The sequence below is a fragment of the Sphingobium sp. Leaf26 genome (genome assembly GCF_001421665.1).
In the GTDB taxonomy this organism is placed as follows: domain Bacteria; phylum Pseudomonadota; class Alphaproteobacteria; order Sphingomonadales; family Sphingomonadaceae; genus Sphingobium.
On sequence record NZ_LMKV01000003.1, the window covers coordinates 1 to 115343 of the forward strand.

Genomic DNA, 115343 nt, shown 5'->3' on the forward strand with positions numbered 1-115343 from the left:
TTCCTTCGATGCGAAGGACGGCAGCGCGCCCGGCGGCATGATCGTCAGGGTCGAGGAAGGCCATTTCGACAAGGGCGCATGGGTCATGGACCGCATCTGCAATGGCGACCAGACCGATTATGGCCTGAACCTGATCGACCAGCCGGTCTGGATCAAGGTGACGATGGGGCGATATGAATAGAAAGTCCTTTGTTTAGGCAAAGGCACGAGAAGACGCAGGGCGTCCGGAAGGAAAAGGGGGAATAGATGGATGCTTTGATCGAAAGCCTATGGATGACCGTATCGACCATCTTGTCACCACATGGCCCCCCAACGCAGGCGGGCGCAGCAAGCTATGCCCCCAGCGATTTCAGCATCCATTTCTTCCTTCAACTCGCGGTGATCATTCTGGCATGCCGCACGGTTGGCTGGCTGGGCACCCGTTATATGGGGCAGCCGCAAGTGGTCGGAGAAATGATCGCTGGGGTCGTCCTGGGACCTTCCTTGTTCGGCTTGGTGGCTCCGGACATCCAAGCCGCCATCTTTCCGAAGGAAACGAAGAATATCCTCTATGTCGGTGCACAACTTGGCGTTGCGCTCTACATGTTCCTTGTAGGCCTCACCTTACGCCTGGATCATGTCCGATCGAAAGTCCGCAGCGCAGCCAGCGTTTCGGCGGCAGGGATATTGGTCCCGTTTCTGATAGCTACGATCATTACACCGCCGCTGACCCGCATTCCGGGACTGTTCGCAACTGACATTCCTCTGCCGAGCGCGACCCTCTTCATGGGGGCATGCATAGCCCTGACTGCCTTTCCGATGCTGGCTCGCATCATCAACGAACGCGGCTTGGCCAGCAGCCCGCTCGGAACCCTGTCGCTCACCGCAGGCGCTTTCGACGATGCGGCATCATGGTGCGTATTGGCCATTGTACTGGCGACCTGCGGCGGCGGCAGCGGCGTGGCGACGCTCGCTATCGGAGGAGGGGTGATTTATGTCTCATTCCTGCTGCTTTTTGGACGCAGACTGCTGGCTCCACTGGGTCGAGCGGTTGAAGCACGCGGCGGAATGAGCATGACCGTGCTCGCCGTGACGCTCATGCTGCTATGCCTCTCGGCATTCATCATGGACGCGATCGGCATTCACGGCATTTTCGGCGGATTCATTCTCGGCGTTTTCATGCCGCGTGGACGTTTTGCGGACGAGTTGAAGAACAAAGTCGAACCGGTCACGGTGGTATTGCTGCTACCGATGTTCTTTACCTATTCGGGCCTGAACACCCGACTGGACACGGTCAATTCCCCTTCCCTTCTGTTGATCGCCTTCGGTATTTTCATCGCCTCGGTTATCGCCAAATTTGGCGCCTGCTATCTCGCTGCACGACTATGTGGTGAGGACAACCGCACCGCACTTGGCGTTGGCATCCTCATGAACTCGCGAGGCCTCATGGAACTCATAATCATCAACATCGGTCTTCAGAAGGGCATCATTGGCGCACCGCTTTTTTCCATGCTGGTGCTCATGGCCGTTACGACCACCATGATGGCCGGCCCACTGCTGGATAAATTCTACAAGCAGGAGAATGCTAAAGACGGGATGCCATAATTCGACAAGGCACAGGAATCGCTCAAGCCATTCGACCAAGCACCCTTAGGCAAACTTCAACATCAGCTTCGACCGGCCGGTCGATCGCTTCATCACACTCGACCGCATCCACAATGGCATAGATGGCGAGGCAAGGGGCCTCCACGCCAGTATAGTATTCCAGCTTCTACGTGACGGTGGCCATCGCCGTCCAGAGCGTTTTCCAAGCAGGTGGAATCACCTGCCGACTCGGAAAACGCGGCAAACCAAAAACTTAGAGCAGCCGATCCGATGTAATCGGATCGGCTGCTCTAGGGTCATCTTCCTGGACGAGTTGGGACACCTGGTCGGATCGGCGTCGGACCACCGGCTATTTGTGGATGCGATCCTGTGGATGGCTGGCAATGCGGCGCATTGGCGTGATCTGTCGGAGGTTTGCCGATCCGCTACGCGCCTTCATTGCCCACGACCTTGGCGCAACCGCCCAGATCAAGGCCAACCCCAGCCGCGCCATAGCCCCGCCCATCGACTGGCGGCTCTACAAGCAATGCCATCAGGTCGAATGCTTCTTAAACAAACTCAAACCTTCCCGCAGAAGCGTGCTGCGAGAAAACTCTCTCGGCGTTCATCGGCGTCCTACATCTCGCATGCGCAATGATATGGCTAGGACGAATGCATACAGCACCTATCTGTCTGGTTGCGACACATCATTGGCATGATATAATATGTCGCCGACTCTAGCCATAAGGTCGTCCTGCGCCGCTGGCTTGTAAAGGGGGTTGGGGAGAGCAGGGTTGAGTTGGATCCGTTCATCTACCTTTTGGCTAGGCGAACCATCCTGGAGGACACGCTGTCGTCGTCGATTGTAGGCACGATTAAAGCCAGTCGGCAGGATTTCGAGATCTGCGTGGCCAGCAACATTGATGCCGAGCACCTCGCCGGCGATGCGGCCAACCTGACAGCTAGAAGCAATGGTCGGACTCCCGCTCCGCCATTTCTGACATTTTCGCCATGTCCTCATGTCCCTGCCTGCCATGCGGAGTGGAGGGCGGCGCATTTTTTCCTGTCAATTGACGCGCGGTTCCCGCAGAAGCCGTTGATATTGCCGGACGCGATACTTTGATGCGCGGAACGCAAGGGGGACAGAGATGAGGGACACCGCCATGCCCGTCGCCATCGGCGGCGTCGGCGGGAGCGGTACGCGCGTCGTGGCCGCCCTGCTGCAACGACTGGGCTATTATATCGGCGCAGACGTGAACAAGGCGCTCGACAATCTATGGTTCACGCTACTGTTCAAGCGACGCGCCATCCTACTGGAAACCCATAGTGAATTCTCAGAACTCTGCGCGCAATTCTGGGCCCGCATGGAAGGGCAGCCGAAACTGGACGAAGCCAGCCGCGACCTGATCGCCGGCTTCGCCCGCCGCAATCGGATGCAGCATCAGGCCGCCTGGCTGCAAAAGCGAGCCGATACGTGGTTCTCCACGCCGCCAAGATCGGCGCGGCCATGGGGATGGAAAGAACCCAATACCCACCTCCTGATCGACCGGCTGTTCGACCTACGACCCGAATTGCGCTATATCCATGTCGGGCGCAATCCGCTCGACATGGCGCTCAGTACCAACCAGAATCAGCTGGAGTATTGGGGTGCAATCCTGTTGGGAAGGGGAGTCGAGATCGGTCCACGCGACGCGCTCAGCTATTGCTGCGCCGTCATGCGCCGCATCGAGCGCTTGAGCGATGCCTATCCGGGCCGCATCTGCAAGGTGGATTTCGACCAGTTGTGCGACGATCCGGCTACAATTTGCCAGCAAGTCGCAGATTTTCTCGGCACGGGATATGAGGAGGCGGACAAGGACTGGTTTTGCGACCTCGTGCAGCAAGGCGCCCCTGTCGTCGGTCGCCACAAACGCGCCTGCTCCAGTCACTTTGCACCGACCGATCTGCATTATGCTGCCCGCTGCGGCTATGTTCTGGGATAATGCTACGCCTCCCCAATACTCCCCGCCATCTTGCTAGCGATCCGTTGTTGACAGATTAACCCATTATGAATATATTATGTTTACTTTCATGTCGTTATTTGCAAAATAAATAACATAATATTTAATTTCTTTACGATAGATGATGGCCATAAAAGGCAGTTGCAGGAATTCACGGCCGCGCCGATCCAGCGAGTCGATAAATAGATATAAGGAACCTGTCGCAAAGACATTCGCGGCGGGACTATTTTTATTTTCAAAACGTTTTTGATTTTTATGGGGGAATCATGGCCGTGGTACGATCGCTGAAAAATATATTGCTTGCGGCTGCCTTTGGACTGAGCGCGACTGTCGCGCCGCAGGCCGCCCAGGCGCAGGCGATGGAGCCTTTCATCGGCCAGATTGCGCTGCTTCCCTATAATTTCTGCCCGCGCGGCTGGTCCGACGCCAGCGGCCAACTGATGCCGATCAGTCAGAATTTCGCGCTGTTTGCGCTACTCGGTACCACTTATGGCGGTGACGGTGTCAGCACCTTTGCCCTGCCCGACCTGCGCGGCCGTGCCCCGATCGGCCAGGGCACCGGCCCTGGCCTCGCCCAGCACGACCTCGGCGAAGTGGCCGGGCAGGAAAGCACCACCATCACCATCGCCAACATGCCAGCCCATACCCACACGATCCGGGCCACCAACGAACCCGGCAACAAGGGCGGTCCCGGTGCGAAATTGCTGGCATCCGACGCGACCGTGAACAAATATTCCGACACGGCCAATGCGCCCAACGTATCCATGAACCCGCAGATGGTGACGCCCAGCGGCGGCAGTCAGCCAATCTCGATCCGCGACCCTTATCTGACGCTGCGCTGGTGCATCGCCCTCGAGGGCGTCTTCCCGTCGCGCGAATAAGGCTCAGGGCAACCTCGACGCCGCCCATGACGATATTCACGGGCCGATATGATGACAGGCATGATGCAGGCCGATTCAATCTGCATGATCAACAATAATGGAGGTACTGAAATGGACCGTTCCTTGAAGAGCAAGATCGTCGCAGCATCCATCGCCCTGGCCGGGCTCGTGTCGGCGACCGCCCCGCAGCAGGCCGCCGCCCAGGCGAGCGAGCCCTTCCTGGGCCAGCTCGCCCTGCTCCCCTATAATTTCTGCCCGCGCGGCTGGGCCGACGCCAGCGGCCAAATCCTGTCGATCGCACAGAATACGGCCTTGTTCTCGCTGCTCGGCACCACCTATGGCGGCAATGGACAGACCACGTTCGCGCTGCCCGACCTGCGCGGCCGTGCCCCGATCGGCCAGGGCTCCGGCCCTGGTCTCGCCCAGCACGACCTCGGCGAAGTGGCCGGGGAGGAAAGCACCACCATAACCATCCTTAACATGCCGGCCCATACCCACACGATCCGGGCCACCAACGAACCCGGCAACAAGGGCGGTCCCGGTGCGAAACTGCTGGCATCCGACGCGACCGTGAACAAATATTCCGACACGGCCAATGCGCCCAACGTATCCATGAACCCACAGATGGTGACGCCCAGCGGCGGCAGTCAGCCAATCTCGATCCGCGACCCCTATCTGGCGCTGCGCTGGTGCATCGCCCTCCAGGGCATCTTCCCGTCGCGCGACTGAACCCGCACGCCGCCTTCCCCATGCGACCGTCACGCCGCGCATGGGGAAGGCGATCATCCCGCCATGAAAGCAAACAGCCGTAACGGTCGTTGTGGCATGACGGGCAGGAATGTGACAGGTTGCGACGCATGACCTATCCACAGGCGCAGCCTAGGCCTTGCGTGATCCTTTCCCGTTCGGCGATCCGTCCATCCGACCGCATGACCGCTTCGGAACGCGATTGACATGGCCTGCCCCGCAATCCTGACCGGCGATCGCTTTCTGGCGACGGCCCTGCGCAGCGTCGATTGCCAGGCGCAGACGATCGGCGCCTATGGCTATGGGGCGCTGGCTAACCCTACCTCCATCACCTCCCTCGCGCTGACCGGCATGCTGACCATTTTTGTCGCGCTGTTCGGCCTCCGCCTGATGCTGGGCGCGCCGGTGACGAGGCGCGACCTGTTCAATGACATGCTGAAGATCGGTATCGTCCTTACGCTGGCGACAAGCTGGCCAGCATGGCGCACGATCGGCTATGATCTCGTCATCCATGGCCCCGGCGAAATCGCACGCGCCATCGGCCTTTCTGCGCAATTGCCGGGATCAGGAGGCGACCTGGCCAACCGGCTGCAACGGATAGACCAGGGCCTTTCGGCGCTGATCGCCTCTGGCACGGGACGGCCGCTGGTGGTGCAGGGGGACTGGTTCCATACGCAAAATGACTGGTTCCAGTTTGGCCTCGCCCGGATCGCCTTTCTGAGTGGAACGTTGGGCGTTACCGCGTTGGTCCGGCTGACAGCGGGGATATTGCTCGCGATCGCGCCACTGATGGCCGGCCTGCTGCTGTTCGGTGTGACCCGATCCCTTTTTGCCGGCTGGGCCAAGGGCCTGGCAATGACCTTCATAGCGTCGATCGCCATCACCCTGATCATCGAAGTCGAAGTCGCCTTGCTGGAACCATGGCTTCAGGATGCGCTCCAGAAACGGGCCGGACAGCAGTTGATCCTCGACGCCCCGATAGAGGGCCTGGTGATCACCCTGTCCTTCGCGCTGGTGGCCTTGGCGGTCATCGGCGTTGCCGCATGGATCGCCTTTCATGCGTCGAACTGGATCAGCATCCCGGCCTGGACCGCGGATCGGCGCGCATCCCAGATGGATGTCGCCAGCCCTGCCGTGGCCCGCAGCATTCGGGGCAGCGCGCCCGTGCTGTCCGCAGATCGCCCTGCGGCACAGGCGATCGCCGAAAGCCTTCGCCGCGAGGCGCGGCATGTCGAAATGCGCAGCGGCTCCGGCTACGGCGCTCCATCGCCCCCCTCACCCGCCGGAGGAGCGGTTCCGCCGCCATCATCTCCAGGCGACACGCTTGGCACCAGTTATCGGCGCAGCAGCTTGCGGGTTTCCACCGCCGGAGGGCGACGGGATGCAAGTTGAACGGCGCGTGGCTGGTGGAAGAACGGTGGACTTTTACACGGCAGAGGGATTATCCACGCATAGCAAGCCTATGGCACATGCTTGCGTCCTGTGCCAATTTTGCCAAATGCCGACAGAGACCGGGGGAATTTAGTTGATTCGTCGTAAATCCATCTTTGCCGGCCTGGCAGGCATGGCTTTGTCGCTGGCGTCTCCGGCGCTGGCGGCCTTCGCGCCGGACCCGGAAGGGTCGGGTGCCATCATCGGCGCCGTCAACTGGCTCCAGGGCACCTTGTTGGGGACCGTGGCCACTGTCGCGGCAGTCATCGCCGTTGCTTCGGTCGGTTTCATGATGCTGACGGGGCGCATCAACTGGCGGCATGGTGCCGTCGTTATCCTGGGCTGTTTCATCCTGTTCGGCGCCGCCAGCATCGTGGCTGGCATCCGTTCCAGCGTGTCGGGCGGCTGACGGGCGCACGGCATGGCAACGGCGCTCAAGCGAGACACGGTCTTCGTGGCCCTGACCCGGCCGCAGATGTTCGCCGGCGTCAGCTATAATTATTTCATCGCCAACGCCATCCTGGCGACGGAGCTGTTCCTGATCTTCAAGTCAGTGTGGGTTCTTGGCATCGCGCTAGCCGTTCATGTCGCAGGCATGGTCATGTGCCTGCGCGAGCCGCGCTTCCTCGATTTGTGGATCACGCGCATCAGCAGTTGCCCACGGATCAAGAATCATCGGCTGTGGCTATGCAACTCATACCGCCCCTGACGCGCGATCCGCGCGTGATGGCGCGGGAAAAGGCGGCCGGAGCACATCTCCCCTATGCGCGTCACGTCGACAATGTGACGATCGAAACCCGTGATGGTTTGTTGATGCAGACCATCAGGATCGACGGGCTGATGTTCGAGACCGCCGATACCGACGAACTCAATTATCGCGCCGTGCTGCGCGATGCCATGTTGCAGGCGATCGGCAGTTCCCGCTTCGCCATCTATCATCATGTGGTTCGTCGACGGGCCGAAGCGACGCTGGATTCGCCGTTTCCCGACGCTTTTTCCGCCCGGCTGGACCGGCGCTGGCACGATCGGCTGGCGGCCAAGCGCATGTATGTGAACGATCTGTTCCTGACGCTGGTACGCCGCCCGCTGAAAGGGCGACTGGGGATCGTGGACCGGCTTCAGGGATGGGTGTCGCGCACCATGGCCGACCGGGACGCTGCGCTGGCCAGCGAGAAGCGCGCGCTCGACGCCGCGTGCGAAGCGCTGATCGCATCGCTCGGCAGCTATCGGCCGCGCCTGCTGACCGTCTATGAAACGCCGCGCGGCATCGGGTCGGAACCTCTGGAATTCCTGTCCTGCCTCTATAATGCGGAAATGCAGCCGGTGATGCTGCCCCATGGCGATCTGGGCGATCACCTGCCTTTCCGTCGCGTGAGTTTCGGCCAGGATGCGCTGGAACTGGGGCCTGCGGGCGGATTGGGCCGCCGCTTCGGCGCGATCGTGTCCATCAAGGACTATCCAGCCCAGACCATGCCCGGCATGTTCGACGAACTGCATCGTATGCCGTTCGAAATGACCGTGACCCAATCCTTCGCCTTCGTCGAGCGCGGTGCGGCGCTGGGACGCATGAACCTGGCGTTGCGGCGGATGCGGTCGACCGAGGATGAGGCCGTGTCGCTGCGTGACGAACTGTCCCGCGCCAAGGATGATGTTGCTGCCGGCCGCGCCGGCTTTGGCGAGCATCATACGACAATCATGATCCATGCACACACACTGGCGGCACTCGATACCCAGGTGGCGGAAGTAAGTGCCGTCATGGCGGACCTGGGCATCGTCGCGGTGCGCGAGGACATGGCCCTGGAGCCGGCTTTCTGGGCCCAGTTTCCGGGTAATTTCCGGTATATCGCACGCAAGGGACTGGTATCCAGCAGCAATTTTGCAGGACTGGCCAGCCTGCACAATTTCCCCGTCGGGCGGCCACGGGGCAATCATTGGGGCGATGCTGTCACCCTGTTCGAAACCACCGCCGCCGGCCCCTATTTTTTCAGTTTCCACCAGAATGATCTGGGTAATTTCACCATCATCGGGCCATCCGGCTCGGGGAAGACGGTGGTGCTCAACTTCCTGCTGGCTCAGGCGCGCAAGTTCAATCCGCGTATCGTCTTCTTCGACAAGGACAGGGGCGCGGAACTGTTCATCCGGGCCATTGGCGGGCGCTATGATCGACTGCACCCCGGCACGCCATCCGGCCTCAATCCGCTCCAGATCGCGGACACGCCCGCCAATCGCCAATTCCTGATCGACTGGCTAGTGCTGCTGGCGGGCGGCGCCGACATCGCCGAGATGGAAATGATGAAACTGGCGATCGACGCCAATTTCGCGCAGGCCATGCCCCATCGGCGCCTGCGTCATCTGGTCGAACTGTTCCGGGGGCAGGCGCGCCCACGGGCAGGCGACCTCTATTCGCGTATGCGCGCCTGGTGGGGCGATGGCGAACGCGCCTGGCTGTTCGACAATGAAAGCGACCAGACGGACATCAGTGCGGCCACCGTCGGTTTCGACATGACCGCGCTGCTCGACGATCCGATGGTCCGCACCCCGGCCCTGCTCTATTTCTTCCATCGAGTGGAGGAGCGGCTGGACGGCACGCCATCGATCATCGTCGTCGATGAAGGATGGAAGGCGCTGGACGATCCCATCTTCGTGCGCCGCATCAAGGATTGGGAAAAGACGATCCGCAAACGCAACGGCATTGTCGGCTTCGCGACCCAGAGCGCGCAGGATGCGCTGGAAAGCAGCATCGCCAGCGCCATTGTCGAACAGGCCGCCACGCAGATCTTCATGATCAACCCCAAGGCGCGCGCCCAGGATTATATCGACGGGTTCGGCCTGACCCCGCATGAGTTCGAACTGGTGCGCACTCTGCCCGACAACTCGCATTGTTTCCTGATCAAACATGGCAATGACAGCGTCGTCGCCAGGCTCAACCTGTCGGGCGAAAAGGATCTTTTGACCATTCTGTCCGGGCGCGAATCGACCGTGCGCATCTTCGATGAACTGATGGACAGCATCGGCCCCGACCCCGACGCCTGGATGGCGCCCCTGCTGGAGCGGACCTGATGCCCTGTCCAGCGTCGCTGCCTGGCACCCCCTATCTGTCCGCCACGCTGACCAAGATCGATTGCGCGGCGCAGGCCATCGGCGCCTATGGCTACGGCGCACTGGCCGATCCGACCTCCCAGGTCATGATGGCGACAAGCGGGCTGCTGACGATCTGCGTCACATTGTTCGCCCTGCGGCTGTTGTCCGGGACGCAGGGCACTGGCCGGGATGCCGTGGACACCGTCATCAAGATCGGCATCGTGCTGACCCTGTCTGCAAGCTGGCCGGCCTGGCGCACGGTCGGGCATGAGCTGATCTTGCAGGGGCCGATCGAGACCGGTCGCGCCATGGGCCTCGCCGCCGGCCTGCCTGACGCCGATGCGCTGCGCGCCCGGCTGCAAGACGCTGATGGCGCGATGATCGCTTTTACGCTGTTGGGGTCCGGCCGATCGGCGGATATCGAAAACTCCGATGGCGATCTGGGTGATCTGTCGCAAGGGGTCACCATGACCGACCGTTTCGCGCTGAACGCGGGACGTACCAGTTTCCTGGCATCCACGGTTGGCGGCTTCGCGCTGGTGCATATGGCGGCCGGCATCCTGCTGGCACTGGCGCCGCTGATGGCGGGACTGCTGCTGTTTCGCGGCACGGTGGCACTTTTTGCAGGCTGGGTCCGGGGATTGGCCTTCTGCGCGCTGAGCACATTGGCGCTGACATTGATCCAGAGCGTGCAGTTGGCGGTCATCGAACCGTGGATTGCGCAGGTTCTGGCGCTGCGCCAGGCCAATCGCTACACGCCGTCCGCGCCTACGGAACTGCTGGTGCTCAACCTGGCCTTCGCGCTGCTGACGGTCGGTCTGCTGCTGGCGATCGCCTGTCTTGCCTTTCATCCGGGCCTGTCTCTCAGGCGACAGACCCGATCAGCGCGTGGCCAGGCGCATCCGCGCGACAGCGTGTCATCGACAAAGACATCGGCTATTATGGCGTCCGGCAATGATGGAGCATCGCGGGCTTCCGGCATCGCACAGGCCGTCGCCCGGACCATGGGGCGCGAAGACCGCATAGCCAGCGTCGCCCTCGCCATGGGAACCGGACAGAGCACGCCGCCGGGCGGCCATCCGGGGCACCCGGGTGAAGAGTATCGGCGTCAGGCGATACGCCCTTCGACCGTGCACCAACGCAGGGACCTGGCATGAAGAAAGAGGAAGGAGAAGATCGGCTGACCGACTATTATCGCGAGGCGGAAAGCTGGTCGTCGGACCGCGAGCGTGCCCGCGCCTCGTCGTTGCGGACCGCCTGGATCGTGGCGGCCTGTGCCGGCGCGATCGCTTTAGCCGAAGCCATCGCCCTTATCTGCCTGACCCCGCTCAAGACGGTCGAACCCTACACGCTGCTGGTCGATCGTCAGACCGGCTATGTCCAGGCGCTCAAGCCGCTGGAACGCGAGACAATCGCGCCCGACACGGCGCTGACTCGTTCCTTCCTGGCACAATATGTCATCGCGCGCGAAAGCTTCGACATCGACAGCCTGCGCAATGACTATCGCAAGGTCGCCCTGTGGTCGGCCGGGGAAGCGCGCAGCCGGTATATCGCCGCCATGCAGTCCACCAATCCGTTAAGTCCGCTGGCCAGCCTGCCCCGGCGCGCGCTGGTCCAGACCGAAATCCGTAGCCTGTCTTCGCTGGACGGGGATAGCGCACTGGTCCGTTTCGTCACCACCCGCGCGGACCCCGGCGGACAGCCCCATGCCCCGCAGGCGTGGACGGCGGTGATCAAATATCGCTTTTCCGGCGCTGCGATGAGCGCGAGCGACCGCATGGTCAATCCGCTCGGCTTTCAGGTCATGCGCTATCGCCGCGATGCCGAACTGCCGCCTGCGCCCCCGGTCGTGGCGCCGTCGCGTATCCAGCAGCCCGCCGGCTGGCCGGCCGCTCTGGGTCGCGCGCCCGCGTCCCTGCCGCCGGCAGGTCCGGCGCGCACGGCACCGGCCAACGCGCCGCGCGAACCGGAATGATCAGACTGGCGATCCTCCTGTTGGGCCTCGGCCTCGCCGCGCCGGTGGCCGCGCAATCGGTGCCAGATTCGCGCCTGCGTACGGTGCCCTATACGGCGGACCAGCCGATCGCGCTCAACATCCCGCCATCCAGTCCGCTGACGGTGATGCTGGAACCGGGCGAACGCATCCTGTCGGCGATGGTCAGCGATCCGGCGGCCTTCGCTGTCACCCTGTCGGCAGCGGCCGATTGTCTGTTCATCCATACGAATCAGCCGGATAGCCGCGCCATGGTGACGGTGCGCACCGACCGCCGCGATTATCTCCTCGCCATCGCCTCGGCCGCCGACCAGGCACCCTATTATCTGGCGCAAATTGTACCGGGAATCCCGGCTGTAACGGATGCGCAGGCATCATCGCCAATCGATCAGCCGCCCGTCGTGCCGGGCCGATACCGCCTGTTCGGCAATCGCGAACTGCGGCCATCGGATATTCGCGACGACGGCCAGCGAGCCTATCTTCAATGGTCGCCGGATCAGGCGCTGCCCGCGATCTTCGCCGTCGATCGGCTGGGCCGCGAGGAGATGGTGGACAGCTATATGCGCAATGGATGGCTGACCATCGATCGCATATATGAACGGCTCATCTTTCGCATCGATAAGGTCAAGGCAGAAGCGCGGCGCGTGACGGAAAAGGCTGGAAAATGACCGACATGCGCCGCGAACAGGCCGATGATCCGCATGATATCCGCCCACTGGTCGGAACGGCCCCGCGCAAGGGCGGCATATGGATTTTCGTCGTCGCCATGGCAGTTGCGGCGGGCACGCTTTTCTACGCGCTGGAAATGCGGCGGGAGCGGATAGTCGAACCAGCCCTGGGTCCAAGAGGTTCGGAAGCCGGCATGATCAGCGCACCGCCCGACCTGGCGATGCCCCTGGCAGACATGAACGCCTATCCCGATCCCTACCCCCTGCCCGCCCTGGCGCCGCAGGCCCCTGCGGCGCCAGGGCCCCTGCCGGCCATGCAGCCAAGTCGCCCGCGCGTTATTTCGGGCAGCCAGCCCTGGGGCGAGACGTCGCCCAACTACGCGCCGCGCAACCCGGCGCCGCCCATCGCCATCCCCAATGAGGACGAGGCCGGCGTGCCCGCGTCCGCGCCCTTTGGCCCGGACGCGGAGCGCGTGAAGGCGACCCGCTTCGCCAATCCGGCCACCACCGTACCCAAGGGCACGGTCATTCAGGCCGTGCTGGAAACGGCGCTGGATTCTACGCGGCCCGGCTTTGCCCGTGGAATCGTGTCACGCGATGTGCGCAGCTTCGACGGGGATCGCATCCTCGTCCCCCGTGGCAGCCGCCTGATCGGGGAATATAAGGCCGATCTGACGGCTGGCCAGAACCGCGCCCTGATCCTGTGGCAAAGATTGATGCGCCCCGACGGCGTCATCATCAGCCTGGATTCCCCCGCCGCCGACCCGCTGGGTCGCGCCGGAGTGAAGGGCAAGGTCAACTCCCACTTTTTCGAACGGTTCGGCGGCGCGATCCTGCAATCCACCCTGGACATCGGGGTCCAGGCGGCCACCCGCCGCGTCGCGGGCAACACGGTGATCCTCGCTCTGCCGGGGGCAAGCGGCCAGAGCGTTGCCGGCCAGGCCATGCAGAACAACCAGCAGGTCCAACCCACGCTGAAGGTCCGACAGGGGGCCAGCGTGTCCGTGTTCGTGGCACGCGATCTCGACTTCACATCCGTGGAACAATGAGCGCGATCCCCCGCAACATCTATCTCGACAGTTGCCTGCAACCGCTGGCCCCCTATCTGGCGGCCGGGGATGTCACCGACATCTATGTCAATCGCCCGGAGGAAATCTGGCAGGAAAGGCTGGGCGGGGTCGTGGAGCGTCACGCGGCGCCGGGCCTGACGCGGGAGGTGCTGATGCGCCTTGCCCAGCAGATCGCAGCAATCAGCGCGCAGGGAATCAATCGGGAACATCCACTGTTGGCCGCCAGCCTGCCCACCGGCGAGCGCGTGCAGATCGTGATCCCGCCCGCGACGAGAGGCGAGATAGCGATCGCCATCCGCAAGCATGTCGTGCAAGGCATGGCGCTGGACGATTATCGTAGCAATGGCGCTCTGGACGCCACGATCGTCAAGGTCAGCAACGACAGCGTGGCCTCGTCAATTGCCAGCGTTGCGACCGACGACCCGATCATGCTGCTACGCGATGCAGTACAGGGCCGTCGCAACATCCTGATTTCAGGTGGCACATCGTCGGGTAAAACGACCTTTCTCAATGCACTGCTGCGTGAAATCCCCACACAGGAAAGGCTGATCCTGATCGAGGATACGCCCGAATTGCAATTGGCCCATGACAATGCCGTTGGCCTGATCGCGGTGCGCGGCGCACTGGGCGAGGCCGACGTCACGACCGACGATCTGCTGGGCGCGGCGTTGCGGATGCGACCCGACCGCATCATTCTGGGCGAAGTGCGCGGACCCGAAGCCGTCACCTTCCTGCGCGCGGTCAACACCGGCCATCCCGGATCGCTTAGCACGATCCATGCCGATTCCCCGGCGCGGGCGATCGATCAACTGGCTCTGCTCGTACTACAAACCGGCACGCGAATGCACTGGGACGATGTGGTCAAATATATCACCCGATCCCTGGGGGTCATCGTCCAGTTGGGGCGCAGTGGCGGGCGGCGCGGCATTGAGCAGATACAACTGATCGATCACGTCAGCTAAATAGCGGAAACGACAAAACTTCGCTTTGTCGGCAACCTCAAGCCTGATATCCAGCATCCGGGTCCGCCATCTTGGAGAGAGATGCGCCGGGCATGGTCCGGGGGCATATCGGGCCGGCCCTGCGACATTCCCGATCTACCGGTTTCTTTAGGTTCCACAGTGTCAGCCGCAATGCCTCCCCGCATTTCGCGGGAGCAATTTTACGCGGACGAACAACGGAGGGTGATATGTTGAAAATTCTGGTGAAATTCTGCCTTGGGCTGGGCGTGGTCCTGGCGATGCCGATGACGGCTGCACAGGCACAGGCCACCCGTACATGGATTTCGGGCGTCGGCGACGACGTCAATCCATGCAGCCGGACCGCCCCGTGCAAGACCTTTGCCGGTGCGATTTCCAAGACGGCGGCAGGCGGTGGCATCAACGTGCTGGACCCCGGCGGCTTCGGCACGGTGACCATCACCAAGTCCATCACCCTGCGCGCCGATGGCGCCGAGGCTGGAGTTCTGGCCAGCGGCACCAACGGCATCATCATCAATGCCGCAGCAGGCGACCGGGTCGTGCTGGAAGGCCTGGACATCGACGGTGGCACGGCCACGAGTCCCGGCCTCCATGGCGTCCGCGTCCTCAACGGCGGCGAAGTGGTGATCAATGACTGCGTGATCCGCAACTTCACCAGCCCCGGTTCGGGTGTCGGCGTATCGATCGATTCGTCGACCAAGACCCGTGTCACGATCCGCAATACGACCATCAACAACAATCTTTACGGCGTGCGGATCGCGTCGAACGGCACCAATGACAGCCATCTGAAGATGTTCGACACGCTGCTGACCGCCAACAGTACCGCCGGCATCAGCATCGATGGCACGGGCAACGATGCAGTGATCGCCAGCAGCGAATTCATCGGCCCCAAGTCGCTGGAAATCCTGAACGGCGCCAAGGTCACATCCTATGGCAATAACGTGCTGACCAGCGGGGATGCGCCGACCAGCACCCTGCCGTTGCGCTGATCCATCACCATCGGAACAGCAGGAAGGGGGGAAGGGACCGGTGCCCTTCCCCCCGCCTTCTTCGTTTTACGAACGATCGCGGTCCAGGTCGTAGATGATCTGCGACCGGGTCAGATCACGCAGCCCCTGCATCTCGGCACGCAGCAATCCGGCAACGAAAGCGCGATCATCTTCGTCAGGCAGGGCCGGATAGCGGAAAGGCACGCGGGCATTTTCGCGCGCAGGCGCTAGTGGCGGGAAGGGATGGATGTCCAGAAACCGGGCGATCGTCGCCAGCACGGCCGACTGATCCTCCCCCAGTGCCTCCGCCGTCAGCAACAGGATCTGCTCGTGCGGAAACAGGGTCAGCAATCGCTCCAACTGGGTCGCGTAACGGCCACGATCGACATAGCTGAAATACCGACGCTGGGCGGAATCGGCGGATAGTCCGTCGAGCCGCGCAGCCTCTTCGCGAATGGCTCGCGCAAAGGGCAAGTCTTCGCGTCCACGGGCATATTGCATACACCAATGCGACCACGCCCGTTCGAACGGATTTCGAAACAACAGGATGATGCGGGCGCCGGGATTATAGCGGTGAATCCGCTCCATTGCGCGCGGCCAATAGCTGTAGGACGGCGTGATCTCGAACCGCATCCGATCGCCATCATCGCCAAAGCTGCTGGCCAGATCGGCATAGTCCGGTACCATCCAGTTGCGCCGTTCATCATCGAAGAAATGCAATTCCTTCCGACCCGGAGCAGCAAGCTGGGGATGTTCGCGCATCAGGGCGAACAGGCTGGTCGTCCCTGCCTTCTGCACCCCCACGACGAAGGTTTCGATCCGCTTGCCCAATCCCCACGCTCCCTCTTTACCCGGACGGCATCACCCGTCACGCCCGCATATCGGGCGGGCAAGACGGGGTATAGGGGCATTGTCGGACCATTCACCACGCGCTTGTCGTCCGGAACGGCATCCGCCTCAACATTGCGGCAGGGCGCTCGTCGGATTGTCGCCGCCAGTCAATATATTGTCGCAATAGGAAGCGACCTTCGCACCGCTCAGGATTTCCAGTGATTTGGGACCGATGAAGCGATTGCCGGCGATCACGGCATCGTTGGCGGCCCCTGCGATGCTCAGTCCCGCCGTGCTGTTCGCAATGAAGCGAGTATCAAAGATTCTAACATGCCCGTCACCGATTCCCGAAGGGTTGATCGATCCGGCCAGCGGCACACGGACGTCGTAGAGATTATTGTTGATGACGGAATTCAGTATCGTCACCCGCACAGTTCGAACAACAGAAAATTTTAAAGCAGAAGGCGTCTAGGCCGTAGACTCATAAACCCGCAGCCACAGTCGCATTGAGGCGAGTTGGACCATTGCGAGGAAGTTCTCGACCAGCTTGTCGTAGCGGGTGGCAACCCAACGGAAGTGCTTCAGCTTGGAGAAGAAGCTCTCGATCAGGTTCGTCTCGCGGTAGAGCCAAGTACTGAAGTACGGTTCCGACCGCCGGTTGGACTTGGGTGGGATATTGGCGAACGCGCCCCTCTCTCGGAGAGACGCCCGGATGCGGTCGGCATCGTATGCCTTGTCGGCCAGCACGATTGTTCCGGCACCGATATGGTCGAGCAGATTGTCGGCAGTTTGTCCGTCATGGGTTTGCCCAACGGTCAGGCTCAGCCGGATCGGGAGGCCTTGCCCATCGACGACCGCATGGATTTTGGTCGTGAGCCCGCCTCGGGAACGACCGAGACAATGATCTCGATCCCCCTTTTTGCCGTCGCAGCCTGCTGGTGCGCCCGGATGAAGTGCTGTCGATCATCTGGATGCCGCCATCATGTGCTGCGGTGATTGCGTACATCATCCGGTCCCAAACGCCGGCTTTTCGCCATCGCACGAAGCGGTTGTAACAAGTGGTGCGCGGCCCATAGCGTTCGGGCAGGTCGCGCCACGGTGCGCCAGATCGCAGCACCCAGAATATCCCGTTTAGCAGACGTCGATCATCGACGCGCGGGACACTTCGTGGCTTGTTGGGCAGAAGCGGTTCGATCAAACGTCATTCGAAGTCAGTCAGGTCGTATCGGCTCATCCCGACGCTGAATCACGTTCTCGTGCAATTTGGAAGCTTTTGATCGACAAGCAACTACTTGCCAACTTTGATGGACCATGGGAAATCAGAGTATGACCAAGTTCGCGCCAATATCCATAATGAGAGCGCGAGTTCCGCTTATCGGATTGCTCATCTTTCTATCATCACCAGCGTTCGCAGAGGTGGCAGACAAGGAGCCCACCATCCCTCAGTTATGGATGGTTCCGGGGATTATCACGGCCATTGCCTTCATCGCCGGAGTGAAGCGCCCATCTTTCGCGCTTTTCCTTCTCCCCATCGCATTATTTTGCGCTTGGGGCCAAGTCGATGAACTCCATGATCCCTTTGTTGGCCCCGCGATCCGTGCTGAATTGGGCGATGCGTACTTCACTCACGGATACCTGTCAGCGGCGGCAGGTATAGTTGGTCCTTTAGTCGCTTGGGCCGTGCTCCAGTTGTATCGAGTGAGAGCCAAACGCTGACTGCCGCGCCATCCCATTTATGGGTTCACGGCCGAGAAAACTAAGGGCTACTCAATATTCGTCCGACGAGGGACATGCTGGCCCCATCTCCGATCGCGCAATTGGTGTAAATCAGAACATTGCGCGCACACCAAAGACAGCCGATACGCCGGACACACCCTCACCCGTTGCTCGTGCTAGAGCTGCCGTGCCACCGAGCTTGCGCTCCCAATTGATGCCCACATAGGGCGCCAGCGATCTGTTACGCTCGTAGCGAAGTCTGGCACCCATTTCGAGACGCTCGAAGCCCGCGCTAACGTTCAATGCGGGTACGTCCTGAAAGGCAAAGTCCACTTCAATCTCGGGTTCAACCACCAGCGACTGGGTAATGCGCTGTGTATATCCCGCCTTGCCGCGCGCATGGACGTCGCCCTTGTTGGAGACGAGCAACTGGCCTTGCAGCTCGAACCAGTAGGGCGCCAGCCCCTCGACACCGACCAGCGCATAAGTGCGCTGCGGATCGGGCCGGAAATCCTGCCGCATGCCCAGCTGGAGATTGAACCACGGGTCCAGCGCGTGGCGCCAGTAAGCATTAACTTCAATACGTTCGGCCCGCTCGCCAAGAATGCCCTCACCCTCGCTCGCCAGCACGATCCGGTCGATATCGCCACCGTACCATGCCTGCCCTTCCCAGCCGAAGCCATCGCCGTTCTTGCCTGTACGAAATTCCGATTGATCGACCTGCAGCGCAAACGTGTTGAATCTCATTTCCTTCAACATCGCCGCACGCGAAGCTGCCATGCGATCAGGCGCGAAAAAGCGTTCAGCAGGAAAGTCTGCCGGCACCGGCGGCGGCGGGGCTTCGCCAGGCGCATCGCTGACGGCGCTTGTGGGCATGGCGTGGGCGGAGTGATCCATGCCCTTCATGTCCTGCCCACTCATATCCGTGCCGGACATGTTCATCTGTGAATGGTCCATGGCGCCGTGATCCATATCTGCATGGCCGTCAGCCTGCGGTGGCGGGATACCAGCCTCCTGTGCCTGCGCGGCCAGCGAAGAACCGGCCAGCAAAAGCGAGGTGAGGATCGGGAATAGCCGAACCATCAAGCAGCCCCGTCCCGGCGCACCGTAACGACGCGCATCATCCCAGCGTGCATGTGAAGAAGCATATGGCAGTGGAACGCCCAGTCACCCTCAGCATCGGCGGTAAGATCAAACGACGCCTTGCCGCCCGGCAACACGTTGACAGTATGCTTGCGTGCCCGGTTCCCCGGCTCGCCGCTGACCAGTTCGAAGAAATGGCCGTGGATGTGGACCGGGTGCGGCATCATCGTGTCGTTGATGAGGTTCACACGGACACGCTCGCCCAGACGGAATGGGATCGGCGCCGGGTTCTCCGACATTGCCTCCCCGTCCATGGACCACATATACCGCTCCATCGCCGCGGTCAGGTGCACATCTATCTGTCGGCTGGGCACGCGAATATCCGGATTGGGATCGCTCGAACGCAAATCGGCATAAGTCAGGACGCGGTGGTCGACGCTTTCCAGCCCGGTCGGACGGTCGGCAAGACGGTCCACCGGCATGGGCGACAAGGTAGCAACGCCCGGCCCCATCTTCACTCCCGGTGCAACCGAGGGATCTCGCATCGACATCGAGTGGCCGCTCATCGAGCTGTTGGCGGGCTTGCTAAGGTCGATCACCCCGCCTTCGCCCATGTCCATACCGTCCATGTCCATTCCCATGTCGCGCATGGTGAGCACAGGTCGCTCACGCAGCTTCGGCGTTTCGCCGACAAGGCCATGCCGCTGTGCTAAAGTCGCGCGGACCAGGCCGGAGCGGTCGATGGCCTCGGCGATCACGCCGTAGCTCTCAGCCGTGCCTGGCTGGACGATGAAGTCGTAGGTCTCGGCAATTGCTATCTGCACTTCATCGGTCTCGACCGGCTGTACGGGGTTGCCGTCTGCCGCCACAACAGTCAGCGGCAAGCCGGGGATGCGGAAGTTGAAGTTGGTCATAGAAGAGGCGTTGATAACCCGGAGACGCACCCTTTCGCCCGCGCCAAAAAGCCCAGTCCAATTCTCGGAATTGCCGTGCCCGTTGATAAGGAAGCTGTATGTCGATCCGGTCACGTCCGAGATATCGGTCGCGTCCATGCGCATCTTCCCCCAGGCAAGGCGGTCGGATAGCGACTGGTCCTTCCCCTCCAGCAGCCCCGCAAGTGTCTGGCGCTGACGGTTGAAGTAGCCACCCATCATCTTCAAACGACGCATCTGCTCATGCGGATGGATCGGGCTCCAGTCCGAAAGGACCAGCACATGCTCACGGTCGCAAGCGATCGGATCGAGGCCGGCAGGATCGATTACAATCGGTCCGAACAGCCCTTCCGCCTCCTGCATGCCGGAGTGCGAATGGTACCAAAATGTCCCCGAATGGATGAGCGGGAATTCATAGACGAACGTCTCGCCCGGATCGATACCGGGGAAGCTGACGCCGGGCACGCCATCCATCTGGAACGGCACAAGCAGTCCGTGCCAATGAATCGAGGTTTGCTCCTTAAGCCGATTGGTTACGGCGATGCGCACCGTTTCGCCTTCCCGCAGGCGCAACAGTGGCGCTGGCAGAGTGCCATTTACGGTCACCGCGTGCCCCGATCGACCACCCGTCGAAAAGTGGCTCTCACCGATATGAAGCGCAATGGAATTGCCCGTCAGAACGCCGGAAGCGGGGCTGGCATGCACAATTCCCGACGTACCGCTTCGCGCCCAAACCGGAAAGAGGCCACCGACGCCAAGGCTCCCGGCAAAGGCACCGCCTAGTTTCAGGAAGCGCCTGCGTTGAAGCAAGGAACGACGAGAGCTGCTATTTGACATCATGGTTGGGATACGCGGCCGACGCAGCTACCCCTCACCGCAATGTGACAATTTTTACTGCCTATCGTATCGGCGATGTCGTCTGCCTCAACTGGCCTGTCATACACCCGAATTCCCAGTCGACCTGAGGCCAGAATATTATAGGCTTTTTCAAACACCTGGAAAATAGCCATTTATGTTGGTTCATCATACTCTATCCGAACCGGTGGTACATCGAAATTACATCTAGCGTTCCATGTTCGCGGTCAGGTAGATGTCGAGCGAACGGGTCGGTGTGCGAATATCCTCGTTGGGTTCGAGCGCACGCAGGTCGGCATGGGTGAGGACGCGATGGTCGACCTCTTCCAGCCCCATCGACCGGTCAGCGGTACGATCGACCGGCATGGAGGAGAGGGTCGCGACCCCCGGTCCCATCGGCACGTCGGACGCGACCGAGGGGTCGAACATCTTCATGCTATGGCCCGACAGGACACCCGGTGCGGGATGGAGGCCGGCGGTGCCGCTGCGCGCCCAGGCGGGGAAGGCTCCGGGCAGTGTCAGCACTGCGGCGCCTTTGAACATAGTGCGGCGATCAAGGGACAGGTCGGTCATGCCCCTTCATACGCGGGCGATGCGTCAATCCGTCAAAATTTGAGCGAGTTTCGCGCGGGCGCGATAGAGGCGGGTTTCGACCGCCTTTTCGGTGACACCCAGCACCTGCGCCGCGTCGGCCTGACTCATCTGCTCGATGGTGCGGAGCAGCAGGACGTCCTTCAGATTGGCCGGCAAAGTGGCGATGGCAGCGTTGATGCGGGCGACTTCCTGAATCGAGCGGGCGGCGTCCTCCGGCGTGGCGTCGGGTGCAGCAATATCGAGCGCATCGTCGATCGGCTTGGCGAAGGCGAAGAAGCGGCGGACGGCGCGGCGACGGCCCCAGTCGCGGCATTTGTTGAGCGTGATGCGCGCGATCCAGACGCGAAAGGGGCGCGATGCGTCATAGCGGGCGAGCGCGGCAAAGGCGGCGACGAAGCTTTCCTGCGTGATGTCGAGCGCTTCGTCAGGATCGCCGATCGCCCCGCGCGCCAGCCGATAGACGGCATCGCGGTGCCGCTGCATCAGCGCACCATAGGCAGCCTGATCCCCGGCCAGCGCGCGGGCGGCCAGGGCGCGATCGTCGGGATCGGCTGTCTTCACCGGGCCGGCTGGGTCAGCGCCTTGACGATCGCGGCGTCGAACTGCGCCGCCTGATCCGGGCGGAGCACGCCACGCATCGCGAAGATATGCTGGAGCGTCTCCTTTTGCAGTTGGCCCATGACATGATGCGATCGGTCGACGGATTCCGCCACCTTGGGGCCATAGCCATGTTCCGCTTCGATTGCGGCGGCGAGCCGTTGATTGTCGGCGCGCATTTCCGCTTCCAGCGCGGCGCGGCGGCTGGCGAAGGCCGCCTCCAGTTCATGGATGCGCTGTTCCTGCGCCGTATCGAGCGTGAGCCGCTGGTGCAGCAGGGCGTGGACCTCGCTTTCGACACGCGGTTCGGGGGCCAGCCAGATGCGGGCGACCAGCACGGCCGCGAGCGCGGCGGCAAAGGCCACCAGCGCCACCCATATATAACGCCGGCCGTTCATTGGCCGAGCAGGCGGGACGGCGCATAATCGGACATGCCGATCGGCGTCGGCGCCGCTTGTGCCGGCGCGCCGGGCACGATGCTGCCGGCCCAGCCGATGCCGATCGCCAGCAGGCCGGCGAGCATCAGGCTGCGCCGCGCCATCGCCTGATCGCGCCGACGGGCCAGACCGCCCATCACCGCCGCGTCCATATCCGCCAGACGCGCGTCGGTCGGCATCGCACGCACCGTGCCCAACAACTGATCCAGATCGGTCATCATCATATCTCCATCCTTCCCCAAGCATACGCGCGAGCGGCGGCTATCCCTCACCTGAAAGAGACGAAAAAATTATGCGCATGGGTCGAGGGGTGCGGCAAGTCCATGCGTATCATCCCCTGACCACCCCAATGGAGATTGCCCCATGACCCGTTATTTCCTGACCGCTGCCGCCGCCCTTGCGCTGGCGCTGCCCGGCGTTGCAGCAGCCCATAGCAAGCTGGTGTCGTCCAACCCCGCCGCCAATGCTACGGTCGCCAAGCCGACCAGGCTGACCCTGACCTTTTCCGAAACCTTTCTGGCGCCGATGAGCGGCGCGGAACTGGTGATGACTGGCATGCCGGGCATGGCCGATCATCCCGCGATGCCGATCAAGGGCTTCAAGACCGACGTCAACGGCAAGACCATGACCCTGACCTTCCCACGCGCCCTGCCGGCCGGCAGCTATGACATCAAGTGGCACATCGTCGGCGCGGACCAGCACAAGATGGAAGGCGGCTACAGCTTCACCGTGAAGTAAGCCGCGATGACCGAGGGGGTGTTGATCGGCGCGCGATGTGCGCTGATGATCGACTTAGCGTTGCTCATGGGTCTGCCTCTTTTTTGGTGGGCCATGGGCATGGAAGGGCGCAGGAGCGGTCTGGCGATGCTGGCGTTGGGCGGCATGGCAGTGTCCGTGCTGTGGCTGCTGGCCAGTGCCGCCGCGATGACCGGCACGCCGATCAGCAGTCCCGACTGGGCCAGTGCACAGATATTGCTGACCTTGACGCCGATCGGCGCGGTGCTGGCGGTGCGCGGGGTCGCCTTGCTGCTGGCGCTGGCCTGCCTGATCCTGCCGCAGGGCCTTCGGGTCGCACTGATCCCTGCAGCGGTCGCAGCCGCGACGCTGGCCTGGACCGGTCATGCCGGGGCGACCGAGGATGTGACTGGTATGTTCCACCGGGTTGCCGATGTCGCCCATATCTGGGCGGCGGCCGGATGGACCGGGGCTTTGGCGGTGCTGCTGCATGCGGTGGCGGCACCGCGCCAAGATGTGCAGCGGATGGCCGCCATGCTGGGCGGCTTTGCGCTGATGGGGACGCTGATCGTCGCGACGCTGATCGTCAGTGGTGCGATCAATCTGGTGATGATCGTGGGACCGGCAGAGATGCCGGCGCTGACGGGCAGCCGTTACGGCCTGTTGCTGGGAGCCAAGCTGGCGCTGTTCGGGCTGATGCTGGGACTGGCGGCGGTGAACCGCTGGCGATTGACGCCCCTGCTGGAGCGGGGCGAGACGCGGCGGGCCTTGGCTTATCTGCGATTTTCGCTGGCCATCGAAACGAGCGCCGCCATCGCCATCATGGGGCTGGTGGCATGGCTGGGCACGCTCGATCCCATGGCCTGACCTGTCTTCCGATCAGGCGGGCCGGTAGATGCAGTAGACCTTCTTCACATGGACCTGGCTGTCCCAGCTGCATTGCGCACCCTGTTCGACCATGAAGATGTCGCCCTTTTGGAAAGTGCCTTCTTCCCCGGCTTCGTCGACGAAGGTCACGCTGCCGTCGAGCAGGTACATCAACTCGAAATGGCGATAAGCCATGGCGCGGCGATGGTAGGGCGTCGAATCCCAGGTGCCGACCATATATTCGCCGTCGTCGGACTTGTAATCGCCATGGTTGCGGCATTGCGGGGTTGGGCCGACCAGCAGTTCAGCGAGCGGCGCGCCCGACGGTTCGAGTGGGGCGCCGGTGTCGATCGGGATGATCGTGCCATTGCCGGCCGGGCCGCCGCTGCGGCGCATGAAGAGGATGCGAGAGTCCGCGTCGGTGGACCAGTCGAAGGACGCCCCGTCGCGCAGTAACAGGCTGTCGCCTTCGGTCAGGGTAAAGTTCTTGTCCGCCTGTTCGATACGGACGGTGCCCGATTCCACGATGACGAACTCTTCACCGGGCAAGGCGGAAACGCTGCCGCTACCCCATGGCAGAAGGATGAGGCCAGCGGTGATCGGGCCGTCGGCGAGCGGCAGGTCCGCGCGGGCGGCAAGGAAAGCGTCGCCTTTGGCCGGGGCGACGGTCGCGCCTGCGGCCCATTGGCGCAGGTCGATGAAGGAGCGGATTTGCGAAGCGGTGCTGGTCATGCCGGCCTTTTCCTATGCTGGACGAAGGCGGCAGGATAAAAGGGGCGGCGCGGCAGGAGGCACCGATCGCGGCAGGATATGCCGCGATCGGTGCCGTTTACAGCCGCGACAGCCGTTACAACTGCCGCAGCGCGCGGGCCGGGCGGATCGACATCAGCGGGATTGCGCCGGCAAGGCCGATACCCAGCGTCAGCAGCGCTCCGCCGCCCAATGTCGCCAGCACCACTGCCCAGTCGGGTTGCCACTGAAATTCAAATATGCGCACGATGACGAACCACGCCGCCGTCAGGCCGAGCGCCAGCGCGACCAGCGCCAGCATGGCGGCGAGCAGGCCATATTCGATCGCCTGTCCGGCCAATATCTGCCAGCGGGTTGCCCCCAGCGTCTTCAATATCACGCTGTCATAGCTGCGCGCCGCGCGGGAGGCCGCAATCGCGCCGACCAGCACGGCGATGCCGGCCAGGATCGCGACCGAGGCGGCAGCGACGATGGCGCGCGACATCTGCGTCATGATGGTGCCGACCTGATCGATCACGTCACCCACGCCGATCACCGACACGCCGGGGAAGGCGGACAGCAAGGCGCGGGTCATGGCCGCGTCATGGCGGGCGTCCATGGTGATGGTCGCGGTCAGGCTGTGCGGCGCGGCGGACAATGTGTTGGGCGAAAAGACGAGGATATAGTTGAAGCCCATCGTGTCCCAATTGACCTTCCGCAGGGAGCCGATGCGCGCGGTGATTTCCCGGCCGAGGATACTGACGGTCAGCGTGTCGCCGATACCGATGCCCATGATCTTCGCCGCTTCTTCGTCCAGCGAGACGAGCGGCGGACCGGCATAGGCGTGCGGCCACCATTGACCGCCGGTCAGGTCACTGCCCTGCGGCAGGACATCGCTATAAGTGACGCCGCGTTCGCCGCGCAGGAACCAGGCGCCTTCGGGCAGTTCCTGAAGGTCGGCGACCCGCTGGCGGCCATAGGCGACGATCGTGCCGCGCAGCGCGGGGACGATGTTGAGTTGCGCTTCGGGCGCCTGTTCACGAGCGATGGCGCGAAAGCGATCGCGCGATGTGGACGGGATATCGAGCACGAACTGGTTGGGCGCCTTTTCCGGCACGACGTTACGGATTTCGCGGTCGAGGCTGGTCTGGATGCCGGCCAGCGTCACGAACAATGTCAGCGCAAGGCCCAGCGCCACGATCAGCGCGGCGGTCTGCGCGCCAGGGCGGTGGAGATTGGCGAGCGCGAGACGCAACAGCGGGCGGCGCGGGCGCGGGGCGAGCAAGGCAAGGCGACGGACCGCCCATCCAAGGCCCAGCAGAAGCAGCAGGACGGCCCCCGTCGCGCCGAGCACCGCCGCCGAGAAAAGCGGTTCACGCGACGTCAGCAAGGCGAGCGCGACGAGCAGGCCCCCTGCCCCGGCCATGGCGATCAGGCTGCGGCGATCGAGGCCGCCGCGCGTTTCTACCGCGCCGCGAAAAATGGCGGCGGCGGGCTGGGTGCGGGCGCGGCCGAGAGGCGGGAAGGTGAAGAGAAAGGCAATCAGCAGGCCATAGGCGGCGCTGGTGACAAGCGGCAGCGGATGGACGCGGAAGCCGGGACTGACCGGCAATATGTCGCCCGCCAGCGCGACGATCAATGGCGGCAACAGCGCGCCGACGATCAGGCCTGCGCCGATGCCGAGCAGGGCGACCGCGCCGACCTGCATCCGATAGATGCGGCCAATATCGGCGGAGGTCGCGCCCAGCACTTTCAATGTCGCGATGCCGCCGCGCTTGCCGGCGAGATAGGAGGCGACGCCATTGCTGACGCCGATGCCTGCGATGACGAGCGCCGCAAGGCCGATCAGCGACAGGAATTGCCCCATGCGTTCGATGAAGCGGTTGGCGCCCGGCGCGGCGCGATCTTTGTCCTTGAAGGTCCAGCCGTCGCTGGCATGAGCCTTTTCCATGTCGTTGCGGACGGTGACGGCATCGAAGCCGGGATTCAGACGAATCCGATATTTGGCGGCATAGAGGCTGCCCGGCTGGATCAGGCCGGTGCGGCGCAGTCCGTCCATCGAGACAATGGCGACAGGGCCAAGCGTAAAGCCCTCGCCCAGTCGGTCCGGCTCGTCGGCAATGATGCCGGCGATGATGAAATCGGCGGTGCCGTAGCGCAGCCGGTCGCCAGCGCGGACGTCCAGCCGCTGCGCCAGCGCGTCGCCGATCAGAATATGGCCGGGATCGAGCGGGCTGTAGCGGGCGCGTTTCAGGCTGAGCGTCCCGTAGAGCGGATAGACGGAATCGACGCCCTTCAATTCGGTGAGGATGGCGGGCGGGGCGTCACCCCTGCCCTGCCCCACGCGCTGCGCCATGGCGCGCAGACGGATGGTTTCGCTTAATGTGCCGAGCTGGCGGAAGGCTTCCTTGTCGCCAAGCCGCGCTTCGCGCTGGGTCATGGCGATTTCGATGTCGCCGCCCAGCAGAGTGCGGCCCCGATCGCTCAATTCCTGCGTGATGGCGGCGGTCAGGCTGCCGATCGCCGCCAGTGTCGCCACGCCCAGGAACAGGCAGAGGAAGAGCAGCCGCAGGCCGCGAAAGCCCAGATGCAGGTCACGCCGGGCAATGCGCCAACTGGCGCGCCAATCCAGTGCGTTCATGCGGCGCGGTCCGAGGCGATCAGGCCATCGCGCATTTCCACGATCCGGCCACAACGCTGCGCCAGCACCGGATCATGGGTGATGATGATGAGGGTCGCGCCCGCCGCCGCCTGCCGTTCGAACAGCAGGTCCATTATGGTGGCGCCGGTGGTCGCATCCAGATTGCCGGTCGGTTCGTCGGCGAACAGCAGGGTCGGGCGCGGCGCGACGGCGCGGGCGATGGCGACGCGCTGCTGCTCGCCGCCCGAAAGCTGGGCCGGATAATGGTCGAGCCGGTGGCCGAGGCCCACGGCGCGCAACTCGTCGGCCGCGCGATCGAAGGCATCGGCATGGCCAGCCAGTTCCAGCGGCACGGCGACATTTTCATGCGCGGTCATGGTGGGAAGCAGGTGGAAGCTTTGCAGGATGATGCCGATCCGCCCGCGGCGGGCCTGCGCCAGTGCATCCTCGTCCAGCGCGCCGAAATCGACGCCACCCACGCTGACGCTGCCGCCGCTCGCTTGTTCGAGGCCCGACAGCACCGCCATCAGCGAACTTTTGCCCGATCCCGATGCGCCCAATATGGCGAGGCTTTCGCCGCGCAAGATGGTGAGATCGACACCCTTGAGGATCGCCACCGGCGCATCGCGCGTTCCAAGCGAAAGGGTGACATCCTGCGCGCGGATCGCGATAGTGGCTGGATCGATGGGCAAGTGCATGAAGAAGGAGCGCTCCTTGGCGGGCAGATGGACGCAATATGGGATGTTGGCGCTGTTTGTCCAACTGGCGGTGGCCTGTTCGGATAAAACACCCGCGCCACCTTCAGCAGACCAGAATGTCGTGGTCGCCAATGAGGCGCAATCGACGGTTCCGGCGGCCGACCAGCGGCTGGTCGTCGCATTTGGCGACAGCCTCTATGCCGGCTATAATCTGGATCAGGACAAGGGACTGGCGCCGGTGCTGGAAAAGGCGCTGACAGCGCGCGGTGTGAAGGCGCGCGTGGTCAATGCCGGGGTATCGGGTGATACGACGGCGGCCGGGCTGGCGCGGCTGGCATTCACTCTGGACGGCCTGCCGCGCAAGCCCGACCTGATGCTCGTGGGGCTGGGCGGCAACGACATGCTGCGCGGCCTGTCCCCGGCGGAAACGCGCAGCAATCTGGACGCGATATTGGCGCAATTGCAGCAGCGCGGCATTCCCGTGTTGCTGACGGGCATGCTCGCGTCGCCCAATATGGGGCCGGACTATGCTGCCGCCTTCAACCCCATCTATCCCGAACTGGCGCGCCAATATGAGGCGGGCCTTTACCCTTTCATGCTGGACGGCGTTATCGGCGATCGGGCGCTGCAACTGCCCGACGGCATCCACCCCAATGACAAGGGCGTGACGGTGATCGTCGGCAAGCTGGCGCCGGTGGTAGCCGGAGCATTGAAACCGTGAGCGCGCGGATCAGGGTCGGCCTGATCGGCTATGGCATGGCCGGGCGGGTCTTTCATGCGCCGTTGATACGGGCGGCGGCGACGCTGGACCTGGTTGCGATCGTGACCAGCAGGGCGGAGGAGGTCGCGGCACTGTATCCAGCGATCTGCTGTATGGACACGGCCGCCCTGCTGGCTGATCCGTCGATCGACCTGGTCGTGGTTGCGACACCGAGTGCGACACATGCACCGATCGCCGCCGATGCGCTGCGGGCTGGCAAGCATGTGGTGGTGGACAAGCCATTTGCGCTGACGCTGCCAGAGGCGCGCGATCTGGAGCGAATGGCGCGGGCTGGCGACCAACGATTGACCGTGTTCCACAATCGGCGGTTCGACAGCGATTTCCTGAGCATCCGCGCCGCCATCGAAGAAGGGCTGGTCGGGCGCGTCAGCCATTTCGAATCCCATTTCGACCGCTTCCGGCCGGAGGTGCGCGACCGCTGGCGGGAGGATGGATCGCCCGGATCGGGGGTGTGGTTCGACTTGGGACCGCATCTGGTCGATCAGGCGCTGGCGCTGTTCGGCCGGCCGCTGGCGGTGAGCGCGGACATCGTGGCGCTGCGGCCCGGATCCGCGGCGGACGACTGGGCGCATGTCGTGCTGCATTATGACGGGATGCGCGCCGTGCTCCATGCCAGCCTCAATGCACCAAGCGGCGACATGGGCGGCAGCCCGCGCTTCGCCGTGCATGGCAATAAGGGATCCATCATCAAACGGTCGCTGGATCCGCAGGAGGCGCAATTGATCGCTGGCCTGCGACCGGGCGATAGCGGATGGGGCGTGGATGCCGATCCGGTCGAATGGCATGACGGATCGGGCGGCGTGACGCTGCGCCCGGCGGCGACAGGATGCCAGGAACATTATTATGAAAGGCTGGGCGCGGCTCTGCTGACTGGTGGAGCCATGCCGATTCCGCTTGAAGAAGCGATCGCAGTGCAGGAAGTCATCGAAGCTGCGCTGCGATCGGCGCGGGAACAGCGGGTGGTGGCCTTGCCCCTGCCCTGACAGACGGGAGAGACGGGATATGCGCTTTCGCTTGGGCATGATGCTATTGGCCACGGCGCTGTCCGGCGCCGGTGTGCAGGCCCGCACCGCGACCGCCGAACCGGTCGTGACGATTGCCGATGGTGCCCTGCGCGGGGTGAGCGCGGATGGCGTCGTCGCCTTCAAGGGCATCCCCTTCGCCGCGCCGCCAGTGGGCGACCTGCGCTGGCGCGCGCCGCAAAGCGTGGCGCGGTGGCAGGGGGTGCGCGATGCCGGCCAATATGGCCATGACTGCATGCAACTGCCCTTCCCCAGCGATGCCGCGCCGCTGGGTACCCCGCCGGCGGAAGACTGCCTCTATATGAATGTGTGGAAGCCGGCGGCGACCAAGGGCAAGCTACCGGTGATGGTGTTGATCTATGGCGGCGGCTTCGTGAATGGCGGATCGTCGCCGCCCACCTATGCTGGCGCAGCGCTGGCGCGGCAGGGCATCATGGTCGTCAGCTTCAACTATCGGCTGGGCCGCTTCGGCACCTTCGCCCATCCCGCGCTGACGAAGGTAGATGCGGACAAGGGGCTACAGGCCAATTATGGCTATATGGACCAGATCGCAGCGCTGCGCTGGGTGCAGTCGAATATCGCGGCCTTTGGCGGCGATCCCGCCAATGTGACGATCATCGGCGAAAGCGCGGGCGGCATGTCGGTCCATGCGCTGCTGACATCGCCGATGGCGCAGGGGCTGTTCCAGAAGGCTGTTATTCAATCGGGCGGGCCGATGCCGATGGGCGATGCCACATTGGCCGCCGCCGAAAAGGCGGGCGCAGCCTTCGGCGAGCAGAAAGGCATTGCCGCCGATGATCCGCAGGCTGTCGCCAAGTTGCGCGCGCTGCCGGCCGACACTATTGTCGACGGCCTGAACCTGGCCGCACTGTTTACCCCCGGCCCGCGCACGTACAGCAGCCCGATCGCCGACGGCAAGGTCGCGGTGGACAGCATCGCCGCCTATCGGACCGGCCGCTTTGCCAGGGTGCCGGTGATGATCGGCGCGACCAGCAACGATATCGGCGGACCGACGGGGCCAATGGTGACGGGCGCCCGGTCCATGGCGCAGATGTTCGCCGGCCAGGGCGTGCCGACCTTTCACTATCGCTTCTCCTATGTGGCACAGGCGCTGCGCACCGCCGACACAAAAGGGGCGGGCCATGCGAGCGAAATACCCTATTTCTTCGATACGGTCGGGATCAAATATGGCGCGGCGACGACCACTGGTGACCGGACCATCGGTCGGGTGGCGAGCGGCTATCTGGTCAATTTCGTCAAGAATGGCGACCCCAATGGGGCTGGCCTACCCATGTGGAAAGCCCATGCCCCCACCACAGCGACGCTGATGGACATCGGGACGGAGGGCAGCGCAGCCGTCATGCCAGACCCTTAATCGGCTGGACATTCAGCGTGTTATCAAGACTCCCATGACGTACTTTCGGAATCATCACAGCGTGTTATCAATCGCGATCAATCGTGTGATCAGTTTCCGGCGGCGCGGCACGAATCGGGGGATTTGTGCCGGAAATCCCTTTTCAGCGCTGGTGGTAATCAGTCTAATCTCCTCATAAAAATCTCTAATGCGTGTTTGCCTCCAGAATTGCGGCATGGTTAGAGGTTGAAGGGCTATCAGCTGGCGCCCGTCCTTCCCTTGGTCTCTTCTCCCATCGGTTGTGTTCAGACGCGCCGCAGTGCAGCAAGGAAGCAACTCCAGATCGACAATAGGGTGAGTTTGACTTTCGCGCTAAAATAGGCGCATTAAACGCCAACCAGTTTCACCGTCATGATTCGACTATGAGGGGCGCCATGTCGTTTACCGTCAATACGCTGCGTAACGTCACCACGGCGTGCCAGCAAATGCGCGATCATATCAAGGCGATCGTGTTCCGTCCCGATACGCGCAAGACGCTCGACATGACTTTCGGCCCGACCGTAGCCGCTGAACTGATCGGCCGTACACCAGAGGCGCTAGCCAAGGCTGAGGCCAAAGGGCGCCTGCCCCAACCCAAGCAACTGCCCAATGGCCGGCGCTACTATATGCTGGAAGACCTGACCCAGATTCGCGAAGCGCTGGGCATCCATGTCGGCAAGCAACCAGACGAGGACGCCGTCGTGCTGGCGGTCCAGAATTTCAAGGGCGGCGTCGGCAAGAGCACGATCACCAAGCATCTTGCGGACTATCTGGCACTACATGGCTATCGCGTGCTGGTGATCGATTGCGATCCGCAGGCATCGACCACCACCATGTTCGATATCCAGCCCGAAACGCTGATCGACGACGAACAGACGCTGGGCACTTTCCTGTCGCCGCGCAGCACTTTCAGCGATTTCGCCCAGACGATCCGGGACACACCCTGGCCCACGATCAAGATCGTGCCGTCCAGCCTTGGACTTCAGGACGCCGAGTGGGACTTGACCTCCACCCTGCGCGAAGGTGGTCAGGCCGTGCGCGAAAGCCTTCAGGCGCTGCGCATCGGAATAGCCAGCGTGGCCAAGGATTTCGACGTGATCCTGCTTGATCCGCCACCAGCCATGGGCTTTCTGGGCCTCAATGTCATGGCGGCCGCGACCGGTCTGCTGATCCCGGTGCCCGCGCGCCAGCTCGACTATCTGTCGACCATCCATTTCATGGACACGATCGCGGACAATATCGAAATTCTTGAGCAGAATGGCACACCGGTCAATTACGGCTTCATTCGTGTCGTCTGTTCCACTTTCTCTCCCAGCAAGCCGGGAGAAAATGACATGTGGCGGATCATGCAGGCAACTTATGCCGGCCTGTTGCTGGGGCAGCCGATCCTGGCGTCAGAAGAAATCAAGAATGCGACCCAGGCTTTCCGGTCTATCTATGAATCCAAGCCGTCCGCGTCGCACCAGACCTATATGCGGTGCCGCGACAATCTGGATGCGGTGTTCGGTGAGGTCGAGCAGCAGATCCGGCAGCAATGGGCATCGACCAGCCTGACCGGCGCTGATGCCGGCGTGAGCGTCGCGGCATGAGCCGGCGGTCCTTGATCAGCGAAGCGCTGGCGTCGGTTCCGGCTGAACCAGTGGTCCCGCCCGATCCGGCAACGGCCGAAGCGGCGCCGGGGCGCGTCAATTTCACCAACAAGCGTCTGGAAGCGTTTGGCGAGGCCGCGCGGATCGTGAAGCGACCGACCATAAGGTTGAAGCCGGCGGAATGTTCGATTTGGCCGGGCAATGCGCGCGACTATTCGCTGCTCGACGAACATCGGCTGCGCAGCCTGATTGATTCGATCCTGGCGGAAGGTGGCAACCGCATTCCGGCGGTGGTGCGGCGGACGCCCAATGGCCCCCTGCCCTATGAACTGGTCACGGGGACGCGGCGGCACTGGGCGATCAGCTGGCTCAATGCCAATCACTATCCCGACATGGACCTGATCGCGATCATCGAGGATCTGGATGACGAGGCGGCTTTCCGTCTGGCTGACATCGAAAATCGCGAGCGCGAGGACATCTCCGATCTGGAGCGCGGCCTCAATTACAAGGCTGCGGTCGATCGCTTCTATGGCGGCGTGCAGTTGCGCATGGCCGAGCGGCTGAAGATCTCCAAGTCGCAACTGTCGCGCTATATCGCGCTGACCGACATTCCGCCCTTCCTGGTCAGCGCCTTTCATTCGCCAATGGATTTGCAGGCGAAATATGGCGAGAAACTGCTCCCCCTTCTGCGCGACCCGGCAAACCGAACGAAGCTGGAGGCGGCGGCCGACCAGATTGCATCGGAACAGAGTTTCCGCCGGTCGGGCGACGAGCAGCCCATCGCCGGTCCCGAGGTCATGAGCCGCTTGCTCAAGGCGTTGATCGCCAAGGGCCGCGTGCAGAAGGCGGCAATCGCGGGGGGCAATGGCAAGCCGATCGGTGAGGTGGTGAAGGACCAGCAGAAGATATTGACGCTGACGCTCACTCCGTCCGACATGTCGACCGACGATATATTGGAAGCGCTGCGGCCGGTCATCGACGCCGCCCGCATCCGCAATGCAAAGCGCCGATAGGCGGGCGCTTTACGGGGATGAAAAGCTGAAAATAGAGTGATAATCGTTATTTTTCAGTTTGTTATGGCTGTTTTCCCCCTGGGGGGACAGCGGGAATGGGATGATGCAGGGTGGCGAATGAGGGCGAACTCAAGACGGCGCTGAAAGAGCGCAAGGTCCAGTTCGAGATGTTCTTCACCTTGCCCGATTTCAGCGACATTTCGTTGCGCGACTATCAGGAGACGATGCAGCGGCCCTTCTTCAGCCTGTCGAAGCGCAAGCGCACCAAGCCCATAGAGTATGTCAGCCCGGATAAGTCGGTGAGCGTCCATGTCTCGCCTAATCCCACCTATGGCATGGCGACCATCTGGGACGCGGATATCATGATCTACCTGGCGTCGCATCTCAATGAACTGCGCGAGCGCGGCCTTAATGATCTGTCCCCCGTCATCCGGCTTCAACCCGGCGATCTGCTCAAACGCATTTGCTGGGGGACGAGCGGCCGTGCCTATGAACGGCTGGTGAGTGCGCTCGACCGGCTACAGGCGACGACGATCAAGACAAACATCCGTGCCAGCACCAAGAGTCGGGAAACGACTTTCTCCTGGATCGACAGCTATACCCATCTGGTCGACGAGCGTACCCAGCGTTCGCTGGGCATGGAAATCACCCTGTCCAAATGGTTCTTTGACGGAGTGATGGACAAGCGCAACGTGCTGGCCATTTCTCCGCTCTATTTCGAGATCACCAGCGGCCTTGGTAAGTGGCTTTACCGGGCCTCGCGCAAACATGCGGGCGGGAATGGACCGGAAGGTTTTGTCATCGGCTTTGAAACGCTCCACCAGAAGAGCGGCAGCGAGAGCGCCTATCCAGTGTTCAAGCGCAAGCTGCTCGATCTTGCCAAGGCCAATGAATTACCGGACATCAGCCTGGAAGTTATCAATCCTGATAACAGCAAGCCCAAGATGCGAATGGTGATGCGCCGGCATATGGCCGAGCGTGTACGATCGGGGCGGGCCACCCCCCTCCCCTCTTCCCCCGCCCGGACGAAGGCGGATCAGCAGGAAATGATCGACCCGCGACAGGCGATGAAGCTGATCGCACACGCTGCGGGTGGGCTGCGAAGCGCAGCCGCTGATCCACGCAAGGTTCGTGAGACCCCGATATCATATGCTCGCGCGCGCGATATATTGGACGCGGATATATATGAAGCGATCCGCAGCGATTTCCCTGGATGGGATTATGACGAGCTGATGCGCCGGTTCGATGCTTTTCTGGGGGCCAATCCGCATGAATTGCCCCGCAACTATTCGAAGCGCTTCCATGGCTTTGTCAAAGAACATAACCGCCGCAACAAATTTAAATTGCGCCCCTGATACCCTTCCGGCGTGTTTTTGGAATCATGGCATTCTTCACCGCCGCCGATCGACTGATCCAGCATTCGATAAGCTGACGTCGTGTGACATGACCTATAATCTGCCAGAAATCAGCCCTTTCCGCGCCTGATAGCGTATATGTTCCGATCATCGTCCGGGATCGGCCGGACCGACGCTGGTGGGCATGGGATGATTCTGAAAACACGATGCGCGGCGCGTTCGAGAAAAGCGCGCAATTATTCTGCACCGGCTGGGGACTCGAACAGCGCAGATTTGTAGCACTTGGTCGTTCCCTGACATCATGCGCGATGCGATACGCGACCAGATCCTGTCATCGAACGTGTTTTCGGACATGGCTAAGTTATCGCGCCGAAGACTGAACACAACGGGGCGCCCGTTCGCCTGTGGAGCCATTACGATGGGAACGGTCGCGCGTTCGCGGCCCCTTCCCTTCACTAGCATGCGCACAAAGACGGTGAGCGGCGGACGCTCTCGCCGAACCGTTGCCTTTGGCGGGCGTGTCTGCCGGGGTCACAACCGAAAACGCATCAGGAAGATAGAACAAAAGCGGAAATTGCCGACAGGCCGGTTTCTAGCCCCGTGGAGCGCTTAGGCGCCTTCTGCATGCAATGGCCAGTCAAGGCGTCCAAATGGCGCTCACCGCGCATCTGGCGAGGGCGATTTTCTCAGCCTTCGGTCCAAAAGTCACGGGCTGTGGGAACTGCAAGCGGGTCTGGCGCAACGGAAGGGGAGGGAAGATTGCTTACCGGAATGGCATAGCTGCGGTAGCTGGCCTGCCCGGAGCGCTCTACCAACAGGCCGGCCTCGGTCGCGATGGTCAGCAATTTGATCGCCCCAGCAGACGTGATGTCCAGACGGTCGGCGACCAGGCGACTGCCGATATGGGGATGGGCCATTGCCAGCATGATGACCTCCCGCAGTCGGCCAGGTCTACGACGGGCCGCGATCTGGGTGGCGGCGCGTTCGGCATAGCCGCGCAGTCGTTGCTCCTGATCGAGATGATGACGTGCGCCGAGCGTCATGGCTTGCAGCCATAATCGGTCGAATCGTGCCGGCGTAGCGACTTTCCATGCGGCTCCGCTGAGCTGGAAGCCGATGGCGACCAGTCCACCCGACGAAGCTGCGGAACGGCCGGGGCCATGGCGATCGCCGATCAGGAAGCCGGCGACTGCGTCCCCACGCCCGATTGGGGCGCGCGCCCACCAGGACTGCGCCATATGTGCGCCGTGAAGGAGGGGCGGGGAGGGGGGCAGGGCCGCCATGGCCTCTTGCCAGGCTTCCACCCGCAGCCGGACATCGGCCAGCGGCGATGACGGTGCAGCCCAAGGCGTGGCGGCCGTGCTTCCATCTTCCACGCCCAGCCAGTCGAGCAGGCCGATAGCATTCGTCCGCAATATGTCGAGCGTCACTGGCGCGCCCACCGCCCGGCGCCAATGGGTGAGGTCGAAATCCGCACCACCGATACGTCCGCGACCATCGACAGTAAAGGCGTCTGCGTCGATCGCGGTCGCATCGACCCAAGCCAGGGCCTGGCGCTCGGCGATGAAGCATCGTATCTTCCAGGGGCGACGAACCGGGCTGAGCCGTTGACGCTCCTCAACCCGTGCCAGCATGGCCTGGGCATCTGCATATTCGGCCAGCAACGTGTTATCGTTCATAACACGATCGATATCTGGAAAATCCTCGTCAAAGTCCATCCATTTCATGTCCTGAAAATATCGTTGTTAATCAAACAGATCATCGTAATTATTTAACGATATCGATATTTTAGATAGTCATCTTTTAGAGCGGTTCTCCTCTCTCGCCAATCCCTCCATCTTTCGGACCGATTGGCGCTGGCCGTAGAGACGATTGTGCCTCTGCTTCTGCCTATCGCCATTCTTGTGGCCCGCCTTTACGCCGCCCTGCTGTTCGGCGGCGCGACGCTGGCTCACCGCTATCGTGCGCGCCTGAGCGGATCGCGCTGGCGCATCCCTGCATATGGCCTGGCGCTGGCCGTCCATTGCGCCAACTGGACCCGTTCCGTTGCGGTGTGCAGCACCGCAATGGGGGGATCGCACTATCTGCCCATCTATCCGAAGCCGGCGCTGTTGATGGCGTTGGGCGGGGCTTCCTGCACCGCCTGCATGTCGAAGTGCATCGCGATGGTGCGACCTCCATATCCGACTTCATCGGGTCGCGCTTCGACAAGAGCCGGGTGATCTCGGCGCTGGCGACGGTCGTCCTGCTGTTCGGCACCATTCCCTATGTCGCGCTGTAATTGCGGTCGGTCGCTTTCAGTTTCGCGCCGGTATCCAGCCACCCCCAAACACGATGCCGCTGATCGGGGACCGGCCGCGCTGGCGCTGTTCGCCATCCTGTGCGGCGCGCAGAATGGGCGATCCGGTTCGCGTTGGCCGCGGAATCGGTGGTGAAACTGGTAGTGCTGCTGCCGGTTGCAGAGCTGGCTGGCGTTGCTGTGGACCATGGCCCCCGGCGCAACCGGGGCAGGGGCTGTCGATATTTCGCAGCAGCTTCGCGCCGGCGCGGCAGGACGGCGATCTAGTCCTCATCACCCTGTTGGCGATGCTGACGATCATTTGCCTGTCCCGCCATTTCATCGTCAGCGTCATGGAGGCGCGTGGGCCGGACGAGATCATGCTGGGGCTTCCCTATCTGCTGGTGGCGGTGCTGGCGGTGCCACCGATTGTCTCGGCGGGGCTGGAAAATATCGACGTCGGCGTCAGCGTGATCGACCGCGACCTGCGGTGCTATCTCGATCTGTTCCGCTATCCGCCCGGTCTTGTGCGGGTCGGCGTGCCGATCGCCGACCTGATCCGCTGCAATGCCGAGCGGGGCGATTGCGGCCCCGGCGAGGGGGACGGTGCAGGAGGCGATGGGCAATGACTGCATCGTGACGGGCAGCGAGGCGGACCCGTTGGCCGCCAAGGGGCGGTTCGACAGGGCGTTGGTCGATTTCGAACTGAGAGTGACACGCGATAGCATCGACCTGATCGACGCGCTGCGTATAGGATGGCCTGCCGCTGGCGCTGGTGACGGCGGGAAGCGGCGCGACGATGCTGGAACGAGCGGGACAGCGAGACGTCACGATATTGGTCAAGCCCTGAGCGGCGGCGTGCTGGACCGATGGATTGCCAATCTGACCCATTGATCGATCAAAAAATTACCAAATAGGTTGTAAACGACCTGCCGACACCCAGGGCCGATCGGCATTCAGGAGATGGCGAGCCGAACCGCAGGCCACCGCCAAGTAAAATGGTGTTTTTACGTGCCCCGGAGCGCAGCCTACTCAAAGTAGGTGAGCACCGGAAGCACGGAAAAGCGCCATTTGCAAGCCGTCAGAACTGAATGTCGATCGGCCCTAATTCCAGCGCGTGGGCCGCCAGCGCAGCGTGCGTTCTGGACGCCCAGCTTAGCAGGCGCGGTCGTCATGTGCGACTCGATCGTGGATTCCACCACGCCAAGCTCATAGGCGATCTGCTTGTCGAGCTGGCCGTTCCGGCACGCCCGGCACCACCGATAATTGTGTTGGCGTAAGCGAAGCGACCTTGTGCGCCATATCATCGACATCGCTGGTGGAGATGAGCGCCTGGACGGGGCTATGGCCATCCAGCGCAGCCGCTATGGCGTCTTCGATCACGGCCAGATCCTGATCTTTGCCGATGTCGCGGCCTTGTGTCATCGGCACATCTGCGCCGGTGCGCTGGACCGGGATGACCTTTTCGACCGAGCTGTGATGGGCGAGCGTGGCGTCGACATTGGCCTTAAGCGCGACCTTTTTGCCGCCGCGCAGCCCTTCGTCGGCGGTGATGAAGAGGCAGGAATCGCAATCGCGACTTTGGCTTCCGGGATCATCGGCAGATAGAGCATCACCCGCTCGCCGCGCCGCATGGCCTGGCTTCTGAGCACATTGGCGAAGCGGCAGACTTCCTCATGCAACCGGGCATAGGTGATGATGCGGCTTTCGGAAGGATCGTCGCCCGCCCAGATGATCGCGGGCTGTTCGCCACGCTCGGCCAGATGGCCGTCGATGCAGTCGGCGCTGACGTTCAGCGCCCCGTCGGCGAACCAGATGATCCCGAACTCAGCCTTGTCAAAGCTGCTTTAATCGACCTTCGTAGACGGCGTGATCCAGCCCGATCGCTGGGCCTGCTCGCCACCTATGGGCTGGGCATCGATCGCTATCCGGGGCTGGGGGCGGTGGCCGATGTCGTGGATGATCCGACGCACACGCAGCGGTTGGGGCTGCTCGGCAACCTGTCGGGCTATACGGCGGTGAAGCTGGGCTGGGCCGACAGCCTGCGCTTCACCTTTTCGGCCGGGTATCACCGGGCTAATTATGCGTCCGATTCCATCGTGCCGGGACTGGCGGACAAGGCGGCCTGTAGCCTGGCCGGCAATCTGTTCTGGTCGCCGGTAGACCATCTCGACCTCGGCGTCGAATATCGCCATGCTCAGCGCGAAGTCGTCAGCGGCCTCAAGGGCCAGATGGATCGGCTTGAGATGGCGGCCAAATATATATTCTGACTTTTGTTCACGCGATTCCACCCGACTGGAAATCGCACTTGAAAGGAGAGGGGCTTATGGCGACGACCTATGACGACGGCCAGCCGAAACACCATGCGGCGACGCAGAACGAGAAACTCGTCATCGCCGCGTCCTCATTGGGGACGGTGTTCGAATGGTATGATTTCTATCTCTACGGCCTGCTGGCCACCTATATCAGCGCCCAGTTCTTTTCGGGCGTGAACGAGACGACGGGGTTCATCTTCGCGCTGGCGGCGTTCGCGGCGGGTTTTGCGGTGCGGCCCTTCGGTGCGCTGGTGTTCGGGCGGATCGGCGATCTGGTCGGGCGCAAGAATACCTTCCTCGTCACCATGGGGATCATGGGCCTGTCGACCTTCGCCGTCGGCCTGCTGCCCAGCTATGCCAGCATCGGCGTGGCGGCGCCGATCATCCTGCTGCTCATGCGGCTGGCGCAGGGCCTGGCGCTTGGCGGCGAATATGGGGGCGCGGCCACCTATGTCGCCGAACATGCGCCGGAGGGGAAGCGCGGCCTCTATACGAGCTGGATCCAGACCACGGCGACTTTCGGCCTGTTCGCCGCGCTGCTGGTGGTGATCGGCTTCCGCTTCGCGCTGGGTGAGGAAGCCTTCGCCGCCTGGGGCTGGCGCTTGCCCTTCCTGATTTCGATCGTCCTGCTGGGCGTGTCGATGTGGATTCGCCTCCAACTCAACGAAAGCCCGGTCTTCCAGAAGATGAAGGATGAGGGCAAGACATCGAAGGCGCCGCTGACCGAGGCATTCGGCCAGTGGGGCAATCTGCGCTGGGTCATCATCGCGCTGCTGGGCGCGGTCGCGGGGCAGGCGGTGGTGTGGTATGCCGGGCAATTCTACGCGCTGTTCTTTCTGGAAAAGACGCTGAAGGTGGATGGCGCGACCGCCAATATCCTGATCGCCGTCGCGCTGGCACTGGCTACGCCCTTCTTCGTCTTCTTCGGCTGGCTGTCGGACAAGATCGGGCGCAAGCCGATCATTCTGGGCGGCTGCGCGCTGGCGGCGATCACCTATTTCCCGCTGTTCGGCGCCCTGACCCATGCGGCCAATCCGGCGCTGGCGGCGGCGCAGGCGTCCGCACCCATTATCGTCATCGCCAACAGCAAGGAATGTTCGTTCCAGTTCGACCCCGTCGGCAAGAACAGGTTCGATACGTCGAGTTGCGACATCGCCAAAACCTATCTGGCCAAGGCGAGCGCCAGCTATGACAATGTCGAAGCGCCGGCAGGCAGCGCGGCGATCGTGAAGATCGGTGCGGCCAGCTTTACCGCGCCCGATGCCGCCACGCTGGCGGGCGATGGCAAGGCGGTGGCGATTAGCGCATTTCAGGATGAACTGAAGGCTGGCCTTGCCAAGGCGGGCTATCCGGCCAAAGCGGACACGGCGCAGATCGACAAGGTCGCGGTCGTGGCGATCCTGTGGGCGCTCGCGATGCTGGTGACGATGGTCTACGGCCCGATCGCGGCGATGCTGGTGGAGCTGTTCCCCAGCCGCATCCGCTATACCTCGATGTCGCTGCCCTATCATATCGGCAATGGCTGGTTCGGTGGCTTTCTGCCGACCACGGCCTTCGCGATGGTCGCGGCGACCGGGGATATCTATTACGGCCTCTGGTATCCGGTGGTGGTGGCCGCACTGACCGTGGTGGTCGGCCTGCTGTTCCTGCCGGAGACGTTCCGTCGGAACATCAACGACTGACATCTGGCTTGGCAGATGTCGATACCGGCGACTGAGACAGCGAGTTGGACAGGTAGAATGATTGAGGGCGGTGTCGGTCGACGCCGCCCTTTTTTAGAACGTCTGTGAAATTATAACTACAAAACGGGAATATTCACCAATCTATGGTATAATATTTTCAGCAATTGTCGGAAAAGCATCGCGAAAGCGCGATTTTCCGGGCTTTTCGGGAATTGGCACGGCCCCTGCAATGTCACCGGCATGATCCACAACGGATCGTCCACAGAGATTTCAGGGAAGGAAGACCATCATGAAGATCATCGCTTTCACCGCCGCCATCGTCGTCGCCACTGTCGCCGTCTCGGCCGCCGCTACGCCCGCCTTCGCCCAGCCGCAGGGCCGTTTCGGCGACGCCAAGGTGACCTACCATGCCAAGACCGACCGCTACTGCTTCCGCGAAACCCGCAGCGGTTCGCGCGCGCCGCTGGTCCAGTGCCGGACCAAGGCCGACTGGGCGCAGAACGGCCTGACCATCAGCCGCGTCTCGCAGGTCCAGTTGGCCCAGCGCTGATCCATCCGCCCCGTTGCCCCGGTCGTGGAACCGGGGCAGGGCAGGGGCCTATCGGTCCCAGGGGAAGGCCAGGGTCGGCCGGTTGGCATAGCGGGTCATCGTCAGGATCATCCGCGCGCCGCAGCCCGGTTCCAGCCGCAGCGTGACATCGCGCCCGCCTGCCGCCATGGTACGGCCATCCACCATCACGCTGTCGATGCGATGTTCGGCATAGGCGCCACCCTGCACCGTCACGGTGCGCGCCTGATCGCCCAGATTGACCAGCGTCACCTCCGTCTCCCGATCCGCCAGCCGGTGGACCAGCGCCCCGACATCGGCAGGCACGCCAGCGCGCTTCGCTACCGGATCGAAATAGCGCAGCCGGCAATGGAGCGGCACGCCGCCCTGCGGCGGGGACGTTTTCGACCAGGGCGGCCGGGCGATATGCAGCCCGCCGGTCATTAACTGGATCAGGCTCTTGACGCTGGCCGGGTTGATGCCGATCGGCCAGTCCGCCAGTCGCGTCTGCGGCGTGGTGTCGTCGCTCTCTCGTGCCGCCACCCGCTGTGCCACGCGGGAGAGGTCGGCGGTCAGCGCCTGGACCGGATAGTCGCCATTGCGCCCCTCCAGAAAGGCGATCCACGGATCGTCGCCTGCCAGGGCGCGATCGTCCATGCGCTGCGACATATACCAGATTTCAAAGCCGTTGGTTCGGTAGGGACCGGGTTTCCAGCCATACCAGCCTTGAGCGCCATACATGGTGGGGGCGGACAGTGTGCCGTCGATGCTGCGCGCGGCGTCGTTGATCCGGGCCGTCTGCCGCCGCCACAGGTCGATATAGGCCATGTCCCCGCTCATCAGCAGCGCGCCCATGAAGGCGGTGATCGACCGGGGGACGCGGTTGCGATCTTCGCGCTTGCCTGTCTGCGGTACTATGGGGGAAAAGCCCCAGCCATAGACGCCCCGCCACCAATCGTCGCCGACCGTCCCGTCGGGGCGAACATGGCTGGGCAGCAGGCCGCCATTTTTCGCGGCCCGCTCCGCCCAGGCCGCCAGATAGTCGAGCGCCCATGTGCGGAACCGTTCCCCGCTGCCCAGCGCATAGGCGTTGAGGCCAAGCGTGGTGGCCTGCAAATTCAGGGGATTGTCGCCGACCACATCGCCATATTCGGCATAATGGTCGAGCGTCTGTTGATAGCTCGTCTCGCCATGTTCCATGTGGAAGGGGGTGGGGTCGAACGGATCGCCAGCCCAGTCGAGCGGCGTCGCCGGCCGCAGCATCGGACCACGGCTGCCATTCAGCAGGCTGCGGATCATGCGCCGTTGCGGATCATAATTGGGCGCGGTCGGATCGCGGCCGGTGTAGAAATCGGCATAACGGCGTGTGCGCGCCAGCAGCGCGCGATCACGCGGGCTGGACAGGCCCATGAGGTTGAAGCTGGTCAGCCCCTCCGCATTATGCTGCCAGTCCATCTGCACCGGAAAGTCGCGATGATACATGCCGGCACGCGCGATCGGCACGTCGGTCGTGCGGGCGGCGGTGAACTGGCGCAGATGCCCTTCCCAGAAGCGGCCGGCCAGCGTCCTGATCCGGTCGTTGCCGCCCAGCGCATGGAGCAGATACCAGTCGTTGGTCGCTTCGGCGGCGTCATCCGGCCCGTCATTGGCGCCCCAGCGCTCGAACACTTTGAGATGATCGCGCCGGTCGACATAAGCGGCATAGAAAGCCTCGCAGGCCACCGCGTTGGCGTCCAGCAACTGACGCTGCATCCTGGCCCAGTCGGGCGCGGGCATCGGCTTGTCCAGCGACAGGCTGGCCTTTGCGGCCTTTGCCCGTGTAGGGAGGGCGAGGGCGGCCGCAGCGCCCAGAAAATGGCGTCGATCCACCCGCATCAGGCCAGCTCCAGCCGGCGGATCGGCCCCACGATCACCGTGAAGGCAAAGATGGTGAGCAGGCAATGGGCGCCCACGAAGACCAGCGCCAGATCGAAGGAGCCGGTCGCCGCGACGATATAGCCCACGACAATGGGGGTCACGATGCCGGCCATATTGCCGAACATGTTGAACACGCCGCCCGACAGGCCGGCCAGTTGCTTGGGCGCGACATCGGCCATCACCGCCCAGCCGAGCGAGGCGATCCCCTTGCCGAAGAAGGCGACCGCCATCAGCGTCACAACCAACCACTCCGCATCGACCCAGACGCAGGCGATGATGAAGGTCGCCAGCAGCATGCCGACGACCAGCGGCGCCTTTCTGGCCAGATCGACAGACCCTGTACGCCGCAGGATCAGGTCCGACGCGAAGCCGCCGACGAGGCCGCCGACAAAGCCGCACAGGGCCGGCGCGGCGGCGGCGAAGCCCGCCTCCATGATGTTCAGGCCGCGTTCCTTGACCAGATAGATGGGGAACCAGGTGACGAAGAAATAGGTCAGCACATTGATGCAATATTGGCCGAGATAGATGCCCAGCATCATCCGGTTGGCCAGCAATTGCCGCACATTATTCCATGTGAAGGTCGGCGCGCGGGCGGTGGCGGGGCCGGCATCCTCCATATGGATGAGGCCGCCGCCTGCTTCGATATGCGCCAGTTCAGCTTCGTTGATGGTGGGGTGGCGGGCCGGGCTGTGGATGAAGCGCAGGAACAGGGCGGCCGCCACCAGCCCCAGCGCGCCCATGACCCAGAAAACCGAGCGCCAGCCGAAATCATGCACCAGCCAGCCCATCAGCGGGGCGAAGGCGACCAGCGAGAAATATTGCGCGCTGTTGAAGATGGCCGACGCCGTGCCGCGTTCCGCGCCGGGGAACCAGGCGGCGACCAGCCGGGCATTGCCGGGGAAGGAGGGGGCTTCGGCCGCGCCGACCAGAAAGCGCAGCGCGAACAGGCTGGCCACCACCGGCAGGCCGGCGATCAGGCCCACCGTCCCCTGTACGGCGGTGAAGAGCGACCAGATGGCGATCGCGCCGGCATAGATTTTCTTCGTCCCGAACCGGTCGAGCAACGCGCCGCCCGGTATCTGCGCCAGCACATAGGCCCAGGCGAAGGCGGAGAGGATGAAGCCGGTCTGCACCGGCGACAGGCCCAGCTCGCCGCTCGCCGCATTGCCCGCGATGGAGAAGGTCGCGCGATCTGCATAATTGATCGAGGTGATCAGGAAGATCAGCGCGATGATCCTGTATCGCACATGGGTCGGGCGTACGGACGGTGGGACGGCCTGCGACAAGTCTGCTCTCCTGATGGTGCCGCCCATCTGTCGGGGCGGTCGGAGGGTGGGGAGCAGCAGGCTAGCCGGACGGAGGGCGATCGTCCAAGTCCAAAAGCGGCATGATCCAGCCATATCTTGGCTGGATTGCGCGTATGCAACCGGTGTCCATCGTCGATCGGTGCAAGCTGTGCATTGATCCATGCCGGATTGAGGTTGGCATTTTCCGCGGTCCCGACGGTATCCAGACAGAACCGATCCGGCGCCACAGCCCGGACAACAGGATGAGGGGAGTGAGAAAGGCCATGAACGGCACCACCAACCGCTGCAAGGCGATTTTGAGCCTGACGACTGCGATCGCGACGATCGCGCTGGCACCCCATGGACTGGCGCAGGCCGATCCGGCCGCGCCGCAGGCTGACGCGCCAGTCGCCGACATCGTTGTCACCGGCTTTCGCGCCAGCCTGAACAACGCACTGGCGATCAAGCGCAACGAAACCGCCACGGTCGACGCGATCAAGGCGGAGGATATCGCCGAATTTCCCGACCTGAACCTCGCGGAATCCTTGCAGCGCATCCCCGGCGTCGCGATCAGCCGCGTCAATGGCGAGGGGCGCAATATCTCCGTCCGTGGCCTTGGCCCCGAATATACCCGCGTCCGCATCAACGGCATGGAAGCGATCGGCACCAGCGGCGGCACCGACAATTCAGGTGGCGTGAACCGGGGGCGCGGCTTCGACTTCAACATCTTCTCGTCCGACCTCTTCAGCAACCTGTCGGTGCGCAAGACCGCGACCGCAGACGTGGAGGAAGGGTCGCTGGGTGGCACGGTCGATCTCCAGACCTCGCGCCCGCTCGACTATCGCAAGCCTACGGCGGTCCTCTCCGCCGCTGCCAGCTATAACGACCTGCGCCAGAAGACGACGCCGCGCCTGTCCGGGCTGGTCGCGACCCAGACCGACGATGGCCGCTTCGGCGTGCTGCTGTCGGTCGCCTATGAAGAACGGCGGATCAAGGAAGAAGGCGCCAACATCACCCGCTGGAGCTATGGCGGCTTCAATGGCGGGTTCAACGGCGCATCGACACTGCCGGGCTATACGATCGGCGAGATCAACGACACCAATAGCGAGACGGCGCTGTACCACCCGCGCATTCCGGGGCTGGTCAGCTATGATATCTCGCAGAAGCGCCTTGGCGCGGCGGGATCGGTCCAGTTCAAGCCGACCGATCGCACGCTGATTTCCATCGACGGCCTCTATTCGCGGCTGGACGGCACGCGCAAGGAAGCGCAGTTGCAGGCGATCAGCTTCAGCCGGTCGGGCAGCGGCAAGCCGCAGACGATCATCCGCGACGGCGTGGTGGACGGCAACAACAATATCGTCAGCGGCACGTTCGACAATGTCGATCTGCGCTCCCAGTCGCGCTACGATGTGCTCAAGACGGAATTCTACCAATTCACCGGATCGGTCGATCACCAGTTTACCGACCGGCTGAAATTCTTTGCCATGGGCGGATATGCCAGTTCGGAATTTTCCAATCCGATCCAGACCACGGTGACGATCGACGCGATCAACACCGGCAATTTCCAATATGATTTCTCGACCCGCTTCCCCAATATCCAGCCGGGCGTGGACGTCGCCGATCCGGCGACCTGGAGCTTCATCAACGGCACGTCGGAAGTGCGCATCCGGCCCCAGAGCGTCAGCAACGCCTTCACCACGGCCAAGGGCCATGTGGAATGGGAAGCGGTCGACGGCATCACCTTCAAGGCGGGGCTGGACTGGCGCAAGTTCGAATATGGATCGACCGAGCGCCGCCGCCTGTCGGGCGAAACCGTGGTCGCGCCGCTGACGCCAGCGCAACTGGCCGGCATGACCACGCTCTTTTCGGGCTTCGGCAAGGGGCTGAACGTGCCCGCCGGGACGCCTACCGCCTGGATCGTGCCGGACCTCGACGCCTTCATCAGCCAGGGCGGCATCAATGTCGACCCACGCTATGCCACCGGCGGGATCGAAAATGCCACCGCGCGCGGCTCCTATATCAACGTGAAGGAGGAGGATGTCGGCGTCTGGGGCATGACCCAGTTCAACTTGCAGGATATTGCGGGCGTGCCGATCCGTGGCGACATCGGCCTGCGCTATGTGAAGACCGACCAGTTCTCCACCGGCTATGCCAGCCAGGGGACGGCGATCAACCTCGTCGCCGCCGATCGCAGTTACAAGCGCTGGCTGCCCTCGCTCAACCTGGTCGGCAACATCACCGATAATCTGCAGGTCCGCTTCGCCGCCGCCAAGACGCTGGCGCGCGCCGGTATCGCGTCGCTGACGCCGGGCGGCAACCTGAACGTGTCGGGTGGCAATCGTAGCTATAGTTCGGGCAATCCCGACCTGAAGCCGACATCGTCGAAGAATCTGGACGTATCAGTCGAATGGTATCCGATGCCGGGCGCGATCTACGCCATTTCCGGCTTCCGCAAGGATATCGGCAGCTTCGCCCAGACGCTCAGCGTCGGTGTGCCCTATAGCAGCCTTGGCCTGCCGGATGCGCTGCTGGACGGCACGACGGCGTCGCCCAGCGACATCTTCATCGTCAGCCAGCCGGTCAATTCGGACGGCGGCATCCTCAAGGGCTTTGAAGTCAATGTGCAGCAGCCCTTCAGCTTCCTGCCCGGCGTGTTCGCCAATTTCGGGGTGATGGCCAACTATACCTATGTGACGTCGAACATCGAATATCTGACCTCCGCCAGCGGGGCGACATCGGTGACGGCGCCGCTGGTCGGCCTGTCCAAGCAGGCGGCCAACGCCACCCTCTATTATGAGGACAAGAAGTTCCAGATCCGCGGGTCGGTGGCCTATCGCTCCAAATATCTGACTGCGGTGCCGGGGACGGAAGGCAATGCCTATAACGGCACCAACAGCACGTTCAATGTCGACGCGCAGGCCAGCTATAATCTGACCGAAAAGATGAAGATCAGCATCGAGGCGATCAACCTGACCGACACGAAGAACGACCAGTTCGTGGACGAGACGAACCGCCTCAACGTGCTGACCCACAGCGGTCGCCAGTTCAATTTCGGCGTACGTTACAGCTTCTAACCCTCCCTTTCCCGAAGCACGCCGACCTGACGCCGGTTGCCTGATCAGGCAGCCGGCGTCATTTTTTGTGGGGGAGAGGAAAGATACCCGAACGGTAGAGGAATGGTTGGTGGTTACTGCGCGAAGCGGGCGATGTCGTATGGCGCCATCGGAATGTCGGTCGCGCCCCTGGCGATGATCTCCGCCATCGTTTCGCCCACGCCCGGCCCGATCTGGAAGCCGGAGCCGGAAAAGCCGAAGGCATAATAAAGCCCGCTGGTCGTCGCGCTTGGCCCCATCACCGGCTGGCTGTCGGGCAGATAGCCCTCGATCCCGGACCAGACGCGGATGATGTTGAGCTTGCCCAGTTGCGGGGCCAGCCGGCGGATCTGCTTCAACTGGCTCAGCGTATTTTGCGGCTCGACATAGGCGCGATACTGGTCGGGGAAGGAGGGGCCGCGCGTGCTGCCGCCCAGCACGATATTGCCGCGCGCCACCTGCCGGAAATAGACCGTCTCCTCCTCCACCGGGGTCATCACCCCGACCGCAGGCAGGATCGCATAGGGCACTGGTTCGGTGACGCTCATATTCGGGCCGCGCGGTACGATCGGCACCGGCTCGTCGAATTGCGACGACAGGGCATTGCCCCAGGCGCCGGCCGTCACCAGCAGGATCGGCGCGCGGAAGGTCCGCCCGTCGGCCGCCGTGACGATGAAATCCTCGCCCACTTTCTGTGCGTCGATGATCTTCGTATTTTCATGCACGATCGCGCCCAGCCTCTGCGCCGCGCGGGCGAAGGCCGGGGCGGCAAGGCGCGGATTGGCATGGCCGTCGGTCGGCGAATAGGAACCGGCCAGCACATCGGGACCGAAGAAGGGGAATTTGTCGCGCAGCGCATTGCCGCTCAGCAATTCGAGGTCGAGGCCCTCCAGCCGCGCCTTGCCGGCATAATCCTCCATCGCGCCGACCAGTTCAGGCCGCTCGCGATAGCAGACGCGGATATGGCCGGACTGGAGATATTCCACATCCGCGCCCAGCAGTTCCCGCGACTTGCGCCAGATGGCGATGGCGCGGTTGGCAAGCGGCAACTGGTGGATGCCGCGTCCCTGCCGCCGGACATTGCCGAAATTGGTGCCGCTGGCCTGCCGCCCGATCAGGTCGGTTTCCAGCAAGGTGACGGACAGGCCATGTCCACGCAGAAAGAGTGCGGCGGACGATCCCATCAGCCCACCGCCCACGATGATGACGTCGCTCGCCCCGCTCATCATTCGTCTCCAATCGAGATGGTCAGCGGCTTGACCGGGGCCTGTCCGCGCAGGCGGCCGACCTGTTCGACTGGCATGTCGGCTTCGGCAGCGATCAGTTCGGCGGCGGCAAGACCACAATAGCGCCCCTGGCACCGGCCCATGCCGACACGGCTGAACGCCTTGGCCCGGTTCGCTTCCTTCGCGCCGGTTTCCCGCATCACCGCGCGCAGGTTTCCCGCCGTCACGCCTTCGCAGCGGCACAGGATCGCGTCGTCGGGCAGGGCGGCCGCCTGCTGCGCAGGCCATGGGAAGGCCTGCGCAAGCCCGCGCGCGAACTTCGCATAATTGGCGACATCGCCGCGCAGGCTGGCCGTCTCGCCCTTGTCGACCGGCAGGCCAAGGTCCGCCAGCGCGGCCAGCGCCGCCAGTCGCCCGCTCGCCTCTGCCGACCGTGCGCCCAATATCTTCGCACCGTCGCCGGCCAGATAGACGCCCGCCACGCTCGCCCGTCCGTCACCATCGCGCTCCGGCAACCATTGCCGGGTGAGGGGATCGAAGGCGAAGGCGCAGCGGGCGAGATCGGCCAACTGTGTTTCGGGCCGCAGATGATGGCCCATCGCCACCGCGTCGCAGGCGATCGTATCTTCCCGCCCGGAGGCGGTGCGGAACCGCACGCCGCCGACGCCGCTTTCCACGTCGCCGATGATCTCAACCGGGGTCACGCCATGCTGCACGGTGACGCCCGCGCGCTTGAGCGTCTGGGTCAGCGCCACGCCGTTCCACAACACGGACGGCATCGCCAGCAGGTCCGGCAGCGCCTTCAGCCGTGCGGAGAAAGGCGCGGTGTCCAGCACCGCCGCGACATCCGCACCGGCCTCCACATATTGGCTGGCGACCAGATAGAGCAGCGGTCCCGACCCCATGAACACGACCTTGTGCCCGATCGACACGGCCTGGCTCTTCAACGCTACTTGCGATCCGCCCAGGCTGTAGGTGCCGGCGTAGTTCCAGCCCTTGACCGGCATCAGCCGATCGGTCGCCCCGGTGCACAGCAGCAGCGCGTCGAACGGGATCGCCTCCTGCGCCGTGCCGCTCGCGGTCCACACCTGCCCGGCGGCGATGTTCCAGACGAGAGTTTCGGGTCGATAGTCGATCGCGCCCTTCAGCGCGTCGAACGTTTCGTGCAGCGCCTGCGCCCGCCCGGCTTCCGTGCCGTACAGCTTTGCATAGGGACGGGTGAAATTGTCCGGCTGGCGGCGATAGATCTGTCCGCCGTCGCGCCGCCCTTCGTCGATGACGATGGGGCGGATGCCGGCCGCGACGCAGGCCTGCGCCGCGCGCGTGCCCGATGGCCCTGCGCCGACGATAATTATACGTGGCTCGGCCATGATGCCTCCGGCTGGCTGGTCAGGATGCGCTGGCCCGGTGCCACCAGCGTGGAACAGGCGCGCAGCCGATCGCCGCTTTCCGTCCACACCCAGCAATCCTGGCACGCGCCCATCAGGCAGAATCCGGCGCGCTTTTCCGGTCCGAACTCGCTCTGGCGCAGGCGGTCGCCCGCGCTCAGCAGCGCGACCATCAGCGTGTCGCCTTCCAGCGCCTGTATGGGCGCACCATCGACATGCAGGGCGACGGACGGGCGATCGGTTTCGCCCAGGCGAACGAACCGGCTCATGACGCGATCAATCTTTCATCTCCATGATGACATAATATGCGGCTGCCCTTTTTCAGCGGATGCCGAGGCGGCGGGGTGACGTTGCACAGGCCGTCCACCCGCGCGGCGCAGCGCGGCAGGAACCGGCACAGATCGGCATGATCGCCGGTCGCGCCGATCGACGGGGGCGGGGCACCGGCATGGCTTTCCTCCAGCCACCCCGCGCGCATTTCCGGCACCGATCCGATCAGCAGGTCGGTATAGGGATGGAAGGGGGCCGTCTGGAATGCGGAGCGCGGCCCGGTTTCGACCATGGTGCCGGCATAGAGCACCAATATGTCGTCGCAAATGGCGCGTACCGTGGAAATATCATGGCTGATGAACATGGTCGCGATGCCCAGGTCGCGGCGCAGATCGGCCATCAGGTCCAGGATCGCCGCGCCCACTACCGTATCGAGCGCAGACGTCACCTCGTCGCACAATATCAGCTGCGGGTCGGCCGCCAGCGCGCGGGCCAGGTTGATGCGCTGCTTCTGCCCGCCCGAAAGCCCGCCGATCGGCCGGTCCGCCAGCGCGGCGGGCAGGCGGATAAGGTCGAGCAGTTCCGCCACCCGCATCCGCACCGCATTGCCCTTCAGCCCATGATAGAAGGCCAGCGGGCGCTGCAATATCTGCCCCACGCTATGGGCGGGATTGAGCGCGGTGTCGGCGTTCTGGAACACGAGCTGGATGCGGCGGAACTGCTCGCGGCTGCGCCCCTGCAATCCGGGAGGAAGCGGTTCGCCGTCCAGCAGCACCTGTCCGCTGGCCGGCGGCAGCAGCCCGGCGATCACGCGGGCGATGGTGGACTTGCCCGAGCCGGACTCGCCGATCACGCCCAAAGTCGCGCCGCGCTCGATCGTCAGGTTGATGTCGCGCAGCACCGGTATGCGCGGCCGGCCATCCTTGCCGATCTTGCCATAGCCCGCCGTCATCCCCCGGATTTCCAGCAGCGGCGCGGCGGGCAGTTCGGCCTTGGTCGGTGTGGGGCGGATCGCCGGGCGCGCGGCGGCCATCAGCGTCTTCGTATAATCGTCGGCCGGACGATGCAGGATTTGCGCGGCCGCGCCCGCTTCGCGCATCCGTCCCTGATGGAGGACGACGATCTGGTCCGCCATCTGCGCCACCACGGCCAGATCATGCGAGACATAGATGGCGGTCGCCCCGCGTTCCAGCACCACCGCCTTGAACGCGCGCAGCACTTCGATCTGGGTGGTGACGTCCAGCGCGGTGGTCGGTTCGTCCAGGATGACCAGTTCGGGATCGGTGATGAGCGCCATCGCCGCCATCAGCCGCTGCAACTGCCCGCCCGATAGCTGGTGCGGGTAGCGTGATCCGATCGTATCGGGAAAGGGCAGGGCCAGCGCGCGGAACAGGTCGACCGCCTTCGCTTCGGCCTGCGCACGGGGCATCAGGCCATGGATCATCGCCGGTTCGATCACCTGATCCATGATCGTGCGCGACGGGTTGAAGGCGGACGCCGCGCTTTGTGCGATATAGGCGATGCGGTTGCCGCGCAGGTGCGCCAATGCCGTCCGGTCCAGCGCCGTGATCTCCGCATCGCCGACGCGAATCGAACCGCCCGCGATCGTCGCGCCGGGCCGGGCATGACCGAGCAGCGTCAGCGCGATCGTCGTCTTGCCCGATCCGCTTTCGCCGATCAGGGCCAGCACCTCGCCGCGTTTCAGCGCGAAGTCGATGCCGCTGACGATCGGGAAGGTTTCGCCCTTCGCGTTTCGCGCGGTGACCAGCAGGCCGTTCACCTCGACATGGGGTCTATCGGTCATCGGCCTTTCCCCCGTCCCGGAAGCGCGTCGATCAGCAGGTTGACGCCCACGGTCAGCGTGGCGATGGCGACGGCCGGCGCCAATATCGCCAGCGCGCCTTCGCCCAGCCCCGAAATATTCTCGCGCACCAGCGATCCCAGGTCCGCGTCGGGCGGCTGTACGCCAAGGCCTAGGAAGGACAAGCCCGACAACAGCAGCACGATGAACACGAAGCGCAGGCCGAAATCGGCGAGCAACGGGTGGATCATGTTGGGCAGGACTTCGGCGATGGCGATATGGAAGCGGCCCTCGCCGCGGGCGCGGGCGACCTGCACATAATCCATCTGGGCCAGATTCACTGCAAGCGCGCGGGCGATGCGATAATTGCCGGGGACGTACGTGATGGCCGCGATCAGCAGCAACAGCGGCAGCGAGGAGCCGAAGGCGGCGACCAGCACCAGCGAGAAAATCTTGGACGGGATGGAAATCAGCATGTCCATGAAGCGCGACAAGGGTTCATCGACCTTCGCGCCACCCACGGCGGCGGTCAGCGCCAGCGCGGTGCCGGTCGCGCTCGCCAGCATCGCGGCGGCGGCGGCCAGCCCCACCGTATAGCGCGCGCCCGATAGCAGGCGGCTCAGCACATCGCGGCCCAGATAATCGCTGCCCAGCCAGTGCGCGGCGGACTGCCCGTCGAACACATCATAGGCGACGAAGGCGCCGACCGGATAGGGCGCCAGCATCGGCCCGAACAGCGCCACAGCCAGCCAGAAGAGGACCAGCGCCAGCCCGACCTGGCCCGACAGGGGCAATGTTCTGGCGCGGGAGAGAGAAGAAGCGATCATTGCGCGCGCAGCCTGGGGTTGGCGAGGATCGCGGTCACATCCGCAATCAGCATCAGGAGGAGATAGGCCGCGCAGAAGATCATCGCGCAGGCCTGAAGCAACGGCATGTCGCGGCTGGTGACGGCGTTGACCATCAGGCTGGCGAGGCCGGGATAGTTGAAGATCGTTTCCACGATCACTGCGCCGCCCAGCAGGTAGGAGAGGCTGAGCGCCATGGCGTTGACGATCGGCGCGATGGCGTTGGGCATGATGTGTTTGAGCACGACCTGCACCGGCGCGACGCCCTTCAACACCGCCATTTCGACATAGGGGCGGTCCATCTGGTCGATCACCGCCGCGCGGGTCATGCGCGCCATCTGGGCGATGACGATGACGCTGAGCGTCAGGATCGGCATGGCGACGCCGCGCAGATAATCGCCCCATGTCATTTCCTCCGACGCCAGCGCGATGGAGGGCAGCCAGCGCAGCTTCACCGAGAAGATCAGCACGGCGATGGTCGCGACCAGAAATTCGGGCACCGCCACCATCGAGAGGGTCACGACATTGAGCGCGCGATCCAGTCGTCCGCCCCGGTTCATCGCGGACCCGATGCCGATCGCCAGCGCCACCGGCACCGCCACCAGAGCCGTGAGCGCAGCCAGCAACAGGCTGTTGGGCAGGCGTTCGGCAATCACTTCCGACACGGGCATATTGGCGACCAGCGACTGGCCTGGATCGCCGCTCACCATGCCGGTCAGCCAACTGGCGTAGCGGACATAGGCGGGGCGATCGAGGCCCATGTCATGGCGCAATGCCGCGATCTGCTGCGGCGTGGCGCTCTGGCCCAGCGCTTCCTGCGCTGCGTCGCCGGGCAGGAGTTGCGCGATGACGAAGATCGTCACCGACACCAGCAACAGGGTGAGCAGCGAGGATGCGAAGCGCTTGCCCGTCAGGACCAGCGCAGCCTTCATGCCGCTTTGGGAGGAGCCACCCGCCATCAGCCTTCCCACCAGACATGTTCGGAAAATTGATAGCCCATCAGGCCGCCCGTGGACATCGGATAGAGGCCCTTCAACCGCCGGTCATACCCATCGATCAGGCTGATGAAGACCGGGATGCCGACGCCGCAATGGTCGCGGACCAGTCCCTGCATCTCGCCGTAAAGCTGCTTGCGCCGCGCCTGATCGGCCTCGCCCCGCGCCTCCAGCAACAGTCTGTCGAAACGCGGATTTTTCCACCCGCTCTCGTTCCAGGCAGCATCGGATTTGTAGAAGAGGCTGAACAGCAGGTCTGCGGTCGGGCGCGGGTTGGTGTTGCCGAAACCCAGCGGGTGCTTCATCCAGTGGGTCGACCAGTAACCGTCTGCCGGCACCCGGTTGACCGCCAGCTTCAGCCCCACGCGCGATCCATATTCCTGCAATATCGACGCCATGTCGACCGATCCGTCGGCGGCGGGCGAGGCATAGACGGGCAGGCGCACACCGGTCAGGCCCGCGCGCTGCAAATGCCATTTCGCCTTGTCGAGATCGAGCGACCGCTGCGGCAGGTCGGCGCGATAATAGGGGTGGAAGGGCGGGATCGGATGATCGTTGGCGATCGTGGCATAGCCGCGATAGAGCGCGCGCTTGATGAGCGGCCGGTCGATCAGATATTTCATCGCGGCGACGAAATGCGGATTGCCGGTCGGCAACTGGCGCTGCTGCATGATGAGGTTGGTGTAGAGGCCCGACTGGGTTTCCAGCAGGGCATGGCCGCGCGAGGCCATGATGCGCCTGGTGGACCGCGGATTGACCGCGATCACCAGATGGACGTCGCCCGACAGCAGCGCATTGACGCGACTGACCTCGTCGGGGATCCCGATCAGCTCGATCTCGTCCAGATAGGGTTTGCCCGCTTTCCAGAAATTGGGGTTCCGCCGCGCCAGCGTCCGCACGCCGGGGCTGAACTGCGCGCACTTGTAGGGACCGGTGCCGTTGGCGGTCCGAAAATCCTTCGTGCCCGCGCGCAGGATCAGGAAATGGGACTGGGCCAATATGGCGGGCAGGTCGGCATTGGGACCGATCAGGGTGATGACGACATCGCGGCTGCCCACTGCCTTCACCTGTGCGAATTGCTCCGCGATCGGCGCCATCTTCGATCCCGTCGCCGGGTCTTTATGGCGCAGCAGCGACCAGACGACGTCCTGTGCCGTCAGCGTTGCACCATCATGGAACGTCACGCCCTTGCGCAGGCGGACATGCCAGACCTTCTGGTCGCTGCTCTCGATCCGTTCCGCCAGCGCCGGGCGGGGGACCAGATGGCGGTCCATTTCAGTGAGGCCGCTGTAGAACATATAATGGCGCACATAGTCGGTCGACAGCGCGCCCTTGGCGGGATCGAGCGTGTCGGCGGTCGAGCTGGACAGGCTGGCGACGCGGATGCGGCCGCCCTTGCGCGGCCTGCTCGCCGCCAGCGCACCGTCGGGCAGGATCAGCCCGGCGCCAAGGCCAAGCCCCGCACCAATGAGATCACGCCGGGAAAAGGGCGGCATATCGTCCATCAATGGATCACATCCTGCCATTTGTACCACAGGCCCACCAGCGGCAGGAACCAGGGCTTGCCGAAATGGCCGGGCACGCTGGGCCAGTCGAGGCTATCCCAGGGGTTGGCGGCCGGTTCGCCGCTCATCACCCGCGCCATCTGTTGGCCCATATAGGTGGCCATCTGCACGCCATGGCCGCTATAGCCCATCGAATAATAAAGCCCGTCCTGTTCGCCCGCGCGCGGCAGGCGGTCGGCGGTCAGGTCCACCATCCCGCCCCACACATAGTCGATGCCCACGCCTTTCAAGGCCGGGAAAATCTCGCCCATGGTCTGCACCAGGATATGGCCGCTCTTCATGTCCGAACGCGGGTCGCTGATGGCGAAGCGGGCGCGGCCGCCGAAGATCAGCCGGTTGTCGGGGGCCAGCCGGAAATAATTGCCGATATTCTTGCTGGTCACATAATTGCGCCGTCCCGGCAGCAGACGATCGACCAAGGCGTCGTCCAGCGGCTCGGTCGCGATGATGAAGCTGCCGACCGACACGATCCGGCGGCGGAAGAAGCCGAACGGGCCGGTCGAGGGCGCGCCGCCGGTCGCGACCAGCAACTGCTTTGCCGTCACCGTCCCGCGTGAGGAGGTCACGCGCCATCCCTGCGGCACCCGCTGGAAATCGGTGACGTCGGCATTTTCATAGACCTGCGCACCGGCCCGTACTGCGGCTTCGGCCAAGCCCACGCCGAACCGGCCGGGATGGACCTGCGCGCTGGTCGTCTGGACGAGGGCGCCGTGGAAGGCGTCCGATCCCACTTCCTCCCTTATGCGCTCCGGCGGCACGAGGCGGACATTCTCGTCCACCTCCGCCGCCAGCAAATCATGCGCGCGCACCAGCTTGTCATAATGGGCAGGCTTGGCCGCCAGCTTCATCCGGCCGCAGCGGTTGAAGCTGCAATCAATGCCCTCTTCGCGCGCCAGCCGCTCCACCATATCGACGGCGTCGCAATGCGCGCGATAATAGGCCTTGGCGATATCCTTGCCGAACCGGGCGGAAAGGGCGCCATAATCATGGGCCGTGCCGTTATTGCACTGGCCTCCGTTGCGACCCGAAGCCTCGCCTACGACGCGCCCCTTCTCCAGCAGCACGACGCGCGCGCCGCGCCTGGCCAGCGCCAGCGCCGCCGACAGGCCGGTAAAGCCGCCGCCGATGATGGCGACGTCAACCGTTCCGTCGACACCACCCTTGGCCCCGCCGGTGAAGGGCGGGGCACTGGCCAGCCAGTAGGAGAGGGGGGATGCGTCCATGCCGCTTACAGGCCGACGACCGCAGGCAGGCAACCGATATGGGGGATTTCGACATCGCGATAGAAGGGGTTGGACGGCTCATGCCCGCGACCCACGAACACGCGGCAACCGAAATGCAGGTCGGTCGCCGTATTCTGGTCATACCGGAAACTGGACGAAACGTGCATCATCTCTTCGGGCTTCGCGCCAAGCTGGTCGAACATATATTCGAATGCCTGCATGCGCGGCTTGTAAGCCTGTGCCATCTGCGCGGTGTAGACCGCGTGGAACGGCGCGCCCAGCATGCCGACATTATGATGGATCTGGTCGTTCATCGCGTTGGACAGGATGACGAGCGGGATCTTGTCGCCGATCTTGGACAGGCCGGCTGCGACATCGTCATGCGGCCCCCAGGTCGGCACGGCGGCATAGACCGCGTCGGCATCCGCTTCCTTATAGGCAACGCCCCATTTCTGGCAGGTGCGGCGCAGCGAGTTGCGGATGATTTCCTGATAGGGTTCCCAGTCGCCCATCACCTGGTCGAAACGATAGGCGCCCCAGTCCTTGCAGAAGGCGGGCAGATTTTCCGCCGCGATCCGGTCGGCCATGAAGGCGGTCGCCATTTCGGTCATGCGGAAACGGGTCAGCGTGCCATAGCAGTCGAAGCTGATATATTTGGGCCGGAAATTGGGCATCGGCGGAGCGTCCTTTGCGGGTTCTACGATGGGCTTGATAGCCGTTTGACTGGCAGCATTACGACATGGCGGAGCCGGAACATGCACCCGATTGGTTCGGGTCGAGGGGCAGATTCCGGCCTTTTATGGCATGGCATTCGGCATCATTTGCCGTGCCGCTTTCGTGCGTTCGATATGCGCGGGATCATAGCGGAAAAGCCCGATCCGGCACGGATGTGCGGCATGGAATGTCGCACGCTCAATAGCCCCGGTCGCGCGCGACTTCGCCATCCATCGGCTGGCCCGCGGAAAAGCGCCGGATATTGGCGATGAGCGCGCGTGCTGCGCCATCCGGGCGGGTCATGCTGGCGATATGCGGCGTGATCATGATGCGCGGATGCGCCCAGAACGGATGGTCGGCTGGCAACGGTTCGGGGTCGGTCACGTCCAGCACGGCGCCTGAAAGATGCGCTTCGTCGAGCAGGGACAGCAGATCATGCTCCTCCAGATGCGGTCCCCGTCCCACATTGATGAGGGCTGCGCCTTGTGGCAGTTTCGACAGGCTGTCCCGGCACAAGATGCCGCGCGTCTCTTCGGTCAGCGGCAGCAGGCAGATCAGGATGTCGCACCGGCCCAAAAAGGCTGGCAGCGCGTCCGCGCCCGCATGACAGTCCACACCCTCGATCGCGCCGCCCGACCGGCTCCATCCCGACAGCGGGAAGCCGAAGGGTTTGAGCGCCTGCAACACCGCCTGTCCCAGATTGCCGAGGCCCATCACGCCGATCCGCCGCTCGCCAGCAGGCTTCAGCTTGATCGGTGCCCAGCGCGCCTCTTTCTGCGCCTCGCGATAGTCGATCAGGTTCCGGTGCAGCGCCAGCACGGCCATGGTCGCATATTCGACCATGCCAGCCGTAATGCCCGGCTCGATCATGCGCACGACCCGGATATGGGGTGGCAGGACCATCATGTCGAACTGGTCGATACCCGCGCCGATCGAGAACAGGATTTCCAGATTGGGCAGGCTGGCGATCAGTTCGGCGGACGGCGCCCAGGCGGCGAGATAGCGGATCGCGGCCGGATCATAGGGCTGGGCTGGATCGACAAAGGCGATATCCGGCGCCTCCGCCGCGAAAATACCGCGCCAGATGCGGCCGCGTTCGGGATCGGATGTGTAGAGCAGGGTCATGCAGTTATCTTTCGAGCGGGGCGGCGACGCCGGGCGGCAGCTTGCCACCACATGACGGGGCCGGATAGCGCGAGCGTTGCGAGGGCAAGCGCGACGATCAGCAGCAGCGCCGGACCAGCCGGGCCGATCGCCTCGCCGCTATGGACGGGCAGGACGATCATCCACAGCGCGCCATTCTGCTCGGCGCGGACGGCGCTGATGATATGGGGCAGGCGGAGGGTGACGATGGCGCGATGCACGGCGCGGCTGTTGCGCTCGGGAGCGTGGAAGTTGACGATCAGGCGGTCGCCGTCGATCCGAACGTCGCGCAGGCTTTTGTTAGGAAAAGCGCTCTGCGCCAGTGTCAGGCTACGGTCGATCGCGGTGGCGGGCGCGGCAATCGGCGCTGCCGTCGCGTCGTTGCCGACACTTTCGGGCAGCACCAGCATCAGGCCGGTAACGGCGAGCAGCGCCAGCAAAGCGGCCGCCACGACTCCGATCGTCCGATGCACCTGTCGCAACACAAGTCGCGGGGACAGCGTCCAGCGGATAGCCAGCGCCTTGCCCGGATTGCGCTTGGGCCACCAGAAAGCGAGGCCGCTCACCGCCATCGTCAGCAGGGCGAGCGCATTCAGCGCGACGATGGTCATGCCGGCTTTGCCCGCGATCAGACGATAATGGATCTGTAACGCGGCCTCGACGGGGAAATGCACCAGACGACCCGCGCGCAGCACGCGTCCGCCGGTCGGATCGACCGACGCATAGCGCGTCCGTCCGCTATCGTCGCTCAACTGCGCGAACCAGGTCGCGTCTTGGGCATCCGGTGCGAAAAGGCGCGTTACGTGATAGCCGGGCATGGCATGGCCAGCCTGTTCGACTGCGCGACCGGCAGAATAAGCGCGGCCGGTCGCCCGGCTTGTCATGCCGACGGGATCGATCATTCGCGCAACCGGTCCGCGATAGAGCAGCAAAGCGCCGGTCAGCGCCTGAACCAGCAGGAACGCCGCCATGGCAAGGCCAAGGACGCGGTGAATGCGGAGCCATGTCGCGCGGGTCATGCAGCGCCTCTTGCGGTCGAAAAGACAATACCACCGGCATCTCCATCGCTCGCAGGCCCAAGGCTTGGATGCCCAGAGCGTGGAGGAAAGAGATGCCGGCGGCCGGGGTCGGGACGGGCGCGCCCCGACCTATGCCATCAGAAGTCGAAGCTCGCCCGCACCGTGAACGAGCGCGGCGTGCCCGGCTGGACCCAGAGCGCCGCATAGGAGCTGGCATAATATTTCTTGTCGAACAGGTTGTTCACATCCGCCGACAGCTTGATCTGCTCGGTGACGTTGAACGATCCCAGTATCTTGGCGATGGTGTAGCTGGGCAGATAGAAATCCGCCGCCGTCTGGCCCAGCCGCTTGCTGAGATGGGTCACACCCGCGCCCAGCATCGCTTCATGATCGCCGATCGCAAAATTCTTGAACAACAGGATATTGGCCTGATGCTTGGGAATGTTCAGCAAAGGATCGTTCTTGAACACCCCGGCGGAAACATAGTCGTCGGCCCAGCCTGCGTCGGTATAGGCATAGGTCGCGAACAGCTCGAACCCGGCGGGCAGCTTGGCGTTGACGTCGAACTCCACGCCCTGGCTCTTGGCCTCGCCGACCGCGATCGACAGGCCGGTCAGCAGGTCGGCGGTCAGGACATTGCTCTTCTTCATCTTGTAGAGCGACAATGTGCTGGTGATTTTGCCATCCGGCGTCACGAACTTCGCCCCGACTTCATAGCTTTTGCTGATTTCCGGGGCGAAGGGATTGTTGTTCACATCGACGCCGCTATTCGGCCGGAACCCCTTCCCATAGCTGGCGTAGAACGACAGGCTGCTGGTCGGTTCGAACACCAGGCCGGCCATCGGGCTGAACTTGGTGTAGGACGCCGGATTGGTGGTGCCCAGGCGGTTGTCGATATTCTGGCTGAAATCGTCGTAACGACCGCCGAACCGGACCTTGAACTGCTCCGTAATCTCGATCTGGTCCTGTGCGTAAATGCCCCATGCTTTTTGAACTTCGGTCGAATTTTGAATGACCGCCGTCGGAGTCGGCGCGGCGATATTGTAATCGGGGTTGAAGATGTCGATGGAATAGGATTGGTCTGCGGCGGTAGGGCGATAGCGCAACTGGAACGTCTTGATCTTGAACCTATCCCAATCGCCACCGACGCGGATATTATGCACGATCGAGCCGGTTTCCAGCTTTCCGCTGATTTCCCCGCGGAACACCATATGGGTGGTGCTATAGTCGCGATAGCGGCGCTGGCGCGACAGGGTGCGCCCGTCATTGTCGATCAGCTGACGGCCCAGCGCCAGTTCGGGATCGCTGGAATAGCCCTCGAACGTCGTGTCCTTGTAGCCCGCGCCCAGCATCAGCGTCCAATCGTCGCTGAAATCATGCTGATACTGCGCCTGATGGCCCAGCACGCCGATCTTGATCGGGCCGTCATTGGGGTTGCTCAGGAAGCGCGAATTGGGGATGGCGCCCAGCTTGTAGGTAGTGCCGCTCGCCGTGACCGTCGGGATCGCCACCACGCCGCGATCGAACGGCACTTCCTGTTTCACATATTCCAGTTCGTAGGTGAAGATGTCCTTGTCCGATAGCTTGAGCAGAACGGACGGAGTCAGCGTATATTTCTGCGTTTCCACCGTGTCGCGGAAACTTTCGGCCTTTTCGGCGGAGCCATTGATGCGGATGGCGATGCTGTCGTTCAGCGGCAGATTATAATCGCCTTCGACCCGATAGGTTTCCCAACTGCCGCCTGAAATGGCGAAGTGGCCGCCTTGATCGAAGGTCGGCTTCTTGGTCACGATGTTGACCGTGCCGCCCGGTTCGCCGCGGCCGAAGAGCGCGCCGTTCGGACCTTTGAGCACTTCGATCCGCTCGACGTTCGATGCGTCGCGCGGGCCGCCATAGCCACGACCGCCGTTGAAGCCGTTGACCAGGAAGCCGCTCGGGAAATTCTCGTCGCCGGCAAAGCCGCGAATGGCGAAACTGTCCCACAGGCCGCCGAAATTATTCTGCTTCGACACGCCGCTTGCCAGTTCCAGCGCGGTGTCGAGGCGGGTGATGTTGAGGTCGTTCAGCAGCTTGCCTTCCAGGAACTGGACGGCCTGCGGGATTTCCTTGACCGGCGTGTCGCCGAAATATTGGCGCTTGAGGCCCGTGACGATGATTTCACCGTCGGCCTTTTCTGCTGCTGCCGGCTCCTGGGCCTGGGCGATCGAGGAAAAGGCGATGGCGGCGGTGCTGGCCAAACAGGCCAGACGGAGGGTGGATAACGTGCGCATAATGCTGTAACCCCTTATAAAATCACTGTTCCCTTATGTCCTGCGAACGTGGGGGACCGGTTGTCTCTGTTATTCCCCCGCGGACTTTGTCCTGTTGTCGGGGCCGGCCCTTGGGTGATTTTCCACCTCTTCTCAGCAACGAGGCTAGGTTGAGTGACGGAAATATTACGTCAAACTTGGCTCATCGGACGGCGCAAAATTGTGAATCCGATGCCGCTACGGCACGAAAATGCTGCGCCCGATTTCGCCGTCGAAAGCCGCAAAAATGTGGGAAAAATGGCCGCCTTCCGAATGGAAGGCGGCCCAGGCGACCCGACGCAGGACCGTCAGAGATATTTGAGCCACCATATGTCCTTGCGCCGCTGTTTGAGCTGCGCGAACCATCGGGTGGGGAAATAGAGGACCGGGATCAGGATGAAGACCCAGATCCACACCCAACGCAGATGATCGACGCCGAACACGGTGCCCTTGGTCGGGCCGTAGAGCAGCAGCGCGACATTATAGAGCAGCTTGAGCACATAGAGGTGCAGCACATAATAGAACATCGGCGCGCCGCCCAGCATGGCGAGCGTCGGCATCGCCTTGCTGCCCTCGAACCGTTCGAACAGGGCGAGCAACAGACAGCCCGTGCCGATGGTCGGCATCAGGAACAGCAGCGACGGCGGATATTTGGTCAAGGCGAGGAAGCTCATCACCGTGCGCAGCGGCGTTTCCGCCATGAACCAGGGCTTGTCGCCGTAGACGTTCACATAACGGATGGCGACGAAACCGAGGATCAGGCCAAGGCCCAGCATGGCAAGGCGGCGAATACGCGGAGTGGGATCGCTGCCACGCGCAAACCATGGCCCGCAGGCATAGCCCAGCAGGATGACGCCGATCCACGGCAGGATCGGATAGGTCGTCTTGACCATGGTGCCGGCCAGTTCCAGCTTCTCACGCTGGTGCAGGATCGCCCACGGGACGAACCAGGGCGACTCCGCCGTCAGCCGGATCGGGTCGAGCAGATTGTGCAGGCAGACGATGGCCAGGCCGACTGCGAACTGCGCCGGGCGCGGCAGGTGCAGCAGCGCGGCCAGCGCCACCATGCTGATGCCGATCGCCCAGATCACCTGCAACCAGATCGCCGTCGGCGGGAAGGCGGGGGCTTGGGTCGGCCAGGCATAGCCCACCACCGTAAATTCCAGAAAGATCAGGAAAAGCCCGCGCTTCAGCAGGAATTCCGACACCTGCCCCTTGCTGTGCGACTGGCCATAGAGCCAGGCGGACAGGCCCGTGAGCGCCACGAAAGTCGGTGCGCAGAAGGTGGAGAGGAGGCGCGTGAAGAACAGGCCCGGATCGGTTATATTCGCGTCAACGGGATCGGTGACCTGCAAATGCAGGAACCATGTTTCGCGGACATGATCGACCAGCATGAACAGCATCACCAAACCGCGCAGCGCGTCGATCGCGATCAGCCGCGTGCGCGCCTTTGCAGCGGCGACCGGCGATGCGCTGACCTGAAAGCCCATGGTGGGCGCTTGCCCCGATATGCTGTTCATAACCCCGGTCCCTGTTCCCGCCACGCTGCCCGGCCGCATATGATACAATATATCATTCATGGCAAGGGGGGCATGACGCTGTATCGTTGGCGACGTCCGGGCTGCATCGGCACGGATCGTCATCAGGGCATCAGGCTATGGTGCGCGCACGACCGAATGTTCCGAATATGTGACATGGCGAAGCGGATAATATCAAAAAAAGGGACCGGCGAAGCGCTATGCTTCGCCGGTCCCTTCGCCATAATGCGGGAGTCGATCGTCAGGCGTCTTCGAGTGCCACGATATTGACGATGTGCGCCTGGGTATATTCCAGCAGGCCAGCCTCGCCCAGTTCGCCGCCCAGTCCCGATTGCTTCACTCCGCGGAACGGGATGTTGGCGTCGATCGCGAGATGCTGGTTGACCCAGACGGTGCCCGTATCGATCTGCATCGCGACCTGGGTCGCGCGCTCGACATCCTTGCCCCACACCGTGCCGGCCAGACCATAGTCGCTGTCGTTGGCGCGGGCGATGACATCGGCGATATCGTCATATTTCAGCACGGGCAGCACCGGGCCGAACTGTTCTTCCTGCACCAGCGGCGCATCTTCGGGCAGGTCGCGCACGATGGTCGGCGCGATGAAATAGCCCGGCCGGTCCAGCGGCTCGCCACCCGCCAGCACCGTGCCGCGCGTTTTGGCGTCGGCGATCAGCGCGCTCACCTTGTCGAACTGCATCTTGTTCTGCACCGGGCCGATGGTCGTGCCCTGCTTGGCGCCATCATCGACGATCGCTTCCTTGGCCAGCTTCGCCAGCTCATCGCAGAAATCGTCATAAAGCGGGGCAGGGACATAGGCGCGCTTCACCGCGACGCAGATTTGCCCGGCATTGGTCATCGCACCCTGATAGACCTTCTTCGCCACCTGGCGTGCATCGACATCGTCCAGCACGATCGCGGCGTCATTGCCGCCCAGTTCCAGCGTCACTCGCTTCACCGTGCCGGCGGAGGATGCCATCACCTTCTTGCCGGTCGCGGTCGATCCGGTGAAGGCGACCTTGGCCACATCCTTGTGCCCGGTCAGCAGCGGGCCGAGTTCATTCTGGTCGCACACGATGTTGAACACGCCGGCCGGCAATATGTCCTTTGCCAGTTCGCCGAACAACAAGGTGGTCAGCGGCGTCGTCGGCGCGGGCTTCGACACCATGGTATTGCCCGTCACCAAGGCCGGCCCCAGCTTGTTCATCAGCAGGATCAGCGGGAAATTCCACGGCGTGATCGACGCGACGACGCCCAGCGGAGTGCGATGCTCGATCACCTTGTTGCCGCCTTCATCCCGCAGCACCTTGGGTTCCACCCGCATCGCGGCGAAGGCGCGCAGGGTGAAGACGCTGCCCATGATCTCATACCCGGCCTGATCCAGCGGCTTGCCCTGTTCGGCGGTCAGCAGGCTGGCGAACTCGCCGATCCGCGCTTCCAGCGCGTCGGCCAGCTTGTTGGTCAGCGCCGCGCGTTCCTCGACCGGCAGGGCTGCCCAGCCGGGCTGGGCCTTCTTGGCCGCCGCGATGGCACGCTCGGCCAGCGCCTCGTCCGCCTTGGGACATTGGGCGAAAGCTTGCGCCGTCGCCGGGTTTACAACGTCGAACTGGCTGACACCGGCGACCAGTTCGCCGTCGATCAGCATCCGAAATTCATGATCCATGTCTCGCTCTCCCATTATTCCGGGCCATCGGGATGGCATTGCCTATCGCAATTCGGCCCGGCTGGCTGTAGCATATATTTGTGCGCTAGGGATACAATATTGGCAAGGGGTATAGTGAAGGGATGAAACAGGGGGCCGATCTCCAGTCGCTCGTCGGCTATCGCGTGCAGCGGGCCAATCTGCTGATGGAAACGGATGCACGCGCGGCGCTGGCCGCCCATGATCTGTCGCCGGCGAAGATGACCGCACTCATCCTGATCCGTGACAATCCGGGCTGCGACCAGACCGCGCTGGGCCGGGCACTCAGCATCAACCGATCCAGCGCGATGAAGCTGGTCAACATATTGGCGGACAAGGGGCTGGTGGAGCGGCGACCGGGGCGCGACCTGCGCACCAACGCGCTGATGCTGCTGCCGGAAGGCGCGCGCCAGTTGGAGGCGATGCTGGCCGCCGTGCGCCAGTCGGACGCGCGCATGACCCAGCGACTGAGCGCGGAAGAACTCAAGACGCTGCGCGCGCTGCTCATCCGACTCGGTCCTGCCCCGACACCGGAAGACGACGAGGATTGACGACAAGGCCGCTTGCACAAATTGTATCCTTGGCGCACAATCTACGCGAAACAGGCGGTTGATTCGACAAAAGCGACCGCGCGAACGGGAGACAGGTGGGCGTGACGGAAGCTGCTTTGATGGATGGACCGGCGACATTGGACCGGCGCTTCCCGCCTGCCTCGCTCGACTGCCTGCTCCGGCCCCGCTCGGTCGCGATCATCGGCGCGTCGGACAAGCCCGGCGCGCTGGGCGCATCTGTGCTGGCCAATCTGGTGCGGCAGGGCTTTGACGGCGACATTCATCTGGTCAATCCCAAGCGGACGGAGATTGGCGGCCGGCCCTGCGTCGCATCGGTCGATGACCTGCCAACGGGTGTCCATGTCGCTGTTCTCGCCATCCCGCGCGTCGGCGTGCTGGACGCCATCCGTGGCCTGGCGCGCAAGGGTGTGGGCGCCGCCGTCATCTTCTCCGCCGGTTTTGCCGAGGATGGGCCGCAGGGCCTGGCCGACCAGCAGGAAATCGCGCGCATCGCCCGTGAAAGCGGCATGGTGGTGGAGGGGCCGAACTGCCTTGGCCTCGTGAATTTCCGCGACAATGTCTCGCTGACCTTCATCGAAATGCCTGAGGCGAAGGCGCAGGGCGATCGCCGCGTCGGCATCGTGTCGCAATCGGGCGCCATGGCGGCCGTACTGGCGACGACGATGATCCATCGCGACGTGCCCTTGAACTGCTACATCTCGACCGGTAACGAAGCGGCGAGCGGGATCGAGGATTATCTCGCCTATCTGGTCGACCAGCCCGACACCGCCGTCATCGCCCTGATCGCCGAGCATGTCCGCGACCCCGCCCGCTTCCTCGCCGCCGCCCGCGCCGCAAAGGCGGCGGGCAAATCGGTCGTCCTGCTTCATCCCGGCCGCAGCGTCGCGGGTGCGGAAAGCGCCGCCACCCATACCGGCGCGATGGCGGGCGACCATGCCGTCATGGCCGTCCATGTCCAGCGCGCCGGCGTCATTCTGGCGGACTCGCTGGAGGAACTGGGCGACATCGTCGAAATCCTCGCCCGTTCGCCGGAAGCCGGGGCGGGCGGCACCGGCATCGTCGCCGAATCCGGCGCGTTCAAGGCGATGATGCTGGACCTGGCTGAAGCGGTCGACCTCGACCTGCCGAAACTGACCGATGCGGACAGCCCGGCCCTGCGCGCGGCTTTGCCCGATTTCGTGCCCGTCACCAACCCGATGGACATCACCGCTCAGGGGCTGGTCGATCCCGGCCTTTATGGCCGCACCCTCGCCGCACTGGCGCAGGACGAGCGGATCGGCACGATCCTGCTCACCCTGATCCAGACCGACACCGGCACATCGCATGTGAAGTTCAAGGCGGTACTGGATGCGCTGGCGGCCATCGGCGACACCAAGCCGATCATCGTCGGCGGCGTCGATGAAGGCGGCGCCGTCTTCGCCGACGACCTTGCCGCACTGCGTCAAGCTGGCGTCACTTATCTGCCGACCGCCGAACGCATGCTCCGCGCGCTCGCTCGCATCGCCGCCCATCGCCGGCGCGACGCGGTAGTCGCCCCGCTCGACGCCCAGCCGGTCGATGGCCTGTCGCAGGTCGGCAGCACCATCCCCGAACATCGCTCCAAGGCGATCATGGGGGCGCAGGGCATCGCCTTCCCCGCTTTAGAATTGGCGCAGAGCGCGGCCGAAGCCGTCGCCGCCGCCGGTCGCCTCGGCTATCCGGTGGTGCTCAAGGCGCAGTCGCCTGAACTGCCGCACAAGAGCGATGCCGGCGGCGTCATCATCAATCTGGGCGATGCGGATGCGGTCGCGGCCGGCTGGGACCGGCTGATGGCCAATCTCGCCGCCTCGCGCCCAGGCCTCGTGCTGGACGGCGTGCTGGTGGAGGGGATGGCGGCCAAGGGTGTCGAACTGATCGTGGGTGCGCGCAACGATCCGCATTGGGGTGCGACGATCCTCGTCGGCTTCGGCGGCGTCGCGGCGGAACTGCTGCACGATGTCTGCCTGCTCCCGCCCGACCTGACCCGCGAGGCGATCATCGCACACATCCGTACCCTGCGCATGGCGCCGCTGCTCGATGGTTTCCGGGGCGCGCCGGCGATGGATATCGGCGCTGTCGCCGACATCGTCCAGCGTCTTGGCCAGATGGTCGCGGCCACCCCGGCGATCAGCGAGGTCGATCTCAACCCGGTGATCGTCTACCCGCAGGGTCAGGGCGCGATCGCGCTGGACGCGCTGATTTCTCTTTGAAGATATGGGGGCGGTCCCTGGACCGCCCCGTGTTTCAGGTCAGCGCATAATAGCGCAGCACATTGCCGTCCGACCGCCGCTCGCCCACGCCGATGAACACATGCTTGGTCAGCCAGTCATGCTTGCCGACGGGACATTCGAAACTGGGATTGCCGCGCAGATAATAATCCTGCTGCTCCACCGGCGCACCGTCGGCAAAGGCCCAGTCGCGCAGTTTCTGCATCGTGTCAGGCTTGCGCCCCCACAGGAAGCCGCGATTGTTGAGCAGGATCAGCGTGCCATCCTCCTCCTCCAGCATGTAGCGGGCGTCGAACACGGCAACGTCGTCCGGCCGGAAATAGGCGTAGTCCCCGCCCGATCCCGGCACCGCTGTGCCTTTTATCCTTGGTCCCTCGAACGTGCCGCCATCGACATAGACGGCGCTGCGATTGCCGCCCATCGGGGTGTTGACGATGGTCTGCACGCGCGGGAATTGCAGCCGCACCTCCATCGCAAATTCCAGTCGCGGATTGTCCAGCGTCGAAAACATGTCACTCATCATCCAAGCTCCCCAATTACCCTAATTCAAGCGTTCCACCGTCTACGAACAGATTGGCGGCTGTGATAAAGCTGGCCTCCTCCGATGCCAGGAACAGGACGGCGCGCGCGACTTCCTCCGCCCGGCCCATGCGCTTCATCGGCACGGCGGCGATCATCGCTTCGCGCAGATTGTCCACATCGGCATCGCTCATGCCCGGATTGCGATGCAGCAGCGGCGTTTCGATCGGTCCGGGGCTGACCAGATTGACTCGGATGCCCTCGGCCACCAATTCGCCGGCTATCACCTTCAGCGCCGCATAAAGCCCGCCCTTGGCCGCCGCATAGGCGGTGTTGCCGGGTACGTAGGCATGGCCGCCGATCGACCCCGTCGCCACGATCGACCCGCCCCGGCCCATCAGCCGTAATGCCTTCTGGATGGCGAACACACAGCCGCGCAGATTGACGCCATGGACATGGTCCCAATCCGCCGGCGTCAGGTCGCGCAACGGCGCGAAACCGCCCACGCCGGCATTGACGAACAACGTGTCGATCCGCCCGTCCCGCGCTTCCATGTCGGCAATCACTGCCTCCATCGCATCCAGATCGGCGATATCCGCGCGATATCCGCGCGCGCCGTCGGTCCCCGCCACCGCAGCGTCGATGGTTGCCTGGTCGCGTCCGGTGAGCCGTACGATGCCGCCCTCCGCCGCAAAGGCCTGCGCACTGGCAAGGCCGATGCCGCTATTGCCGCCGACCACCAGCACGATCTTGTCTTTGAACCGCATGCTCTCTCTCCCGACTCAGAATGGCGAATAGGGGTTGGGGCTTTCCGTCGGCACATCCTGCACCACGTCCCAATGCTCGACGATCAGGTCGCCCTCGATGCGAAAGATATCCATCACCGCAAAGCCCGGATCGCCGTCGAACCGCCGCACATGATAATGGACGATCACATGGTCGCCATCGGCAAAGCGCCGCTTGATGTCATGCACCGCGTCGGGATTCTCGCCGCGCACCTTGCGCAGGAACGCTTTCAATGGCTCCAGCCCCGTATCCACCCACTGATTATGCTGGATATAGTCGGGTGCGATGAACCGGTCCGCCGCGTCGCCGTCCATCGGTATCAGCACATGGTCGAACATCGCCTCGACCAGATCCAGATTGCGCTGCTCTTGCTGCGTATAGGCCATCATCCTCTCCCGCTATTTTCCGCTGGCGCGTTGGCCTGCTTTCAGTCTACGATAACGATCGTTATTAAAAGAACAAGAGCCAGGGAGAGGAAAGCGCCATGACCCGCGCCGATTATGACCGCTATGCGCAGGCTTTCAACAATCGCGACTATGACACGGTCTTTGATTTCTATGCCCCCGGCGCCGCCATCCGCTTCTTCGGCGTGGACCTTGGCACGCGGGAGGCGTTCAAGCGCTTCTATGGCTTCCTGCACGCCCATGTGATCGAGACGCTGACGATCGAACGCTTCGCCGCCAGCGACGATCTGGTCGCGCTGGAAGGCGTCATCCGGGTGGAGGCGACGCGCGATCTCGACGCCGCCACCCTGGCCGCCAACGGCCTCGACCAGTTCATGCCGATCGCAAAGGGAGAGGTGCAGGAGATGCGCCAATATATCCATTATCATGTCGCGGACGGACGGTTCACCAGCGTCGGTTGCGCGATCGTCGGCTGATCCTCGTCCCACACCCGGCTTGACTTGCGCGCCGGCAAATGCCCTATCGGAGGACCATGTCGAACAGCAGCCCGCCCAAGAAGACGTCGGCGCCGGCCGAAACCAGTCCCGCCGATACGCTGCACCGCGTATTGCGGCTGGCCAACAAGCTGATGGCGCCCTTCTCCACCTATCTGGAGCATCGCTACAAGATCAGCCTCAACGAGTTTCGCCTGCTGATGCTGCTCGGCCGCTTTCCCAATTCGGCCAGCCATGAACTGGCGGAAATGACCGGCGTCAATCCGATGAGCGTCTCGCGCGCGGTCGCCGCACTCCAGAAGCATGGCCGCATCGCCGTGGAGCGCGACCCCGCCAATAAACGCCGCAAGATACTGGTGCTGACCGCGGAGGGACAGCGGCTCTATCGGCTGATGCGCCCACAGACCGACAAGGTGTCCACCTATCTCGTCTCCGACCTCAAGTCGAAGGAGGTGGAGACGCTGAACCAGTATCTCGACACGCTGGTCGAGACGCTGGAATCGACGGATGAGGCCGGCAACAGCCGCTTCCTCGAATTTACCCGGCCGGAAGGGAGCGACTAGGGCGGATCGACATTCAGGAGATGGCGAGCCGAGCCGCAGGCCACCGCAGGTAAAATGGTGTTTTTACGTGACCCGGAGCGCAGCCTACTCAAAGTAGGTGAGAGCCCGCTGATCTTGGGCAGCAAATGGCGGCGCTGCGGATAGACGGCCCAGATCGGTTCCTCGTCGGGCCGGTATTCCGCCAGTACCTCCTGCAAGGCGCCCGATGCGATATGGGGCAGCACGTAGAATTCGGGTAGCTGGCACACACCCATGCCCGCCAGCGCGGCTTCCGTCACCGCGCTGCCGCTGTTGCAGCGCCAGCGGCCCTTGGGGCGCAGGCTTTCCTCCCGCCCGTTCCGCCGGAAACGCCAGAGCGTCGTCGTCCCGACCAGACATTCATGCCGTGCCAGATCGGCGGGCCGCGCCGGTATGCCATGGCGCGCCAGATAGTCCGGCGCGGCGCAACTATAGAATCGCCGTGACGCGATGCGCGTGCCGATCAGCCGCGATTCGGCCAGTTGCCCGGTGCGGATCGCCAGATCATAGCCTTCGCCCACCAGATCGACGATCCGGTTGGTCAGGTCGATCGTCACCCGCAGCTTGGCATGGGCGGACGCATAGCGGCGCACGATCGGCGCGATGAACCGCTCGCCCATGGCGGTGGAGCAGGTGATGCGAATGTCCCCCTCTGGCTCGCCGCCCTCGCTGATCATCGCGATCGCCTCATCCCGCTCGGCGACGATGCGGCTGCAATGGTCGAAAAAGACGCGCCCCGTATCGGTCAGCCGCACCGTCCGGGTGGTGCGGTGGAACAGCGGCGCCTGCACCCGCGCCTCCAGCCCGGCGATGGAGCGGCTCATATGGGTGGTGGACACGCCCAGCGCGTCGGCCCCCGCCTTGAAGCTGCCCGCCGTCGCCACCGCGACGAACTCGTCTATCCCCTCCCAACGACGCATCGATTATCCCACATCCGAAATAATGAATTTCCCATATGCTTTCTTATCGCGCGGATGGGATATTGCTAGAGCGGGGCCAGAATGAGGAAGGATCGTCATGCCCTTGCGGCCGGGCCGGTCTTTCCGCCATATTGCACCGTCCATCTATTTTCGGGAGTAGCCCCCATGAAAACCCGCGCCGCCGTCGCCTTCGAAGCGAAAAAGCCCCTCGAAATCGTGGAGCTGGACCTGGAAGGCCCCAAGCCCGGCGAAGTGCTGGTGGAAATCATGGCGACCGGCATCTGCCATACCGATGCCTACACGCTCGACGGCCTGGACAGCGAAGGCATCTTCCCGTCCGTGCTGGGTCATGAGGGCGCGGGGATCGTGCGCGAAGTGGGCACGGGCGTCACCTCGGTCAAGCCGGGCGACCATGTGATCCCGCTCTACACCCCCGAATGTCGCCAGTGCAAAAGCTGCCTGTCCGGCAAGACCAACCTGTGCACCGCGATCCGCGCGACACAGGGCAAGGGGCTGATGCCCGATGGCACGACCCGCTTCAGCTATAAGGGCCAGCCGATCTTCCATTATATGGGCTGCTCGACCTTCTCCAACTTCACCGTCCTGCCCGAAATCGCGCTGGCGAAGATCCGCGAGGATGCCCCATTCCAGTCGAGCTGCTATATCGGCTGCGGCGTGACGACGGGCGTGGGCGCGGTCATCAACACGGCCAAGGTGCAGGTGGGTGACAATGTCGCCATCTTCGGCCTGGGCGGTATCGGCCTCAACGTGATCCAGGGCGCGCGCCTTGCCGGCGCCAACAAGATCATCGGCGTCGACATCAATCCCGATCGCGAGGAATGGGGCCGCAAGTTCGGCATGACCGACTTCCTCAATTCGAAGGGCCTGTCGCGCGAGGAGACGGTCGCGAAGATCGTGGAGATGACCGACGGCGGCGCCGACTACACCTTCGACGCGACCGGCAATACCGATGTCATGCGCACCGCGCTGGAAGCCTGTCATCGCGGCTGGGGCACGTCGATCATCATCGGCGTGGCCGAAGCGGGCAAGGAAATCATGACCCGTCCCTTCCAGCTCGTCACCGGCCGCAACTGGCGCGGCACGGCCTTTGGCGGGGCGAAGGGCCGGACCGACGTGCCCAAGATCGTCGACATGTACATGACCGGCAAGATCGAGATCGATCCGATGATCACCCATGTCATGGGTCTGGAGGAAATCAACACCGCCTTCGACCTGATGCACGCGGGCAAGAGCATCCGCTCGGTCGTCGTCTTCTGATGGAGACGGTCAGCACCAATCGCGCCTTTGGCGGGGTGCAGGGCGTGTACAGGCACGCTTCCAGCGCGACCGGCACGGACATGACCTTTTCCGTCTATGTACCGCCGCATGAAGAAGGCGCGACGCTGCCGGTGGTCTGGTACCTGTCGGGCCTGACCTGCACCCATGCCAATGTCACCGAAAAGGGCGAGTTTCGCGCGCTGTGCGCGGAACTTGGCCTGATCTTCGTCGCGCCGGATACGTCCCCGCGCGGTGAAGGCGTGGCGGACGATCCCGACGGGGCCTATGATTTCGGCCTGGGGGCGGGCTTCTATGTCGATGCGACGCAGTCTCCGTTCGATGCCTATTATCGCATGTGGTCCTATGTCACGGATGAATTGCCCGCGCTGATTGCGGCGCAATTCCCGATGGCGGACATGGGTCGCCAGTCGATCATGGGCCATTCGATGGGCGGCCATGGCGCACTGACCATCGGCCTGTCGTTCCCCGACAGATATAGGGCCGTGTCCGCCTTCGCCCCGATCGTCGCCCCAGGCCAGGTGCCCTGGGGCCAGAAGGCGCTGGCTGGCTATCTGGGCGATGACAAGGCGGTCTGGCGCCGGCATGACGCGGTCGCCCTGATCGAGGATGGCGCGCGCATACCGGCCCTGCTGGTGGATCAGGGCGCGGCCGACACTTTCCTCGACAAGGAATTGCGGCCCGACCTGCTGCGCAGCGCGTGCGAGGCGGCGGGCATACCGCTCACCCTCACCCTGCGCGAGGGCTATGACCATAGCTATTATTTCATCTCGACCTTCATGGCCGATCATCTGCGCTGGCATGCCGCGCGCCTGACCGGGGAGGCACCGGCATGAGCATCGACCTGCTGCGCACCTATTATGACGCTTTCAATCGCGGCGATGCCGCCGCGATGCTCAACCTTCTGACCGACGATGTCGTACATGAACCCTCACAGGGTGCTGTGCGGGCGGGGAAGGCGGCCTTTGCCGATTTCCTGGCGCATATGAACCGCTGCTACAGCGAGCAGGTGATCGCCCCGGTTTTCCTGACATCGCCCGACGGCGAACGGGCCGCGGCGGAATTTCAGCTCGAAGGCCACTATCTGGAAACCGACGGCGACCTGCCGCCGGCATCGGGGCAGACCTATCGCCTGCGCGTCGGTGCCTTCTTCGCGATCGTCGATGGCCGTATCGCCCGCGTGAGCAATCACTATAATCTTGCCGACTGGCTCGCGCAGATAGGTTGAGCGTCAGGATGGCGTGCGCTGTCGCGCGCCATTCAGCGCCATCATCACCAGCAGCATCGTCAGGAAACTGACGCCCAGCACGCCGGTCAGCGGCAGGATGGAGACAGTGGGCAGCAGCGATACCGCCGCGCTCGCCGCCGCCGTGATCGCCAGTTGCAGCGTGCCGAGCAATCCGGCTGCCGCCCCCGCGCCGCCCGCCGCCGCATCCAGCGCGGATATCGCGGCGGGCGTCAGGATGAAGCCGGACAGGGCGAAGAGCAGCATCGACCAGGGCTGGAACAGCGTGATCGGTACGCTTGCCGTCATCCCCGCCGTCGCGATCAGCGCGGTCGCGCCGATCGCCACCAGGGCCACGCCCGTCACCAGCGTGCGCGCGCCCAGCCGCTGCATCAGCGTCGGCGCGAACTGGGTGGCGATGATCGAGGTTACGGCGTTCAGTGCCAGTAGCATGCTGTAATGATGCGGCGTCAGGCCGAAACCCTGCGTATAGATGAAGGGCGCGGCGGTCACGAAGGCGAAGGGCACGGTCGTCGCCAGCCCCGCCACCAGCGTCCAGCCCAGAAAGGCGGGCGTGCCGAGCAACCGGCCATAGGCATGCAGCATCGGTTGCCGGTGCAACCGTCGTTCTGGCGGCAGCGATTCCGGCAGAAAGATCGACACCGCGACCAGCGCCACCACCCCGCCGCCGGCCAGCAGCAGGAACAGCCCGCGCCAGGACATGCTTTGCAACAATATGCTGCCCGCCAAGGGTGCCAGTACGGGCGATATACCGATGATCAGGAAGGTGAAGGCCATCAGTTGCGCGGCGCGATGGCCGCTATGCCGGTCGCGGATCATCGCCCGCACGCTCGACGTGCCGGCGCAGGCCCCCATGCCCTGAAGGAAGCGGCACGCGATCAGCATGTCGAGGCTGGTCGCCATGGCGCAGGCGATGGAGGCGGCTGCAAACAGCAGCAGTCCCCCGATCAGCGGCCGACGCCGGCCATAGCGATCCCCCAGCGTGCCAAGCGGTATCTGCGCCAGTGCCAGTCCCAGGAAGAAGGCGGACAGGGTGCGCTGCACCGCGCCACTGTCCGCCGCCATCGCCTGCGCCATGCCCGGCATGGCCGGCAGATACAGGTCGATGGCAAAGGGGCCGAGCGAGGACAGGAAGCCGAAAGCGATGCCCAGCAACAGCGTCGGCTCCGTGCCCTGCGGACCCGAACGGCGATCGGCTTGTACCATATATCCTGATGTCCTCACCCTAATTAGTAACGAACGTTATATTTGTTTGGGAGGGCGCACAAGGGGAGAAGCCTTTCCAGACGTTGCATATCGCCGGTTTACAAATTGTGTCTCCGGCATACAGTGCGCGCAACAAAGATGAGAGGAGCGCCGCATGGCATCGACCCCGACGACCGCCCTGCCGGCCGATGATCCCCGCAGCATATTGGCCAGCCAGCCGATGCGCCTGCCGCAATGCGTCGCCATCGCCATCTGCTTCCTGCTCAACGCGCTCGACGGCTTCGACATCCTGGCCGTCACCTTCGCCGCGCCCGGCATCGCGAAGCAATGGAGCATCGGCCCCGGCGCGATTGGCCTCGTCGTTTCCTCTGGTCTGGCCGGCATGGTGGTGGGGTCGCTGACGCTGGGGCAACTGGCGGACCGGATCGGGCGGCGGCCGCAGGTGCTGCTCTGCCTCGCCATCATGGTCAGCGGCATGGCCGCTTCCGCCTTCGCCTCCAACGTCCTGCTCCTCTGCCTTCTGCGCGCCTATACCGGCCTTGGCCTCGGCGCGGTGCTGGCGGCGGTGAACGCGCTGTCGGCGGAGTTCGCCAATCGCAAGCGCCGCGACCTGTCGGTCAGCATCATGGCGGCGGGTTATCCCGCCGGCGGTATCGTCGGCGGCTGGGCGGCGGCGCAGTTGCTCAAACATCATGGCTGGGAATCCATCTTCCTGTTCGGCGCGGGCGCGACGGCGGTGATGGTGCCGCTGGTGCTGCTGTTCCTGCCCGAATCCATCGGCTGGCTGGCCACACGCGGTGGGCCGGATGCGCTGGCGCGGATCAACACCATATTGAAGCGCCTGGGCCAGCCGCTTGCGGGTCGCGTCGTCGCGCTGCATGAGCCGAAAGCCTCCATGCGGTCGCTCTTCACCGATCGCTATCGTGCGACCACCCTCGCCCTCATCTTCATGTATGGCCTGCACATGATGACCTTCTATTATGCGCTGGGCTGGACCCCGGCGCTGGTCGTGTCCCTTGGCTTCGATCCGTCGCAGGCGACGATCGTGTCGGTGTTCATGAACATGGGCGGCGCGACCGGGGGCGTGATGTTGGGCTTTCTCTCGCCACGCCTGGGCCTGCGCCCGCTGGTGCTGTTCGGGCTGGCTGGAGCGGCGGCGGCCGTCGCCGCTTTCGGGGCAGTGCCGGCCGATATAGTGATGCTACAGGGCGCGGCCTTCCTGCTCGGCTTCCTCGCCAATGGATCGGTCGTGGGCCTCTACGCGCTGATCGCCAACATCTATCCCACCACCTTGCGCGCGACCGGCACCGGCACCGTGATCGGCTTCGGCCGCTGCGGCGCAGCGCTCGGTCCCTTCATCGCGGGGCAGTTGCTGGCGGTCGGGGCAGGGCGGGGCATCACCTCGCTCGCCCTCGCCCTCGGCTCGGCTATCGCCGCGCTCGTCCTCCTCGCCACCCACCTGCGCGTGGCGGATGAAGACGCGGTCTGACATCACACATCGCTCGCCATGGCTTCGCTACGCGCGCAATGACGATTCACATTCTACCCCACCTGTTCCGCATCCATCATCGCCTGCAACATGCGTCGGCCTTCCACCGCGTTGCGATCGCTCTTCAGCAGCAGTTCTGCGGGGTTCTCGCCGACCACCGCCAGCATCGCCTCGATCTCCTCGGTGGCGAACTTGTCCTCGGCGATCACCGGGCGGAGATACTCCTCCATGATGTCGATCGCGCTCGCATCCGTCGTCGCCATCGCGAAAAAATAGGTGCAGCTATGCGGCGTTTCCGGCGTCACTGCATGATAGACCCGGCTCGACGCGAAGGCCTCGCCCGCCCGTTCATGATTCTGCGGGAATCGGCTCTCGTCGATCCCGGCGTGAAATCCGGGCAGGTGAAAATCCATCCCGCTCACCCGGTCGATGCGGGCCAGGTCATGTCCCATATGGGCGACCACCGGCGGCGCCTCGGCATCGCGCATATGGCGGCGGCTCCCCAGAAAGCCGGGCCGCTTGACCACGTCCTCCGGCGTCGCCGCATTGTCCAGCGTGCCGATCGAACTGCCATGCAGGAAGGCGAGGTGGGTCAGGTCCAGCAGATTGTCGTTCAGCAATTGCGCCCGCCCCTTCACATGCTCCACGAACAGCGCCCGCGCGGCCATACCCGGCGCGGTCAGGCCGATCGCCTTCAGATCGGGCAGCAGCGCCGGATCGGCCTTGTGCGCATCCCCCATCCAGATCCACGCCCACAGTCCATGTTCGACCAGCGGGTAGCTGGGGATATGATAGGATCGCGGGGTGACGCTCTGGCTCGGAATATCGGTGCATTGCCCGTCCGGGCCGAAGGCGATGCCATGATAGCCGCAAACGATGCCGTCGCCCTTGCGACAGCTTTTGCCCAACGGGAAATGGCGGTGCGGGCATCGCCCGCCGACCGCCACCGCCTGCCCATCCTGCTTGCGATAGAGGACGACCGGCTGGTTGAGGATCGTACGCGCCAGCAGCGCCTCGCCGATTTCATGGGTGAAGGCGGCGACATACCAGCCATTGCGGACGGCGAACGAGCCGGTGGTGAACGGATACATGCCGGGTCTCTCCTGATTTTGCTATCAGACTTACAGTGTAAGTTTCTTCCGAAGGCGCGCTATTGTCAAGAGGGCCGCAGCTTCATCGGATAAAGCCGCCGCGACGCATTTTCCCGCTGGCACAGCGTGGAATATTCGTGTAGATGAAATATTCATGGATGCGAAATCATCAAATCGCGATCTAGACGCCCCTTTCCTGATCCTGCCGGGATTGCTCTGCGATTCCCGCATGTTCGGCGAAACGCTGGCGGCGTTCCCCGACAGCGCCGTGGTGGACGGCTTCTACGCCGGTTGCGACCGAATCGAGGCGATGGCCGATTATGCCATCGCCCGCATGCCCGGCCGCTGCGCCCTGCTCGGCCATTCCATGGGCGCACGGGTCGCTCTGGAGGTCGTGCGCAAGGTGCCGGATCGGGTGGAGCGCCTGGCGCTGGTCGATACTGGCGTCCATCCGGTGAAGCCCGGCGAGCGGGAAGGGCGCTACCGCCTGCGCGACCTCGGCCGGGATCAGGGCATGGGCGCCCTTGTCGCCCAATGGCTGCCGCCGATGATGGGCTTTGCCGGCCTGCGTGACGAGGCGCTGATGGACAGGCTCTATGCCATGGCGGTCGATGCCGGCCTCGCCACGTTCGAGGCGCAGATCGAGGCGTTGCTGCACCGCCCGTCGGTGGACGCGCTGCTCCCGACCATCGCCTGCCCGACCGTCGCGATCGTCGGCCGGCAGGACCAATGGTCCCCGGTCGCCCAGCATGAAGCGATCGCCGCCGCCATCCCCGGCGCGCAATTGCGCGTCGTGGAGCATGCCGGCCACATGATGCCGGCCGAAGCACCGGCAGCCTTCAATGCCCGCATACAGGACTGGCTCGCCATGCCTGTCCCTGCCCCCATTTCGTAAATTTCCAAACAAGTCGAAGGAGAGGTTTGAATGACTGACAAGACCCTGCAACAGCTGCTCGATGAAAAGGGCGACATCGTCGAGTTCCTGCGCAACCAGCAGGTCGGCCCCAACGCTTATCCGGGCGTGCCGGGCGAATATAGCAATTGGCGCGACGAACAGCGTAGCTGGGCGGAAAGCTCGGTCCTGTTCAACCAGAGCTTCCACATGGTCGACCTGCTCGTCACTGGCCCCGGCGCGTTCGACATGCTGTCCTACCTCGCCCCCAACAGCTTCAAGGGCTTCGTGCCGAACCGCGCCAAGCAGTTCGCCCCCGTCACGCCCGAAGGCTTCGTCATCGGCGACGTCATCCTCTTCTATCTCGAAGAAGAAAAGTTCGAGCTGGTCGGCCGCGCGCCGTCGATCGAATGGGTCGAATATTGGGCATCGACCGGCAAGTGGGACGTGAAGGTGGAACGCGACGAGCGCACCATCGCCCGCCCGCTCGACCAGCAGGGTTACCGCCGCAACTATCGCTTCCAGTTGCAGGGGCCGAACGCCATGCCGGTGCTGGAAAAGGCGATGGGCCAGACCCCGCCGGACCTTAAATTTTTCCACATGGCGCCGATCATGATCGCGGGCGTCGAAGTGCGCGCGCTGCGTCACGGCATGGCCGGCCAGCCCGGTTACGAGCTGTTTGGCCCGTGGAAGGATTATGACACCGTCCGCGACGCGCTGATCGAAGCGGGCAAGGACCATGGCCTGACGCTCTGCGGCGGCCGTACCTATTCGTCCAACACGCTGGAATCCGGCTGGATTCCTTCACCGCTGCCCGCCACCTACACCGGCGAAGGCTCGAAGGGCTTCCGCGAATGGATCGGCGCCAACAGCTATGAAGGCAAATGCTCGCTCGGCGGCAGCTTCGTCTCCGACAATATCGAGGATTACTACCTCAACCCCTGGGAGCTGGGCTATGGCATCATGGTCAAGTTCGACCATGATTTCGTCGGCCGCGAAGCGCTGGAAAAGGTGAAGGATCAGCCGCACCGCCAGAAGGTGACGCTGGCCCTGGACAATGAGGATATCGTCCGCGTCATGAGCTCCATGCTCCAGACCGGCGAGAAGGCGAAGTTCCTCGAATTCCCCAGCGCCGTCTACTGCATGCACCCCTATGATGCGGTGCTCAAGGACGGCAAGACCATCGGCCTGTCGACCTGGATCGGCTACACCATCAACGCCGGTCGCTTCCTGGCGCTGGCGATGGTGGACGCCGAGTTCGCCACACCCGGCACCGAAGTGACTTTGCTGTGGGGCGAACCCAATGGCGGCACGAGCAAGCCCACGGTCGAGCCGCACGTCCAGACCGAAATCAAGGCGATCGTCTCTGCGGTTCCCTATTCGGAAGTCGCGCGCGACAACTATGCCGACGGCTGGCGCACCAAGGCCGCCTGATCGGGTCGCCACCTGAGCGGGTGGAACGGGGGATGCCTGGAAGGCGTCCCCCGTTTTCGTTTCGGGGAATGCAGGTTTGGAAAATCATTGGTCATATGCCGACCAAAATCGGTGGCCCAACACCCATCCAGGCCTCTCTCACTCGCCTCCAACCAACCCCTTCCAATGTAGGATAATGGCTGATCTATCCTGATGGATGGAAGATGGGCCTTGCATATTCTGCATTACCGCCACCCTTGACGTCGCCCGGTCGCGTTGGTGTCGCGGAACTGGCGCGCAAACGGCGCGTCTCTGCGACCCCAGTGGCGCGTCGCTGGCGCTTCGCATGCGCTTGGCAAGCGCTTCGCGATCGCATCCGGCCCATTTTGCCCGACGACACCGTGAACTTTGCCCTGTCGCGTCAGCGACGTGCTTGCGCTCAGAGCGCCGGCATTTCCGCAGCCGTGAACAGGCTCGCCGCCTGCTCCAGCTTGGCGATGGTCCGTCCCTCCACTTCGGCGGTGAAGCGCGGCACGGGAATCGCCAGCGCAAACGCGCCGATCGCTTCACCGTCGATCACCACCGCCATGCCCAGGCCGCAAATGCCCGGCGTATATTCCTCCCGCGTGCGGCCGATGCCGGTCGCGCGGATCTCCGCCAGTTCCGCCCGCAACTGCTCTACATCGACGATGCTGCTGGGTGTGAAACTCTCCAGCGGGGTCTGCGCGAAATAGGCGTCCAGTTCCGCGTCGGACATGTGGGCCAGCAGCGCCTTGCCCGCCGCCAGGCAATGGAGCGGGCTGCGCGTGCCGACGCTGATCGAATAGCGCAGCGACTGTTCCGCCGTCTCGGTGACGATGGCCTCCAGATGCCAGCCATCGCGGATGAAGAAGGACGCTGTCTCGTTCATCTGCAACCGCAGCGACTTGACCAGCGGCCGCACCTTGTCGGCCAGCGACATGGCGACGCGCGGCGACGCCAGCCGCTCCAGCGCCGGACCGGGCAGGTAGCGGCGTCCTTCACGGGTCAGATAATGGCGTTCCGCCAGGGTAGCGAGCAGATAGGACAGGCTGCTGACCGGAATGGCGAGGCCCGCCGCAATCTCCTGCGCCACGACGCCAGCGGGACGCGCGACGACATATTCGATGATGTCGATGGTGCGCATCGCCGATTTGACGGTGGACGGCGTGGTCCCATTCATGGTTCAGCGAACCCCCATTTAGAACGTCAGACTGCCCCGCCGTTCGGCAAAGCGCCATTCCCCCTCTATGCGCACGAAACGGTCGTGAAAGGAACCGACTTTAGGCGCGCCTTCGCCGGTGAACAACAGCATCGCGCTTTCCCCCGTCGCTTCGCCCTCGCTCACCACGTCGATCACGACATTGGAGCAGACATGCCGCGTGGTCCGTGCGGGGCGGGAAAGGAAAGCGGCCAGGATCGCGTCTCGTCCCTGCGTCCAATCATCGGGCGCAGTCGGGCGCGCCATCCGGCCATCCGGCGCATAGAGCGCGGCGACATCCGCCCATCGACCCGCATCATTCAAATTGGCGTAGAGCGCGACCAGACGGGCGCAATCCTGCTCGATCGCGCGACGGTCCTCGTGCGTCACACCGGTCACAGCCGCGCGTCCGCCAGATCCGCGCCCGCGCGCAGCGACCGCAGCTTCTTCCAGGTCACGGCCGGGTCGATCTTGCCATATCCGGCAAAGGTGCCGAACCCGCAATCGGTGCTGGCGATCACCCGATCCTTGCCGACGATCCCGGCAAAGCGCTCGATCCGCTGGGCGATCAGTTCTGGATGCTCGACATAGTTGGAGCAGGTGTCGATCAGGCCGGGGGCCAGCAGTTTGTCGTCCGGCAAGGCGCCCCGCTCCGCAGCATCGCGCCAGACCGTCCATTCATGCTCGTGGCACGAATTGGCCCCCTCGAACAGCACGGTCGCGGGCCGGGCGGCCAGCACGATGTCGATCACTTTCTCCAGCGGAATGTCATGGTCATGCGGTCCTTCATAATTGCCCCAGCAAATGTGCATCCGCATCCGGTCCGCCGGGATATTGGCGGTCGCGGCATTCAGCGCCTCGACATTGGCGGCCGCGATCTTCAGGAATTCGTCCTCGCTCGCATCCTGATAGCCGGTGTGGCGCGACATGGCGAGGTCCGGGCAATCGAGTTGCAGGTCGAATCCGGCCGCCACGATCGTCTCATATTCCTCGCGCATCGCGTCGACCAGATCGGCCAGATAGGCTTCGTGGCTGGGATAATGACGATTGACCTGGAAAGCGGTGATCAAGCCGGGGGAAGCAGCGTTCATGAAGGCGCGGATGCCCGGATGATCGGCCAGCGCGGTCTTGAACCGGCGGATGTCCTCATGCAGCGGATCGAGCGTCACCAGTTTCACCGGCCCGATGCAGGAGGCGCGGGTGAACTCCTGAGAACCCATGATCCCCGCCAGCTTCTGCCGCAGTTCGGGCAGGGGCGCGAGGTCGGCGGCGACCTTGCGGTCGATATGGCCGCCAAAGCCCGACAGCCGTTCGATCATATAGGTGGAATAGCCGACCTTGCCCAATTCGCCGTCGCTGACGATCGACACGCCCGCCGCAATCTGCGCAGCGACCGCTTCGGTCACAGCCTGCTGGACGGTCGTGTCGAACAGCGTCGCATCATAGGCCTCGCCCTTGTCGCGGGCCAGCAGCAGCGGAGTCAGCGCGTCGCCGCGCGGCAGGCTGCCGACATGGGTGGTGGCTATGGACATGACCTGCTCGCTCTCCCTAAGATCGAACGAACATCTGCCACATGTTCGCAAATATGGATATATCATAAATGTGAATTTATCGGCGGGAGAGCGAGGCCTCGTCTGGACAATGGCGCGACTCTCACTATATACCGCTCGGTATGAAAATCGCAGCCGAAACCGTGACGAGGGGACGCCCCAGGGAGTTCGATCCCGAGGAAGCCCTGTCGGCTGCACTTCAGGTTTTCTGGACGCGCGGCTATGAAGGCGCGTCGCTGGCCGAATTGACCGAGGCGATGGGTATTACCAAACCCAGCCTCTATGCCTGCTTCGGCAACAAGGAAGCATTGTTCCACAAGGCGCTCGACCTCTATGAGCGCGACAAGCTCTGCTACATGCGATCGGCGATGGAAGAGCCGACCGCGCGCGCGGTCGCCGAACGGCTGTTGCGCGGTACGCTCAATATCCAGACCGGCGGCAATGATCCGCGCGCCTGCCTCGGTGTCATCAGTCTGGTCGCCTGCACCACGCAGGCGGATTCGATCAAGACCGACGTGCTGGCGCGCCGCGCCTCGTCCGATAAAGCCCTGGTCGAGCGGCTGGAGCGGGCCAAGGCGGAGGGCGACTTGCCCGTGGGAGTCGAGCCGGCCGCGCTGGCGACCTATCTGTTCGCCGTCATGCAGGGCATGGGTGTGCAGGCCAGCGGCGGTGCATCGGTCGAGCAACTGGAGCAACTGGTGGAAACCACCATGGCGATGTGGCCGACCAATTGAACGCAACCCCGTAAAAACCCCCGTTCAGCCGCCATACAGAAAAATTTACCAAGCGGTACAGAAAGCGGTTGACGGAAGAGCCCCTCGGATTATATACCGATAAGTATGAAATCCGGTCGGGGCATCTGCCTCCAAGGAGGCGCCATGAAAAATACCTTCCTGAACTAAATTTTCGGCGTGGTGGCGGACTTGGTCCTGTCGCCCGCCTCATCATCATCGTCTGGCCATGGGGTCGGGGTGTCACCCCGGCATTGATGGCTTGTGCATTCCCGCAGCCGCCACCGGTCCGGGAGAGGATCGCGTGCGCCCGCAGATGGCGGTCGCGGCCGGGTCTGCACGCAAATAGGGGACTGAAACCATGGCCTATATTGATTTTGCCCAGCCGCTGCCTGCGGTTGGGACCGGCATCTCCTTGCCTGCGATCCGGGACCGGATCAGGGCCGTCGCCACCGGCTTTTCGGCGATGGAATGGCAGATCGTGCGTCTGGCGCAGACGGACGGCCTGGTCTCTCTGCGAGAGCCGGGGCGCTGGTCGCGCTTCAAGGCGCTGCTCTTTGGGCCGCAGCCACATTTCAAACTGGCGGACGACAAGCTGGAGGCGCTGCGCCGCCTGGCCGTGGAGGCCTGGCATGAAGGCTTCGCCGTCCGCCCGTCCGCCATCCGACACTTTCGCGAAGCCGGGTTCAGTGAGGGACAATTGGAAACATTGCTGTCCGCCGTCACCGCCGCCCGCCGCACCATCAAGGGGAAATATCCATGAACATGATCACAAAGATCGACACCGATACGCGGGCCGGCGAAGTTAGGCCGGATGGCGCGACGCAGCGCTGGCGTGGCCGGCATCTGGCCTGGGCCGCACTGGGCATCGCCCTACTGGGCGGCGTCAGTTGGCAATATCTGGGGCAGCCGGAGGCGCAGGCCTCCGCCGCGCCGCTGGCGGCTGTCGGCGTCTCCGCGCCGCTCGCCCGCAGCGTGACACAATGGGACGATTATGTCGGCCGCTTCGCCCCCAGCCAGACGGTGGAAATCCGCCCGCGCGTGTCGGGCGCGGTGACCGCCATCCATTTCCGCGACGGCGATGTCGTGCGTCAGGGACAGTTGCTCTTCACCATCGACCAGCGGCCCTTCCTGGCGGCGCTGGCCGAGGCGCGGGCGAACAGCGCATCGGCTCGCAGCGCCTTGCTGCTGGCGCAGAATGACTATGCCCGCGTCCAGCGGCTGAGCGGCGACGAAGCCGTGTCGGCCAGCGAAGTGGACTCGCTACGTTCGCGGCTTCAGGCGGCGCAGGCGGCCCTTGCCGGCGCGCAGGCGCGTGAACGCAGCCGCGCGCTGGACGTGGAATTCACGCAGGTCCGCGCGCCGATTTCCGGCCGCGTCTCCGACCGCCGCGTCGACATCGGCAATCTGGTGGCCGGTGCGGAAGGCAGCGGCGCGACCCTGCTGACCACGGTGAACAAGCTCGATCCCATCTACTTCAATTTCGATGCGTCCGAAGCACTGTATCTCAAGTCGCAGCGCGACAAGGATGATGGCGGCGCGGTCGAGGTGCGATTGCAGGATGAGGCGGACTATACTCACAAGGGCCGGCTCGATTTCACCGACAATGGCCTCGACCCTCGTTCCGGCACGATCCGTATCCGCGCCGTGTTCGACAATCCGGGCAATTTCCTGACCCCCGGCCTGTTCGGCAATATGCGTCTCGCCAATGGGGGCAAGGCCAGCGCCCTGCTGGTCCCGGATGAGGCGATCCAGTCCGATCAGGCGCGCAAGACAGTGCTGGTGGTGGACAAGGATGACAATGTGACGGCCAGGCCGGTCGAGCTTGGTCCCATTGTCGACGGGCTGCGGATCATTCGATCGGGCCTTGGTCCGCAGGACCGGGTGATCGTGTCCAACCTTCAGGCAGCAATGCCCGGCGCCAAGGTGGCGGTGAAACCGGCCACGATCCGACCGGCGCCCGCACCGGTGACGCCGGTCGACAGCGCGGCGCCGATCGCCGCCCAGGCGACGTTCGCCCGCTAGGCTGCGCTGCAAAGCCTGATTGCCAATAATCCCTGCCCGTGATCCGGCCCTCGCCGGATCGCGCGGCATCCCTTTCGCTCGCAAAGGACGATCCGATGCGCTTCTCCCGTTTCTTCATCGACCGGCCGATCTTCGCCGCCGTCATCGCGGTGGTCATCACCGTGGTCGGCGCGCTCGCCTTCATCGGTCTGCCGGTATCCCAATATCCCGACATCGTGCCCCCCACGGTCACGGTGTCCGCCCAATATCCCGGCGCATCGGCGGAAACGGTCGCATCGACCGTGGCCGCGCCGATCGAACAGGAAATCAACGGCGTCGACGACATGCTCTATCAGAGCAGCCAGTCGACCGGCGATGGCAAGGTCGTCATCACCGTCACCTTCAAGATCGGCACCGACCTGGATGCCGCGCAGGTACTGGTGCAGAACCGCGTCGCCGTCGCCACGCCCCGCCTTCCCGAAGAAGTGCAGCGTCTGGGCGTCGTCACGCGCAAGACCACGCCCGAATTCCTGATGGTCGTGAATTTGCAGTCGCCAGACGGCACGTTCGACCGCGACTATATCTCCAACTATGCGCTGACGCAGGTGCGCGACCGGCTTGCCCGGCTCGACGGCGTGGGCGACGTACAGATGTTCGGCGCACGCGACTATGCGATGCGTATCTGGATCGACCCGGATCGCGCCGCCGCGCTGGACCTGACGGCCGGTGAAGTCGTGTCCGCCCTGCGCGCACAGAATGTGCAGGTATCGGCCGGCTCGATCGGCCAGCCCCCCTATGACCGTGGCGAAGCCTTCCAGCTTGGCGTGGAAATGCAGGGGCGCCTCAACACGCCCGATCAATTTTCCAACATCGTCATCCGCTCTGACGCCGATGGCCGCCAGGTGCGCGTCAGCGATGTCGCGCGCGTCGAACTGGGTGCGCAGGATTATGGCACAAACACCTATCTGTCGAACAAGCCCACCGTCGTCATCGCGACGATGCAGCGCCCCGGCTCCAACGCACTCGACGCGGCGGAGAAGGTGAAGGCGGAGATGGAGCAACTGTCCAAGCGCTTCCCCAAGGGCCTGGAATATAGCATCATCTACAATCCGACGGAATTCATCAGCCAGTCGATCGACGCCGTCTATCACACGCTGATCGAAGCCGTGCTGCTGGTCGTCCTCGTCATCCTCGTCTTCCTGCAAAACTGGCGCGCGGCGATCATCCCGATCATCGCCATTCCGGTATCGCTGATCGGCACGGCGGCGATCCTCGCGGGTCTTGGCTACTCCCTCAACAACCTCTCGCTCTTCGGTCTGGTCCTCGCCATCGGCATCGTCGTCGATGACGCCATCGTCGTGGTCGAAAATGTCGAGCGCAATATCGAGCATGGCATGTCGCCACTGGAGGCCGCCCGCGTCTCCATGGATGAAGTGTCTACCGCGCTGATCGCGATCGTGCTGGTGCTGTGCGCGGTGTTCGTGCCGACGCTGTTCATCACCGGCATTTCGGGCGCCTTCTATCAGCAGTTCGCCGTCACCATCTCGACCGCGACCGTCATATCGCTGATCCTCTCGCTCACCCTGTCGCCCGCCGCCGCCGCTCTCCTGCTCAAGGAAAAGCATGGTCCCCGCGACCGCAGCGGCGATCCGGTCTGGCGGCAAAAAATCGGCGTGGCCGTCGATGCGTTCAACACCGGCTTCGACCGGATGAGCGCGGGCTATGGCCGCCTCACCCGCTTCCTCGTCGCGCGGCCCAAGAAGATGCTGCTGACCTATGCCGGCCTGATCGCCGCCACCATCGCCCTCTTCTGGGTGACGCCCGGCGGCTTCATCCCGGCGCAGGATCAGGGCTATTTCCTGGCGGTGGTGCAGTTGCCATCCGGCGCCTCGCTCGAACGCACCGACAAGGTGACGCGAGAGGTCGCGGCGAAGATCCTGCCGATCAAGGGGCTGCGCGGCGCGGTGATGTTCGCCGGCTTCCATGGCCCCTCGCAGACCCAGGCGCCCAACAGCGCGGCGATCTACTTCCCCTTCAACAGCTTTGCGGAGCGCAAGAAGGAGGGCGCGACCTATGCCGGCATCATGGAGCAGGCGAACAAGGCTGTCGCCGGTTATGACAAGGCGCGCATCCTGCTCGTCCCCCCGCCGCTCATCCAGGGCATCGGGTCGGCCGGCGGCTATCGCATCATGCTGGAGGATCGCGAGGATCGCGGTTACGCGGAACTCAACAAGGTTGCGGGCGATATGATCGCAAAGGCGAACCAGACCCCCAGCCTCGCCATGGTCTACACCCTGTTCGATGTCGCTACGCCGCGCGTCTACGCGGATGTCGACCGGCGCAAGGCCGACCTGCTGGGCGTTCCGCCAGAGCGGATCTTCGAAGCGATGCAGGTCTATCTGGGCTCGTCCTTCGTTAACGACTTCAACCTGCTGGGACGCACCTATCGCGTGACCGCGCAGGCCGATGCCGAACATCGCGGCACGGTGGCGGATATCGCAAACCTGAAAACCCGGTCGAACAGTGGCCAGATGGTGCCGATCGGCTCCGTCTCCACCTTCAGGGACAAGACCGGTCCCTATCGCGTCGTGCGCTACAATCTGCTGCCGGCGGTCGAGATCGACGGCGACACGGCGCCCGGCTATTCCTCCGGCCAGTCGCTCGCCACGATGGAGAAGCTCGCCGCTGCGGCGCCGGCCGGTTACGCCAGCGAATGGACCGGCGTCGCCTATCAGCAGGTCAGCGCGGGCAATACCGCAGGGCTTGTGTTCGGCATGGCGGTGTTCTTCGTCTTCCTGGTGCTGGCGGCGCAATATGAAAGCCTGACGCTGCCGCTGTCGATCATCCTGATCGTGCCGATGTGCCTGTTCGCGGCCATGCTGGGCGTGAACCTGCGGGGGATGGATAATAATATCCTCACGCAAATCGGTCTGGTCGTGCTGATCGCGCTGGCTGCGAAGAACGCCATCCTTGTGGTGGAGTTCGCCAAGCAGGCGGAGGAAGAACAGGGACTCTCGCCAATCGAGGCCGCCGTTCAGGCCGCGCAGACCCGTCTGCGTCCGATCCTGATGACCAGCTTCGCCTTCATCCTGGGTGCGGTGCCGCTGGTGATCGCGACCGGGGCGGGTGCGGAACTGCGGCAGGCGCTGGGCACGGCCGTCTTCTTCGGCATGGCCGGTGTGACGGCGTTCGGCTTGCTCTTCACCCCCACTTTCTATGTCGTGTGCCGCGCGCTGGGCGATCGTTTCGCCCGCCGCCGGCGCGCGGAAGCCGAACCTGCGTTGCAGCCGGCCGAATAAGGATAGAAGCCATGACAAAGAACTTCATCGCTTTGCTGCTCGGCGCCAGCGCCCTTACGGCGTGCGCCGCCGGGCCGGACTACAGGGCGCCCGCCACACCGGCCACGGCTGCCGCCCCCTTCATCGGGGCGGCGAGTGCCACGGTCAGCGCGGCGGCGGCACAGGATCAGTGGTGGACGCTCTATGGCGATCCGCTGCTGGATACGCTGGTGCATGACGCGCTCGCCGCCAATACCGACATCCGCGTGGCGGTGGCGCGGATCGAACGGGCGCGTTCGTCGCTGCGCGGCGCCAAGTCTGATCGCCTGCCGCAAACCGGTCTGGGGGCGTCCGAAACCTACAACCGCACCTCGGCGGTCCAGTCCTTCCCCGGCATCGACCGGGAAAATTGGGTGTTCGATAGCGGCCTCGACATCAGCTACGAAGTGGATCTCTTCGGTCGGGTGAAGCGCGGCGTAGAAGCGGCGCGCGGCGACTATGCGGCGGCGCAGGCGGATGCCGATGGCGTGCGCGTGGCGGTGGTCGCCGATACGGTGCGCGCCTATCTGGACGTCACCGCCACATCGGAACGTCTGGCAGTGGCGCAGCGCACGGTCGGCCTGCTCGACCAGTCGATCCGCATCACCGGCGCGCGGTTCGAGGCTGGCCGGTCGGACCGGCTGGACGTCATCCGCGTGACGACGCTGCGCGACCAGCAGAAGGCGACGATCCCCGCGCTGGCGGCCGATCGCGATGCGGCGCTGTTCCGCCTCGCCACGCTCACCGGGCGGACGCCGCAGCAATTGCCCGACACAGTGCGCGCCGCGACCCGGACCCCGCAATTGTCGCAGCCGATTCCCGTCGGCGATGGGCAGGCGCTATTGGCAAGACGGCCGGACGTGCGCGCGGCGGAACGGCGGTTGGCGGCCGACACCGCGCGGATCGGCGTGGCGACGGCCGATCTCTATCCGCGCATCTCGCTCGGCGCATCGGTCGGCAGCACGGCGCTGGGGGGCGGCAATCTGTTCGGCGGCGGGCCGTTGAACTGGGTGCTGGGACCGCTCATCAGTTGGGCTTTCCCCAATCAAGAGGCGATCCGCGCCCGGATCGGCGGGGCGAAAGCGGATAGCGCCGCCTCGCTCGCGACCTTCGACGGCACGGTGTTGCAGGCACTGGAGGAAACCGAACGCGCCTTGTCTGCCTATGCCCATGCGATCGAGCGGGTGCAGACGCTGAGCGCTGCGCGGGACGAAGCGGCACGCGCCGCCCGGATCAGCCTTGCCCGGCAACGGGAAGGACAGATCGACTTCCTGACCGTGCTGGATGCGCAGCGGACGCTGGCCAGCGCCGAAGCCGATCTGGCGACGGCCACCCGCGCGCTATCCTTTGCGCAGGTCGATCTGTTCCGGGCTTTGGGCGGTGGATGGGGTCAGGCTACGGCCTGACCCCACAGTTATCAGGCCGAGGTCTTCGCCTTGTTCAGGTCATAGCTGCCCAGACCCGGCTTGTAGCTTTTCTCGTCGATGAACTGGCGGATGCCTTCCTTGCGGCCTTCGCTCTTGTCATGGAAGTTGGCCGCTTCCTGCATGCGGACCAGATAATCCTCCGCCTCATCATAAGTCATGGTGCCGACCCGGCGGACGGCATCCTTGGCGAATTTCAACGCCACCGGATTCTTCTTCAGCAGCATCTCGGCAACTTCCGTGGTTCGCGCCTTCAACTGGCCCAGTGGCACGCTCTCATTGACCAGCCGCATGGTCGCCGCCGCCTTGCCGTCGATCAGGTCGCCCGTCAGCGTCAGCCACATCGCATCGCGCATGGGCAGCAGGTCGACCACCACCTTGGTCACGCCCCCGCCGGGCAATATGCCCCAGTTGATTTCAGACAGGCCGAACTGCGCCTCGTCCGCGCAGATGGCGAGGTCGCAGGCGAAGAGCGGGCCGAAGCCGCCGCCGAAGCACCATCCATTGACCATCGCGATGGTGGGCTTCTGATACCAGCGCAGGCGGCGGAACCAGCCATAGCTCTCCGCCTGCGACTTGCGCACGCCGCGCAGGCCAAGCGCTTCGGTTTCGCGGAAATATTCCTTCAGGTCCATGCCCGCCGACCAGGCCGTGCCTTCGCCGCCCAGCACCAGCACGCCGACATCGTCGCGATATTCCAGCTCGTCCAGCACCTCCAACATGCGCCGGTTGAGCGTCGGGCTCATCGCGTTGCGCTTGTCCGGGCGGGCGAAATTCACCCAGGCGATGCGATCTTCGACATGTACCGAAACGACGTCCTGCTCTTCCATGGTCCTGCTCCTGCAATATGTATCATTGGCATACAATCTAATGCAGAACGCAGGCAAGCGCTTTTTCAGGATCATCCTCTGGCAGTCCGCTTGACAAGCAGGTCACATCGCCAGATAATAACGATCGTTATTAATAGATCGGCATGGCCGGCAAGTGAGGCGAGATGGATGTGCAAGGCAAGACGGCGCTCGTCACTGGCGGCGCATCGGGTTTAGGCGCCGCACTGGTGTCCAACTTGCTGTCCGCAGGCGCACATATTGTGGTGCTCGACGTGCAGGCCAGTAGCATGCCGGGCGTGCGTTCGATCCTGTGCGACATCACGGATGAGGCAGCGGTGTCCGCTGCCATGGCGCAGATCGGCCCAGTGTCGATCCTGGCGAACATGGCCGGCATTGGCGGCATCGGACCGATCGCGACGCCGGCAGGACCGGGCGACGTCGCTGCGTTCCGCCGTCTGATCGACGTCAACCTGATCGGCGCGGTCAACGTGACCGCCCATGTCGCCCATCGCATGATCGGCAATGCGCCCGATGGCCCCGACGGGACGCGCGGCGTGATCCTCAACGCCTGTTCGATCGCGTCGTTCGAAGGGCAGGAGGGCATGGGCGCCTATGGTGCGTCGAAGGCGGCGCTCGCCGCGCTCACCCTGATCTGGGCGCGCGACCTGTCGCGCCACGCGATCCGCTGCGTCGGCATCGCGCCGGGCTTCTTCGCCACGCCGATGACAGCCCATATGCCGCCCGCCCTGGTCGATGAACTGGTCGGCGGCATGGAATTTCCCCGCCGCGCGGGCACGGCCGAGGAATTTGCCGAGGCTGCTCTGTTCCTGATCCGCCATCCCATGATCAACGGTGAAGTCCTGCGGCTCGACGGCGGCGCTCGCCCGCCCGCGCGTACGCGCTGGACCGCTGCCGCCTGACCCCTTTCCACGACAAGGCAAGACACAGCATGGCCCAAACGCTCAACCCCGCTACCATCGCTGCCTTCGCGGCGATCGTCGGCAAGGATCATGTCTTTTTCGGCGAGGACGATCAGGCAAGCTATCAGGACAAGTTCGCCATCGACGATGAGCGCCATCACCCCGCAGGCGCAGTCGCCCCCGCGACCGTCGAGGAAATTCAGGCGATCGTCCGCATCGCGTCCGAACGCGGCGTCGCGCTCTGGCCGATCAGCCGGGGCAAGAATCTGGGCTATGGCGGCTCTGCGCCGCTGCTGGCGGGATCGGTCATCCTCGACCTCAGCCGCATGAAGAAGATCGACTATGATGAGGCGAACGGCACGGTCCTGCTGGAACCGGGCGTCGGTTTCTACGATCTCTACGACTTTCTGAAAGCCAAGGGCATGAAGCACTGGCTGTCGGTGCCCGGCAATAGTTGGGGGTCAGTGGTCGGCAACGCGCTGGATCGCGGCATGGGCTATACCCCCTATGGCGAACATGCGACCCGCATTTGCGGCATAGAAGCGGTGATGGCCGATGGGCTGGTGGTCCGCACCGGCATGGGCGCTTTGGACGGCGCGCCGACCTGGCAGCTTTATCGCTTCGGCTTCGGCCCAGGCTGGGACCAGATGTTCGTCCAGTCCAATTTCGGCATCGTCACCAAGATGGGCCTTTGGCTGATGCCTGCGCCGGAATCGCTGATGGGCATGGATCTGGAATTCGACCGGCCGGAGGATCTGGGGCCATTGATCGACGCGATCGCGCCGCTGCGGCGCGAAGGGCTGTTGCAGCAGTCGCCGACCATCGGCAACTGGCTGCGCGCCGCCGCCGTGGTGACGACCCGCGACCAGTGGACCGACAAGCCCGGCGCGCTGCCCGACGACGTGATCGCGGCGATCCGCAAGAAATTCAATGTCGGCTGGTGGGGCGTCAGTCTGCGCCTTTATGGGCGGGAGTCGGTCAACAAGGTGGCCTATGCGATATTGGAGCAGGAACTGGGCAAGCTCAAACCCATGTCGCTGCGTCCCACCGTCTGGAAAACTGGCGAACCGCTGGAGGCAACCGGCTGGACCGGCACGCCGCTCACCATGCCGATGCAGAACGCCAACTGGCATGGCGGGCGCGGCGGCCATATCGGATTCTCGCCGATCCTGCCGCAATCGGGCGTTGCGGCGCAGGCCCAGTTCCAGCGCACCTACGCCCGCTACAAGGAATATGGCATGGACTATCAGGCCAGCTTCGCCTTTGGCGAGCGCCACCTCATCAACGTCAACGCCGTGCTCATCAACAAGGATGATCCCGATATGATGGGCCGGGTCGATCCTTTCCTCAAGCAGCTGATCGCCGATGCCAAGGCGCAAGGCTATGGTGAATATCGCACCCATCTCGACTATATGGACGCGGTTGCTGGCACCTATGACTATAACAAGGGCGCGCTGGGGCTGCTCAACCGCAAGGTGAAGGACGCGCTTGACCCCAAGGGCGTGATCGCGCCGGGGAAGAGCGGCATCTGGCCCAGCAGCCATACAGGAGGGCAGGGCTGATGCGCCGGGGGATGATCGCCCTAATGGGCGCGGCGCTGGTGCTGGCGGGCGCGGCTTGCGGCCGGGCGAGCGAAACGCCGGCGCCGGCCTCCAAGGGACCGCCGCCCTTGCCAGCACCCGAAACCCTGTCGTCGCGACCCGCGGCCGGACCGGGCGAGAAACTGTATCTGGCGAAATGCGCCATGTGCCATGGGCCGGGCGGCATGGGGACGGGGCTGCTCGCGCGGCGGATGGACCAGCCCTTGCTGGAAAAGCGCACCGATCTGACCGCCGATTATGTCGTGCAGGCGGCGCGCATGGGGATCGGCAACATGCCCGCCATCCCGCGCGGCGAAGTGAGCGACGCGGAGTTGCAAATGATCGCGCAGCATCTGGCGAAGGGAGCAAAGCCATGAGCGCCCTGTCCCGTCGCGCTTTTCTGGCGAGCGTCGCGGTCGCATCGGCGGCGCTGGCGGGCAGTCGGGCAGACGCGGCAACACGGCCGCTATTGCTACATGATCCTGAACTGCTCGCTGGCCGCTGCTTCGCCGCGCGCGCGCAGTTGCTTGGGGCACAGCCCGTTGCGCTGGCAGGCGATCGGGTGCGGCAGATGCAGGCTTTGCTCGCGTCCGCACCAGCGGCGCTCTTCGCCGTGACACGGCGGAGTGACGAACTGCTGGTCGGGGAAATCGCCGCCGAAGCAGGCTATCGCCGGGTGGCTTTGGTGCGCCATGACAACGGACATATGATGGCGAACTGTGCGCCGGATGGCGTGGCCGTTGCCAAGTTGGCGCAACTCTCGGGTGCGGCATGGCCGGAAGTCTTCGCCGAAATGGCGGTGGCTAAGGTTGGTCAGTGCGCTGCCGTATCCGAAAGCCGTGTCATGACTGCCCACAGTTGGGTGATGGTTAAATAGCAAACCCTTTCCCCGTTCGGGCTGAGCCCGTCGAAGCCCCGTTCTTCTTTGCAACTCGGAAGAAAGAACGGTCCTTCGACAGGCGCATGGGGAACGACTCTTATGGGAAGCGTGGCGCTCCAGTCAGCGCGTTATAATCAGCGAATCCGGCCGCTTGCGCGGTACCCACTCGCCACGGCCAGGGAAATTCTTCAGCACCTCGCCGTCCCACAGCCGCACGGTGCGGCGATGGAAGCGCCACTGGCCGTCCGCGCCCTTCACGGCATGATCGTCATACCAGCCGGCGAAGCGCAGCAGGTAAGGCGGCTCGCCCTCGCACTCCGTCACGAATGCGAAGCCGCGCATCTTGCAACTGCCATCGTCCTGCGCCCTATATTGAACCTGCGTTACATGGTGCTGACGCCCCGGAAAGCCCGGCGCATTGCGGTAATGTTCGGCGATGCCGCGAATCCCCTCATGCCCTTCCCAGATGTCGGGATCGTCGAACACCTCCTCCACCATGCGCGCGTCCGGCGTGAAGCAGGCGACCAGCCCGTCCACATCACCGGTATCGAGCGCCCAGCTATAGGCGGCGATCAGGTCTTGCAGCGCGATCCTGTCCTCGATCGGAAGGGAAGGCATGATAGTCACTCTCCTTTTATCTATGGCTTGACGCAATAATAACATTCGTTACGATTATCTGCAACAAGACGACAGATCATGCAAGCGAGAGGACGCATGGGGAAGATCATCATTTCAGGCGCTTCGGGTTCGTTCGGCCGGGCGGCGGCGCAACTGCTGCTGGAAAAGGTCGCACCGCACGATGCGATATTGCTGACCCGCACACCGGCCAAGCTGGCCGATCTCGCCGCACGCGGCGCCGATGTCCGCTTCGCCGATTTCGACGACCCTGCCAGCCTGCCCGACGCGATGGCCGGAGGCGAAAGGATGCTGCTGATCAGCACCGCGCGCGTCGGCACCCGCGTCGGCCAGCATCGCCATGCGGTGGAAGCGGCGGTCGCGGCTGGCGTGAAACATATCGTCTACACCTCGATCATCGCCGCCGACGCACCCGGCAATCCGGCGATCGTCAAGAACGACCATCGCGCGACGGAGGAGATCATCGAAGCCTCCGGCGCGGCCTGGACCCATTTGCGCGACAGCCAATATGCCGAGGCGATCGCCGGGCCGATGACGATCCCCGCGCTGATGATGGGCGGCAAGCCCGACAATTGCGGCGACGGCCCGGTGGCTTTCGTCAGCCGCGACGATTGTGTCGCGACGGCCGTGGGCGTGCTGACCCAGCCGGGGCATGAGAATAAAGCCTATGTGCTGACCGGCCCCGACCTCATCACCATTCCGCAGGCGATGGCGATGGCCAGCGAAATAGCCGGCAAGCCGATCGTGGTCGATGCGGTCGATGACGAAGCGATGTTCGCCTATTTCGATGCGCTCGGCGCGCCGCGTCACGCCTCCGATATCATCCCCGAAGGGCCGATCCCCTGGTCCAGCGTCGATATGGTGACATTCGGCCAGTCGATCCGCGAAGGCTATTTTGCGGAAAAGACCGACTGGGTGGAAAAGATCACGGGCCGCAAACCCAGGAGCCTGCGCCACGTGATGCTGGCGCACAAGGAAAGCTGGCCCCTGTGATGAACAGCATGAAAAAGCCGCTGCTTATATTGGCTGGCCTGCTGGCGCTTTCGTCCTGCACCGGTCGCGGACCCGGCGGCGCCAGCGGCGCCGGCGACGACTGGCCCTATACTGGCGGCGACGTCTGGGGCAGCCATCATTCGCACCTGACCGATATCGACAAAGGCAATGTCGGCAAGCTCGGCCTCGCCTGGTCCTATGATCTCAACACCAACCGCGTGCAGGAAGCGACGCCGGTGGTGGTCGATGGCGTCATGTATACCAGTGGCAATCTCGGCCGCGTCTATGCGCTCGACGCGGCGACCGGCAAGCCGCTCTGGACCTTCGAGCCGGAGGTGGACATGCAGGCGAACCGATCCGCCTGCTGCGATCAGGCCAATCGCGGCGTCGCGGTCGCCAATGGCAAGGTGATGGTCGGCGCGCTCGACGGCATGCTCTACGCGCTTGACGCGAAGAGCGGGAAAATCCTCTGGAAAGTCGACACGGTGGTCGATCACAGCCGCGGCTATACGAGTACCGGCGCGCCCGAAGTGGCGGGCGACCTCGTCATCATCGGCAATGCCGGCGCGGAATATGACACGCGCGGTTACGTGACCGCCTATCGCATCGCCGATGGCGGGCAGGCCTGGCGCTTCTTCACCGTGCCACACGACCCGGCCAAGGGACCGCAGGAGGACAAGGCGCTCGACGCCGCGCTCAAGACCTGGGACGCCAGGAGCCGGTGGGACATTGGCGGCGGCGGTACCGTCTGGGACGCGATCAATTACGATCCCAAGTTCGGCACTGTCTATATCGGCGTCGGCAATGGCGGCCCCTATTCCATCGCCACCCGATCGCCCAAGGGCGGCACCAACCTCTATCTTTCCTCCATCGTCGCGCTGGATGCCAAAAGCGGCGCGGTGAAATGGCATTATCAGGAAACGCCCGGCGATAGCTGGGACTTCACCGCCACCCAGCCGATGGTGCTGACGCAGATGGAGGTGGACGGTACGGTCCGCCCGGTCATCCTCCATTCGCCCAAGAACGGCTATCTGTTCGTGCTGGACCGCGAGACCGGCAAGCCGCTGCGCGTCAATCCGCTGGTACGGACCAACTGGACCACGGGGTTCGACAAGAATGGCGCGCCGCAGATGACGCCGGAGCGGACCGATTTCTGGAACGGCCCGCGCCTCATCTTCCCGGCGTCCGCGGGCGCGCGCAACTGGTATCCGGCGGCCTATGATGCGGAACGCAAAAGCTATTACGCCCATGTGCTGGACATGGGGAACCTCATGTTCACCGTGCCCCCCGGCACGCCTGCGGAAGCGAGGCGACCCAAGGCGCTCAACGTCCAGACGACCCTGATCTTCACGCCGCAATTGCAGGCCGTGTTGCCGACCCTGCCGCCCGCGATCCGCGAACAGGTGGAAAAGCTGCCCGAAATGCAGTGGGTCAAGGACAAGCCCTATAGCAGCGAGTTGCGCGCCATCGACCCGCTGACCGGTAAGGCGCGCTGGTCGGTCCCGACCGAGGGCTGGCAGGACCGGATGGGCATGCTGTCGACCGCATCCGGCCTGATCGTCCATGGCACGATCGGCGGCAAGCTGATCGTCCGCGACGCCGACACCGGCAAGCTGATCAAGGAAATCGACACCGGCAGTTCGATCATGGCCGCGCCCATGACCTACCGTGTGAAGGGCGTGCAATATATCGCGGTTGCGGCCGGCTTCGGCGGGGGTGGTTGGGGCTATGTGCCGCGTTACTCCGCCGCCTATCGCAATGGCAACGCCAACCGCATCCTGGTGTTCAGGCTGGATGGCGGCCCGGTGCCGCAGCCGACCGCGCTGCCACCGCTCGAACCGGCCGAAGCGCCCCCCGCGCAGAAGCCCGGCGTGACGCCCGCGATGATCGCCAGGGGTCAGGGGCTGTTCTTCCAGAATTGCGCCATCTGCCACAGCAACCAGTTGCGCTCCACCGCGCCGGACCTGCGCCGGATGCAGCCGGGCACGCATGATGTGTTCAACCAGATCGTGCGCGAAGGGCTGCTGCTTCCCAATGGCATGCCCCGCTGGGACGATTTGCTGAGCGTCGATGATGTGGACGCGCTCCACGCCTGGCTGATCGCCGAGCAGGGACCGCTGCGAGAGCGGGAATTGAAGCTGAAGGCGGCGGGCCAGCCGCTCGACGCGCCCAGCGCCGCCATCATGTCCAACTTCTAGGAATAGCTATGGAAGATACCGACATCATCGTCGTGGGCGGCGGATCGGCCGGGTCTGCGATGACCGGGCGGCTGGCCGAAGCAGGTCTCTCCGTCACCCTGATCGAGGCGGGCGGGACCGACCGGCACATGCGGTCGCGCATCCCGGCCTTGACCAGCGCCATCGTGCAGAACCCGGCCTATGACTGGTGCTATCAGGCCGAACCGGACCCGTCGCTGGGCGGCCGGGCGGACATCTGGCCGGCGGGCAGGATGCTGGGCGGGGGCAGTGCGCTCAACGGCATGATGTTCATACGCGGCCATCGCTGGGACTATGACGAATGGGCGCGGCAGGGGGCTGCGGGATGGGACTATGATGCGGTCCTGCCCTATTTCCGACGCATGGAGGATAATGAACGCGGCGCCGACACATGGCGCGGCACAGGCGGCCCGATCGCGGTGTCGGAAGGGCGCGCCCGCTATCCGATCACCGACCAGTGGATCGCGGCGGCGCAGGCGGCGGGCATCCCCCGATCACCGGACCTGAACGGCGAACAGGCCGAAGGCGTCGATTATGTGCAGGTGTCGCAGCGCAACGGCGAACGTTGCTCCGCAGCGGGTGGCTATCTCCACGAACGGCGCGGCGGGAAGGCCCCCACGGTCCTGCTGGAAGCGCAACTGCTGCGCCTCAGAATCGAAGATGGCCGCGCGGTCGGCATCGTCTATTGGCAGGATGGCGTCGAAAAGACGCTGCTGGCTCGTCATGGCGTGGTGCTGAGCGCCGGGTCGATGAACACGCCGCGGCTGCTGATGCTGTCGGGCATCGGCCCGGCCGATCATCTGCGTACCCATGGCATCGCCGTGGTCCGCGACCTGCCCGGCGTCGGCGCCAATCTTCAGGATCATGTCGGCACCCATGTGGTGAACGAAGTCGATGCGCGGACGCTCAACAGCGATGCGCAGGGGCTACGCGGGGCATGGCAGGTTTTGCGCTACGCCCTCGCCCGGCGCGGCGCGTTGACCACGGCGATCGGTCACGCGCAGGCCTTCGTAAAGAGCCGGGCGGATCTGCCCGCACCGAATCTCCAGATCAGCTTTGCCGCCTTCGCCTTCGATTTCGATGAGCAGGGTCGGCTGATGCTGCGCAAGACGCCGTCCGTTTCCACTTTGGTCGGCCTGATGCGGCCCAGCCATCGCGGGCGGATCAGTCTGCGCTCCGCCGATCCGTTCGCGCCACCGAAGATCGAGCATCGCCAGCTCGGCAGCGATGACGATATCGACCAGATCGTAGAGGGGATCGGCATTGCCCGCGCGATCCTGAATGAGACAGCGATCGGGACACATATAAAAAGCGAATTGCGTCCCGGCGCGGCGTTGACCGATCCGGATCAGTTGCGCGCCTATGTCCGCATGGCGTCGATCCCGCTCTATCATCCGGTCGGGACGGCGAAGATGGGCCGGGCGGACGATGCGCAGGCGGTGGTGGACGCCGATCTCGCCGTCATCGGCATCGACGGGCTGTGGGTGGCGGACGCTTCCGTCATGCCGACCCTGCCGGCGGGGAACACCAATGCCACCGCCATCATGATCGGCGACAAGGGCGCAGACCATGTGCTGAAAAAGCTGCGCCGTAACTGAGGCGCTGGCGGCGGGCCGGCGGCTTTGCCACAAGGCGGTCATGAAACTGAGTCGTGACGCGATTGTCGATGAAGCGATCGCCCTGTTGCAGGAAGAGGGGCTGGAGGCGGTATCGCTGCGCAATGTCGCGGCCCGGCTCGACGCGAAGGCGCCCTCGCTCGCCCGTCATGTCGGCGACAAGCAGAATCTGCTCGCGTTGATGTCGACCAGGCTGTTTTTCGAGGCGCTGGATGATGTTGTGCCGGGCGGGCCGTGGACGGACTGGATGGTTCGTTTCGGTCAGGCGCTCTGGCGCAAGCAGCGCTCGACCCGCGATGCCGCCATGCTGATCGCGGCTGCGCCGGCCTATGTCGGTTCGATCGGGGCGATCGAGGCGCGGCTGGCTGCGCAGATGGCTGCAACCGGGCTGGCGCCGGCGCGTGGCATGCTGATCCAGTCGGCGGTACAGGCGCTGGTGACGGGCTGGACGGGCTTTGCGACCGGGCCGCAGGGGGAGGACATCGCCCGTCTGGTCGCGATAGATGCCGCCATGGACAGCAGCCTGCGCGCGCTGGTCCATGGTTTCGCGGACGATGGGCTGGACCCGGCCGACATGGCGCGATAAGTCCGGCGGCGAAGGCTGTGCCTTCGACCGCGTCGGTGCCCGCAAGGGCTTGAAAGGGAATATGGTGCGGCCGCCAACGGCCCAATCCATGGCTGTCCCTGCAACTGTGAGCGGCGAGCCACCGGGCCATCATGCCATTGGGAGCGATCCTGAGAAGGCGGTCCGGCCGGCGACGACCCGCAAGCCAGGAGACCTGCCGGCGCGGGTCGCTCTTGCCCCGGCCCAGGGACTGGCCCGGACACGGTTCTTCCGTTCGAGCGACATGCAAAGCGGCGTCGCGGCCATCCCGGCCGCGCGCCCTGTCGACGGGAGCAAGGCAGATGGAAGAGCAGGATCGGATCAACGCCCGGCATAATGAGAAGGCCCGCAAGCGGCAGGCCTTCATGCAGGCCAAGATTGCCCAAAAGACGGACGAGAAGGGACTGCTGATCGTTCATACCGGCAAGGGGAAGGGCAAATCGACCGCCGCCTTCGGCCTCGTCTGCCGGGCGCTCGGCCATGGCATGAAGGTGGGCATCGTCCAGTTCATCAAGGGTGGCTGGGCGACGGGGGAAAAGGCGGTCTATGCCGCCTTTCCCGATCAGGTCGATCATCGGGTGATGGGCGAAGGCTTCACCTGGGACACGCAGGATCGCGCCCGCGACATCGCCTGGGCGCAGGCCGGCTGGGCGGAGGTGCAGCGCATGATCGCCGACCCCGGCTATGCCATGGTGGTGGCGGACGAACTCAATATCGTGCTGCGCTACAATTATCTGGCGGTCGATGATGTCGTCGCCGGGCTGATGGATCGCGATCCGATGAAACATGTCGTCGTGACCGGCCGCAACGCGCCCGACGCACTGATTGAGGCGGCCGATCTGGTGACCGACATGGTGCAGGTGAAGCATCATTTCCATGCCGGCATCAAGGCGCAGCGGGGCATCGAATTTTGACGGCGGCGCTGGGGCGCGGCCTGATCGTCGGCGCCCCGGCATCGGGTGCGGGCAAGACGATGGTGACGATCGGACTGCAACGCGCCTTTCGCGATCGGGGCCTTATCGTACAGGGCGCAAAATGCGGGCCGGACTATATCGACCCGGCCTTTCATGCGGCGGCGACCGGGCGGCCCTCGATCAATCTGGACGGCTTCGCCATGGCCCCGGCGATGCTGGGCGGACTGGCCGCGCATGTCGCATCAACTGTCCAACTCGTTGTCGCAGAAGGCGCGATGGGCCTCTATGACGGCGCGCGGGCGCGGGACCGGTCGGGCGCATCCGCAGACGTCGCGCACCTGCTCGGCTGGCCGATGCTGCTGATCGTCGATGCCCGCGCCGCCGCGCAGACGGTGGCGGCAGTGGCCCATGGCTGTGCGACCTTTCCCGGCGCGCCCGCCATTGCCGGGGTGATCGCCAACCGCGTGGCCAGCCCGCGCCATCGGCAGATGGTGCAGGATGGCTTTGCCCGCATTGGCCTGCCCTTGCTTGGCGCGATCTCGACCGATGAAGGGTTCGCCATGCCGTCCCGTCATCTGGGCCTGATACAGGCCGGCGAGACGGACGGGCTGGAATCGCGGATCCGCGCAATTGCGGAGGGGGTGGCGGCACAATGCGATCTGGATGCGATCTTCGCGGCCGCCGGCGTGACGGAGAATCGGCCAGCGTTGCAACCCGGCATCCGGCCGCCGGGGCAGCGGATCGCCATAGCCCGCGATGCGGCCTTCAGCTTCTTCTATCCCCATATGGCGCATTGGTGGCGGTCGGCCGGGGCGGAACTGCAATTCTTTTCCCCGCTGGCGGACGAAGCCCCGCCTGCCGATTGCGATGCCTGCTGGCTGCCGGGTGGCTATCCCGAACTCCATGCCGGGCGGATCGCCGCCAACCGGCGATTTCTGGATGGATTGCGTAGCTTCGCGCAGACCCGTCCGGTCCATGGCGAATGTGGTGGCTATATGGTGCTGGGTCGCGCGCTGGAGGATGGCGATGGCATAGTGCATGCCATGGCGGGCCTGCTGCCGCTGGAGACGAGCTTTGCCCGCCGGCGCATGACGTTGGGCTATCGTCGCGCGCGGCTGCGGCAGGATAGTCGTTTCGCTTGCGCCGGGCAGGAACTGCTGGGCCATGAATTCCACTATGCCAGCATCACCGCCAGCGGCGGCGAAGCGCTGGCCGACATGGCCGATGCGGAAGGGCAGGCGCTGCCGCCTGCGGGCCACCGGGCGGGCCATGTGACCGGGGGCTTCTTCCACTTGATTGCCTGAACCAACTGGATTAGGGCGGCGATTGCGTCAGGTTCCCCGCAAGGGGATCAAAAGGGAACGGGGTTCAAGACCCCGGCTGCCCCTGCAACTGTGAGCGGCGAGCCATCGAGGCACAGGCCATTGGGATCATGATCCCGAGAAGGCGCTTCGAAAACGGCATTGACCCGCAAGCCAGGAGACCTGCCTGTCGCGGTCGTTCTTCGTCCGGACAGGGTGTGCCGGTCGAACGAGGATATCCTCGCGCAACGACAAGCTGACCGTGCGGATTCGCGCGGTGGTGTTGTCGTGCGCGTCTGCGTTCGTCATCGCTGTCGCGTCGCGTCCGCCCGGTCCTGTCAAAGACTGGGGGAATTATCATGCGCTGGATTTCAAAAAGCGGACTTTTCATTCTGGCCGGCCTGTCCACGCCGGCGCTGGCCGACGATGCAGGTGAGGTGATCGTCACCGCCCTGCGCCAGCCGCAGGCGATCGAGCAGGTGGCGTCCAGCGTCACCGTGCTGGACAAGGCGGCGATCGACGCGGCGCAGGCGCTGACGGTATCCGATCTGCTGATCCGCACGCCCGGCATCAGCTTCACCCGCAATGGCGGTTATGGCACATCGACGTCGATCCGCATTCGCGGAGCCGAAGGGGACCAGACTGTGCTGGTGGTCGACGGCGTGAAGCTGGCCGATCCGTCCTCGACCGGCGGCGGCTATAATTTCGCCACGTTGATGACCGGCGACATCGCCCGGATCGAGATATTGCGCGGACCGCAATCCATCCTCTGGGGCAGCCAGGCGATCGGCGGCGTCGTCAATGTCGTCACCGCCCGCGCCCAACGGCCGATCGAAGGCAGCTTCGATATCGAGGCGGGATCGCGCGACACCGTCAGTGCCCGCGCGGGATTGGGAGGCCGGCAGGGGGCGATCGACTGGCAGCTTGCCGGCAGTCGCTTCGCCACAGAGGGTATTTCCGCGATCAGCCCGCGCTATGGCGGCAAGGAGAAGGACGGCTATACCAATAGCACGCTCAACGGTCGGTTGGGCGTTGCGTTGGCGCCGGGCGTGTCGGTCGACGTGCGCGGCTATTATGCCAAGGGCCGCACCGACATCGACAGCGCTGGTAATATACCGGACAGCCCGGAATATTCGCAGGTAGAGGAATGGATCGGCTATGCCGGCCTCAATGCCGACCTGTTCGGCGGGGCGCTGCACAACCGCCTGTCCTTCAGCCGCAGCGAGACCCTGCGTGACAATATCAACCCCGCGCGCAAGCTGCGTCCGCTCAGCTTCGCCGCCAAGGGCGAGACGAACCGCTACGAATATCAGGGCATGCTGACAGTCGCGCAGGGCTGGACCGCGACCTTCGGCGCGGAGCGGGAAGAGCAGCGGATGCGGACCGCTTCGCCCTCCGACAGTCTGGCCGCCTATGCCACGACATATGGATCGGCGGATATCGACAGCCTCTATGCGCAACTGAACGTTGAGCCGTTCTTCGGCCTGACGCTCAATGGCGGCGTGCGCTACGACCATCATTCGACCTTCGGCGGCAACACCGTGTTCGGCGCGGGCGCGGCTTGGGCGCTGGCCAAGGACAGCACGATCCTGCGTGCCAGCTATGGTGAGGGGTTCAAGGCGCCGACCCTGTACCAGCTCTACAGCGACTATGGGAACATGGCGCTGGTCCCGGAAAAATCGCATGGCTGGGATGCGGGCATCGAACAGCATCTGTTCGACCATGGCCTGATCCTGTCGGCGACCTGGTTCGACCGCAGCACCGACAATCTCATCACCTATAATGGCTGCCCGACGACCAACCGTCCGGCGCTCTGCTATGCGCCGGGCACGACCATGCCGCGCTTTGGCTATTATGCCAATGTGCAGCGCAGCAAGGCGCATGGACTGGAACTGGCGGGAGTCGCCCATGTCGGCCGTTTGACGATCGACGGCAATTATAGCTGGGTGTCGGCGGAGGATCGCTCGCCCGGCCTCAATCATGGGAACCAACTGGCCCGGCGTCCGCGCCACGCCGCCAATGGCACGGCGCGCTATGACTGGGCCTTCGGCCTCAGCACCGCAGTCGCGGTCCGATGGTCGGGCAATACGCTGGACACCGCGCGCACCAGCGCGACCGTCGCGCCGTTTGTGAACGCCGCCTACACGCTGGTCGACCTGCGCGCCGAAATGCCGGTGCTCGGCAAGCTGACCCTGTTCGGCCGGGTCGAGAATCTGTTCGACGAATATTATGAGACTGCCCGCCGCTACGGCCAGTTGGGCCGTAGCATCCATGCCGGCCTGCGGGCGCGATTCTAACCCGGACGGACAATCCCTATGACAAGGAGCGAATGACCATGCAGAGCCTATCCCCTGCCGCCGCCCGCCATCTGTGGGTCGGCCTGATGACGCTGGCCAGCACCGTGACGACACTGGCGCTGGCCTGCGCCACGCCTTTTCCCGCGCTCGCCGCCATCGCCGCGCTGCATGTCCGGCGGCAGGAGGGCATCATCCTGATGCTCGCCGCCTGGGCCGTGTCGCAGGGGGTGGGCTATTGCCTGCTCGGCTATGAGATGACGGGCGAGAACAGCGTCTGGGCTGTGACGATGGCACTGGCGGCGATCGCGGCGCTGCTGGGGGCGGATGCCGTGATCGGTCGATTGTCCGGCGCGCATGCTGCGCTACGGCTGGCGGCGGCCTATGGTGCGGCCTTCGTCGCGTTCAAGCTGGTCGTGCTGGGCGGCGCTGTCCTGCTCGATTCCGGCTGGGCGGCTTTTGCTCTGGACATATTGGCGCGGCAGTTCGTCCGCTATGCCATGATCCTGGCCGGACTATTGCTGTTGCAGCATCTGGTCGACCGCAGCGGCCTGCTGCGCGGCGCAGCGCGCGGACAGGCCGTCGCGTGACCATGTTGCGTCCGGTAGAGGATGGACCGGCGGTGGTGGTGTGCAGCAGTTGCCGCCATTCCCCGCAGGCGCGGGAGGATGCCGACGGCGTGCGCGGCGGCGCCCGGCTGGCAGAGGCATTGCGCCGGATCAAGGGCGGTTCGGACCGCTATGACGGGGTAGCGGTGCAGGATATGCCCTGCCTCTTCGCCTGTTCCGATCATTGCACCGTCCACCTGCGGGCACCGGGCAAGATCGGCTATGTGCTTGGTCGCTTCACCCCGGACGAGGATGCCGCCCGCGCCATTCTGGACTATGCCGTCCATCATGCCGCCAGCGATCATGGCCAGGTGCGTTATGCCGACTGGCCGCAGGGGGTGAAGGGGCATTTCATCGTGCGCACCCCGCCGCCGGGATTTGTCGCGACATGAGCCTGTTTCCGACCGTTGCGGCGTTCGAGGCTGCTTTGGCGTCCTTGCCTGTTGCCGATCTGTCCTGCCGGGCGGCGGCGGGTGCGCGGCAGGCGCAACTGACCAAGCCGGCCGGATCGCTCGGCCGGCTGGAGGAGATCGCCATCCTCATGGCGGGCTGGCAGCGGCGCGCGCGCCCACGGGTCGATCGTGGTCGGGCGGTGATCTTTGCCGGTAATCATGGTGTGGCGCGCCATGGCGTCAGCGCCTTTCCGCCGGAAGTGACGGCGCAGATGGTCGCGAATTTCGCCCGTGGGGGGGCGGCGATCAATGCGCTGGCGGGGGCGGCCGGGCTGGACTTGCGGGTGGTGCCCATCGCGCTCGATCAGCCGACCGCCGACTTCACGGTCGAGCCGGCGATGAGCGAGGCCGAATGCCTGACCGCGCTCAATATCGGTGCGGAGGCGGTCGATCCGGGGCTGGACCTGTTGCTGCTGGGCGAAATGGGGATCGGCAACACGACTGCGGCGGCTGCGCTGTGCCAGCGTAGTTTCGGCGGCACGGCGGCGGACTGGGTGGGCGCCGGGACGGGCGTCGACGACCATGGTCTGGAGGTGAAGCACCAGATGGTCGAACTGGCGATGGCCTGTCATGCCGAGGCTCCCGTCACGCCGTTCGAGACGCTGCGCCGGGTCGGCGGGCGGGAAATTGTCGCGATCGCCGGGGCCATGCTGGCGGCGCGGCATCATCATGTGCCGGTGGTGCTGGACGGGTTCATCTGCGCCGCAGCGCTGGCACCGATGGCGGCGGCGGTGCCGGCCATCACCGATCATATGGTGGCCGGTCATCGTTCCGCCGAAGCGGCGCATGGGCGGTTGCTGGATCGACTGCAATTGCGGCCGCTGCTCGACCTCGACATGCGGCTGGGTGAAGGGAGCGGCGGTGCAGTCGCCGCAGCGGTGATCCGGTCCGCGCTGGCCGCGCATGACCAGATGGCGACCTTCGCCGATGCGGGCGTATCGGAAGGCTGATGGCGGCCAGACTGCTCCACCTGATGCGGCATGGGGCGCCTGCCATCACCGGGCGAATGCTGGGGCATGCCGACTGGCCCGCGACGGAAGCCGGCATAGCGTCCTGCGTTCGGCGGGCCGCCGCGCTGGGTGGGACGGCGATCGTCTCCTCCGACCTGTTGCGTGCGCGGGCGGCGGCGGAGGCCATCGGCGCGCCACGTCATAGCGTGCCGCTGATCGACGCACGTTGGCGTGAACTGGATTTTGGCGCTTGGGACGGCGTCGATCCGGCAACGCTGGATGCTGCTGCACTGGCGGATTTCTACGCTGATCCCGATGCCTGTCCTCCACCCGGCGGAGAGCGCTGGTCCGCACTGACGACGCGCGTCGATGCGGCATTGGGGGCGTTGCCGCCGGAGCCGACCCTGGTTGTGACGCATGGCGGTGCGATGCGCGCAGTATTGGCGCTGCTGTGCGGCTTCGATCAACGCCAGCTTTGGGCGTTCGACTTGCCTTATGCCGCCTGCCTGACCTTAAGGCTTTGGCCGGGTGAACGCCCTTTCGCGCAGATCGTTGGGCTGGCGGCATGAAGGGCGTCATCCTTGCGCTGCAATTCCTGACCCGCCTGCCGTTGCCAAGGATAGCGGCGGATGACGCGGACTTTGTGGCCGCAATCCGCTGGTTTCCGGCTGTGGGACTGGTGGTCGGCGCCGTCATCACTGGGGCAGGCTGGGCCGGCAGTTGGATGGATTCATGGACCGGGGCGCTGCTGGCCTTGCTTGCCTGGGCATGGGTGACGGGGGCGCTGCACCTGGACGGCCTGGCGGATCTGGCCGATGCGACCGCTGCCGCGCACAAGGGGCGCGACCGGATGCTGGCTGTGCTGGCCGATCCGCATCTTGGGGTGATGGGCGTGACGGCGCTGACGCTGCAACTGATCGCCAAGCTGATATTGCTGCATGGCCTGATCGAGGCAGGGGCGATAGGTGGGTTGCTTTTGATCCCCTTCGCCGCGCGGATCGGCCCGCTCTGGTGGAGCCGGTGCCTGCCGTCGCTGCACGATGGCTTGGGTGCGCGCTTTCGCTCTGCGGTTCGACCGGTCGATCTGACACTATGGACGGCGACGCTCCTGTTGGCCGCATGGTGGTTCCCTGCCGTGCTCAGTGCGCTGCCGCTGATCGGCCTGTGGGGCTGGTGGGTGCTGGCGCGGATCGGCGGCATATCGGGCGACAGCCATGGCGCGGGCATCGAGCTGGTCGAAAGCGCCCTGCTGCTTATCATGCTGATTCTGGCCCACGCGGCATGATCGGCTGGAGCTATCATGGCGGCAAGCTGGATGCAGCACGGCGCATCTTTGGCGACGGACCTGCACCGTGGATCGACCTGTCCACCGGCATCAATCCCGACAACTGGCCGATCGCGAAGGCACCGGCGTTCGACTGGCGGGCGCTGCCCGGCGATGCGCAACTGATGGCGCTGGAGCAGAGCGCGGCAGATTATTTTGGCGTCGATCCTGCCCATCTCTGCGCTTTGCCGGGCAGTGAAGCGGGGTTGCGGCTGCTGGGTGAACTGTTGCCCGGCGAACTGCTCCACGGCGCTGCCTGTTATCGCACCCATCGCGACATCTATCCCGATAGCCGGGCGTTCGTGCCGGGCGAGGCCGATCCGGCCGGCAAGATCCTGCTGCTCGGCAACCCGAATAATCCCGACGGCCACGTGATGGATCGGATGATGCTGGACGGGTTGTTGCAACGACAGACGGAAAGCGGCGGCTGGCTGGTGCTGGACGAGGCATATGCCGATTGCCTGCCGGACGTCAGCATGACGCACCGTGTCGAAGATGGGCAGCGGCTGATCCTTTTCCGTTCCTTCGGCAAATTCTTTGGTCTGGCGGGCCTGCGACTGGGTTTTGTGATCGGGCCGCGTGCTCTTGTCGCGCGCTTTCGTACGCGGCTCGGAAGCTGGCCGATCTCCACGGCGGCACTGGTGATCGGGGCCACGGCTTATGCCGATCGCGGCTGGATCGCCGCCATGCGGAGGGAGTTGGCCCGGCAGGCGACGGCAATGGACGCTGTGCTGCATGCCCATGGCTTTGATCCGCAAGGGGCCTGCCCGCTGTTCCGCCTGATCGCAACGCAGGATGCCATGGCTCTGTTCGAGCGACTGGCGCGGCAGGCGATCCTGACCCGCCCATTCGATGAGAATCGGCACTGGCTGCGGATCGGCCTACCACAGGGGGTGGAGGGACTGGCGCGACTGGACCGGGCGCTGGCCCATGGCTGAACCGGTGGCGCTGCTGGCGCTGGCGATCGAGGCTGCCATTGGCTGGCCCGATGCGCTGCATCGCCGGATCGGCCACCCTGTGGGGGCGTTCGCGGCGATCATCGAGCGGTGTGAGCAACGTTGGAACCGGCCGGAGAGGACTGACGGGTCACGTCGCTTGGCCGGCATTGCCTGCATCATGTTGCTGCTGATCCTCGCCATCGGTGGCGGTGTGTTGCTCGAACAGGGGGGGCGGTTGATCGCAGGGCGCTGGGCGTGGATTGGCGTCACCCTGCTGGCGGTGCCCGGCATGGCGGCGGGCAGCCTCTATCGCCACGTCCGTGCGGTTGCCGCGCCGTTGCGGGACGGGCGGATCGAGGCGGCGCGGGCGGCCGTGGGCATGATCGTGGGGCGTGATACGGAGCGGCTGGACGAAGCGGGCGTGGCGCGGGCAGCGATCGAGAGTCTGGCGGAAAGTTTTTGCGACGGGGTGGTGGCGCCGCTCTTCTGGCTGATGCTGGGTGGGTTGCCGGGCCTGTGGGCCTATAAGGCGATCAATACGGCCGACAGCCTGATCGGGCATCGCGAGCCGCGCTGGCGCGCTTTCGGCTGGGCGGCCGCGCGGCTGGACGATCTGCTCAACCTCATCCCCGCGCGTCTGTCGGGTCTGCTGCTCTGTCTGGCCGGGGCAGGGGGATGGCGCATCATGCTGCGCGACGCTTCCCGCCATGCTTCCCCCAATGCGGGCTGGCCGGAAGCCGCGATGGCGGGTGCACTGCATCTCTGTCTGGCCGGACCGATCGCCTATGATGGGATGGCGCAGGACAAGCCGTGGATCGGGGCAGGCCGGCGCGACCTTAAGGCGGCCGATATCGACGCGGCACTGCGGCTCTACGTGCGGGCCTGCTTGTTGCTGGGGCTGGTGGCCGGGTTATCTGCATGGAGACTGTCATGACCCTGTTGTTCGTGTTGGGTGGGGCGCGGTCGGGAAAGAGCCGCTATGCGCTGAGCCGCGCCGAAGCCCTGCCGGGTACGCTTGTGTTCGTCGCTACGGCGCAAGCGTTAGACAACGAGATGGACAGCCGAATCGCCAGGCATCGCAAGGAGCGCGGCCCGCGTTGGCGCACGATCGAAGAACCATTCGATCTGGCGGCGATGGTGCAGGCGGAGGCGAAGGCCGATCGCGTCCTGTTGATCGACTGCCTCACTTTATGGGCGTCCAACCTGCTGCTGGCGGACCATGATATCGACGCTGCAACCGGGGCGCTGGTGATGGCACTGGGCGAGGCGCAGGGGCCGGTGATCCTGGTCGCGAACGAGGTCGGGCTGGGCATCGTCCCCGACAATGCGCTGGCGCGCCGCTTCCGCGATGTTGCCGGAACGGTCAATCAGGCCGTGGCGGCTTGCGTGGATGAAGCGGTATTCATGGCCGCTGGCCTGCCGATGCGCCTGAAATAGCGGTTCACCCTCCACTCTCCCCTTGCAACAATCATAACGATTGTTACTATGATTTGAGAATTAGAGAGGAGTCAGAGGCCATGCCAGCCTATCCCCAGACCATCCATTTCGTTGGGCTGAACACGCCCGTCGGCATCGAATGGTCCGCCCGCAATCTGGATGTGATCGGCGAGATACCGTCCGAGATCGACGGTGCCTTCTTCCGCGCCGTACCCGATCCGGCCCATCCGCCGATGTTTGCCGACGACATTGTGCTGTCCGGCGACGGCATGGTGGCGAAATTCGCCATCCATGACGGCAAGGTCGATTATGCGATCCGCTATGTCGAAACCGAGCGCTACACGCTGGAGAAGGACGCGCGAAGGGTGCTGTTCGGCCAGTATCGCAATCCCTTCACCGACGATCCCGCCGTTGCCGGGCGCGACCGCACCGTCGCCAATACCACGCCGGTCTGGCACGGCGGTCGGCTGTTCATGACCAAGGAGGACGGCCTTGGCTATGAGGTCGATCCCGACACGCTGGAGACGATCGGCCGCTGGGACTATCATGGCGCCTTCACCTCGAAGACCTTCACCGCCCATCCGCGCGTCGATCCGCAGACGGGGGAAATGTTCTTCTTCGGCTATGAGGCGGACGGGCTTTGCTCGACGAAGATCGCCTATGCCATCGCCGATCGCGACGGCAAACTGGTGTCGGAACAATGGTTCGATCAGCCCTATTGCTCGACCATCCATGATTTCGCGATCACGGAAAACTATGCGATTTTCCCCATCTTTCCGACGACGGCCGATCTCGACCGGCTGAAGGCGGGTGGCGCACATTGGGCGCATCAGCAGGATCTGGACAGTTGGGTCGGGATCATGCCGCGCTATGGCAAGGTGGAGGAGATGCGCTGGTTCAAGGGCCGGCCGGGCATTTCCGCCTTCCATCTGGTGAACGCCTTCGAGGAGGGCGGACTGGTCCATCTCGACCTTTGCCTGTCGGACACCAATGCTTTCGGTTTCATGCGCGAAGCTGGTGGCGTGCAGCGCGACCAGCGCGATATTCAGGGCGGCCTGACCCGCTGGACGTTCGATCTGTCGAAGCAAGGCGATGACTATGAGGAGCGTGTCGTCGGTCCGCCAGGTGACATGCCCAGGCTGCGCGACGCCGATCAGGGGCGGCCCTATCGGTCGGCCTGGTACCTATCGATGAATCCGCAGGGCGGGCCGCCGCTGCCGGGCGGGCCTGTCGGTTTCGCTTTCAATGCCCTGTTGCAGATCGAGCCGGGCAATGGCCGCATCGACATGATGGGGCTGGAGTTCGGCATGGCGATCAGCGAGCCGGTGCATGTGCCATCGGTACAGGGCGATCATGAAGGCTGGTTGCTGATGGTGGTGGACCGGCAGGCGGGCGACGGCTTCCAGTCGGAACTGTGGGTAGTGGATGCGGGGGCGATCGCCGCCGGTCCGGTCGCTCGCGTGCCGATGCCGTTGCCGATGCGGGCGCAGGTGCATGGTGCCTGGGTGTCGGCGGCGCAACTGGCGACGGCAAAAGCCCGTCAGGTCGCTTGACAAAATACTAACGATCGTTATTGATTGATGGGAGAGGGGCGGGCCGAAGGTCCGCTTTCTCCAACAAGGACTGCGAAGCAGAACCGGCCATCGGCACGGGCGAGAGGATGACAGGAAAAGGCAGGCGCATCGGCGCCGCCCTCGACCGGAACCCGACCAAGCGGGTCTGGCGTCACCCTTCCCATGCCTGCGGCCGACCAGAAGAGGGAGGAAGAAATCATGTCCAACGGGAAGTGCGCATTTCGGGGCCATGTGGCGATGCTGGCGCTGGCCAGTGCGATGATGGCGGTGCCGGCGCTGGCGCAGGCGCAGGAGGCTCCAGCATCCGGGCAGGCCCCCGAACCGCAGGCGGCGGATCAGGCCAATAGTGCAGATATCATCGTCACTGCCCAGTTCCGGGCGCAAAATCTTCAGGATACGCCAATCGCCATCACTGCCGTATCGGCCGATACGCTGGCGGCACGCAGCCAGACCAGCGTGACCGATCTGGGCCAGTTCGCGCCCAACGTCGCGCTGGCGCCGGCGACCAGCATTCAGGGCAATGCGGTGGCGGCCTTCATTCGCGGCGTCGGCCAGTTGGACGCCAGCTTCGCGTTGGAACCGGGCGTCGGCATCTATATCGACGACATCTATTATGGCACGACCTTCGGCGCGGTGATGGACCTGACCGATCTGGAACGGGTCGAGGTGTTGCGCGGGCCGCAAGGAACGCTGGCCGGCAAGAATAGCGTGGGCGGCGCGGTGAAGCTGTTCAGCAAGAAGCCGGACTCCACGCCGGGTGGCTTCGTAGAAGCGACCTATGGCCGATTCGACCGGCTGGAACTGCGCGGCAGCGCCAATATTCCGCTGACCGACGACCTGTTCCTGCGCGTGTCGGGCGTGTCGAAAAATGTCGATGGCTATATGAAGTTGCTCGATTATGGCTGCGTGAACCCCACGTCGGGCATCCCGGCCAGCAGCGGCAACAAGAATTGCCAGACCGGCACCGAAGGCGGCATCGATGTGATGGGCCTGCGCGCAGCCCTGCGCTACGCCCCGGCCGGATCGCCGCTGGAAATCAACATCGTCGCCGATGTGTCCAAGGATAACAGCGATGTTGTCGCGACCAAATTGCTCTATGCCGACAATCCGGCGGTGCGCAGCTATGTCGCGGGGGATGCCACGGTTGGCATCCCGTTCGACAGCCGCTTCCTGACCGGATCGAAAAGCTACACCTCCTACGCCACCTATGGCTCGGGCGGCAATTATACGACCGTTTTCGGCATCCCGACCCAGATCGCGCCGGGCGGCTTTACCGCCAGCCCGACCAGCACGGTCAAGGCCTGGGGCCTGTCCGGCACGATCGACTATGACCTGTCCGACGCGCTGAAATTGAAGTCCATCACCGGCTATCGCAGCGCGGACGGGACCAGCGCGATCGACGTGGACGGATCGCCGCTTGCCATATTGTTGCAGGAGTTCACCTATGGCCATGAGCAGTTCACGCAGGAACTGCGCCTGAGCGCCAATTTCAACGACAAGGTCGACCTGACCGTCGGTGGCTTCTATTATGATGCCACCGATACGATCAAGGGCCGCAGCCAGATTCCGACCCTGTTGTTCGACTTCATGTCGGACGACGTCATCAAGAATCGCAGCATATCGGCCTTCGCCCATGGCGAGTTTCATGTCACCGATGCGTTCAACATCATCGGCGGCCTGCGCTACACCGACGACAAGAAGACCTATCGCTATTCGCGCCGCAATGTGGACGGGACGTTGCCGAGTGGCGCCTTCTTCACGCCCAATTTCCTCCTCGTCGGACTGGACGGGTTGA

106 protein-coding genes, 4 pseudogenes and 2 riboswitches (1 of these 112 running past the window's edge) are annotated in these 115343 nt (G+C 64.1%); of the genes and pseudogenes, 67 read left to right on the forward strand and 43 right to left on the reverse strand.

Going from position 1 to position 115343, the window contains the following annotated elements; all coding sequences use genetic code 11:
• The 3 genes and pseudogenes from ASE85_RS05430 to ASE85_RS23455 all read left to right on the forward strand — a co-directional run.
• A partial coding sequence (locus ASE85_RS05430; protein WP_200928307.1) for a DUF5597 domain-containing protein occupies positions 1-181 on the forward strand: 181 nt, incomplete at its 5' end.
• Positions 182-246: 65 nt separating this feature from the next.
• Positions 247-1584, forward strand: coding sequence for a cation:proton antiporter (locus tag ASE85_RS05435; protein ID WP_056684849.1), 1338 nt, complete (start codon positions 247-249; stop codon positions 1582-1584).
• 297 nt (positions 1585-1881) lie between these two features.
• Positions 1882-2232: pseudogene (locus ASE85_RS23455) on the forward strand (hypothetical protein); the annotation flags it as partial.
• 16 nt (positions 2233-2248) lie between these two features.
• On the opposite strand, the pseudogene ASE85_RS23710 reads toward ASE85_RS23455, so the two are convergent.
• Positions 2249-2515: pseudogene (locus ASE85_RS23710) on the reverse strand (IS481 family transposase); the annotation flags it as partial.
• 196 nt (positions 2516-2711) lie between these two features.
• Here ASE85_RS23710 and ASE85_RS05440 point away from each other — a divergent pair.
• From ASE85_RS05440 to ASE85_RS05500, 13 genes are all read left to right on the forward strand, one after another.
• A complete protein-coding gene (locus ASE85_RS05440) occupies positions 2712-3545 on the forward strand; it encodes a sulfotransferase (protein ID WP_056684851.1) in 834 nt (277 codons plus the stop codon).
• Between the two features lie 284 nt (positions 3546-3829).
• Positions 3830-4444, forward strand: a complete 615-nt coding sequence (locus ASE85_RS05445) for a phage tail protein (RefSeq protein ID WP_200928308.1) — start codon at positions 3830-3832, stop codon at positions 4442-4444.
• Between the two features lie 111 nt (positions 4445-4555).
• Entirely contained in the window at positions 4556-5173 is a 618-nt protein-coding gene (locus ASE85_RS05450; RefSeq protein WP_082462682.1) for a phage tail protein, read from the forward strand.
• 225 nt (positions 5174-5398) lie between these two features.
• Positions 5399-6583 (forward strand): type IV secretion system protein, encoded by a 1185-nt coding sequence (locus ASE85_RS05455; RefSeq protein WP_056684853.1) that lies wholly within the window; start codon positions 5399-5401, stop codon positions 6581-6583.
• Between the two features lie 133 nt (positions 6584-6716).
• Positions 6717-7031: a TrbC/VirB2 family protein gene (locus ASE85_RS05460; protein WP_443018478.1), complete on the forward strand. Its 315-nt coding sequence runs from the start codon at positions 6717-6719 to the stop codon at positions 7029-7031.
• A 12-nt stretch (positions 7032-7043) separates the two neighbouring features.
• A complete protein-coding gene (locus ASE85_RS05465; RefSeq protein WP_056684861.1) occupies positions 7044-7331 on the forward strand; it encodes a type IV secretion system protein VirB3 in 288 nt (95 codons plus the stop codon).
• A complete protein-coding gene (locus tag ASE85_RS05470) occupies positions 7310-9682 on the forward strand; it encodes a VirB4 family type IV secretion/conjugal transfer ATPase (RefSeq protein ID WP_056684864.1) in 2373 nt (790 codons plus the stop codon). The genes ASE85_RS05465 and ASE85_RS05470 overlap by 22 nt, the downstream gene beginning before the upstream one ends.
• Positions 9682-10860 (forward strand): type IV secretion system protein, encoded by a 1179-nt coding sequence (locus ASE85_RS05475; RefSeq protein ID WP_056684865.1) that lies wholly within the window; start codon positions 9682-9684, stop codon positions 10858-10860. Before ASE85_RS05470 ends, ASE85_RS05475 begins: the two co-directional genes overlap by 1 nt.
• The gene (locus ASE85_RS05480) at positions 10857-11678 is read left to right on the forward strand and encodes a virB8 family protein (protein WP_056684868.1); all 822 of its coding nucleotides are present in this window, start codon (positions 10857-10859) and stop codon (positions 11676-11678) included. The genes ASE85_RS05475 and ASE85_RS05480 overlap by 4 nt, the downstream gene beginning before the upstream one ends.
• Positions 11675-12364 (forward strand): TrbG/VirB9 family P-type conjugative transfer protein, encoded by a 690-nt coding sequence (locus tag ASE85_RS05485; protein ID WP_082462672.1) that lies wholly within the window; start codon positions 11675-11677, stop codon positions 12362-12364. Before ASE85_RS05480 ends, ASE85_RS05485 begins: the two co-directional genes overlap by 4 nt.
• Entirely contained in the window at positions 12361-13413 is a 1053-nt protein-coding gene (locus ASE85_RS05490) for a TrbI/VirB10 family protein (protein ID WP_235523246.1), read from the forward strand. Before ASE85_RS05485 ends, ASE85_RS05490 begins: the two co-directional genes overlap by 4 nt.
• Complete coding sequence (gene virB11, locus ASE85_RS05495; RefSeq protein ID WP_056684878.1) at positions 13410-14396, forward strand: P-type DNA transfer ATPase VirB11; 987 nt, start codon at positions 13410-13412, stop codon at positions 14394-14396. Before ASE85_RS05490 ends, virB11 begins: the two co-directional genes overlap by 4 nt.
• 227 nt (positions 14397-14623) lie before the next feature.
• A complete protein-coding gene (locus ASE85_RS05500; RefSeq protein WP_056684881.1) occupies positions 14624-15403 on the forward strand; it encodes a right-handed parallel beta-helix repeat-containing protein in 780 nt (259 codons plus the stop codon).
• 66 nt (positions 15404-15469) lie between these two features.
• On the opposite strand, the gene ASE85_RS05505 is transcribed toward ASE85_RS05500, so the two are convergent.
• The 9 genes and pseudogenes from ASE85_RS05505 to ASE85_RS05555 all read right to left on the reverse strand — a co-directional run bounded on the left by ASE85_RS05505 (position 15470) and on the right by ASE85_RS05555 (position 22672).
• On the reverse strand, positions 15470-16234 hold the full coding sequence (locus ASE85_RS05505; RefSeq protein ID WP_056684883.1) for a sulfotransferase family protein: 765 nt from the start codon (positions 16232-16234) through the stop codon (positions 15470-15472).
• Positions 16235-16360: 126 nt separating this feature from the next.
• Entirely contained in the window at positions 16361-16660 is a 300-nt protein-coding gene (locus tag ASE85_RS05510; protein WP_056684886.1) for a hypothetical protein, read from the reverse strand.
• A 42-nt stretch (positions 16661-16702) separates the two neighbouring features.
• Positions 16703-17432: pseudogene (locus ASE85_RS22250) on the reverse strand (IS5 family transposase).
• A gap of 629 nt (positions 17433-18061) precedes the next feature.
• Entirely contained in the window at positions 18062-19033 is a 972-nt protein-coding gene (locus ASE85_RS05530) for a copper resistance protein B (RefSeq protein WP_056684900.1), read from the reverse strand.
• Positions 19033-20805: a copper resistance system multicopper oxidase gene (locus tag ASE85_RS05535; RefSeq protein WP_082462673.1), complete on the reverse strand. Its 1773-nt coding sequence runs from the start codon at positions 20803-20805 to the stop codon at positions 19033-19035. Before ASE85_RS05535 ends, ASE85_RS05530 begins: the two co-directional genes overlap by 1 nt.
• A 225-nt stretch (positions 20806-21030) precedes the next feature.
• Positions 21031-21276: pseudogene (locus tag ASE85_RS05540) on the reverse strand (copper resistance system multicopper oxidase); the annotation flags it as partial.
• A 141-nt stretch (positions 21277-21417) separates the two neighbouring features.
• Entirely contained in the window at positions 21418-21975 is a 558-nt protein-coding gene (locus tag ASE85_RS05545) for an RNA polymerase sigma factor (protein ID WP_056684905.1), read from the reverse strand.
• Positions 21972-22409, reverse strand: a complete 438-nt coding sequence (locus ASE85_RS05550) for a periplasmic heavy metal sensor (protein WP_056684908.1) — start codon at positions 22407-22409, stop codon at positions 21972-21974. Before ASE85_RS05550 ends, ASE85_RS05545 begins: the two co-directional genes overlap by 4 nt.
• Positions 22406-22672 (reverse strand): hypothetical protein, encoded by a 267-nt coding sequence (locus tag ASE85_RS05555; RefSeq protein ID WP_235523248.1) that lies wholly within the window; start codon positions 22670-22672, stop codon positions 22406-22408. Before ASE85_RS05555 ends, ASE85_RS05550 begins: the two co-directional genes overlap by 4 nt.
• A gap of 139 nt (positions 22673-22811) precedes the next feature.
• On the opposite strand from ASE85_RS05555, the gene copC reads away from it, so the two are divergent.
• A complete protein-coding gene (gene copC / locus ASE85_RS05560) occupies positions 22812-23186 on the forward strand; it encodes a copper homeostasis periplasmic binding protein CopC (RefSeq protein WP_056684911.1) in 375 nt (124 codons plus the stop codon).
• 66 nt (positions 23187-23252) lie between these two features.
• The gene (gene copD, locus ASE85_RS05565; protein WP_235523263.1) at positions 23253-24050 is read left to right on the forward strand and encodes a copper homeostasis membrane protein CopD; all 798 of its coding nucleotides are present in this window, start codon (positions 23253-23255) and stop codon (positions 24048-24050) included.
• 12 nt (positions 24051-24062) lie between these two features.
• On the opposite strand, the gene ASE85_RS05570 is transcribed toward copD, so the two are convergent.
• The 3 genes from ASE85_RS05570 to ASE85_RS05580 form a co-directional block, all read right to left on the reverse strand.
• Positions 24063-24782: a cupin domain-containing protein gene (locus ASE85_RS05570; RefSeq protein WP_056684917.1), complete on the reverse strand. Its 720-nt coding sequence runs from the start codon at positions 24780-24782 to the stop codon at positions 24063-24065.
• 115 nt (positions 24783-24897) lie between these two features.
• Positions 24898-27420, reverse strand: a complete 2523-nt coding sequence (locus ASE85_RS05575; RefSeq protein WP_056684920.1) for an ABC transporter permease — start codon at positions 27418-27420, stop codon at positions 24898-24900.
• Complete coding sequence (locus ASE85_RS05580; RefSeq protein ID WP_056684924.1) at positions 27417-28118, reverse strand: ABC transporter ATP-binding protein; 702 nt, start codon at positions 28116-28118, stop codon at positions 27417-27419. Before ASE85_RS05580 ends, ASE85_RS05575 begins: the two co-directional genes overlap by 4 nt.
• Between ASE85_RS05580 and ASE85_RS05585 the strand changes: the two genes are divergently transcribed.
• From ASE85_RS05585 to ASE85_RS05610, 6 genes are all read left to right on the forward strand, one after another.
• Positions 28117-28839, forward strand: coding sequence for an arylesterase (locus ASE85_RS05585; protein WP_056685240.1), 723 nt, complete (start codon positions 28117-28119; stop codon positions 28837-28839). The genes ASE85_RS05580 and ASE85_RS05585 overlap by 2 nt on opposite strands.
• Positions 28836-29882: an oxidoreductase gene (locus tag ASE85_RS05590; protein WP_082462674.1), complete on the forward strand. Its 1047-nt coding sequence runs from the start codon at positions 28836-28838 to the stop codon at positions 29880-29882. The genes ASE85_RS05585 and ASE85_RS05590 overlap by 4 nt, the downstream gene beginning before the upstream one ends.
• 19 nt (positions 29883-29901) lie before the next feature.
• Positions 29902-31296 carry a carboxylesterase/lipase family protein gene (locus ASE85_RS05595; RefSeq protein WP_056684926.1) on the forward strand — a complete coding sequence of 465 codons (1395 nt, stop codon included), beginning with the start codon at positions 29902-29904 and terminating at the stop codon, positions 31294-31296.
• A gap of 413 nt (positions 31297-31709) precedes the next feature.
• Positions 31710-32903, forward strand: a complete 1194-nt coding sequence (locus ASE85_RS05600; RefSeq protein ID WP_056684929.1) for an AAA family ATPase — start codon at positions 31710-31712, stop codon at positions 32901-32903.
• The gene (locus ASE85_RS05605; RefSeq protein ID WP_056684932.1) at positions 32900-33916 is read left to right on the forward strand and encodes a ParB/RepB/Spo0J family partition protein; all 1017 of its coding nucleotides are present in this window, start codon (positions 32900-32902) and stop codon (positions 33914-33916) included. The genes ASE85_RS05600 and ASE85_RS05605 overlap by 4 nt, the downstream gene beginning before the upstream one ends.
• 167 nt (positions 33917-34083) lie before the next feature.
• Positions 34084-35271, forward strand: coding sequence for a replication initiator protein A (locus ASE85_RS05610; protein ID WP_082462686.1), 1188 nt, complete (start codon positions 34084-34086; stop codon positions 35269-35271).
• Positions 35272-35957: 686 nt separating this feature from the next.
• Here ASE85_RS05610 and ASE85_RS05615 read toward each other — a convergent pair.
• On the reverse strand, positions 35958-36950 hold the full coding sequence (locus tag ASE85_RS05615) for a hypothetical protein (protein WP_156358217.1): 993 nt from the start codon (positions 36948-36950) through the stop codon (positions 35958-35960).
• A gap of 344 nt (positions 36951-37294) precedes the next feature.
• On the opposite strand from ASE85_RS05615, the gene ASE85_RS05625 reads away from it, so the two are divergent.
• The 3 genes from ASE85_RS05625 (at position 37295) to ASE85_RS05635 (ending at position 38443) form a co-directional block, all read left to right on the forward strand.
• A complete protein-coding gene (locus ASE85_RS05625) occupies positions 37295-37552 on the forward strand; it encodes a hypothetical protein (RefSeq protein ID WP_056684940.1) in 258 nt (85 codons plus the stop codon).
• 113 nt (positions 37553-37665) lie between these two features.
• Positions 37666-38178, forward strand: coding sequence for a PAS-domain containing protein (locus ASE85_RS22255; RefSeq protein ID WP_235523269.1), 513 nt, complete (start codon positions 37666-37668; stop codon positions 38176-38178).
• The gene (locus ASE85_RS05635) at positions 38168-38443 is read left to right on the forward strand and encodes a hypothetical protein (RefSeq protein WP_056684946.1); all 276 of its coding nucleotides are present in this window, start codon (positions 38168-38170) and stop codon (positions 38441-38443) included. The genes ASE85_RS22255 and ASE85_RS05635 overlap by 11 nt, the downstream gene beginning before the upstream one ends.
• Positions 38444-38577: 134 nt before the next feature.
• Here the strand turns inward: ASE85_RS05635 and ASE85_RS24345 are convergent, their stop codons facing one another.
• A complete protein-coding gene (locus ASE85_RS24345) occupies positions 38578-38901 on the reverse strand; it encodes a LuxR C-terminal-related transcriptional regulator (RefSeq protein ID WP_082462676.1) in 324 nt (107 codons plus the stop codon).
• Positions 38902-38970: 69 nt separating this feature from the next.
• Positions 38971-39345, reverse strand: coding sequence for an AMP-binding protein (locus ASE85_RS23715; RefSeq protein ID WP_443018479.1), 375 nt, complete (start codon positions 39343-39345; stop codon positions 38971-38973).
• On the opposite strand from ASE85_RS23715, the gene ASE85_RS24350 reads away from it, so the two are divergent.
• The 3 genes from ASE85_RS24350 to ASE85_RS05655 all read left to right on the forward strand — a co-directional run bounded on the left by ASE85_RS24350 (position 39226) and on the right by ASE85_RS05655 (position 42096).
• Complete coding sequence (locus ASE85_RS24350; protein ID WP_056684952.1) at positions 39226-39819, forward strand: DcaP family trimeric outer membrane transporter; 594 nt, start codon at positions 39226-39228, stop codon at positions 39817-39819. The two genes, ASE85_RS23715 and ASE85_RS24350, sit on opposite strands and share 120 nt — an antisense overlap.
• 56 nt (positions 39820-39875) lie before the next feature.
• On the forward strand, positions 39876-41546 hold the full coding sequence (locus tag ASE85_RS05650; RefSeq protein ID WP_056684955.1) for an MFS transporter: 1671 nt from the start codon (positions 39876-39878) through the stop codon (positions 41544-41546).
• A 289-nt stretch (positions 41547-41835) separates the two neighbouring features.
• On the forward strand, positions 41836-42096 hold the full coding sequence (locus ASE85_RS05655) for a hypothetical protein (RefSeq protein WP_056684959.1): 261 nt from the start codon (positions 41836-41838) through the stop codon (positions 42094-42096).
• Positions 42097-42144: 48 nt separating this feature from the next.
• Here ASE85_RS05655 and ASE85_RS05660 read toward each other — a convergent pair whose 3' ends face one another.
• Both ASE85_RS05660 and ASE85_RS05665 read right to left on the reverse strand, forming a co-directional pair.
• Positions 42145-43968 (reverse strand): hypothetical protein, encoded by a 1824-nt coding sequence (locus ASE85_RS05660; RefSeq protein ID WP_056684963.1) that lies wholly within the window; start codon positions 43966-43968, stop codon positions 42145-42147.
• Positions 43968-45296: an MFS transporter gene (locus ASE85_RS05665; protein ID WP_327196608.1), complete on the reverse strand. Its 1329-nt coding sequence runs from the start codon at positions 45294-45296 to the stop codon at positions 43968-43970. The genes ASE85_RS05660 and ASE85_RS05665 overlap by 1 nt, the downstream gene beginning before the upstream one ends.
• 284 nt (positions 45297-45580) lie before the next feature.
• On the opposite strand from ASE85_RS05665, the gene ASE85_RS05670 reads away from it, so the two are divergent.
• Positions 45581-48370: a TonB-dependent receptor gene (locus ASE85_RS05670; protein ID WP_056684969.1), complete on the forward strand. Its 2790-nt coding sequence runs from the start codon at positions 45581-45583 to the stop codon at positions 48368-48370.
• Between the two features lie 113 nt (positions 48371-48483).
• Here ASE85_RS05670 and ASE85_RS05675 read toward each other — a convergent pair whose 3' ends face one another.
• The 14 genes from ASE85_RS05675 to ASE85_RS05740 all read right to left on the reverse strand — a co-directional run bounded on the left by ASE85_RS05675 (position 48484) and on the right by ASE85_RS05740 (position 66063).
• On the reverse strand, positions 48484-49617 hold the full coding sequence (locus ASE85_RS05675; RefSeq protein WP_056684972.1) for an NAD(P)/FAD-dependent oxidoreductase: 1134 nt from the start codon (positions 49615-49617) through the stop codon (positions 48484-48486).
• Entirely contained in the window at positions 49614-50984 is a 1371-nt protein-coding gene (locus tag ASE85_RS05680) for an FAD/NAD(P)-dependent oxidoreductase (protein WP_056684976.1), read from the reverse strand. The genes ASE85_RS05675 and ASE85_RS05680 overlap by 4 nt, the downstream gene beginning before the upstream one ends.
• Positions 50966-51271, reverse strand: a complete 306-nt coding sequence (locus tag ASE85_RS05685) for a (2Fe-2S)-binding protein (RefSeq protein WP_056684979.1) — start codon at positions 51269-51271, stop codon at positions 50966-50968. Before ASE85_RS05685 ends, ASE85_RS05680 begins: the two co-directional genes overlap by 19 nt.
• A complete protein-coding gene (locus ASE85_RS05690; RefSeq protein ID WP_056684982.1) occupies positions 51268-53076 on the reverse strand; it encodes an ABC transporter ATP-binding protein in 1809 nt (602 codons plus the stop codon). The genes ASE85_RS05685 and ASE85_RS05690 overlap by 4 nt, the downstream gene beginning before the upstream one ends.
• Positions 53073-53900: an ABC transporter permease gene (locus tag ASE85_RS05695; protein WP_056684985.1), complete on the reverse strand. Its 828-nt coding sequence runs from the start codon at positions 53898-53900 to the stop codon at positions 53073-53075. Before ASE85_RS05695 ends, ASE85_RS05690 begins: the two co-directional genes overlap by 4 nt.
• Entirely contained in the window at positions 53897-54877 is a 981-nt protein-coding gene (locus tag ASE85_RS05700) for an ABC transporter permease (RefSeq protein WP_200928309.1), read from the reverse strand. The genes ASE85_RS05695 and ASE85_RS05700 overlap by 4 nt, the downstream gene beginning before the upstream one ends.
• Positions 54877-56418: an ABC transporter substrate-binding protein gene (locus ASE85_RS05705; RefSeq protein ID WP_235523271.1), complete on the reverse strand. Its 1542-nt coding sequence runs from the start codon at positions 56416-56418 to the stop codon at positions 54877-54879. The genes ASE85_RS05700 and ASE85_RS05705 overlap by 1 nt, the downstream gene beginning before the upstream one ends.
• Positions 56418-57701, reverse strand: coding sequence for an NAD(P)/FAD-dependent oxidoreductase (locus tag ASE85_RS05710; RefSeq protein WP_056684991.1), 1284 nt, complete (start codon positions 57699-57701; stop codon positions 56418-56420). Before ASE85_RS05710 ends, ASE85_RS05705 begins: the two co-directional genes overlap by 1 nt.
• A 5-nt stretch (positions 57702-57706) precedes the next feature.
• The gene (locus tag ASE85_RS05715; RefSeq protein ID WP_056684994.1) at positions 57707-58375 is read right to left on the reverse strand and encodes a haloacid dehalogenase type II; all 669 of its coding nucleotides are present in this window, start codon (positions 58373-58375) and stop codon (positions 57707-57709) included.
• 238 nt (positions 58376-58613) lie between these two features.
• Positions 58614-59540 (reverse strand): 2-hydroxyacid dehydrogenase, encoded by a 927-nt coding sequence (locus ASE85_RS05720; RefSeq protein WP_056684997.1) that lies wholly within the window; start codon positions 59538-59540, stop codon positions 58614-58616.
• On the reverse strand, positions 59537-60577 hold the full coding sequence (locus ASE85_RS05725; RefSeq protein ID WP_056685000.1) for a PepSY-associated TM helix domain-containing protein: 1041 nt from the start codon (positions 60575-60577) through the stop codon (positions 59537-59539). Before ASE85_RS05725 ends, ASE85_RS05720 begins: the two co-directional genes overlap by 4 nt.
• 137 nt (positions 60578-60714) lie before the next feature.
• Positions 60715-62847, reverse strand: coding sequence for a TonB-dependent siderophore receptor (locus ASE85_RS05730; RefSeq protein ID WP_056685003.1), 2133 nt, complete (start codon positions 62845-62847; stop codon positions 60715-60717).
• Between the two features lie 326 nt (positions 62848-63173).
• Entirely contained in the window at positions 63174-64385 is a 1212-nt protein-coding gene (locus ASE85_RS05735; protein WP_082462687.1) for a DUF1624 domain-containing protein, read from the reverse strand.
• Between the two features lie 259 nt (positions 64386-64644).
• Positions 64645-66063 (reverse strand): aldehyde dehydrogenase family protein, encoded by a 1419-nt coding sequence (locus ASE85_RS05740; protein WP_056685009.1) that lies wholly within the window; start codon positions 66061-66063, stop codon positions 64645-64647.
• A gap of 122 nt (positions 66064-66185) precedes the next feature.
• On the opposite strand from ASE85_RS05740, the gene ASE85_RS05745 reads away from it, so the two are divergent.
• Both ASE85_RS05745 and ASE85_RS05750 read left to right on the forward strand, forming a co-directional pair.
• Positions 66186-66632: a MarR family winged helix-turn-helix transcriptional regulator gene (locus tag ASE85_RS05745; protein WP_056685012.1), complete on the forward strand. Its 447-nt coding sequence runs from the start codon at positions 66186-66188 to the stop codon at positions 66630-66632.
• Between the two features lie 119 nt (positions 66633-66751).
• Positions 66752-68881: an acetate--CoA ligase family protein gene (locus tag ASE85_RS05750; protein ID WP_156358225.1), complete on the forward strand. Its 2130-nt coding sequence runs from the start codon at positions 66752-66754 to the stop codon at positions 68879-68881.
• 34 nt (positions 68882-68915) lie between these two features.
• On the opposite strand, the gene ASE85_RS05755 is transcribed toward ASE85_RS05750, so the two are convergent.
• From ASE85_RS05755 to ASE85_RS05765, 3 genes are read right to left on the reverse strand one after another with little or no spacing between them, the layout of a single operon-like run.
• Entirely contained in the window at positions 68916-69419 is a 504-nt protein-coding gene (locus ASE85_RS05755) for a DUF3237 domain-containing protein (RefSeq protein WP_056685015.1), read from the reverse strand.
• A 16-nt stretch (positions 69420-69435) separates the two neighbouring features.
• The gene (locus tag ASE85_RS05760) at positions 69436-70185 is read right to left on the reverse strand and encodes an SDR family oxidoreductase (RefSeq protein WP_056685018.1); all 750 of its coding nucleotides are present in this window, start codon (positions 70183-70185) and stop codon (positions 69436-69438) included.
• Positions 70186-70200: 15 nt separating this feature from the next.
• Positions 70201-70593, reverse strand: a complete 393-nt coding sequence (locus tag ASE85_RS05765; protein WP_235523273.1) for a nuclear transport factor 2 family protein — start codon at positions 70591-70593, stop codon at positions 70201-70203.
• Between the two features lie 95 nt (positions 70594-70688).
• Here ASE85_RS05765 and ASE85_RS05770 point away from each other — a divergent pair, with 95 nt between their 5' ends.
• Positions 70689-71084 (forward strand): nuclear transport factor 2 family protein, encoded by a 396-nt coding sequence (locus ASE85_RS05770; protein WP_056685021.1) that lies wholly within the window; start codon positions 70689-70691, stop codon positions 71082-71084.
• A 56-nt stretch (positions 71085-71140) separates the two neighbouring features.
• Positions 71141-71665 carry a MarR family winged helix-turn-helix transcriptional regulator gene (locus ASE85_RS05775; protein WP_235523280.1) on the forward strand — a complete coding sequence of 175 codons (525 nt, stop codon included), beginning with the start codon at positions 71141-71143 and terminating at the stop codon, positions 71663-71665.
• Here the strand turns inward: ASE85_RS05775 and ASE85_RS05780 are convergent.
• Positions 71662-72603: a LysR family transcriptional regulator gene (locus tag ASE85_RS05780; protein WP_056685027.1), complete on the reverse strand. Its 942-nt coding sequence runs from the start codon at positions 72601-72603 to the stop codon at positions 71662-71664. The two genes, ASE85_RS05775 and ASE85_RS05780, sit on opposite strands and share 4 nt — an antisense overlap.
• Before the next feature lie 165 nt (positions 72604-72768).
• Here ASE85_RS05780 and ASE85_RS05785 point away from each other — a divergent pair, with 165 nt between their 5' ends.
• From ASE85_RS05785 to ASE85_RS05795, 3 genes are read left to right on the forward strand one after another with little or no spacing between them, the layout of a single operon-like run.
• Positions 72769-73881, forward strand: coding sequence for an S-(hydroxymethyl)glutathione dehydrogenase/class III alcohol dehydrogenase (locus ASE85_RS05785; RefSeq protein ID WP_056685029.1), 1113 nt, complete (start codon positions 72769-72771; stop codon positions 73879-73881).
• On the forward strand, positions 73881-74735 hold the full coding sequence (fghA, locus tag ASE85_RS05790; RefSeq protein ID WP_056685032.1) for an S-formylglutathione hydrolase: 855 nt from the start codon (positions 73881-73883) through the stop codon (positions 74733-74735). The genes ASE85_RS05785 and fghA overlap by 1 nt, the downstream gene beginning before the upstream one ends.
• Positions 74732-75127 (forward strand): ketosteroid isomerase-related protein, encoded by a 396-nt coding sequence (locus ASE85_RS05795; protein WP_056685035.1) that lies wholly within the window; start codon positions 74732-74734, stop codon positions 75125-75127. Before fghA ends, ASE85_RS05795 begins: the two co-directional genes overlap by 4 nt.
• A 3-nt stretch (positions 75128-75130) precedes the next feature.
• Here ASE85_RS05795 and ASE85_RS05800 read toward each other — a convergent pair whose 3' ends face one another.
• A complete protein-coding gene (locus ASE85_RS05800) occupies positions 75131-76351 on the reverse strand; it encodes a Bcr/CflA family efflux MFS transporter (RefSeq protein WP_056685038.1) in 1221 nt (406 codons plus the stop codon).
• 154 nt (positions 76352-76505) lie between these two features.
• Between ASE85_RS05800 and ASE85_RS05805 the strand changes: the two genes are divergently transcribed.
• Positions 76506-77840 carry an MFS transporter gene (locus ASE85_RS05805; RefSeq protein ID WP_056685041.1) on the forward strand — a complete coding sequence of 445 codons (1335 nt, stop codon included), beginning with the start codon at positions 76506-76508 and terminating at the stop codon, positions 77838-77840.
• 53 nt (positions 77841-77893) lie between these two features.
• Here the strand turns inward: ASE85_RS05805 and ASE85_RS05810 are convergent, their stop codons facing one another.
• A complete protein-coding gene (locus ASE85_RS05810; protein ID WP_056685044.1) occupies positions 77894-78931 on the reverse strand; it encodes an aromatic ring-hydroxylating dioxygenase subunit alpha in 1038 nt (345 codons plus the stop codon).
• 154 nt (positions 78932-79085) lie between these two features.
• On the opposite strand from ASE85_RS05810, the gene ASE85_RS05815 reads away from it, so the two are divergent.
• Together ASE85_RS05815 and desA are read left to right on the forward strand one after the other, a co-directional pair.
• Positions 79086-79826, forward strand: a complete 741-nt coding sequence (locus tag ASE85_RS05815; protein ID WP_056685046.1) for an alpha/beta fold hydrolase — start codon at positions 79086-79088, stop codon at positions 79824-79826.
• A gap of 30 nt (positions 79827-79856) precedes the next feature.
• Positions 79857-81257, forward strand: coding sequence for a syringate O-demethylase (desA, locus tag ASE85_RS05820; RefSeq protein WP_056685049.1), 1401 nt, complete (start codon positions 79857-79859; stop codon positions 81255-81257).
• Between the two features lie 418 nt (positions 81258-81675).
• On the opposite strand, the gene ASE85_RS05825 is transcribed toward desA, so the two are convergent.
• The 3 genes from ASE85_RS05825 to ASE85_RS05835 are packed head-to-tail and all read right to left on the reverse strand — an operon-like array spanning position 81676 to position 83987.
• The gene (locus tag ASE85_RS05825) at positions 81676-82437 is read right to left on the reverse strand and encodes an IclR family transcriptional regulator (RefSeq protein ID WP_056685052.1); all 762 of its coding nucleotides are present in this window, start codon (positions 82435-82437) and stop codon (positions 81676-81678) included.
• Between the two features lie 18 nt (positions 82438-82455).
• On the reverse strand, positions 82456-82854 hold the full coding sequence (locus ASE85_RS05830) for a nuclear transport factor 2 family protein (RefSeq protein ID WP_235523282.1): 399 nt from the start codon (positions 82852-82854) through the stop codon (positions 82456-82458).
• Positions 82851-83987: a cobalamin-independent methionine synthase II family protein gene (locus ASE85_RS05835; RefSeq protein WP_056685055.1), complete on the reverse strand. Its 1137-nt coding sequence runs from the start codon at positions 83985-83987 to the stop codon at positions 82851-82853. The genes ASE85_RS05830 and ASE85_RS05835 overlap by 4 nt, the downstream gene beginning before the upstream one ends.
• Positions 83988-84127: 140 nt before the next feature.
• On the opposite strand from ASE85_RS05835, the gene ASE85_RS05840 reads away from it, so the two are divergent.
• The 5 genes from ASE85_RS05840 to ASE85_RS05860 all read left to right on the forward strand — a co-directional run bounded on the left by ASE85_RS05840 (position 84128) and on the right by ASE85_RS05860 (position 91463).
• Positions 84128-84739, forward strand: a complete 612-nt coding sequence (locus tag ASE85_RS05840; RefSeq protein ID WP_056685058.1) for a TetR/AcrR family transcriptional regulator — start codon at positions 84128-84130, stop codon at positions 84737-84739.
• Positions 84740-85097: 358 nt separating this feature from the next.
• Complete coding sequence (locus ASE85_RS05845) at positions 85098-85499, forward strand: hypothetical protein (protein ID WP_056685061.1); 402 nt, start codon at positions 85098-85100, stop codon at positions 85497-85499.
• A complete protein-coding gene (locus ASE85_RS05850; protein WP_056685064.1) occupies positions 85496-86761 on the forward strand; it encodes an efflux RND transporter periplasmic adaptor subunit in 1266 nt (421 codons plus the stop codon). The genes ASE85_RS05845 and ASE85_RS05850 overlap by 4 nt, the downstream gene beginning before the upstream one ends.
• Before the next feature lie 95 nt (positions 86762-86856).
• A complete protein-coding gene (locus ASE85_RS05855; RefSeq protein WP_056685262.1) occupies positions 86857-90039 on the forward strand; it encodes an efflux RND transporter permease subunit in 3183 nt (1060 codons plus the stop codon).
• Positions 90040-90050: 11 nt separating this feature from the next.
• A complete protein-coding gene (locus ASE85_RS05860; RefSeq protein ID WP_056685067.1) occupies positions 90051-91463 on the forward strand; it encodes an efflux transporter outer membrane subunit in 1413 nt (470 codons plus the stop codon).
• An 11-nt stretch (positions 91464-91474) separates the two neighbouring features.
• On the opposite strand, the gene ASE85_RS05865 is transcribed toward ASE85_RS05860, so the two are convergent.
• A complete protein-coding gene (locus tag ASE85_RS05865; protein ID WP_056685071.1) occupies positions 91475-92311 on the reverse strand; it encodes a p-hydroxycinnamoyl CoA hydratase/lyase in 837 nt (278 codons plus the stop codon).
• 164 nt (positions 92312-92475) lie between these two features.
• Here ASE85_RS05865 and ASE85_RS05870 point away from each other — a divergent pair, with 164 nt between their 5' ends.
• The 4 genes from ASE85_RS05870 to ASE85_RS05885 are packed head-to-tail and all read left to right on the forward strand — an operon-like array spanning position 92476 to position 95688.
• Entirely contained in the window at positions 92476-93231 is a 756-nt protein-coding gene (locus ASE85_RS05870; protein ID WP_056685075.1) for an SDR family NAD(P)-dependent oxidoreductase, read from the forward strand.
• A gap of 29 nt (positions 93232-93260) precedes the next feature.
• Positions 93261-94793 carry an FAD-binding oxidoreductase gene (locus ASE85_RS05875; RefSeq protein ID WP_056685078.1) on the forward strand — a complete coding sequence of 511 codons (1533 nt, stop codon included), beginning with the start codon at positions 93261-93263 and terminating at the stop codon, positions 94791-94793.
• On the forward strand, positions 94793-95188 hold the full coding sequence (locus tag ASE85_RS05880; protein ID WP_235523285.1) for a c-type cytochrome: 396 nt from the start codon (positions 94793-94795) through the stop codon (positions 95186-95188). The genes ASE85_RS05875 and ASE85_RS05880 overlap by 1 nt, the downstream gene beginning before the upstream one ends.
• Positions 95185-95688 (forward strand): hypothetical protein, encoded by a 504-nt coding sequence (locus ASE85_RS05885; protein ID WP_056685084.1) that lies wholly within the window; start codon positions 95185-95187, stop codon positions 95686-95688. Before ASE85_RS05880 ends, ASE85_RS05885 begins: the two co-directional genes overlap by 4 nt.
• Before the next feature lie 123 nt (positions 95689-95811).
• On the opposite strand, the gene ASE85_RS05890 is transcribed toward ASE85_RS05885, so the two are convergent.
• Positions 95812-96309 carry a nuclear transport factor 2 family protein gene (locus tag ASE85_RS05890; RefSeq protein WP_056685087.1) on the reverse strand — a complete coding sequence of 166 codons (498 nt, stop codon included), beginning with the start codon at positions 96307-96309 and terminating at the stop codon, positions 95812-95814.
• A gap of 96 nt (positions 96310-96405) precedes the next feature.
• Here ASE85_RS05890 and ASE85_RS05895 point away from each other — a divergent pair, with 96 nt between their 5' ends.
• From ASE85_RS05895 to ASE85_RS05975, 17 genes are all read left to right on the forward strand, one after another.
• Entirely contained in the window at positions 96406-97320 is a 915-nt protein-coding gene (locus ASE85_RS05895; RefSeq protein WP_056685090.1) for an NAD(P)H-binding protein, read from the forward strand.
• An 8-nt stretch (positions 97321-97328) separates the two neighbouring features.
• Entirely contained in the window at positions 97329-99518 is a 2190-nt protein-coding gene (locus ASE85_RS05900) for a PQQ-dependent dehydrogenase, methanol/ethanol family (RefSeq protein ID WP_082462688.1), read from the forward strand.
• Positions 99519-99526: 8 nt separating this feature from the next.
• Positions 99527-101134, forward strand: coding sequence for a GMC family oxidoreductase (locus tag ASE85_RS05905; protein WP_056685092.1), 1608 nt, complete (start codon positions 99527-99529; stop codon positions 101132-101134).
• A gap of 40 nt (positions 101135-101174) precedes the next feature.
• The gene (locus ASE85_RS05910) at positions 101175-101738 is read left to right on the forward strand and encodes a TetR/AcrR family transcriptional regulator (RefSeq protein WP_056685095.1); all 564 of its coding nucleotides are present in this window, start codon (positions 101175-101177) and stop codon (positions 101736-101738) included.
• Between the two features lie 16 nt (positions 101739-101754).
• Positions 101755-101953: riboswitch (cobalamin riboswitch) on the forward strand.
• A 105-nt stretch (positions 101954-102058) separates the two neighbouring features.
• Positions 102059-102670: a cob(I)yrinic acid a,c-diamide adenosyltransferase gene (cobO, locus tag ASE85_RS05915; RefSeq protein WP_056685098.1), complete on the forward strand. Its 612-nt coding sequence runs from the start codon at positions 102059-102061 to the stop codon at positions 102668-102670.
• On the forward strand, positions 102667-103974 hold the full coding sequence (locus tag ASE85_RS05920) for a cobyrinate a,c-diamide synthase (protein WP_056685101.1): 1308 nt from the start codon (positions 102667-102669) through the stop codon (positions 103972-103974). Before cobO ends, ASE85_RS05920 begins: the two co-directional genes overlap by 4 nt.
• Before the next feature lie 12 nt (positions 103975-103986).
• Positions 103987-104176, forward strand: a riboswitch (cobalamin riboswitch).
• A gap of 154 nt (positions 104177-104330) precedes the next feature.
• Positions 104331-106268, forward strand: coding sequence for a TonB-dependent receptor plug domain-containing protein (locus ASE85_RS05925; protein ID WP_082462678.1), 1938 nt, complete (start codon positions 104331-104333; stop codon positions 106266-106268).
• Positions 106269-106306: 38 nt separating this feature from the next.
• A complete protein-coding gene (locus tag ASE85_RS05930; RefSeq protein ID WP_156358219.1) occupies positions 106307-106855 on the forward strand; it encodes a hypothetical protein in 549 nt (182 codons plus the stop codon).
• A 2-nt stretch (positions 106856-106857) separates the two neighbouring features.
• Positions 106858-107265 carry a DUF1636 domain-containing protein gene (locus ASE85_RS05935; RefSeq protein WP_056685107.1) on the forward strand — a complete coding sequence of 136 codons (408 nt, stop codon included), beginning with the start codon at positions 106858-106860 and terminating at the stop codon, positions 107263-107265.
• The gene (gene cobT, locus ASE85_RS05940) at positions 107262-108275 is read left to right on the forward strand and encodes a nicotinate-nucleotide--dimethylbenzimidazole phosphoribosyltransferase (RefSeq protein ID WP_056685110.1); all 1014 of its coding nucleotides are present in this window, start codon (positions 107262-107264) and stop codon (positions 108273-108275) included. Before ASE85_RS05935 ends, cobT begins: the two co-directional genes overlap by 4 nt.
• Positions 108275-108844, forward strand: coding sequence for a histidine phosphatase family protein (locus ASE85_RS05945; protein ID WP_056685113.1), 570 nt, complete (start codon positions 108275-108277; stop codon positions 108842-108844). Before cobT ends, ASE85_RS05945 begins: the two co-directional genes overlap by 1 nt.
• Positions 108841-109560 (forward strand): adenosylcobinamide-GDP ribazoletransferase, encoded by a 720-nt coding sequence (locus tag ASE85_RS05950; protein WP_056685117.1) that lies wholly within the window; start codon positions 108841-108843, stop codon positions 109558-109560. Before ASE85_RS05945 ends, ASE85_RS05950 begins: the two co-directional genes overlap by 4 nt.
• A complete protein-coding gene (locus ASE85_RS05955; protein ID WP_056685121.1) occupies positions 109557-110537 on the forward strand; it encodes a threonine-phosphate decarboxylase in 981 nt (326 codons plus the stop codon). The genes ASE85_RS05950 and ASE85_RS05955 overlap by 4 nt, the downstream gene beginning before the upstream one ends.
• A complete protein-coding gene (gene cbiB / locus ASE85_RS05960) occupies positions 110530-111471 on the forward strand; it encodes an adenosylcobinamide-phosphate synthase CbiB (RefSeq protein ID WP_056685123.1) in 942 nt (313 codons plus the stop codon). Before ASE85_RS05955 ends, cbiB begins: the two co-directional genes overlap by 8 nt.
• Positions 111468-111974, forward strand: a complete 507-nt coding sequence (gene cobU / locus ASE85_RS05965; protein ID WP_056685125.1) for a bifunctional adenosylcobinamide kinase/adenosylcobinamide-phosphate guanylyltransferase — start codon at positions 111468-111470, stop codon at positions 111972-111974. Before cbiB ends, cobU begins: the two co-directional genes overlap by 4 nt.
• 80 nt (positions 111975-112054) lie before the next feature.
• The gene (locus ASE85_RS05970; RefSeq protein WP_056685128.1) at positions 112055-113527 is read left to right on the forward strand and encodes a carotenoid oxygenase family protein; all 1473 of its coding nucleotides are present in this window, start codon (positions 112055-112057) and stop codon (positions 113525-113527) included.
• 219 nt (positions 113528-113746) lie between these two features.
• Positions 113747-115343, forward strand: partial view of a TonB-dependent receptor gene (locus ASE85_RS05975; protein ID WP_056685271.1) — the 5' portion only. The gene runs 809 nt beyond the window's last position; 1597 of the gene's 2406 nt are visible here — the first part of the coding sequence; it begins with the start codon at positions 113747-113749; the stop codon falls past the right edge of the window.

Bases quoted from the DNA above. Each gene is read 5' to 3' on its own strand.
- ASE85_RS05435 (WP_056684849.1), top strand. From the start codon at position 247: ATGGATGCTTTGATCGAAAGCCTATGGATGACCGTATCGACCATCTTG.
- ASE85_RS05440 (WP_056684851.1), top strand. From the start codon at position 2,712: ATGAGGGACACCGCCATGCCCGTCGCCATCGGCGGCGTCGGCGGGAGC.
- ASE85_RS05445 (WP_200928308.1), top strand. From the start codon at position 3,830: ATGGCCGTGGTACGATCGCTGAAAAATATATTGCTTGCGGCTGCCTTT.
- ASE85_RS05450 (WP_082462682.1), top strand. From the start codon at position 4,556: ATGGACCGTTCCTTGAAGAGCAAGATCGTCGCAGCATCCATCGCCCTG.
- ASE85_RS05455 (WP_056684853.1), top strand. From the start codon at position 5,399: ATGGCCTGCCCCGCAATCCTGACCGGCGATCGCTTTCTGGCGACGGCC.
- ASE85_RS05465 (WP_056684861.1), top strand. From the start codon at position 7,044: ATGGCAACGGCGCTCAAGCGAGACACGGTCTTCGTGGCCCTGACCCGG.
- ASE85_RS05470 (WP_056684864.1), top strand. From the start codon at position 7,310: ATGCAACTCATACCGCCCCTGACGCGCGATCCGCGCGTGATGGCGCGG.
- ASE85_RS05475 (WP_056684865.1), top strand. From the start codon at position 9,682: ATGCCCTGTCCAGCGTCGCTGCCTGGCACCCCCTATCTGTCCGCCACG.
- ASE85_RS05480 (WP_056684868.1), top strand. From the start codon at position 10,857: ATGAAGAAAGAGGAAGGAGAAGATCGGCTGACCGACTATTATCGCGAG.
- ASE85_RS05485 (WP_082462672.1), top strand. From the start codon at position 11,675: ATGATCAGACTGGCGATCCTCCTGTTGGGCCTCGGCCTCGCCGCGCCG.
- ASE85_RS05490 (WP_235523246.1), top strand. From the start codon at position 12,361: ATGACCGACATGCGCCGCGAACAGGCCGATGATCCGCATGATATCCGC.
- virB11 (WP_056684878.1), top strand. From the start codon at position 13,410: ATGAGCGCGATCCCCCGCAACATCTATCTCGACAGTTGCCTGCAACCG.
- ASE85_RS05500 (WP_056684881.1), top strand. From the start codon at position 14,624: ATGTTGAAAATTCTGGTGAAATTCTGCCTTGGGCTGGGCGTGGTCCTG.
- ASE85_RS05530 (WP_056684900.1), bottom strand. From the start codon at position 19,033: ATGGTTCGGCTATTCCCGATCCTCACCTCGCTTTTGCTGGCCGGTTCT.
- ASE85_RS05535 (WP_082462673.1), bottom strand. From the start codon at position 20,805: ATGATGTCAAATAGCAGCTCTCGTCGTTCCTTGCTTCAACGCAGGCGC.
- ASE85_RS05550 (WP_056684908.1), bottom strand. From the start codon at position 22,409: ATGAACGGCCGGCGTTATATATGGGTGGCGCTGGTGGCCTTTGCCGCC.
- ASE85_RS05555 (WP_235523248.1), bottom strand. From the start codon at position 22,672: ATGATGATGACCGATCTGGATCAGTTGTTGGGCACGGTGCGTGCGATG.
- copC (WP_056684911.1), top strand. From the start codon at position 22,812: ATGACCCGTTATTTCCTGACCGCTGCCGCCGCCCTTGCGCTGGCGCTG.
- copD (WP_235523263.1), top strand. From the start codon at position 23,253: ATGGGTCTGCCTCTTTTTTGGTGGGCCATGGGCATGGAAGGGCGCAGG.
- ASE85_RS05570 (WP_056684917.1), bottom strand. From the start codon at position 24,782: ATGACCAGCACCGCTTCGCAAATCCGCTCCTTCATCGACCTGCGCCAA.
- ASE85_RS05575 (WP_056684920.1), bottom strand. From the start codon at position 27,420: ATGAACGCACTGGATTGGCGCGCCAGTTGGCGCATTGCCCGGCGTGAC.
- ASE85_RS05585 (WP_056685240.1), top strand. From the start codon at position 28,117: ATGAAGAAGGAGCGCTCCTTGGCGGGCAGATGGACGCAATATGGGATG.
- ASE85_RS05580 (WP_056684924.1), bottom strand. From the start codon at position 28,118: ATGCACTTGCCCATCGATCCAGCCACTATCGCGATCCGCGCGCAGGAT.
- ASE85_RS05595 (WP_056684926.1), top strand. From the start codon at position 29,902: ATGCGCTTTCGCTTGGGCATGATGCTATTGGCCACGGCGCTGTCCGGC.
- ASE85_RS05600 (WP_056684929.1), top strand. From the start codon at position 31,710: ATGTCGTTTACCGTCAATACGCTGCGTAACGTCACCACGGCGTGCCAG.
- ASE85_RS05605 (WP_056684932.1), top strand. From the start codon at position 32,900: ATGAGCCGGCGGTCCTTGATCAGCGAAGCGCTGGCGTCGGTTCCGGCT.
- ASE85_RS05610 (WP_082462686.1), top strand. From the start codon at position 34,084: ATGTTCTTCACCTTGCCCGATTTCAGCGACATTTCGTTGCGCGACTAT.
- ASE85_RS05615 (WP_156358217.1), bottom strand. From the start codon at position 36,950: ATGAACGATAACACGTTGCTGGCCGAATATGCAGATGCCCAGGCCATG.
- ASE85_RS22255 (WP_235523269.1), top strand. From the start codon at position 37,666: ATGGGCGATCCGGTTCGCGTTGGCCGCGGAATCGGTGGTGAAACTGGT.
- ASE85_RS05635 (WP_056684946.1), top strand. From the start codon at position 38,168: ATGGGCAATGACTGCATCGTGACGGGCAGCGAGGCGGACCCGTTGGCC.
- ASE85_RS24345 (WP_082462676.1), bottom strand. From the start codon at position 38,901: ATGGCCATAGCCCCGTCCAGGCGCTCATCTCCACCAGCGATGTCGATG.
- ASE85_RS24350 (WP_056684952.1), top strand. From the start codon at position 39,226: ATGCAACCGGGCATAGGTGATGATGCGGCTTTCGGAAGGATCGTCGCC.
- ASE85_RS05650 (WP_056684955.1), top strand. From the start codon at position 39,876: ATGGCGACGACCTATGACGACGGCCAGCCGAAACACCATGCGGCGACG.
- ASE85_RS05655 (WP_056684959.1), top strand. From the start codon at position 41,836: ATGAAGATCATCGCTTTCACCGCCGCCATCGTCGTCGCCACTGTCGCC.
- ASE85_RS05660 (WP_056684963.1), bottom strand. From the start codon at position 43,968: ATGCGGGTGGATCGACGCCATTTTCTGGGCGCTGCGGCCGCCCTCGCC.
- ASE85_RS05670 (WP_056684969.1), top strand. From the start codon at position 45,581: ATGAACGGCACCACCAACCGCTGCAAGGCGATTTTGAGCCTGACGACT.
- ASE85_RS05675 (WP_056684972.1), bottom strand. From the start codon at position 49,617: ATGATGAGCGGGGCGAGCGACGTCATCATCGTGGGCGGTGGGCTGATG.
- ASE85_RS05680 (WP_056684976.1), bottom strand. From the start codon at position 50,984: ATGGCCGAGCCACGTATAATTATCGTCGGCGCAGGGCCATCGGGCACG.
- ASE85_RS05685 (WP_056684979.1), bottom strand. From the start codon at position 51,271: ATGAGCCGGTTCGTTCGCCTGGGCGAAACCGATCGCCCGTCCGTCGCC.
- ASE85_RS05690 (WP_056684982.1), bottom strand. From the start codon at position 53,076: ATGACCGATAGACCCCATGTCGAGGTGAACGGCCTGCTGGTCACCGCG.
- ASE85_RS05695 (WP_056684985.1), bottom strand. From the start codon at position 53,900: ATGATCGCTTCTTCTCTCTCCCGCGCCAGAACATTGCCCCTGTCGGGC.
- ASE85_RS05700 (WP_200928309.1), bottom strand. From the start codon at position 54,877: ATGGCGGGTGGCTCCTCCCAAAGCGGCATGAAGGCTGCGCTGGTCCTG.
- ASE85_RS05705 (WP_235523271.1), bottom strand. From the start codon at position 56,418: ATGGACGATATGCCGCCCTTTTCCCGGCGTGATCTCATTGGTGCGGGG.
- ASE85_RS05710 (WP_056684991.1), bottom strand. From the start codon at position 57,701: ATGGACGCATCCCCCCTCTCCTACTGGCTGGCCAGTGCCCCGCCCTTC.
- ASE85_RS05715 (WP_056684994.1), bottom strand. From the start codon at position 58,375: ATGCCCAATTTCCGGCCCAAATATATCAGCTTCGACTGCTATGGCACG.
- ASE85_RS05720 (WP_056684997.1), bottom strand. From the start codon at position 59,540: ATGACCCTGCTCTACACATCCGATCCCGAACGCGGCCGCATCTGGCGC.
- ASE85_RS05725 (WP_056685000.1), bottom strand. From the start codon at position 60,577: ATGACCCGCGCGACATGGCTCCGCATTCACCGCGTCCTTGGCCTTGCC.
- ASE85_RS05730 (WP_056685003.1), bottom strand. From the start codon at position 62,847: ATGCGCACGTTATCCACCCTCCGTCTGGCCTGTTTGGCCAGCACCGCC.
- ASE85_RS05735 (WP_082462687.1), bottom strand. From the start codon at position 64,385: ATGAACAGCATATCGGGGCAAGCGCCCACCATGGGCTTTCAGGTCAGC.
- ASE85_RS05740 (WP_056685009.1), bottom strand. From the start codon at position 66,063: ATGGATCATGAATTTCGGATGCTGATCGACGGCGAACTGGTCGCCGGT.
- ASE85_RS05745 (WP_056685012.1), top strand. From the start codon at position 66,186: ATGAAACAGGGGGCCGATCTCCAGTCGCTCGTCGGCTATCGCGTGCAG.
- ASE85_RS05750 (WP_156358225.1), top strand. From the start codon at position 66,752: ATGGATGGACCGGCGACATTGGACCGGCGCTTCCCGCCTGCCTCGCTC.
- ASE85_RS05755 (WP_056685015.1), bottom strand. From the start codon at position 69,419: ATGAGTGACATGTTTTCGACGCTGGACAATCCGCGACTGGAATTTGCG.
- ASE85_RS05760 (WP_056685018.1), bottom strand. From the start codon at position 70,185: ATGCGGTTCAAAGACAAGATCGTGCTGGTGGTCGGCGGCAATAGCGGC.
- ASE85_RS05765 (WP_235523273.1), bottom strand. From the start codon at position 70,593: ATGATGGCCTATACGCAGCAAGAGCAGCGCAATCTGGATCTGGTCGAG.
- ASE85_RS05770 (WP_056685021.1), top strand. From the start codon at position 70,689: ATGACCCGCGCCGATTATGACCGCTATGCGCAGGCTTTCAACAATCGC.
- ASE85_RS05775 (WP_235523280.1), top strand. From the start codon at position 71,141: ATGTCGAACAGCAGCCCGCCCAAGAAGACGTCGGCGCCGGCCGAAACC.
- ASE85_RS05780 (WP_056685027.1), bottom strand. From the start codon at position 72,603: ATGCGTCGTTGGGAGGGGATAGACGAGTTCGTCGCGGTGGCGACGGCG.
- ASE85_RS05785 (WP_056685029.1), top strand. From the start codon at position 72,769: ATGAAAACCCGCGCCGCCGTCGCCTTCGAAGCGAAAAAGCCCCTCGAA.
- fghA (WP_056685032.1), top strand. From the start codon at position 73,881: ATGGAGACGGTCAGCACCAATCGCGCCTTTGGCGGGGTGCAGGGCGTG.
- ASE85_RS05795 (WP_056685035.1), top strand. From the start codon at position 74,732: ATGAGCATCGACCTGCTGCGCACCTATTATGACGCTTTCAATCGCGGC.
- ASE85_RS05800 (WP_056685038.1), bottom strand. From the start codon at position 76,351: ATGGTACAAGCCGATCGCCGTTCGGGTCCGCAGGGCACGGAGCCGACG.
- ASE85_RS05805 (WP_056685041.1), top strand. From the start codon at position 76,506: ATGGCATCGACCCCGACGACCGCCCTGCCGGCCGATGATCCCCGCAGC.
- ASE85_RS05810 (WP_056685044.1), bottom strand. From the start codon at position 78,931: ATGTATCCGTTCACCACCGGCTCGTTCGCCGTCCGCAATGGCTGGTAT.
- ASE85_RS05815 (WP_056685046.1), top strand. From the start codon at position 79,086: ATGGATGCGAAATCATCAAATCGCGATCTAGACGCCCCTTTCCTGATC.
- desA (WP_056685049.1), top strand. From the start codon at position 79,857: ATGACTGACAAGACCCTGCAACAGCTGCTCGATGAAAAGGGCGACATC.
- ASE85_RS05825 (WP_056685052.1), bottom strand. From the start codon at position 82,437: ATGAATGGGACCACGCCGTCCACCGTCAAATCGGCGATGCGCACCATC.
- ASE85_RS05835 (WP_056685055.1), bottom strand. From the start codon at position 83,987: ATGTCCATAGCCACCACCCATGTCGGCAGCCTGCCGCGCGGCGACGCG.
- ASE85_RS05840 (WP_056685058.1), top strand. From the start codon at position 84,128: ATGAAAATCGCAGCCGAAACCGTGACGAGGGGACGCCCCAGGGAGTTC.
- ASE85_RS05845 (WP_056685061.1), top strand. From the start codon at position 85,098: ATGGCCTATATTGATTTTGCCCAGCCGCTGCCTGCGGTTGGGACCGGC.
- ASE85_RS05850 (WP_056685064.1), top strand. From the start codon at position 85,496: ATGAACATGATCACAAAGATCGACACCGATACGCGGGCCGGCGAAGTT.
- ASE85_RS05855 (WP_056685262.1), top strand. From the start codon at position 86,857: ATGCGCTTCTCCCGTTTCTTCATCGACCGGCCGATCTTCGCCGCCGTC.
- ASE85_RS05860 (WP_056685067.1), top strand. From the start codon at position 90,051: ATGACAAAGAACTTCATCGCTTTGCTGCTCGGCGCCAGCGCCCTTACG.
- ASE85_RS05865 (WP_056685071.1), bottom strand. From the start codon at position 92,311: ATGGAAGAGCAGGACGTCGTTTCGGTACATGTCGAAGATCGCATCGCC.
- ASE85_RS05870 (WP_056685075.1), top strand. From the start codon at position 92,476: ATGGATGTGCAAGGCAAGACGGCGCTCGTCACTGGCGGCGCATCGGGT.
- ASE85_RS05875 (WP_056685078.1), top strand. From the start codon at position 93,261: ATGGCCCAAACGCTCAACCCCGCTACCATCGCTGCCTTCGCGGCGATC.
- ASE85_RS05880 (WP_235523285.1), top strand. From the start codon at position 94,793: ATGCGCCGGGGGATGATCGCCCTAATGGGCGCGGCGCTGGTGCTGGCG.
- ASE85_RS05885 (WP_056685084.1), top strand. From the start codon at position 95,185: ATGAGCGCCCTGTCCCGTCGCGCTTTTCTGGCGAGCGTCGCGGTCGCA.
- ASE85_RS05890 (WP_056685087.1), bottom strand. From the start codon at position 96,309: ATGCCTTCCCTTCCGATCGAGGACAGGATCGCGCTGCAAGACCTGATC.
- ASE85_RS05895 (WP_056685090.1), top strand. From the start codon at position 96,406: ATGGGGAAGATCATCATTTCAGGCGCTTCGGGTTCGTTCGGCCGGGCG.
- ASE85_RS05900 (WP_082462688.1), top strand. From the start codon at position 97,329: ATGAAAAAGCCGCTGCTTATATTGGCTGGCCTGCTGGCGCTTTCGTCC.
- ASE85_RS05905 (WP_056685092.1), top strand. From the start codon at position 99,527: ATGGAAGATACCGACATCATCGTCGTGGGCGGCGGATCGGCCGGGTCT.
- ASE85_RS05910 (WP_056685095.1), top strand. From the start codon at position 101,175: ATGAAACTGAGTCGTGACGCGATTGTCGATGAAGCGATCGCCCTGTTG.
- cobO (WP_056685098.1), top strand. From the start codon at position 102,059: ATGGAAGAGCAGGATCGGATCAACGCCCGGCATAATGAGAAGGCCCGC.
- ASE85_RS05925 (WP_082462678.1), top strand. From the start codon at position 104,331: ATGCGCTGGATTTCAAAAAGCGGACTTTTCATTCTGGCCGGCCTGTCC.
- ASE85_RS05930 (WP_156358219.1), top strand. From the start codon at position 106,307: ATGCAGAGCCTATCCCCTGCCGCCGCCCGCCATCTGTGGGTCGGCCTG.
- ASE85_RS05935 (WP_056685107.1), top strand. From the start codon at position 106,858: ATGTTGCGTCCGGTAGAGGATGGACCGGCGGTGGTGGTGTGCAGCAGT.
- cobT (WP_056685110.1), top strand. From the start codon at position 107,262: ATGAGCCTGTTTCCGACCGTTGCGGCGTTCGAGGCTGCTTTGGCGTCC.
- ASE85_RS05945 (WP_056685113.1), top strand. From the start codon at position 108,275: ATGGCGGCCAGACTGCTCCACCTGATGCGGCATGGGGCGCCTGCCATC.
- ASE85_RS05950 (WP_056685117.1), top strand. From the start codon at position 108,841: ATGAAGGGCGTCATCCTTGCGCTGCAATTCCTGACCCGCCTGCCGTTG.
- ASE85_RS05955 (WP_056685121.1), top strand. From the start codon at position 109,557: ATGATCGGCTGGAGCTATCATGGCGGCAAGCTGGATGCAGCACGGCGC.
- cbiB (WP_056685123.1), top strand. From the start codon at position 110,530: ATGGCTGAACCGGTGGCGCTGCTGGCGCTGGCGATCGAGGCTGCCATT.
- cobU (WP_056685125.1), top strand. From the start codon at position 111,468: ATGACCCTGTTGTTCGTGTTGGGTGGGGCGCGGTCGGGAAAGAGCCGC.
- ASE85_RS05970 (WP_056685128.1), top strand. From the start codon at position 112,055: ATGCCAGCCTATCCCCAGACCATCCATTTCGTTGGGCTGAACACGCCC.